Consider the following 112,168-nt stretch of genomic DNA (forward strand, 5'->3'; position numbering starts at 1 on the left):
GTCGAGACGGGCCCCAAGGCCGCCGTGTACGGCACGCCGCACCATCCCTACACGCAGGCGCTGCTCTCGGCCGCACCGGAGCCTGATCCGGACCGGCCGCAGAAACGCATCATCCTGCAGGGCGATGTGCCGAGCCCGTCCAGCATCCCCTCAGGCTGCAGCTTCCGCACGCGCTGCCCGCTGGCGCAGGAGATCTGCGCCCGCGAGCGTCCGCTCCTGGCGCCGGTCGGCGACGGGCATTTCGCCGCCTGCCATTTCGCCAAGGCCAACCCGATCCCGATCTGAGGCTGCGGGGCCGGCCTCATCATGATGGGCGCGGTGGCCGGGGTCGTTGCCAGTGACGGCGCGTGCCGGTCCGCCTACGGCGCCCGGCCCTTGCTCCTCAGCCAGTCCTCGTATTCCGGCCGGGCGGCATCGCTCAGGGGATAGTAGCGCCGCAGATCGCCGCCCTGGGACAGGCGCTCGCGTGAGAACTCCTCCCATTCATGGTGCTGGGTCGCCTTCTCGATCACCTCCGGCGCCAGCGCCACCGGCACCACCACGGCGCCGTCATCGTCGGCGACGATGATGTCGCCCGGCATCACCAGCACGCCGCCGCAGGCGATCGGGATGTTGACGCCGAAGGGCATCAGGTCGGTCTGGGTGTGGAAGTTCGGGGTCACGCCGCGCAGCCAAAAGCCGAGGCCGAGGCGCCCGGTGTTGGGATAGTCGCGGATGCAGCCGTCGATGACCACGCCCAGGCCGCCCCGGCCCTTGAAATAGGTCAGCATCATGTCGCCGAAGACGCCGCTCCTCATGTCGCCGCGGGCGTCGACGACGACGATGTCGCCCTTCTGGGCGTGATACAGCACATGCCGGTGCAGCTGCTTTTCCGGCTCGGCGTATTCGTCCTCGCCATACAGGTCCTCGCGCTTCGGCATGAACTGCAGCGTCAGCGCCGGGCCGGCGATCGCCTTGCCCCTGGTCCAGGCGACCGGGCCGCAGATATGGCTGTTGCGGATGCCCATATGGGCGAGCGTGCTGCTCGCCGTCGCGGCGCCGATTGCCTGAAGCGCCGCCGACCATTCCGCCGGCGGCCGCTTGATGTCGCTGGTCTCGATCATTCTCGGTTCGTCCTTTGGTCCGTCGACGGCGATCAGGGCTCGTCGCCGAAATAGCTGGATCCGGGTTTCAGATGCGCCCGCGCCACGTCCTCGTTCAGTGTCAGCCCGTGGCCCGGCCGGTCGTTCAGGTGGATGTAGCCGTCGACGATCGGCGGCCCGCCATCGACCATGTCGCTCCACCACTCGACGTCGTGGGCATGGAATTCCATCACCAGGAAGTTGTTCATGGCGGCGCAGACATGGGCGCCGGCCACCGTGCCGATCGGGCTGGCCACGTTGTGCGGTGCGATCGGGATGTAATAGAGGTCGGCGTGGTCGGCGACCTTCTTGGCCTCCGCCAGCCCGCCCATCTTCGGGATGTCCGGGGCGATGATCCGCGCCGCCTGCTTCTCGATCAGCTCGCGATAGCCGTGCTTGCGGTACAGGTTCTCGCCGGTGCAGATCGGCGTCCGGGTCGAATGGGTGACGTGGCGCTGCGCCTCGATGTTCTCGGGCGGCACCGGGTCTTCCAGCCACAGCAGGTCGAAGGGCTCCAGCGCCTGGGCCAGCTTGATCGCGTCGTTCACTCCGAACTTCCAATGCGCGTCCATCGCCACCATGATCTCGGGCCCCACCGCCTCGCGCACGGCCCGGACGACATCGACCATCCAGGCCATCTCGCGCGACCCGATGGTGCGGTTGAACGGCTCGAACCACTGCCGGCGCGGGTTGGGGTCGTCGGAGATGTCGATGGTGTAGGGGTTGCGGGTGTCGAGGTCGAACTTGATCGCGGTGAAACCGTCCGCCACCACCTCGCGCGCCTTGGCGGCGTAGGAAGCGGGCTCCGGCATGTCGCCGGCGTGGCAGTCGGCATAGATCCGGACCTTGTCGCGGAAGCGACCGCCGAAGAAGGTCGAGATCGGGGTCTGCAGCGCCCGGCCCAGCAGGTCCCACAGCGCGATCTCGATGCCGCTGATCGCGGTCACGGTGGCGCCCGCCTGGGATCCCTCGCCCGACAGGCAGCGGATCAGGATTTCGACGATCTTGCCGATGTTCACCGGGTCCTCGCCGATGATCACCGGCTTGGCCTTGTGCACCAGCTCGGCGACCCCGGCGCCCCAATAGGCCTCGCCCAGGCCGGTGATGCCGGCATCGGTCTCCACCTTCACCAGCACCCAGGGGAAGTTCCCCGCGATGACGGCGGTGCGCAGATTGGTGATCTTCACGGGTTCTTCCTTCCCTCCGAGAGCCGGCCCGCTTGCCGGGGCCGGTAGTATTTCAGGCGGCCGGCAGCGCCTGTCCGGTCCTGCCGTCGAACAGGTGCAGCTTCTGCTGGTCGAATTCGAGCCAGACCGGCTGGTCGGGGCCGAGCCGGACATCCGGCGCGACGCTGACCACGACCGTCGCCGATCCCAAATGGACATGGGCGTAGGTGATGTCGCCGGTCGGCTCGACCGTGTAGACCCGGCCGGCGATGGCGCCCGGCACCTCCTCCCGGTGCAGCCGGATGGTGCTGTGCCGGGCGCCGAGCACGGCTTCGCCATAGGTCGCCGCCTGCGCCTTCCGCGCATTGGCGTCGGACAGGGCGCAGCGCCAGCCATCGAGGCTCTCGACCGCAGCCCTGGTGGCGTTGCCGACCACCCGGACCGGCAGCAAGTTCATCGCCGGGCTGCCGACGAAGCCGGCGACGAAGGTGTTGACCGGATGCTCGAACACCTGCTCCGGCGTGTCGTATTGCTGCAGCACACCGCCGGTCATCACCGCCATCTTGTCGGCCATGGTGACGGCTTCCATCTGGTCGTGGGTGACGTAGATCACCGTCGCCTTCAGGTCCTGGTGGAACCGCTTCAGCTCCGCCCGCATCTGCGTGCGCAGCTTGGCGTCCAGGTTCGACAACGGCTCGTCCATCAGGAAGACGCGCGGGTCGCGCACCAGCGCCCGGCCCAGCGCCACGCGCTGCTGCTGCCCGCCCGACAGCTCGCGCGGCCGCCGGTCCAGCAGATGCTCGATGTCCAGCAGCTTGGCCGCGGCCCGGACCTTCTTCTCGATCTCGGCCGCCGGCAGCTTCCGCATCTTCAGCGGGAAGGCCAGGTTCTTGTAGATCGTCTTGTTCGGGTACAGGGCATAGTTCTGGAACACCATGGCGATGTCCCGGTCCTTCGGGTCCAGGTCGTTGACCAGCCGGTCGCCGATCTGGATGTCGCCGTCGCTCAGCTCGATCAGCCCGGCCACTAGGTTCAGCGTCGTCGTCTTGCCGCAGCCGGACGGGCCGACCAGGGCCACGAACTCGCCGTCCTCGACCGTCAGCGACACATGGTCGACGGCGTAGATGTCGCCGTACCGCTTGACCACGTCCCGCAGCACCACCTGCGCCATGGGCTCCCCTTCTCGTCAGGACTTGACCGCGCCCTCGGTCAGGGCGCGGACGAAGTATTTCTGCAGGACCAGGAACAGCACGACCACCGGCACGCTCATGATGAACGAGGCCGCCATCAGCCCCGGCCAGTTGGTCGCGTATTCGGTGAAGAAGCGTTCCAGCCCGACCGGCAGGGTCAGCTTGCTCTTGTCGTTGATGAAGGTCAGGGCATAGACGTATTCGTTCCACGCCAGGACGAAGGAATAGATCGCGGTGGCAATGATCCCGGGCGAGGACAGCGGCATGACCACAAACAGGAAGGCCTGGAACCGCGTGGCGCCGTCGATCCGCGCCGCCTGCTCCAGCTGCGGCGGGATGTTGTCGTAGAAGCCCTTCAGCAGCCAGATCGACAGCGGCAGGCCGAAGGTCAGATAGGTCAGGATCAGAGACCACGCGGTGTTCACCAGCCCCATCCACTTCATCATGATGAACAGGGGCATCAGGAAGACCACGGCCGGGAACATGTTCCGGACCAGCACCGCGTAGAACAGCAGCTTGCGACCGGGGAAGCGGAAGCGCGAGAAGGCGTAGGCGGCCGGTACGGCGATGGCGACGCCCAGCACCGTGGTCGCGGCCGACACCATGATGCTGTTCAAGAGGTAGCGCAGGAACTCCTGCCCGACCTCGTTGGCGGGCGACAGCAGCCGCGTGTACTGCTCCAGCGTCGGCTCCGACGGGATCCATTCCGGCGGATACTGCAGCGCGGCGAACTGCGTCTTCACCGAGGTCAGCAGCATCCAGGCCATCGGCAGCACGGTGAAGATGCCGAGCAGGACCAAGTAGACGATGCGGGTCATGCCCCAGGGGCCGGCCTTGCCGCGGCGGCGCCTCGGGGCGGAGCGCGGTTCCATCGTGGTGGCGCTCATTCCGGCCGCCTCCCGTCGCCCCGGGTCAGTGCCCGGACGTAGAAGTAGCCGAGCGCCATCATCACCACGAACAGGATCACCGAATAGGCCGAGGCGATGCCGAAGCGGATGCGGCCGAAGGCCAGCTGATAGATCTGGGTGATCCAGATGTCGGACGACCCGGCCGGGCCGCCGCCGGTCATGATCCAGGGGATGGTGAAGGCGTTCAGGTTGGTGACCAGGAGCAGCAGAACGGTCACCAGCGTCACGCCCTTCAGATGCGGCATGGTGATGTGCCAGAAGCGCGGCCAGGTGCCGGCGCCGTCCACCTTGGCCGCGCGGTGCAGCTCGTCCGGCACGGTCTGCAGCCCGGCCAGCAGCATGATCATGGCGAAGGGGAACTCTTTCCAGATGTTGACCACGATCAGCGACGGCAGCGAGGTGTGGACGTTGTCGAGGAAGTTGATCGGCGCCTCGGTGATGCCGAAGGCCACGGATAGCGCGCCGATCACGCCGAAATCGCTGTGGTACAGCCAGCGCCAGACATAGGAGGCGGCGACCGCGCTGATCACGTAGGGGATCAGGAACAGGCCTCGCAGCAGGCCGCGGCCGGTGAAATAGCTGTTCAGCGACAGGGCGGCGCCGAGCCCGAGGATGAAGGCGAAGGAAGTCGAGAACACCGTCCAGATCAGGGTGTTGATCGTGACTTCGCGGAAGCTGTCGCTGCCCAGGATGCGGGCGTAGTTGTCGAGGCCGACAAAGGTCTTGTCGGCCATGGCCAGGCTGGGCGGGGTGTTGAAGAACGACAGGTAGATGGTGTCGTAGATCGGATAGCCGATCACCAGCAGCATCACCACGAAGGCCGGCAGGATGTAGAGGTAGTCGGCCCAGTGGCGGGCGATGCGTCGCAACAGGCCGGGGCGACGGCGGGGCACCGCCCGCGCCCGGGGCGCATCGTCCTGCGCGGCAGCCATGGTCACGCCCGACTCTCCTTTGCAGGGGGAACGGGGCCGGCCGGCGGCTCAGGCGTACCGGCCGGGGTGCGGGACGGATGGGCCTAGAGGCCCGACAGCAGGTCCTTGATCTTGCTGGCGGCGTCGTCGGCCGCCTCGGCCACGGTCATCTTCCCGGTCAGCGCGTTCTGCATCATGTTCGGGACGATGATGTTCATGATCTCCGCCGATTCCGGGATCACTGGGAACGGGATCCCGCTCGGCAGCATCGAGGTGGTGACGTTCAGGAACTTGATCTCGGCCAGCCGCTGCTTCATCCATTTGGTGCGGAAGCCGCGGGTGTTGCCGGGATTGGAGGCGACCCAGGCCACCTTGGTCGACCATTCCGGCCCGGTGGCGAAGGCGACGAAGGCGCGCGCAGCGTCCATGTCCAGCCCGCCATCGACCACATCCGGGTTGAAGATGTGGGCGTTGGAGCCGCCGAAGACCACGGCGCGCCGCACCGGCCCCTTCGGGATCAGCCCGTAGCGCATGTTCGCCACCACCGCCTCGGCCACCTTCTTGTCGGCGCCGGTCGCCTTCTTGGCGCGGTCCAGCATGGTCGCGTATTCCGCCGGATGGCTGATCATCATCGCCAGCTGGCCGGCGATGAACGGATCCTGGTTCTCGGTCTGGGTGTTGGTCAGGGCCGAGGTCGGCACCGACTTGTCCCGGACATACATGTCGTAGGAGGCCTGCAGCGCGGCCTTGGAGCCGTCATTGTTGATGTAGACCTCCTGGTAGGTCGGGCTCGCTTCGGCCTCGTCCAGCGCCCCCCCGCCATAGGCCCAGCATTGCGGCATGAAGCGGAACGGCGTGTTGCCGGCATTGGGCCGGGCCACCAGCCCGTAGCCGTTCTTGCCGGTCCTGTCCTTGATCTGCTTGGAATAGGCGACCAGGTCGTCCCAGGTCGCGGGCGGGCTTTCGGGGTCGAGGCCGGCCTCCTGGAAGATCCCGGCGTTCCAGATCAGGGCCATGGTCTCGTTGTTGGTCGGGACCCCATAGGTCTTGTCCTTCCAGGTCACCGACTTCATCGCGCCGGGCCAGAAATCGGCGGTGCGGTAGCCGACCGCCTCCGGCGACAGCTCGCTCAGCTGGCCCTTGGCCGCGAACTCCACGCCCCACAGGATCGGCAGCTTCGCCACCATCGGCGCGGCATTGCCGAGCGCCGCGGCGCGCAGCTTGTTCAGCATCTGGTTGTAGTCGAGGTTCTGCTTCTCGACCGTGATGTTCGGATAGGTCTTGGCGAAGGCCTCCCAGAACTGGGCGTCGATCTCGTGATCGATCCTGGGCGACGCCTCGTTCGGCCCGACCCACCAGTAGGTCAGGCGGCCCTTGTAGTCGAGCGGCACCACCTTGGCGCATTCCGCCGCGGTGTCGACCTCGACCGTGCCGGCGATGCTGTTGATGTAGTCCGGCGTCCAGTTCGCGGTGTCGATGCCCGTGTCCTGCGCCAGGGCGCGGAGCGGGCCAAGGCCCGCGGCCAGCGCCCCGGCCCCGGCGGCATAGCCGAGAAAGCGACGGCGGTCGACGGCATGGGGAACGAGGTCACCTGCATGAGGCTTGGTCATGAGCAGTCCTCCCAATGGCCTCGCTTGTCGTCTGCGAGTTCAGGGCCAGCCTAGGCTTCAGGCACAAAATGCGTCAAGGTTTGCTCCGCAAGATGTTGCGGCTTTCGTTATGTTGTTAGTCTCCGGGGTCGCTGGCACAGCTCAATCGAAGAAGGCTGAATCTTCTTCGGCGAGATAGCGCCTGGCCCGTTCGGGATCGATGTCGACGCCCATGCCGGGCCGGTCCCAGACCTCGATCAGCCCGTTGCGGACGATCGGGTTCGGCAGGCCGTCGACGATGTCGTACCACCAGGTCGGGTTGCCGCTCGGATATTCGAAGGCGATGAAGTTGGGCGGCAGCGTGGCCGAGACCTGGACCAGCGCGGCCAGGCCGAGCAGGCCGTTGCCAGTGCCGTGCGGCGCCATCAGGATGCCGTGCAGGTTGGCGTATTCGGCGATCCATTTCAGCTCGGCGATGCCGCCGACATCGCAGGGATCGGGCCCGACCACGTTCACCGCATGGCCTTCGATCAGCGTCTTGAAGTTCTGGCGCAGATAGATCTGCTCACCGGTGTGGATCGGGGTCGAGGTGGCGCGGGTCACCTCGCGGTACACGTCGGCGTTGACATAGGGCACGTAGTCGCCGGTGATCAGGTCCTCGAGCCAGAGCAGGTTGTACTCCTCCACGGCCCGGGCGAAACGGATCGCGTCCGGCACGGTCCAGCCCGGCCCGCAGTCGAGCGCCAGGCCGACCTTGTCGCCCAGCACCTCCTTCATCGCCGCGACGCAGTCGACCATGTGCTTCAGGCCGCGTTCGGTGATCAGCCCGGAATCGAGCGCGCCGTGGAACACGCTCTGCCCCGGCGTGCCGTAGTAGAAGTCCGGCACCTCCCGCTTCATCGGGCTGTGGAAGCCGATCCCCTGCTTGATCATGGTGAAGCCCTCGGGCAGGGCCATCTGCCGCTTGGCGTCCTCGGCATAGTGCTCGGGCTGATAGCCGGCCATCGGCACGCGCAGCGAGCCGTTGTAGACCCGGACATGGTCGCGCACCTTGCCGCCGAGCAGCTTGTGCACCGGCAGCCCCGCCGCCTTGCCGGCGACGTCCCACAGCGCCATCTCGATGGCGCTGACCGCGCTGCCCCAGGGCTTGAAGGCGCCGCGCTGGCGGATCCGCAGCATCACCCGCTCGACCAGCGTCGGGTCCTCGCCGATCAGGGCCTCGCGAAAATGCAGAATGTGGGGCTTCAGATAGGGCTTGTAGGATTCGACCTCGCCATAGCCGCTGAGGCCCTCATCGGTGACGATGCGCACGATCGGGTTCTTGCCGATCACGGCGCATTTCAGATCGACGATCTTCATGGCGCCCCGCTTGGTCGGGGACGGTCGCTGCCGCCCACCCGGTGTTCCCTCTCCGCTGCCGTTTTTATGTCCGATCTAGGCAGTCGATGATCGAGCCTAACACAGACAGGAAGCATTGCAACTTGTTAGGTGCTCCCGCCTGCGAGAATACCCAAGACCGTCATTGCGAGCGCAGCGAAGCAATCCAGGGCCGCTCGCCCGGCCCCTGGATTGCTTCGTCGGCTTCGCCTCCTCGCAATGACGGAGAGAGATGGGGAAGGTTGAAGAGGCCTCGCTATTTTCCCGCCTTCGCCCGCTTCAGCGCCGGCGTCAGCCAGGCGGTCGGCGCCGCCGGGCCGGTCGAGGCCCGGATGACGATCTCGGCCACGAGCGCCAGGCGCACCGGAGGCCGGGCCGCAGCTTCGGCGTCGCCCAGCCGGTCGGCGATGCAGCGGACCATGGCGGCGCCGATCTCGACCTGCGGCGTCCGCACCGTGGTCAACCGCGGCGATACCTGTGAGGCCGCGGCGAAGTCGTTGAAGCCGACGACCGAGATGTCCTCGGGCACGCGGATGCCGAGGCGCAGCAGGTCCGAGATCACGTTCACGGCGATGCCGTCATGGGCGCAGAACAGTGCCGTCGGCGCGCCGCCGCGCCGCAGATGGGCGAGGAAGGCGTCGCGGAAGCCCTCCGCCTCGTCGAAGACGATGTCCTCGACCGTGGTGTCCGGCGTCTCCAGCATCCCGTCGCGGAAGCCGCGGAAGCGCTCGGCCCGGCCGAGGGGCAGGGTGCTGCCATGGACGAAGGCCACGGCCCGGTGGCCGAGGCCGGTCAGCAGCCGGGCCACGCCCACGCCTGCCTCGCAGTCGGCGCCGACCACCTGGTCTATCCGCTCCATCGCGCCGACATAGGTGGCGCAGACCACCGGCAGGCCGGTGCGCGCGGCCAGGGCGGAGATCTCGTGCGGCCGCGGCACCGCCAGGATCAGCCCGGCCACGGCGCTGTCCAGCGGACCGCCCTCGGCCAGGTGCCGGGCCTGGCGCGGCACGATCGAGAAGCCCAGCCGCTCGCCCTCGCGCTCGGCGCCATGCAGCATGTTCAGCCACAGCTCGCTCGACACCGGGTCGATCTCCTGGCGGATGAACAGGATCTGGCCGCCGGCCGACGGCTGCTCCTGGCTGCGCCGATAGCCCATGCTGTGGGCGGCGCGCAGCACCCGGTTGCGGGTGGCCTCGCCGACGCCGGATTTGCCGGACAGGGCGCGGGACACCGAGAACTTCGAGATCCCGAGCCTGTCGGCGATGTCCTGGATGGTGACGCGGCCTGACGTCATGCGGTGTTGCGCTCCCTGTTTGGGCCGCACCTTCTGCCGCAGCGGTCGTTCTGCCGTCAACATCGTCGCGCGCAGCCGCTCCGTCTTGCGCAACTTGTTTGGTAATGATAGCAAGAAACCTAACGAACAGCAAACTGCAGCGGGGCGGACATCATGGCCACAGGACGCCTGGACGGTGCGGCCCTCGGCCGGGTCGAGGACGCGATTTCGACCCATTCCCGGCCGAGCGAGCTCAGGATCACCGACCTGCGGGTCGCGGTGGTGGTCGGCAGCGGCTATCACCCGATCCTCCGCATCGACACCAACCAGGGCATCTCCGGCCTCGGCGAGGTACGGGACGGCGGCCATGCCGAGAACGCCCTGCAGTTCAAGCACGTGCTGCTGGGGCAGAATCCCTGCAATGTCGACATGATCTTCTCGGCCCTGCGCCGCTACGGCAGCTGGGGGCGGGAAGGGGGCGGCGTCTCCGGCATCGAGATCGCGCTGTGGGACCTTGTCGGCAAGGCCTATGGCGTGCCCTGCCATCAGTTCCTCGGCGGCAAGCACCGCGACCGGGTGCGGATCTACGGCGACACCCCGGCGCCGGCCCAGATGACGCCCGAGGGCTATGTCGAGGCCGTGCTGCGTCGCAAGGCGCTGGGTCTGACCTTCATCAAGTTCGACCTGCCGCCGCGCTTCCTCAACGCGGTCGACGGCGCGCTGGTGGGGCAGGCGACCCGGCACGAATACGAGCTGGCCAAGGCCTGGCGCGCGCCGGGGGCGGGGCGGGGGATCAAGCTGAGCCAGGCCGGCATCGCCGCCGCGGTCGATGTGGTCCGCGCGGTGCGCGAGGCGGTCGGCAGCGAGATCTCCCTGTGCATCGACCATTTCGGTGAGGGCTTCGTGACGGCCGACGAGGCGATCCGCCTCGGCCAGGCGCTGGAGCCGTTCGATCTCGCCTGGCTCGAGGACCCGCTGCCCTGGCACGATGTCGCCGGTCACAGGAAGGTGGCCGACGCCCTGCTGACGCCGATCGCGGCCGGCGAGGAGCTGTATCTCTGGGACGGGTTCCGCGAACCGATCGAGACCCGCGCCTTCGACATCCTGCACCCCGACCTGCTGACCTCGGGCGGCATGCTGGAAACCAAGCGCATCGCCGATTACGGCGAGCGTTTCGGGCTCGCGACCGCGCTGCACGCCTGCTGCACCCCGATCGGCTTCATGGCCAATGTGCATTGCGGCGCCGCGATCTCCGGCCTGGTGGCGGTCGAGCATCACGGGCTGGACATCCCGCATTGGGGCGACCTCGTGACCGGGATCGACCCCGACTATCTCGAGGGCGGCTACGTCACCGTGCCGGATGCGCCGGGCCTCGGCATCGAGTTGAACGAGGAGGCGGTGGCGGCGCATCTGCGCCATCCCGGTACCCTGTTCCAGCCGACCGAGGACTGGAACCGGATCCGCGTCGGCTTCGAGCGCCGGTCGCGCGGCTGAGCCCGGCTTCGCTCGCCCGGACGGACGCGGTACCCTGCCGGACCGGCCGGCTGCTCAGGACGACGCCATGAAGATCACGGGCATCGAGACGCGCATCGTCAATGCCGAGATGCGCAACTGGGTCTTCGTCAAGGTCATGACGGACGATCCCGGCCTGTTCGGCTGGGGCGAGGCGACGCTGGAATGGAAGACCCGTGCCGTGGCCGGCGCCGTGCAGGACCTTGAGCCGCTGCTGCTCGGCCGCGACCCGCGCGACATCGAGCAGGCGGTGCGCGCGATGAAGAAGCAGAGCTTCTGGCGCCTGGGGGTGATCGGCATGAGCGCCGTCTCCGGCATCGAAATGGCGCTGTGGGACATCCTGGGCAAGCATCTCGGCGTGCCGGTCTGGCGGCTGCTCGGCGGCAAGGTGCGCGACCGGGTGCGGGTTTACACCCATCTCGGGCTCGGCGACATGCGGGCGGTCTACGAGACGCTGGACGAAGCGCCGCTGGTCGAGCGCGCGCATCAGGTGGTGGCGAAGGGCTATCGCGCCTTCAAGGCGGTGTTCATCCCGTACACGCACTATCACGCGCCGCTGCCGGAGGCCGACAAGGTCGCGCGCATGATGCAGGCGCTGCGCCAGGCCGTCGGGCCGGAGGTCGAGGTCATGGTCGACTTCCACGGCCGCCCCGCCGGCGTCGCGGCGGCGCTGGCCTATATCGAGGCGCTGGCGCCCGGCCGGCCGATGTTCATCGAGGAGCCGCTGCCGCCGGGCGAGACCGCCGGCCTCAAGGCCCTCGCGGCGCGCACGACGGTGCCGCTCGCCACCGGGGAGCGGCTGGTGGACCGGGCGGAGTTCCAGGAGCTGCTGTCCGCCCAGGCCGTCTCCATCATCCAGCCGGACATCTGCCATTGCGGCGGGCTGCTGGAGGCCAAGAAGATCGCGGCCATGGCGGAAGCGGTGTCGGTCGGCGTGGCGCCGCACAACCCGCTGGGGCCGATCGCGGGCGTCGCGGCGCTGCACTTCGCCGTCTCCACCCCCAACCATGTGATCCAGGAGGAGATGGTGGGCGCGGTGCCCTGGTATTTCGACGTGGTCCGCGGCCCGATCCGCATGGTCGACGGCTTCTGGCAGGTCCCCGACGCGCCGGGCCTGGGCGTCGAGGTCGACGAGGCCGAATGCGCCAAGCACCCCTTCGCGCCGGAGATCCTGCACACGCAGAACGCCATCCTGGACGACGGCAGCATCGTGGATTGGTGAGGGCGCTGGCCGATTGCCGCTCCCGCTTGCGAGAGAGTTTCGGAATTCCCCACACCGTCATTGCGAGCGCAGCGAAGCAAGCCATGGCGCCGCTCGAACGGAGGCATGGATTGCTTCGTCGGCTTCGCCTCCTCGCAATGACGGTAAGGGATGAGTGTTTTGAAAAAGTCTCACAAACGGGAGAGGCTGCGCGCTTCTGTGCTCGCGAGGGACGATAATCTTTCTTGCCTGGTGCGCTTCAGACTCGACATTTCGTGTCGAGTTCGCCAAAGATCGTACACAAAATCCGGAGGATCGCGTGTCGAATCCCCAGGCCGGACATCAGTGGACAGCGGAAGGCGGCGCGGAAGCGCAGCCCGTCGGCACTGTTTCCGGCCTGGACCTGCCTGCGTTTCAGGCGGACCGCGAGGCCTCGGTCTATGAGGCGATCCGCGAGGACATCATCTCGGGCCGCATCCCGGCCAATGCCCGCCTGATCGTCGCCGATCTCGCCGAGCGGCACAGCACCTCGACCAATCCGGTGCGCGAAGCGCTGCAGCAGCTCCGCGGCGAGGGCTTCGTTGTGATGACGCCCAATCGCGGGGCGCGCGTGCGGCCGATCGACGAGGATTTCATCCGGGACATCTACGAGATCGAGGTGCTGATCGAGCCGGCGCTGACGCGCTGGTTCGTCGGCATCGCGACCGATGCCGACATCGCCGTGCTGGAGGCGCTCCACGCCGAGATGCTGCGGCTCAACTATTCGGACCCGGTGCGGCACGGGCTGCTCGACACGCAGTTCCACCACACGATGTACGAGCGCCATTACAACCGGCACGCGGTCGATCTTTGGTGGAAGCACCGCGAGATCCTGCGCGCGATCAGCCGTCGGCTGCCGATCTCGCTCGGCCGCCAGGCCGCCGTGATGCGGGAGCATCAGGAGGTCCTGGACGCGATCAAGGCCCAGGACGCGGACGCGGCGGCGGCCGTGATCGCCCGCCATGTCGAAGGATCCGGGCGCCACATCATCGAGCAGATGCGTGCGGCGCGCCGCAACAACCGGAAAGACAAGGGGCAGTCCGGTTAAGGGTTTTCGGAGTGCGGAAGAGGAGTAGGGCTCATTTTTTATTGTCATCGCCGGGCGGGTCCTCGGGTCAAGTCCGGGCATGACAACAGGATAGGTCAATAGTCCTTCGCCCGATTGCTCTGACGCGGAAGAAGGGGGGAACGCGCAGTCATACTGGAAAGGCGCCCGTGAGGCGCAAAAGACAATCAAGGGAGGAGATCTGTCTTATGGTCGATCTGAAACGCCTTGCCGGCCAAAGTCTCGCCGGCCTGGTCCTGGCCGCGGCGCTGATCGCCGCGCCGGCCGCATCCTTCGCGCAGTCGGCCGGCCTGCCGCCCGCGCAGGAAATCACGCCCAAGGGCCCGCTGCCGGACGTGCCCCGCAACCAGACGCTGATCCTCGGCTGGGGCGTCGCGGGCGGCACCTCTGTCGGCACCACCAACCCCTGGGTGCTGCCGGGCTATACGCATCAGGAGGGCAACAATCTGCTGTTCGAGCCGCTGATGTATTTCGCCATCTTCAAGGGCGAATTCATCCCGTGGCTCGCGGACAGCATGGAATACTCGCCGGACTTCAAGACGCTCGAGATCAAGCTCAACAAGGACGCCAAATGGAGCGACGGCAAGCCGGTCACGTCCAAGGACGTGGTCTACACCTTCGAAGGGCAGATGAAGTATGAGACGCTGCCCTATCACGCGCATTTCCAGCAATTCGTCGACAGCGTCAGCGCCAAGGACGACCTGACCGTCGAGGTCAAGTTCAAGCAACCGGCGCCGCGGTTCAAATTCGAGGTGCTGACGGAGAAGTTCGATACCGGCCTGCCGATCGTGCCGGCGGAATGGGAATCGGCCCAGCCGAACCCGACGGCGGCCGTGGGGCTCGACGAAATCCCGCATTCGGGCCCGTACAACGTCGTCGCCTGGAACGCCAATCAGAAGATCCTCGACCTGCGTCCCGACTGGTGGGCGGTGAAGGCGGGGAGGAGCGCCCAGCCGGCGGTGAAGCGCGTCGTCATCGTCAACGTGCTGAACCAGCCGATCGACACGGTGGCGCAGCGCCTGGTGAACAACGAGTTCGATTCCTCGGTCGACATGCGCGCCCAGGTGATCGGCAACATCGTGGAGCAGAACAAGGACATCCAGTCCTGGACGGGCACGGAGCCGCCCTATGGCTATCTCGACTGGTGGCCGAACTCGCTGTGGATGAACACCCAGCTCGAGCCCTACAACGATCCGCGGGTCCGCAAGGCGATCAGCCGCGCGATCGACCGCGATCGCATCGACGAAGTGCTGTATGACGGCGCCAAGATCGCGACGATCTATCCGTTCCCGCTGTATCCGAACCTGCAGAAATTCGCCGAATCCGAGGCCGTGAAGGCCGAGGAGGCGAAGTATGAGCCGGGCAAGTTCGACCCGGATGAGAGCGAGAAGCTCATGACCGAGGCCGGCTTCACCAAGAACGACGACGGCCTCTGGGAGAAGGACGGCAAGACCTTCGACGCCACCATCCATGCCTTCGAGAACATCCATGGCGACATCGCCCCGGTCCTGGCGGAGATGCTGCGCCAGGCCGGCTTCGACGCGAATGTCAATTTCGGCACCGATGCCTATCAGGCCATGGTGGACGGCAAGCCCGGCCTCTACCTCTTCGGCCACGGCGCCAGCCTCTATGATCCGTTCGAGGCCATGAACCTGTTCCATGGCAAGTACAGCAACACGATCGGTTCGGCGGCGGGCAACAACCGCTTTTCGCGCTACAAGAACCCCGAGCTCGACAAGATCCTCGACGAGATCTCGCCGCTCGACTCCAACGATCCGAAATTCCAGGAAGGCGCCGCGAAGGCTCTCGGCATCTACTGGCGCGATGTGATCGACGTGCCGGTCATCCAGTGGCTGCACCGGATCCCGTACAACAACCACTACTGGAAGAACTGGCCGAGCGCCTCGAACCTCGGCACGGGCACCAACGGCGCGTTCTGGGCCCATACCGGCCTGCTGGTGATCACGTCGCTGCAGCCGACCGGCGCGCCGTAGGTCCGATTGCGAAAGGTGCGCGCCGCCGGGCGCGCACCTCCTGAACGGCAACAGCACCAGGATCGTCCAGTGATATTGCCGGCCCGAACTCTCAACCCGTCATGGCGAGCCTCGCAGGGGCATGGCCATCCAGACTTTCGCCGCCATGCAGTTGAGGCCGCGGGACTGGATGGCCACGCTTCGCTCGCCTTGACTGCGTGGGGGTATATGCCTGCTCTCCGTATCAAGGGGCGGCAGGCTGGTCGGGTGCTTTCGCAGTCCCTTTCACCGTCATGGCGAGCCCCGCAGGGGCGTGGCCATCCAGCGGCAGTGGCCCCTGGATGGCTCCCTCTGAACTCAATGCGGCGCTTCACGCCTCGCCATGACGGAAAGGGCCGGAGAGTCGATCTCAAAGGCCGCTGATATGACCCTCAAGCTCATCATCCGCCGTCTTCTCTTCCTCGTCCTGGTCGTCTGGGCCGCCTCGACGATCGTCTTCTTCATTCCGCGCCTGTCGAGTCGCAATGCGCTGCGCGAACGGTTCGGCGAACTGGCCCGCACCGGCGGCTTCTCGCCGGCCGATCTGGAGAAGATCATCGCCTCGATGCAGCAGCAGTTCGGGCTCGACCAGCCGCTGTACCAGCAATACTGGCACTATCTCGGCAACATCGTGCGGATGGATTTCGGCTACTCGCTGTACCGCTATCCGTCGACCGTGGCCGAGCTGATCGCGCAATCGCTGCCCTGGACGATCGGCCTGCTGCTGGTCACGACGATCCTCAGCTTCGTCATCGGCAATCTGCTCGGCGCCGTCGCCGCCTGGCCGCGGGCGCCGCGCTGGCTTCGGGCCTTCGCGACGCCGTTCATCCTGCTGACGGGCGTGCCGCCCGTGATCATGGCCATCCTGCTGCTGTTCTTCATCGGCTTCCGGCTGAAATGGCTACCGCTCGGCGGCGCCTATTCGGCCGGCGTGGTGCCGAACTTCTCCCTCGACTTCATCCTCGACCTGCTGCGGCACCAGGTGCTGCCGGCGCTGGCCCTGATCTTCGGCTCGGTCGGCGGCTGGGTGCTGTCGATGCGCGGCATGGGCGTCACCATCCAGGGCGAGGACTATGTGAATTTCGCCGAGCACAAGGGCCTGACCGGCGGCCGGATCTTCCGCGACTATTATCTCCGGAACGCGCTGCTGCCGCAGGTGACGGGGCTGGCCCTGGCGCTCGGCACCGTCGTCACCTCGGCCATCATCGTCGAGGGGCTGTTCGGCCTGCCGGGCATCGGCAGCATGCTCAACCTCGCCATCCGCGCGAACGACTTTCCGACCATCTACGGCGTCGTGCTGTTCATCACGATCGCCGTGGCGGTGCTGATGACGGCGGTCGAGTTCCTCTACCCGCTGCTCGACCCCCGCGTCCGCAATTCGTGAGGAGCGAGAGACATGTCGATCGCCGCGCTCTCGCCACCCGCCGAACCGAGAATCGAACGCCCGGGCAGCTTCGTCCTGGTGCTGCGGTATCTGCGCCGCAACAAGGGGCTCGCCCTCGGCGTCCTGATCCTGCTGGGCCTCGCCGCCTTCACGATCATCGGCCTGATGACGGTCGATCCGAAGGATGCCTATCCGCTCTCGGCGGCGGTGAAGAAGCCGCCGAGCCTGAAATACCCCTTCGGCACGGACTTCTTCGGCCGCGACCTCCTTGCCGCCATGGTCGTGGGCATGTGGCAGACGGCCTTCATCGGCTTCGTCGCCGGCGGCCTCGGCACGCTGATCGGCGTCGTGCTCGGCTTCATCGCGGCCTATTTCAGCGGCTGGACCGACGCCGTCATCCGGACGGTCTGCCAGATCCTGACGCCGATCCCGGTGCTGCTGATCCAGGTCGTGATCGCCGGCTCGCTCGACAAGCGCGACGTGACCATCGTCACCATGGCGCTGATCGTGGTGCTGCTGGCCTGGATGGGGCCGACCCTCGTCATCCGCGCCCAGGTGCTGACGATGAAGGAACGGCAGTTCGTCGCCGTGGCCAAGCTGTCGGGCGTCAGCGACCTCGGCATCATCTTCAAGGAGATCCTGCCCTGCCTCTTGCCCTTCATCGCCGCGGCCTTCGTGGCGCAGGTGTTCTCGGCCGTGTTCGCCTCCTTCTACCTCGCCGTGCTCGGGCTGGGGCCGCTGCGTGAGCCGCTGCTGGGCAACATCATCTGGGCGGCGCAGTCGCAGGGCGCCTTCTTCAACGGCTGGTGGTGGTGGCCGATCATCCCCGCGGTCGCGATGATCCTGATCCTCGGATCGCTCGCCCTGATCAATATGGGGCTCGACGAGCTGGCCAATCCCCGCGTGCGCAGGTCGGAGTGATGGCGATGGATGTGACGCTTGCGCCGCCCCGGGAACGGACGAAGGCCATGACACCACCAGCCGCGGCGGCAGGGGCCGGGCCGGTCCTCGATGTCCGCAACCTCGAAGTGACCTATTACACCGACTCCGGCCGTGCCAAGGCGCTCGACAATGTCAGCTTCACCCTGAATGCCGGCGAGAAGCTCGGCATGGTGGGCGAGTCCGGCTCGGGCAAGAGCACGCTCGCCCTCGCCATGATGCGGATGATCAAGCCGCCGGGCCGGATCGAGGGTGGTCAGGTGATCGTCGGCGGCGCCGACCTGATGGCGCTCGACGCGGAAGGGATGCGCCAGGCGCGGCTGTCGCGGATCGCCTATATCCCGCAGGGCGCGATGAACTCGCTCAACCCGGTGACGCGGATCGGCGCCCAGATGGTGGACGCGATGAAGTCGCACCTGCCGGGCGAGTCCCGCGCTTCCATCGAGGCCCGCTGCAAGCGGGCGCTGCAGTCGGTCGATCTCGACGCCGGCGTCTTCCGCATGTATGCCCATGAGCTCTCGGGCGGCATGAAGCAGCGCGTCTGCATCGCGATCGGGATCCTGCTCGATCCCCACGTCATCATCGCCGACGAGCCGACCAGCGCGCTCGACGTCGTGACCCAGCGCCAGGTGATGGAGACGATCGACAACGTCCAGAAGGCGATCGATGCCGCAGTCATCCTGATCGGCCACGACATGGGCCTGATGGCGCAATTCGTCGACAAGGTCGCGGTCATGTATGCCGGACGGCTGGTCGAGGTCAGCACGGTCCGCGAGATGTTCACGGACCCGAAGCACCCCTATTCCCGGGCGCTGATCGAGAGCCTGCCGAGCCTCGACAACAAGGGCGTCTTCCGGGGCATCCCCGGCCTCGCGCCGTCGCTGCTGCGGCTTCCCGGCGGCTGCGCCTTCCACCCCCGCTGCGCCAGGGCCATGGCCGTCTGCAGCACGACCCGGCCCGAGCCGCGGGTCCTGGCCGGCGGGCGCGGCGTGACCTGCCACCTCTATGACGGGGACGCGTGAGATGGCCGATCTGCTGCGCCTGGAGAACGTCTCGAAGACCTATACGCGCGGCCTCGTCCACGCGCAGACGACGGTCGCGCTCCGCAACATCTCGCTGACGCTCAGGGAGGACGAGCCGACCATCCTGACCGTGGCCGGCGAGAGCGGCAGCGGCAAGACCACGCTGGCCATGCTGCTGCTCGGCTTCATCGAGCCGTCGGAGGGCCGGATCATCTATCGCGGCAAGGACGTCTCGACCCTCCGCGGCAAGGAGAAGATGGCCTATCGCCGCGAGGTGCAGGCGGTCTTCCAGGACCCCTTCGCCGTGTTCAATCCGTTCTACACGGTCGATCATCTGCTGACCGTGCCGATCCGGAAGTTCGGCCTGGCGACATCGAAGGCGGATGGCCGTCGCAAGATGGAGGAGGCGCTGACCGCCGTCGGGCTTCGGCCCGAGGACATCCTCGGGCGCTTCCCGCACCAGCTGTCGGGCGGGCAGCGCCAGCGCATCAATGTCGCCCGCGCACTGCTGCTGAAGCCGCGGCTGCTGATCGCCGACGAGCCGGTGTCGATGGTCGACGCATCGCTCCGCGCCACCATCCTCGAGACGCTCCGCAACCTGCAGCGCGACCACGGCGTCTCGATCATCTACGTCACGCATGACCTGACGACCGCCTATCACATCGCCAAGTCGATCATCGTGCTCTATCGCGGGTCGGTGATGGAGGCGGGGGATGTCGATCAGGTGATCAAGGACCCGCAGCACCCCTATACGCAGCTGCTCGTCGATTCGATCCCCTGGCCCGATCTCGACCGGCGCTGGGGCGCCCAGCCGATCAAGGCGCGCGACGCCGCCATCGGCACCGAAGGCTGCCGCTTCCGGTCCCGCTGTCCGAGGGCGATGGAGGCCTGCGGAAGCGAGCCGCCGCTGTTCCGCATCGGCGATCGCCATACTGCCTCATGCTTCCTCTACGATCGGCAGCCGCAGGTCGCGCAAGAGCGCCTGTCGGAGCTGCTGCCGGCCTGACGTCGACCACCGCCATCCTTCACTGCCCAGCCTCTCCGGGACCACCACGACCATGCTCGAAATCGCCGAATTCATCAGCCCCACGCCGACGCCCGTCTGGAAGCTGGCGCGTCAGGCCGGGGTGGACCTCGCCGTCGGCGGCCTGCCGCCCGACGATCTGCTGCATGGCGAGGCGCCATGGGATTACGGGCCGCTGCAGCGCCTGAAGCAGCGCTACGAGGCCGCTGGCTTCACGCTGAAGGTGATCGAGGCCCGCCCGCCGCTGAACAAGGCCAAGCGCGGCCTGCCGGGGCGCGACGAGGAGATCGCGACGGTCTGCACGCTGCTCCAGAACATGGGCCGGCTCGGCATCCCGGTCTGGTGCTACGAATGGATGACCGACTTCAACTGGGTGCGCACCAACCTCGCCACGCCCTCGCGCGGCGGCTCGGTGGTCACCAGCTTCAACATCGCCGACGTGCCGGAGGACCTGACCAGCAACCCGCCGATCGGCGAGGACGAGCTCTGGGCCAATCTCGAATATTACCTGAAGAAGGTGCTGCCGGTCGCCGAGGCGGCGAAGGTGAAGATCTCGATGCACCCCGACGACCCACCGCTGTCGCCGATCCGCGGCGTCGGCCGGATCATGCGCAGCATCGACAACTACCGGCGCCTGATCGAGACCGTGCCCAGCCCGATGAACACGATCACGCTGTGCCAGGGCAACTTCACGCTGATGACCGATGACCTGCCCGGCGCCATCCGCAGCTTCGGCAAGGCCATCTCCTTCGTCCATTTCCGCGACGTGCAGGGGACGCCGGAGGCGTTCCAGGAGACATGGCACGACGCCGGCAAGACCGACATGCTGGCCTGCATGCGCGCCTATCGCGACATCGGCTTCGACGGCGTGCTTCGTCCCGACCACGTCCCGACGGTGGAGGGCGACAGCAACGAGCATGCCGGCTACTCCGCCTTCGGCCGGCTCTACGCCATCGGCTATATCCGCGGCCTGCACCAGTCCGTGTACGGCTTTTGAGCGCGGGGGAGGGGACGATGGACACGATCGAGACCAGCAAGCCCGTCCGGACCCGGGCCCGGACGAAAACGATCGCCCTGACCGGCGGCAGCGGCCGGATCGGCCGGGCCATCGCCGCGGCGGCGCTGCGCCGCGGCCACCGCGTCGTCAGCATCGACCGCGCCGCGCCCGCGGAGGCGCAGGAGAACCTCCGCTTCGTCGCGGCCGATATCGGCGATTACGACGCGCTGGTCGAAGCGTTCCGGGGGTGCGACGCCCTGATCCATATGGCGGCGATTCCCTCGCCGGGCCGCCACCCCGACCATGTCATCCACAACAACAACGTCGTCGGCAGCTACAACGCGCTGCGCGCCGCGGTGGAGGTCGGCATCACCCGGATCGTGCAGGCCTCCAGCGTCAATGCGATCGGCCTGTCCTTCAGCCGGGAGGCGCATTTCGACTATCTCCCGCTCGACGAGGCGCATCCGAACTACACCGAGGAGGCGTATGGGCTGTCGAAATGGATCTGCGAGCAGCAGGCCGACACCTTCGCCCGCCGCTACAGCCGCCTGCGGATCGCCAGCATGCGCTTCCACCTGGTGGTGGAGGAGCGCCCACAGGCCGCGGCCGTCTACGGCTTCGCCACCAAGGCGGCGTCGAAGCATCTCTGGGCCTATACGCTCTACGACGCGGCGGCGCGGGCCTGCCTGCTGGCGCTCGACGGACCGTTCCGAGGCCATGAGGTGTTCTACATCGTCGCGCCGGACACGGTGATGGACATCCCGAGCCTGGATCTCGCCGCCCGCTTCTTTCCGGACGTGCCGATCCGCGGCGACCTCAGCGGCAACCGCAGCTTCTTCTCCTCGGCCAAGGCCGAACGGATGCTCGGCTGGCGCCATGATCCCGACTGAGGTGCTGCCATGAAGATCCAGGACATCAAGGTCATCGTCTGCTCGCCGGGGCGGAACTTCGTCACCGTCAAGATCGTCACCGACAAAGGCCTGCACGGCATCGGTGACGGCACGGTGAACGGGCGCGAGCTCGCGGTCGTCAGCTACCTGCAGGACCACGTCGCGCCGCTGCTGATCGGGCGTGATCCGGCGCAGATCGAGGATATCTGGCAGTATCTCTACCGTGGCGCCTACTGGCGGCGCGGGCCGATCACCATGGCGGCGATCTCGGCCGTCGACATGGCGCTGTGGGACATCAAGGCCAAGGCGGCCAACATGCCGCTCTATCAGCTGCTCGGCGGCGCCTCGCGGCAGAAGGTGATGGTCTACACCCATGCCCAGGGCATGACCATCGAGGAAGCCGTCGACGCCGTCGGACAGAAGCGCGACGAAGGCCATGTCGCCATCCGCGCCCAGGTCGGCATCCCCGGCCTGCCTGCCATCTACGGCACCGGCAAGGGGGCGAAGCAGGGCACGGGCGGCATGGTCGAGGCCCTGCCGCATGAGGAGGTGTGGTCGACCTCGAAATACATGACCCATATCCCGAAGCTGTTCGCGCGGCTGCGGGACGTTTATGGCGACGACCTGCACCTGCTGCACGACACGCATCACCGCCTGACGCCGATCGAGGCGGCCCGGCTGGGCAAGGATCTGGAGCCGTTCCGGCTGTTCTGGCTGGAGGATCCGGTCCCGGCCGAGCTGCAGGAGGGCTATCGCCTGATCCGCCAGCACACCACGACGCCGATCGCGCTGGGCGAGGTGTTCAACACGATCTGGGACGCGCGGCTGCTGATGGAGGAACAGCTGATCGACTACATCCGCGTCACCTCGGTCCATGCCGGCGGCGTGACCGGGCTGCGGCGCATCTTCGATTTCGGCTCGGTCTATCACATCCGCACTGCCTGCCACGGGCCGATGGACGTCTCGCCGGTGGCGATGGGCGCCAATGCGCATATCGACCTCTGGGTGCCGAATTTCGGCGTCCAGGAGTTCTCCGGCTACGCGCCGCTGACGCACGAGGTCTTCCCGCATGCGTGGCGGCAGGAGGGCGGCTATCTCCACCCCGGCGAGGCGCCGGGCCACGGCGTCGACATCGATGAGGCGCTCGCGGCGAAACACCCCTATCAGCGCGCCTACCTGCCGGTGAACCGGCTCGAGGACGGCACGCTCTGGCACTGGTGACCCGAATGAAAATCTCCGCCATACGCGCCTATCCGGTCTGGGTCGGCACGCGCAATCAGCTCATCGTCAAGGTCGAGACCGACGAAGGCCTGTTCGGATGGGGCGAAAGCGGCCTCTCCGGCCGCGAGAAGGCGGTGGTCGGCGCGATCGAGCACTACCGCGAGTTCCTGATCGGCCGCGATCCGTTCCGGATCGGCGCGCTGTGGCAGGAGATGTACCGCAGCCAGTATTTCGAGGGCGGCCGCGTCCTGCAGGCGGCGATCTCGGCGATCGACATCGCGCTCTACGACATCCTCGGCAAGGCGCTCGGCGTGCCGGTCTACCAACTGCTGGGCGGCAAGCAGCGCGACCGGATCCCGACCTTCGCCACCACCTCGGCGCCGCCGGGCGAGGCGATGATCGAGCAGGCGAGGGCGCTGATCGCGGTCGGCTGGACCGCGATGCGTCTGTCGCCGTCCGGCCATGGCGGCAGCGCGGTCTACGAGCCGCGCGAGCACATCGCGACGACGGCCAGATGGTGCGTCAGGGCCCGCGAGGCGCTCGGTGACGACGTCGTGCTCGGCATCGACCTTCACCACCGCCTGTCGGTCGCGGAGGCGGCGAGCTTCTGCCAGAAGATGCCCTCCGGCACGCTCGACTTCCTGGAGGAGCCGATCCGCGACGAGACGCCGGAGGCCTATGAGGCGCTGCGGCGGATGGTCGACGTGCCCTTCGCAATCGGCGAGGAATTCGCCTCCAAATGGCAGTTCCTGCCCTACATCGAGCGCAACATCCACCAGTTCAACCGGATCGACATCTGCAATGTCGGCGGGCTGACCGAGGCGATGAAGGTCGCCGGCTGGAGCGAGGCGCATTACGTCGACATGATGCCGCACAATCCGCTCGGCCCGATCTGCACGGCGGCGACGGTGCATTTCGCCGCGGCCGTTCCGAACTTCGCCTGGCTCGAGACCCGGACATCGACGGCCGAGCAGCTCGGCTTCGACGATGCCGAGCTCTTCCCGGTCCAGCCGCGGATCGAGAACGCCCATTATCCGGTCACGGACGCGCCCGGCCTCGGCGTCGAGGTGAACGAGGAGCTGATCCGGAAGCAGAGCTTCAGGTTCTGGGAAGCGCCGCATCTGAAGCGCAAGGACGGATCGGTGACGAATTGGTAGAGGCCGGCCGATCGCAAGAATCGTTGGCCGCGCGTCCCCGCAACCAAGTCGAAGCCCCAGCACACGCCGCGTGTCGCTGGGGCTGTTGCCGTTCCAGCCTCGGCGCCCTCAATCCACCGGCGATCCCGCCTGCCGCTCACAGGAAGCTGTTCGCGATCAGCTCCCTTGTGTAGGGGGCGGCGACGCTGCGGGCGCGCAGCGCGTCGGATGGCAGCTCCTCGACGCAGGCCCCGTCCTTCATCACCAGCACCCGGTCGCACATCTGGCCGACCACCGCGAGATCGTGGCTGACGAAGACATAGGTCAGCCGGTGCTCCTCGCGCAGCGCCATCAGCAGATTCAGGATCTCCGCCTGGATCGAGACGTCGAGCGCCGAGGTCGGCTCGTCCAGCAGCACGATCGGCGGACGCAGGGCCAACGCCCGGGCGATGGCGATGCGCTGCCGCTGGCCGCCCGACAGCTCGTGCGGATAGCGGTCGGCGAAGCGCGCCGGCAGGCCCACCCGCGCCAGGGCCTCGGGCACATGGTCCCAGGGATCCGGCAGGCCCATGGCGATCAGCGGCTCGGCCAGGGCGCGGCCGATGCGGTGCCGCGGATGCAGGGAGCCATAGGGATCCTGGAACACCATCTGCACCCGGGCCAGCTCGTCGCGGCCGCGCCGCGGCCCGACCGGGCGCCCGGCCAGTTCGATCCGGCCGGTCCAGCGCTGCTCCAGCCCGGCGAGGCAGCGCAGCACCGTCGACTTGCCGCAGCCGGATTCGCCGACGATGCCGAGCGCGCCGCCGGGCTCGACCGCGAAGGAGACGCCCTTCACCGCATGCACCGTGCCGCGGCGGGAGGAAAAGCGGACGTCGAGGTCCGACACCCGGATCATGGCCTCGGCGGCGCTCATCGGGCGACCTCCTCGAGCGCGGCGAGGCGCGCCCGGTCGATCACCGGCAGCCGGCGCGGCCGCGGGCCGTCGAAGCCGGGCATCGAGGCGATAAGCCCCTGCGTGTAGGGATGCTCGGCCCCGTCGAGCGAGCGCAGCTCCTCGACCACCCTTCCGGCATACATCACCAGGATCCGGTCGCAGAAGCGCGCGACCATGCGGATGTCGTGGCTGATCAGGATCAGGCCGGAGCCGTTCTCCCGCACCAGCCTGTCCAGCAAGGTCAGCACGTCCTGGCGCACGCTGACGTCGAGGGCCGACGTCGGCTCGTCGGCGATCACCAGCTTCGGCTTGTTCAGCAGCATCATCGCGATTATCGCGCGCTGGCCCATGCCGCCCGAGATCTCGTGCGGATACAGCGTCATCATCCGCTCCGGATCCCGGATCCGGACATGGCCGAGCATCTCCAGCGCCGCCTTCCGCGCCGCCCGGCTGCCCAGCTTCAGATGCACCCGCGCGGACTCGGCGATCTGCGTGCCGATCGGCTTCACCGGATTCAGCGAATAGCGCGGGTCCTGCAGGATCAGGGCCATGTCCCCGCCGCGGATCCGGGTCATCTCGCGCTCGCTCAGGGACAGCAGGTCGCGGCCCATGAAGCGAAGGGCATCGGCCCGCACCCGCGCGCCCTTGGGCTGCAGCCGCATGATGGCGCGCCCGGCGGTCGACTTGCCGGAGCCGCTCTCGCCGACGATGCCGAGGCGTTCGCGGCCCAGCGTGAAGCCGACCTCGTGCACCGCCCGGATCGGGCGTGCGGTCTCGCCGAACTCGACCGACAGCTTCTCGATCTGCAGCATCGGCGCATCGTTCACGGTGTCACCGGGCATGGCGGGGATCCAGCACGTCGCGCAGCGCGTCGCCGAGCAGGTTGAAGGCCAGGCTGGTGGCCAGGATCGCCAGGCCGGGCATCACTGAGACCCACCAGGCGTCGAGCATGAACTTGCGGCCGCTGGAGATCATCGCCCCCCATTCCGGCGCCGGCGGCTGGGCGCCGAGCCCGAGGAAGCCGAGGCCGGCCGCGGTCAGGATCACGCCGGCCATCGACAGGGTCAGGCGGACGATCACCGACGGGATGCACATCGGCATGACATAGAGGCCGATGAGGCGGAGATGAGAGGCGCCGTAGAGGCGCGCGGCGGCGATGTATTCGGCCTGGCGCACCACCAGAGTCTCGGCCCGCGCCAGCCGCGCGATCGACGGCCAGGCGGTGAGCGAGATGGCGACGATCGCGGTGCCGAGCCCGGCGCCGAGCGCCGCGGCGAAGGCCAGGGCCAGCACCAGGGACGGGAAGGACAGGACGATGTCGGTGGCCCGCATCAGCACGGCGTCGACCCGCCCGCCGCAATAGCCGGCGACGACGCCGATCAGGAGGCCGATCGGGCCGATGATCAGCGTCACCGTGACCACGATCTGCAGCGTGATCCGGCTGCCCCAGACGAGGCGGCTGAAGATGTCGCGGCCGAGCTCGTCGGTGCCGGCGAGATGCGCCCAGTCCGGCCGCTGCAGGACGTTGCCCAGATTCTGGACCGTCGGGTCGTAGGGCGCGATCCAGGGGGCGAGGATGGCGACCAGGACCAGCAGGCCGATGAAGGCGAGGCCCGCCAGCCCCAGCGGCTCGCGGCGCAGGCGGCGCAAGGCCAGCACCCACCAGCTGCGGGCGGCCGGCTGCGCCGCCGCGGCCGGCCCGATCGGCTGCTGCGCTTCCATCGACATCAGCGCGCCTCCCGCGTCCGCGGGTCGAGCGCCAGATAGGCCGCGTCGGCCAGGGCGTTCAGGATCATGAAGATCAGCCCGATCAGGAGGGTGCAGGCCAGGATGGCGTTCATGTCGCCGATCATCAGCGCATTGGTCATGTACTGGCCGACCCCGGGCCAGGAGAACACGATCTCCACCAGCACCGCCCCCTCCAGCAGATGGCCGTAGGAGATCGCCAGGATGGTGACCAGCTGCACCGCGATGTTCGGCAGGATGTGCCCCAGCACCACGGCGGGCAGGCGCAGCCCCTTGGCCCGGGCGGCGATGATGTAGTCCTGGCCCAGCTGCTCCAGCGTGAAGCTGCGAGTCATGCGGACGATATAGGCCATCGAGGTGTAGGCCAGGATGCAGGCCGGCAGGATCAGGTGGTCGAGGGCGTTCCAGAAAATCTCGGTCTCGCCGGCCAAGAGGCTGTCGACCAGGATGGCGCCGGTCCGCGGCTCGACCAGCCCCTCGTAGAACACGTCGATCCGGCCGGGTCCTGCGACCCATTGCAGCCCGGCATAGAACAGGATGAGGCCGACGATGCCGAACCAGAACACCGGCAAGGAATGGCCCAGCAGAGACAGCACCCGGGCGATCTGGTCCAGCAGCGTGTCGCGGTAGAGGGCGGCCAGCAGGCCGAGCGGCACGCCGACGGCGACGCTGAGGATGATCGCCAGCGTCGCCAGCTCCAGCGTCGCCGGAAAGGCGGCGGCGAGGTCCGACACCACCGGATTGCCGGTCAGCACCGCGGTGCCCAGATCGCCATGGAGCAGGTTCGTCAGATAGACCCAGAACTGCTGGGGGATCGGCAGATCCAGCCCCATCTTGGCCCGCATCGCCGCATAGGCGGCCGGGTCCGCCAGCTCGCCGACGATGGCGCCGACCGGATCGGACGGCATCAGCCGCCCGATCACGAAGGTGAGGCACAGCAGGACGAACAGGCTGAGCAGGAGGCCGAAGACGCGGCGCAGCAGCCTGAGCGGCAGGTCGCGGGTCATGGCCGGCCCTCCTTGCGCATCACTCGGCCTTCTTCTTCACCGCGTCCAGCCGGACGCCGCGGAATCCCTGGCCGACATAGCCTTCGACCTGGTCCGACACCACCACCGGCGAGAAGCGCTCGAACATCGGCAGGAGGGCCGGGCCGCTGGCCAGGAACTCCTTCTGGATCTCGGTGTAGATGGCCTCGCGCTTGGCCTGGTCGGCTTCGCCGCGGGCCTCGGTCGTCAGCCTGGTCAGCTCCGGGATGTCCCAGGCGGATCGCCAGGTGAAATAGCCGGAATTGCCGTTCGGGCTGTTGTCCGGGTTGTAGGTGAAGTTCTGCAGCGACCCCAACGGGTCCGGCATGTTGCCGCCGCCGGAGAGCGGCATCAGCAGGTCGAAGTCGCGGGCCCGATGGGCGGCGATGATCTGGCTGCCGTTGCCCTGCTCGATCGCGACCTTGATGCCGATCTGGGCCAGCGATGCCTGGATCGCGGTGGCCAGGTCGACCCGCGGGGTCTCGGCGATCGTCTTCAGGGTCAGCGAAAAGCCATCCGGGACACCGGCCTTGGCCAGGTATTCCTTGGCCTTGGCGACGTCCAGCGTGTAGCCGGGGTCGGGCAGGGCGGTCGGATAGTTCTCCGGCACCGGCACCTGGCGGACGCGGCCATAGGGGCCCATGATCGTCTTCTGCATGCCGGCGTAATCGATGCCCCAGGCGATGGCGCGGCGGACATCGGGGTTGGCCAGGTACTGGTTCTGCGTGTTCATCGCCAGCAGGTAGAAGCCGCCGGTCGGCACGCGCTGGGTGACGAAGCCGGCCTTGCCGTCGAAGGCGGCGAGGTCGGAGGCGCCCAGGGCCGTCGCCACGTCGATGTCGCCGCGCTCCAGCAGCAGGCGCTGCACCTGGCTCTCGGCGATATGGCGCACCGCCACCCGCTTCATCGCCGGCGGTCCGCCCCAGAAGGCGTCGTTGCGCTCCAGCAGGATCAGCTCGTTCGGCGCCCAGCGGCGCAGCACGAACGGCCCGGACCCGGCGGAGTTGGCGCGCAGCCAGCCGTTGCCGAAGTCGCCGTTGGCCTCGTGCTTCGTGGCCTCGGCCTTGTCGATCACGGCGCCGTTGTTGCCGGCCAGCGCGAACAGCACGAACTGGGCGATCGTGCCCTCCGGCAGCTTCAGGCGGAAGGTCTTCGGATCGACCACCTCGAGGAAGTCGTCGATGTTGGTCTCGTCATAGCCGTAAGGCTTCCACAGCGAGGCGGCGGCCTGGTTCAGTTTCAGCATCCGCCGCAGCGACCAGGCGGCATCCTCGGCCGTGACCGGATTGCCCGAGGCGAATTTGGCGTCGCGGAGATGGAACACGATGGACCGGCCGTCCACCTCCCAGCGTTCGGCCAGCTGCGGCACCAGCTTGGTCGGGTCACTGGGATCGGTCGAGACCAGCCGGTCGTAGATGTTGGAGGTGATGATCCAGGACCCGGACTCGGTCGCCTGGCCGGGGTCCAGCGACAGGACCTGGGCCAGCGACGCGCCGATCACCAGCTGGTCGGCCGGCGTCTTGGCGACGGCGACACCGGCCGGCGACAGCGCGACGACCAGGGCCAGCAGCCTTCTTACCCACTTTCCCATGGGCGTGCCTCCCGATTTCTAGTATGATGTCAGTTGTATGATGACTGCTTTTTGAAATCTTGACCAGGCGATCTTGACTTCGCAAGAGGCAAATATGTGACTGAGACGAAGGAATGGGTGGGGGCCGGCCCCCCGCGCGGATCAGGAGAAGCGGTGCCGAACCGGATGAGTGTCGAAGCGGCGCGGCCGCGGCGCCGTGAGAAGCTGGCTGTCGCCGTCGTCGAGGCCCTGCGCGACCGGATCGTCAACGGCGTGCTGCCGGTCGGGGCCAAGCTGCCGACCGAGCAGCGCCTGATCGACGAGTTCAACGTCAGCCGCACCGTGGTGCGCGAGGCGATCGCCGAGCTGCGCGCCAAGGGGCTGGTCGAGCCGCGGCAGGGCGTCGGCGTATTCGTGACGCCGGCGGCGGAGCCCGCGCCCGGCCTCCTGTCCGGCGACTTCACCCGGCTGTCGGAGGTGCTGGAGCTGCTGGAGTTCCGCATGGGCGTGGAGATCGAGGCAGCCGGCCTCGCGGCGCTGCGCCGGTCGTCGGGGCAGGAGGCCGAGATCCTGCTGGCGCATGAGCGCATGATCGCCGCGGTGGACGGCGGCGGCAGCGCCGTCGACGCCGATTTCGCGCTGCACCTCGCGATCGCCGCCGCCACCAACAACCACTTCTACACCGACGTCCTGAAGTATCTCGGCCAGCGCACCATCCCGCGCAGCCGGCTGGGCGATTCGGCCGAGGCGACCACCGGTTATCTGCGCAAGGTGATCGTCGAGCATGCCCGGATCATCGAGGCGATCGAGCGCCAGGACCCGGACGGCGCCCGCCAGGCCATGCGGCACCACCTGACCGAAAGCCAACGCCGCTACCGGACCCTGGGCGGGCTGCCGGCCGACTCCGCGCCCTGAAAGCGAAGCCCGAGCGCCTTGTCATCACTCGTATGATGACATATCAATTCAGCCAACAGATCTCGACGGGAGGCGGGCATGTATCTCGGGACGCAGAACGGGGTGCGCGACGACGACGATTACCGGGTCCTGGCCCAGCTCGGCGTCCGGCACCTGAACGACAACCCGCCCGGCAATCCGCATGACTGGACGCTGGATGCGCTGCTGCGCCATCGCGAGAAGATCGAGAGCTTCGGCCTGGTGCTCGACATGGTGCAGCTGCCGCTGGCCTCCCGCCCGATCGAGCAGTCGGACAGCCCGGACATCCTGTCGGCCGGGCCGGACCGCGACCGCCAGATCGACTCGATCTGCCGGCTGATCGAGAACCTGGCGCGGGCGGGGATCCCGGCGGCCAAGTACAACCTCAACATCATCGGCATCCCGCGCACGCCGGACGAGCCGGGGCGCGGCGGGTCGATGAACGCCTCCTTCCGCTGGGAGAAGGCGGACCATGATGCGCCGCCGACCATGGTCGGCACCCTGTCCGAGGACGAGAACTGGGAGCGCATCGACTATTTCCTGGAGCGCGTCGTGCCGGTCGCCGAGGCGAACCGGATCCGGCTGGCCTGCCATCCGCACGACCCCTACACCCCGCCCGGCTATCGCGGCGTCACCCGGGTGCTGGGGACGGTCGAGGGGCTGAAGAAATTCGTGCAGATGCGCGAGAGCCCCTATCACGGCCTCAACTTCTGCCAGGGCACGATCGGCGAGATGCTGGACGATCCGCGCAACGAGATCGACGACGTGATCCGCTGGTTCGGCAGCCGCGGCAAGATCTTCAACGTCCATTTCCGCAACATCCGCGGCCGCAAGCTCTCCTTCATGGAAACGTTCCCGGAGGAAGGCGACATGGACATGTGGCGGTCGATCAAGCTCTACGCCGAGCTCGGCTACCCCTACATGGTGATGCCGGACCACGTGCCGACGATCAGCGGCCGCGACCCGGAAGGCGTCGCCTTCGCCTTCTGCTACGGCTACATCGCCGCCCAGCTCGAGGCGGTGAGCCAGCTCTATCCGGGGTCGGTGACGCGCTGATCCGAGGGGGAGGTGGCCTGTTCCCGCTTGCAAAGCCTTTTTCGGAATCCCCAACTCGTCATTGCGAGCGCAGCGAAGCAATCCATAGTGCAGCTCGTGCGGGCCGATGGATTGCTTCGTCGGCTTCGCCTCCTCGCAATGACGGTGACGGCACGTGAAGCCGTCTGCCTAGAGCCTGTCTCTCAGGCCGATCGCGCCCGGCGGCCAGTCGCCTGAGTCGGCTCCTCCAGCGCCAGGTCGTCGAGGATCGGGCAGTCGGGCCGGTGGTCGCCGTGGCAGCTTGCCGAGAGATGCCGCAGCGTGGCGATCATCTGCTTCAGGGCTTCGACCTTCTGCTCCAGCTCGGCGACATGGCCGAGCGCGATCCGCTTCACATCGGCGCTCGACCGGGCGCGGTCCTGCCACAGCGCCAGCAGGTCGGCGATCTGCTCGACCGAAAAGCCGAGATCGCGCGCCCGGCGGATGAAGCGCAGCGTGTGCACGTCGTCGCCGCTGTAGACGCGGTAGCCGGCCTCGGTCCGGACCGCCTTCCGGATCAGCCCGACGGATTCGTAGTAGCGGATCATCTTGGCGGAGACGCTGGAGGCGACTGCGGCCTGTCCGATGTTCATGGTTCGGTTTCCTAAGAGATCTGCAGTGTCTTCTCACCGGGGAGGGAGAGCGCCGCCGCCGGCCCGTCGTCCCGGTCGGCCAGCGGCGGCCGGAAGCGGCGGAGCCGGAGGGCGTTGGCCAGCACGAACACGCTCGACAGCGCCATGGCGCCGGCCGCCAGGATCGGCGACAGCAGCCAGCCCTGGGCCGGATAGAGGGCGCCGGCCGCCACCGGGATCAGCGCGACATTGTAGGCGAAGGCCCAGAACAGGTTCTGCTGGATGTTCCGGATCGTCGCCCGCGACAGGGCGATGGCGTTGACCACGCCGCGCAGATCGCCCGACATCAGCACCAGATCGGCGCTCTCGATGGCGATGTCCGTGCCGGTGCCGATGGCGATGCCGACATCGGCGGCGGCCAGGGCCGGCGCGTCGTTGATGCCGTCGCCGACGAAGGCGACCCGGCGCCCGCCGGCAGCCAGCCGCCGCACCGCCTCGACCTTGCCCTCGGGCAGCACCTCGGCGGCCACCTCGTCGATGCCCAGGCGCCGGGCGATCGCCTGCGCTGTGCCGCGATTGTCGCCGGTGACCATCGCCACCTTCAGGCCCAGCGCATGCAGCGCGCGGATCGCCTCCGCGGTCGTGTCCCGGATCGGGTCCGACACCGCCAGGACCGCCGCCAGCCGCCCGTCGATCGCGGCATAGAGCGGCGACTTGCCGTCCTCGCCCAGGCGACGCGCCGCCGCGGCGAAGGCGGAGGGATCATGGCCGAGCTGGCGCATGAACCGGTCGGCCCCGACCGCGACATGCCGGCCTTCGACCGAAGCCGTCACGCCGTGGCCGGCCACCGCCTCGAAGGCCTCGGCCGGGGGCAGCGCCAGGCCGCGCTTTTCGGCGGCCGCGACGATCGCCTCGGCGATCGGGTGCTCGGACCGCGCCTCCACCGAGGCCACGAGCCGCAGGATCTCGTCGCGGTCGACGCCGTCGAGCGTGTCGAGATCCGTCAGCTCCGGCCGGCCGCCGGTCAGCGTCCCGGTCTTGTCGACGGCGATCACCGCCGCGTCGCGCAGGGTCTGCAGCGCATCGCCCTTGCGGAACAGCACCCCCATCTCGGCGGCGCGGCCGGTGCCGACCATGATCGAGGTCGGCGTCGCCAGCCCCATGGCGCAGGGGCAGGCGATGATCAGCACCGCCACCGCATTGACCAGGGCGAAGGCGAGCGCCGGATCCGGCCCGAAGGCCAGCCAGACCAGGAAGGTTGCGGCCGACGCCGCCATCACGGCGGGCACGAACCAGGCCGTCACCTTGTCGACCAGGGCCTGGATCGGCAGCTTCGCGCCCTGCGCCTGCTCGACCATGCGGATGATCTGGGCCAGCACCGTCTCGCCGCCCACGCGGGTGGCGCGGAAGGAGAAGCTGCCGGTCTTGTTGACGGTGCCGCCGACCACCTCGGCGCCGATGCCCTTGGCCACCGGCACGGGCTCGCCGGTGATCATCGCCTCGTCGACGAAGGACAAGCCCTCGATCACCTCGCCGTCGACCGGCACCCGCTCGCCCGGCCGCACCAGCACGACGTCGCCGGCCCGCACCTCCGCGACCGGCAGGTCCAGCGCGCGGCCGTCGCGGACCACCCGCGCCGTCTTCGGCTGCAGCCCGATCAGCCGCTTGATCGCCTCCGAGGTCCGCCCCTTGGCCCGCGCCTCGAGGGTGCGGCCCAGCAGGATCAGCGTCGTGATCACGGCCGCCGCCTCGTAATAGACATTGGCGGTGCCGGCGGGCAGCACGCCCGGCAGGAAGGTCGCCACCAGCGAATAGCCCCAGGCGGCGGCGGTCCCCAGCACGACCAGCGAATTCATGTCCGGCGCCCCGCGCAGCAGGGCCGGAACGCCCTTGCGGAAGAACCGCAGCCCCGGGCCGAACAGGACCAGGGTCGCGAGGATGAACTGGAGATACCAGCTCTCCCGCATCCCGATCGTCGTCATGACGAAATCGTGGATGGCGGGGACGAAATGCGACCCCATCTCGAGGACGAAGACCGGCAGCGTCAGGACGGCCGCGACGGCCAGGCTCCGCCCCAGCGCCTTGGATTCCGCGGCACGGGCGTCGCGCTCGCGGTCGGTCTTGTCCTCTGAACCGATGCGCCGGGCCTCGTACCCCGCCTCACGCACCGCCTGCTCCAGCGCCTCCGGCTGGACCGCGCCGCGGGCGAAGCGGACCGTGCCCCGCTCGGTGGCGAGGTTGACCGCGGCCCCGGTCACGCCGGGAACCGCCAGCAGCCTCTTCTCGACCCGCGCGACACAGGAGGCGCAGGTCATGCCCTGGATCGCCAGCTCGACCGTGTCCTGCGGCACGGCGTAGCCGGCCTGCTCGATCGCCTGCACCACCGCCGGAATGTCGGGCGCGGCCGCGAACGACACGTCGGCGCGCTCGGTCGCCAGGTTCACGGCCGCCGCGGCGACGCCCGGCGTCCGCGCGATCGACTGCTCGACCCGGCGGACGCAGGAGGCGCAGGTCATGCCTTCGATGGCGACCTGATACACCTCCTGTCCCGGGGCATCCGGCGCGGACACGTCTGGATTCAACTCTGCTACGGCCACGATTCTCATCCTCGCAACGGCGGATGTGGGGAGAGATGGACCTTCCAACAATGGGAAGGTCAAGGGGCCGCCGACGATTTCCTCCGGGCCGGGGTTTCGGCGGAAACTTGCCGATGCCGATCCCTCGATCGGCCGATTTCCGCCCAATCGCCGTTCCGCGGACCGGCCGAAACCCGCCCTTTCCGGCGCCGAGCCCGTCCTGGCACCCGTCTTGCAGACCTCCCCGGCGGCCGCATGCCGCGGCCGGTCAAGAAAGCCCGTTCGGGGAGATGCTCATGGAAGACGCCGTCTCCGGTCTCGGCCAGCGCCGATTCCGTCCCGCACCCGCCGCCGCCCAGCCGGTCGGCACGCGCCAGAGGATCGTCTCGATCTTCGGCGGCTCGGTCGGCAACCTGGTCGAGTGGTACGACTGGTATATCTACGCCGCCTTCTCGCTGTACTTCGCCAAGTCCTTCTTCCCGGCCGGCGACACCACCGCCCAGCTGCTGAACACGGCCGCGATCTTCGCCATCGGCTTTCTGATGCGCCCGATCGGCGGCTGGCTGATGGGCATCTATGCCGACAAGCACGGCCGCAAGGCGGCGCTGACCCTGTCGGTCATGGTGATGTGCGCCGGGTCGCTGATCATCGCCCTGACCCCGACCTATGAGACGATCGGCGTCGCCGCGCCGGTGCTGCTGGTGCTGGCCCGGCTGCTGCAGGGCCTCAGCGTCGGCGGCGAATACGGCGCCAGCGCCACCTACCTGTCGGAGATGGCGACCAGCCGGCACCGCGGCTTCTACTCCAGCTTCCAGTACGTCACCCTGATCATGGGGCAGCTGCTGGCGCTGGCGGTGCTGATCGTGCTGCAGCAACTGTTGCTGACGCCGGAACAGCTCGAGGCCTGGGGCTGGCGCATCCCGTTCGTCATCGGCGCGATCTGCGCCGTGGTGGCGCTGTATCTGCGCCGCAACCTGGCGGAGACCGAAGCCTATACGAAGGCGAAGCGCACGCCGCGCAGCGAAAGCCTGCTGCGGTCGCTCATGCGCCACCCGCGCGAGATCATGATCGTGGTCGGGCTGACGCTGGGCGGCACCGTCGCCTTCTACACCTATACCACCTACATGCAGAAGTTCCTGGTCAACACCGTGGGCCTGAGCAAGTCGGACTCGACCCTGGTCTCGGCCGCGGCGCTGTTCCTGTTCATGTGTCTGCAGCCGGTGGTCGGCGCCTTCTCCGACCGGGTCGGCCGGCGGCCGCTGCTGATCGCCTTCGGCGTGCTGGGCACGATCCTCACCGTGCCGATCCTGTCGACCCTGGCGCAGACGCAGAGCGCGCTCGCCGCTTTCGGCCTGATCGTGGCGGCGCTGGTCATCGTCTCCGGCTACACCTCGATCAACGCGGTGGTGAAGGCCGAGCTGTTCCCGACCGAGGTGCGCGCGCTCGGCGTCGGCCTGCCCTATGCCCTGACCGTATCGATCTTCGGCGGCACCGCCGAATACATCGCGCTGTGGTTCAAGGACATCGGGCATGAGAGCTGGTTCTACTGGTACGTGACCGGCTGCATCCTGTGCTCGCTGCTGGTCTACGCCTTCATGCCGGACACTCGGTCGACCTCGAAGATCGACGACGGCACGCAGCCGTCGTAGTAGGGTCCAGGCCCCGTCGCACGGTGCGGCGGGGCCTGAGAACCGTGTCGCGTCCGCTATGTACCCGTCCCGCCTGACCGCCCGCCGGGGCCGGATCCTGCTCTTCGCCGCCGCCGGCGCGGTGGCGGCCGGCCTGTCGCTGGCGGTGCATGGCTGGGTTCTGCGCGACGGCCAGGAGGCGCTGGAACGGCAGGCGCGGGAGCGGCTGACTCTCGCCGCCGCCAGCGTCGAGGCCGCGATCGGCCGCTTCCGCTACCTGCCGCAGGTGATCGCCCGAACGCCCCAGATCCGCACCCTGTACGGCGCGCCGCCGGGGGTGGATTCGATCGATACCGCCAACCGGCACCTGCAGGCGATCAACGGCGCGGCGGGGGCGGCCGCCCTCTACGTCCTCGACCGGGGCGGCACGGCCATCGCCGCCAGCAACTGGGACACGCCCGGCAGCTTCGTCGGCCACGGCTATGCCTACCGGCCCTATTATCGGGAGGCGATGGCGACCGGGGAGGGCAGCTTCTATGGCATCGGCACCACCACCGGGCAGCCGGGCTATTTCCTGGCCAGCCGGATCGACGCGCCGGGGCCGGGCGGGCAGCCGGAGCCGGTCGGCATCGCGGTGGTGAAGGTCGACCTGACTGGGCTGGAACGCGAATGGGCCGGGGCCGACGCCACGCTGGCGATCGCCGATGCCGACGGCATCCTGTTCCTGGCGGCCCGGCCGGGCTGGCGCTACCGGCCGCTCTTCGCCCTCGACGACCGTGCCCAGGCCTCGATTTTGGCCGAACGGCGCTATGCCGGGCTGCCCTCCGTCACCCGGCCGATCTTCCACAGCCGGTCGATCGCCGACGCCCAGGGCCGGTCGGTCCAGCTGCTGGATCCCGCGCCCGACGGCGCCTCCGACCTGCTGCTGTTCACCCTGCCGCTGCCCGACCACGGCTGGTCGCTGATCGCCGTGGCCGATCCGGGACCGGTCCGGACCAACGCGCTGGTGGCCGCCGCGGCCACGGGGCTGGCGGTGATCGCGGTGGTGCTGGCCGCGGTGGCGTGGCACGCCCGGCGCCGCGCCCGCGTCGCGGAGCGGCACTACAAGGACGAGCTGGAGCAGCGGGTGGCGGAGCGGACCGAGGCGCTGACCGCCACCAACCGGCGGCTGGAGGCCGAGATCGAGGAGCGCCGGCGGGCCGAGGCAGAGCTGCACCGCACCCGCGACGATCTGGTCCAGGCGGCCAAGCTGGCCGCGCTGGGCCAGGCCTTCGCCGGGCTGGCGCATGAGATCAACCAGCCGCTGGCGGCGCTGAAGACCTATCTGGCCAGCACCCGCCTGCTGTCCGGCCGCGGCGAAACCGCGAAGGTGGCCGCCAATATCGACGTGATGGCGGAAGCGGTCGACCGCGTCGCCGGGCTGACCGGCCAGCTCAAGCGCCTGGCCCGGCGCGACGGGCACGACGCCGCCCCGGTCGACCTCGCCGCCGTGCTCGACGGCGTGCTGCGGCTGCTGGCCTATCGCCTGGCCGATCTCGGCATCGGGCTCGACCGAGGCGGCGAGGGGCCGGCGGTGGTGATCGGCGAGGCCGGGCGGCTGGACCAGGTGGTGATTAATCTGCTGGGCAATGCGATCGATGCGGTCCGCGACCGCGAGACGCGGCGGATCCGGGCGGCGGTCGAGACGCGGGACGGCACGGCCCGCCTGACGGTCGAGGATTCCGGCCCGGGCATCGACCCGGCGGTGCGGGACCGGCTGTTCGAGCCCTTCGTCACCACCAAGGAGGCCGGGGACGGCCTCGGCCTGGGCCTCGCCACCGTGTACCGCATCGTCCGCGACCATGGCGGCGGCATCGCCCATCGCCCGTCCGATCTCGGCGGCACCGCCTTCATGGTCACGCTGCCTCTCGCCGAACCTGCCAAAGCCGTCGCCGAATGACCGAAGACCCGCATCGCATCCTGGTCGTCGAGGACGATCCGACGGTCGCCGGCTCGATCGAGCAGTGGCTCGGCCTGTGCGGTTTCGCGGTCGAGACGGCGCGCTCGGCGGCCGAGGCGCTGCGCCGAATCGACAGCTTCGGCCCGGACGCCGTGCTGACCGACGTCCGCATGCCGGGTGAGAGCGGGCTGGAGCTGCAGCGCCGGCTGGCGGCAGAGCGGCCCGGCCTGCCGGTGGTGCTGCTGACCGGCCATGGCGATGTGCCGATGGCGGTGGCGGCGCTGCAGGCCGGCGCCTTCGACTTCATGACCAAGCCCTATGAGCCCGACCACCTGGCCGCGGTGCTGCGCAACGCCGCGTCGCAGCACCGGCTGCGGCGCCGGGTGGGCGAGCTGGAGACCCGGCTGGACGACGCCCTGGCCGCGACGCTGGTCGGCGACGCCCCGGCGATGCGCCGCCTGCGCCGGCTGGTGGCCGATCTGGCGGCGCTGCCGGTCGACGTCGTGGTCCGCGGCGAGACCGGGACCGGCAAGGAGGTGGTGGCGCGGGCGCTGCATGAGTTCGGTCTGCGCCGCGACCGGCCCTTCGTCGCCATCAACTGCGCCGCGATCCCGGCCGAGATGATCGAGGGCGAGCTGTTCGGCCATGAGGCCGGCGCCTTCACCGGCGCCCGCGGCGTCCGAATCGGCAAGTTCGAGCACGCCCATGGCGGCACCGTTCTCCTGGACGAGGTCGAGAGCATGCCGCTGCCGGCCCAGGCCAAGCTGCTGCGCGTGCTGCAGGAGCGGGTGGTGGAGCGGCTGGGCTCCAACCGCCAGATCCCGGTGGACATCCGCATCGTCGCCGCGGCCAAGGCGGATCTGCGCGAGCGGGCGGCGGCCGGCGCCTTCCGCGAGGATTTGTTCTTCCGGCTGGCGGGGGTGGAGATCGAGATCCCGCCCCTGCGGGACCGCGGCGATGACATACCGCTGCTGTTCGAGCGCTTTGCCGGCGCCGCCGCCGACCGGCTGGGGCTGGAGAGACGCCGCCCCTCGCCGGCGGAGGTGGCGGCGCTGCTCGGCCACAGCTGGCCGGGCAATGTGCGTGAGCTGAAGGCGGCGGCCGAGCGCTTCGCCATGGGCCTATCCGGGACCGGCGCCGGCGACATCCTAAACCAGGCGGCAAGGACCGGCGGCGGGCTGGCGGAGCGGGTCGCCGCCTATGAGCGCAGCCTGATCCTGGCGGCGCTGCGCGAGACCGGGGGATCGGTCGCCGCGGCGCTGGAGATCCTCGACCTGCCGCGGCGGACCCTCAACGAGAAAATGGCGCGGCTCGGCATCGACCGGTCCCGGCTCGATCCACCGGACTGACGGCCTGTCGCGGCCCGGGCCGGCGCCGGTCATAAAAGGGCAAAATTTGGGCAAATCCGGGCATGACTACTTTTTAATCTTTTCCCTCTTGCGGCGGAGGGCCGGACATGCCATGTTGCAGTGCGACATGCAGCGTTGCTGCCTGTCGTAACGCACTTCTTGGGCGTTTCCTCCCTAAACTCGAGCCGCAGCGATGCGGCTCTTTTCTTTTCGGGCTGCCGGTGCCGGCCCGCAAACCTACCCCCTTCGTCATTGCGACCCCGGCCTTGAGCTGGGGGAAGCAATCCATAGTGCAGCTCATGCGGGCCGATGGATTGCTTCGTCGGCTTCGCCTCCTCGCAATGACGGTGAGGGGGCGCAAGGCCTTGGGAGACGTCCGGCCCTCTACGACGCCGCCTCCGCGCCCGCCCGGCGGCGCTCGCGCAGCCGTTCCCGCACGCGGGCGTCGCGGCGGGCCTGGCGCAGCTCCTCGCGGGTCGGTCGCCACCAGCCGCGGACCCGCTCGTCCGGCCCCGCCTCGGCGCGGCTGGGCCAGACGCCGATCAGCTCGTCGAGCGAGGGCCGGCGCCAGCTCGCCCAGACATAATCGCCGGCCGCCAGGTCGGGATGGGCGTAGATCTCGGCGATGCCGGCGGGATTCGCGATCTCGCCCGTGATCTCGGTGAACGCCAGCACGCCGAAGCGTTCGGTCATCACCGGCTGGGCCAGCGGCGGCAGGTTGGCGGCGAGCACGGGATAGCGATGCCGGCGGCGCTCCGCGGCCAGGATGGCGGCGCGGCGCTGCCGCTCGGGCGTCCATTCCGCCAGCCGGCGTTTGCGGCGCTCCTCCGGCTCGTTGCGGCGGGCGGCGGCCTCGATCACCGGCCAGCGCCGCCACAGCTCCTCATAGGACCGGAACGGCACCCGCCAGGTCCGGGTCGCACCGTCCCACCAGGACCAGGGGATGGCGTGCATCTGGTCGACGACCGTCCGGGAATAGGGTGTCCGGACGCGCAGGTCGTCGGCGACCTCGAGATAGGGGCTCTCGATCGGATCGAAGTCGAAGGCGTCGCGGCCCTTGGCGTCGCCGTAATCACCGCCGGGCGGCAGCTCCTGCGCCAGCCAGCGGGTGAGGCGGCGCTCGGCGGTGGTGCCGGGGATGAACCAGGCGCCTTCCGCCTCGCGCCAGCGGGCCCGGGGGAACGCCTTCATCAGGCGCTCGACCAGAGCGCGGTCATAGGGGAATCGGGCCTCGATCCCCGGCTTGTCGCCGCCGACCGGCGTGATCGTCACGCGGCCCAGGATCCGGTCGGGCTGCCGCCTGTCTGGTCGCATGCCAATTCAGATGGGGGCGCCGCGCCGTTCCGTCGACAAACCCGCATCGCCGCGTGGCCGGGGCGCACGGGAATCACCCGTGCGATCCTCTCCGGCGCTGTTCCTCGCTGTGGTTCACGACCTCCCCGACATCGCCGAAGGCGATGGCGTTCCCCTGCGCCGGGATGACCTGCTGCTTCTCGAGATCCAGCTGGGCGACGATGACGTCGTCCGTGTCGCCGTTCGAATTCGTGATCTCCAGGTGGTCGCCGGGCCGGCAGCGTCTCAAAATCACGAGCGGATCCATGGCGGGCTCCATTCCGTTCCAGGTCGGCCGCCCCGGTCGAGGGTGCGGCGCGGACCTGGCCCTCCTGGAGTCAACACGCCACGTGCGGCGGCGGTTCGGCAGGGCCCGGCTGCCGAACCGCCGGGGCGGGGCTTGGCCTTCCCCTCCGGCTCAGGCCGTGGCCGCGGCCGTCTGGGGGCGGATGCCGACCAGGATCATCAGCGCGGCCACCAGGAGGACGAGGCCGGCGGCGGCGAACACGCCCAGCGCGCCACTCAGGTCGAAGATCGCGCCGCCGGCGGCCGCACCCGTCGCGATCGCCAGCTGGACCGCGGCGACCAGCAGGCCGCCCGCGCTCTCCGCCTCATCGGGGACCGTGCGGGTCAGCCAGGTGGACCAGGCCACCGGCACGGCGCCGAAGGCCACGCCCCACAGGGCCACCATCATCGAATCCGCCACCGGCGCGCCGCCGCCCAGGGCCACGAGGCCGAGCCCGAGCACGCCCATGGTCAGCGGCATCAGCATCATGGTCAGCCGCATGCTGCGCTCGAGCAGGAATCCACCGAGAAAGGTGCCCAGGAAGTTGGCGACGCCGAAGCCCAAGAGGATGCCCGAGACGCCGTTGATGTCGACGCCGGCCACGCCTTCGAGGAAGGGGCGGATATAGGTGAAGAAGGCGAAATGCCCGGTGAACACCAGAAGGACGGCGAGCATGCCGAAGCCGACCTGCGGGCGCGCCAGCACCTCGGCCAGGGTGCGCAGGCTGGTCTGCCCGTTCGGCGCCATCCGCGGCAGCGTCGCGAACTGCACGATGAGCGCCAGCACGCCCAGCGCCGCCGCGATCAGGAACACGCTGCGCCAGCCGATGAGGTCGCCGAAATAGCTGCCCATCGGGGCGGCGGCGACCGTCGCGGCGGAGACGCCGCTGAACAGCAGCGACAGGGCCCGCGGCACCAGCGCCTCGGGCACCAGCCGCATCACCGTCGCCGCCGCCATGGTCCAGAAGCCGCCCAGCGCCACGCCCAGCAGCACGCGCCCGACCAGCAGGGCCGGCAGGCCAGGGGCGAAGGCGACCAGCAGGTTCGAGATCGTCAGCAGGACCGAGAAGGCCAGCAGCACGATCCGCCGGTCGATCCGCCGGGTCGCGGTCGAGACCAGCAGGCTCGTCACCAGGGCGACCACCGCGGTCGCCGTCACCGCCTGGCCGGCCAGGCCCTCGGTCACGCCCAGATCCGCCGCCATCGGCGTCAGCAGGCTGGCCGGCAGGAACTCCGCCGTCACCAGCCCGAACACGCCGAGCGTCATCGAAAAGACCGCGCCCCAGGCCGGCTCCGCCCGCGCCGGCGCCGCCCCCGTCCGCTGTGTCCACTCGCTCATGGGACCGTCCTTCAAAGAGGTTTTTGGTGCAGTGCAGCAGAAGGTAGGATGGACTCTCCGGACGATCCATGTCAGACACTCCGGAATGTATGATCGGAAGTCCGATATTCGACCCGAGCAGACGCGCCCCCGACCCTCGGGCGATCTCGTCAGCGAGCTGCTGCTGGGGATGCGCCTCGTCGGCGTCCAGTATCGCCGGATCGCGGTCACGCCGCCCTTCGGCCTCGGCTTCGGCACTGTGGAGGGGCGGGCGCAGTTCCACTTCATCGCCCGCGGCCCGGTGTTCCTGCGCACGGCGGGCGGGACGCTGCACGCCCTCGACTCCGGCGACGCCGTGCTGCTGCCGCGCGGCGGCGCGCATGACCTGCTCTCGGCGCCCGACCGGGCCAGCCGCGACATCGCCAGCTTCGAGGCCGCGGCGCTGTGCGAGACCGTCGGCGCGATCTGCGACTGCCCCGACGGCACCGGCCTGACGGCGGGCGTGCTGGTCTTCAGCGGCTGCATGGAGTTCGACCTCGGCGCGATGCATCCGCTGGTGGCGCTGATGCCCGAGGTGATGCGGGTGGGCACGCTGCTCGACCGCTATCCCGAGATCCTGCCGATGCTGGAGGCGATGGCGCGCGAGGCCTGCGCGGAACGCGTGGGCTTCGCCGCGATCCTGGCGCGGCTGGCGGATGTCGTCTCAGCTTCGATCGTCCGCGGCTGGGTGGAATGCGGCTGTGGCGACGCCAGCGGCTGGATCGACGCGCTGCGCGACCCGCGCCTCGGCCGGGTCATCGCCGCGCTGCACCGCGACCCGGGCCGGGACTGGACGGTGGCCGAGCTGGCGGCGGAGATGGGCAGCTCGCGCTCGGTCTTCGCCGAGCGCTTCCTGGCGGTCACCGGCCTGACGCCGCTGCGCTACGTCACCGAGCTCAGGATGCGCCTCGCCGCCCAATGGATCGGGCGCGACCGGATGCCGATCGAGGCGGCGGCGCACCGCCTCGGCTACGGCTCGCAGGCCGCCTTCAGCCGGGCCTTCAAGCGGGTGGTCGGCCGGTCGCCCGGGGCGATCCGCGCCGCGGCCGTCACCAAGGCGGGGCTGGCCAACGGTCAGACGTTCGAGCTGTAGATCGCGTCGACCACCGCGTCAGTGGCCTCCTTCGTCAAGCGCTCGGCCGCCTTGCGCTCACCGAGACGGCTTTGTAATAAATATCTGAATTTTATCAATATTTCTCAATCAATATAAATATTGATATGAGAGTGCGGTCCTAATTACAATACACGCCGGAATATGAGAGGCAAATATATCTAAAATCGTCGGTAGCCGCGCTGAAAATTGGCGTGGCGCCGGCGATGACGAAGCCTCCAGCCCGAGGGTGCGTGACGGTTTCACCATGGAGGCGATTCCATGTCGCGGTTGGACATCTCGACGATCTGTGATCGCATTGCCGTACAAGCCCCTTACTTCGCCTTCGGCGAGCTGGAAGGCCTGTCAGACGGGGCCGTCCGCGGCGTCTTCGCCTCGGAGCAGACGGTCGGCTATGAGCGCGGGCCAGTCGCTTCGGCCGAGGTCGGGCGCCATCTCGCCATCCTCGGCTCCTGTGCCGCCGTGGCCGGGCGGGCGACGGAGCGCATCTACTATCTCGCGACCAGGGCGCGCTTCAGCACGCTCGACGGCGTCCAGCCCCGGGACGCGGGGCGGGCCTTTGAAGCGACCGCCGAGACGGTGAGTCAGGACCGGCGTTCGCTGACGGCGCAGGCGATCGTGTCGGACGGCAAGCCTTTCGCCCATCTGCGCTGCGAGTACCAGGCCTTGCCGGAACGGGTGTTCCAGCGGCTGTTCCAGGAGTACCGGACCGAGGAGACCCCGCTCTCCGAAGGGTCTCCTTACCGGGAGCCGATCCCGCTGGAGTTCGACGAGCCGCAGGCGTTGTCGCTCGCGGCGCGAAGCCTTCCCCTGGCGCCGGCCCGATGCGCCGGCCATTTTCTCGGCTATCCGGCATGGCCGGTCGCGATCATCGCCGAAACCATCGCCCAGGTGGTGAGCCGTCTTCTGCACCACATCGTGGGCAGGGAGGTCGAGTATTCCGTGGTCCGGACCGACGTCGCGGCGCTCAGGCTCGTCCCGGCCGCCACGCCGCTGTCCTTTCATGTCGACTGCCTTTCGGCCTCGCGCACCCTCTCGCACTACGTCTTCTCCGTGCGGGTGATGCAGGGCGAGGAGGTCGTCGCCACCCTGGATACGGAGCTGCGCGTCTAGGCCAGTGCCTCCAATTATACCAACTGCCGGAACTATTGACCCGTCATGGCGAGCCCCGAAGGGCCGTGGCCATCCAGCGGCACCGGCCCCCTGGATGGCCACGGCGCTCCGCGCCTCGCCATGACGGAATGGGGCTGGAGGGTCGATCTTAAAGGCCGGATGCATCAGCCCTTCGCGAAATTGGCCGCGATCCGCTGCTGCAGATAGTCATGCGCCGTGATCGGGTCGTAGCGGCGCTCCGGGCCCTGGATCACCGCGTCCCGGTTGGCCTGGCAGAAGAAGGCCATGGAGTAGCGCGACCCCTGCGGCTCCTGCGGCTTCGGCATGCGGACGCGGTGCAGGGTGGACAGCAGCCGGTCGTCGCTCCAGCGCATCAGCATGTCGCCGATGTTGCAGGTGACGACGCCGGGCAGCGGCTCGACATCGGTCCATTCCAGCGCCTCGGCCTCCTTGCCGGGGCAGAGCTGCAGCCCGCCCTGGCCCGGGCGCTGGTGCAGCAGGGTCAGGCAGTCGAAATCCGTGTGCGCGCCGGCCCGCCAGAACTTGAAGTCCTCCGGCCGCGCATTCTCCATCGGCAGGTAGTGCAGGAGGCGCAGCGTGCTCTGGTACTCCGGCGATTGCGGGTCGTGCGCCACGGTGAAGAAATCGGGCGGGAACCCCAGCTTCAGCCGGAAGCAGTCCAGCACCTTCATGCCGAGCGCCCAGTTTGCCCGCTCGAAGGCCAGCATCGCGGCCTTGAAGCCCGACAGCTCCTCGCCGCCCGGCCACAGCGCGGCCATGCGCGGCAGGGTGATCTGGTAGGATTCCTTCTGGTCGGCCGTGCCGGTCGACGGCCGCACCTGCGCCTTGTACTCCCAGCCGGCATTGCTGCCGCCGACCAGCGGATACTTCGCCTTGATCTCCTGCGGCAGGGCGAAGAAGCGCTCCGCCATGGCGAAGGCCTCGTCGACCAGCTCCGGCGCGATGCCGTGGTCGACCAGCTGGAAGAAGCCGATCTCCGTGGCTGCCGCCCACAGCGCGTCGGCGATCTCCGCCTTCCGCTCCTCGTAGCGGCTCATGTCGATGCGCGGCACCGCGCGCGGCTTCTCCCGCCCTTCGCCGCCATAGGTCGCCTCCCGGCGCAGCTCCGCCAGCGTGGTGTCGGTCATCGCACTCTCCTTCCGTGACATGCGGTTGCTCAGGTCCTGGCGATCCGGGCCACGACCCGTTCGGCATCGGCGGCCAGCCGGTCGAGGTCGAGCCAGGTGATCCGGCCGTCCTCCACCACCGGCCGGCCGCCGACGAAGCTGTGCCGGACCGTTGCGCCGCCCGAGATGACCGGCCCCAGCACCCGGTCGTGCTGGCCGAGAGTGCGCGGCGCGCCGAGGTCGAAGATGGCGAGATCGGCCTGCTTCCCGGGCTCGATCGTGCCGATCGCGTCGAGGCCCAGGGCGCGGGCGCCGCCGGCCGTGGCCCAGTGCAGCACGGTCTCGGCGGTGGTCGCGGTCACGCCCTTCTGCGCCCGGTGCAGCGAGAAGGCGGCGTAGAGCGCCGAGGCCATGTCCGCGGCCTCGTTCGCCGCCGCCCCATCCACCGCCAGCGACACCGTCCCGCCGAGGGCATGCAGCCGGTCCGCCGGCGCGATGCCGGATCCCAGCCGGGCATTGGCCTGCGGGCAATGCGCCATGGCGGTGCCGGTCTCGGCCAGAAGCCGCAGCTCGGCCTCGTCGCATTCGACCAGATGCGCGAACCAGACGTCGGGCCCCAGCCAGCCATGCCCGGCCAGCCATTCGACCGGCCGCTTGGCATAGCGCGCCATGGTGTGGGTGACGTAGTCGATGGTCTCCGACAGATGCGAATGCAGCCGCAGGCCCATGGCCCGCGCCGCGGCGGCGACCTCGCGCAGCTCTCCCTCCTCCAGTGAGAAGGTCGGCGTCGTCGGGCCGAAGGCGACGCGGCGCATCGAATTGGGGGAGGGGTCGTGCCAGCGCCGGGCCGCAGCCTCGACCGCGGCGATCATGCGGTCCAGCGGCTCGGTCGGCAGCGGCGCCGCGCGGCCGGAATCGAAGGCCCGGCCCTTGGTGGCGCCGCCGCGGGCCAGGACGAAGCGCAGGCCGAAACGCTCCGCCGCCTCGAACAGGATCGCGTCCGGATCGAAGTCGTAGCGGTCGGAATAGACGTAGTGGTGATCGGCGACGGTGGTCGCGCCGGACAGCGCCAGCTCGGCCAGGCCGATCGTGGCGGCGACGCGCAGCGCCTCCTCGTCCAGCCGGTCCCAATAGGCGTAGGGGACCAGGCGCAGCCAGGCGGCCAGCGGCTCGTTCATCCCCTCCGGCACCGCCTTCAGCACGCTCTGGAACAGGTGGTGATGGGTGTTGACCAGGCCGGGGGTGACGACCGCGCCCGCGGCGTCGACCACCCGCTCGCCCGGCTCCGGCCGCAGCGTGCCGATCTCGGCGATGACGCCGCCGCGCACGCGGATGTCGCCTGTTGCCCGGGCCGCGGCGCCCGGCAGGCCGGTCAGGATGCCGACGGCGTCCTGAATCAGGAAGTCGGTCATGCGCGGCCCCGCGGCAGGCTCCAGGGGAACCACAGGCGCTGTACCGCGGTGACCAGGTGGAACAGCGCCAGCGACAGCAGCACTAGGACCACCAGCCCGGCCCAGGCCTGCTGCACCTTGAACATCGAGGTCGAGAACTGGATGAAGTAGCCGAGGCCCTTCTCGGCGGCGACGAACTCCGCCACCACCGCACCGATGACGGCGAGGGTGATCGAGATCTTCAGCGCCGAGAAGATGTAGGGCACGGCAAAGGGCAGGCGGATCTGCGTGATTTCGCGCATCGCCGGCGCGCGCAGGCTGCGCGACAGGTCGATCAGCTCGGGCGGCGTCGCCATCAGCCCGGTGGTGATCGAGACCACCAGCGGAAAGAAGGTGATCAGCCCGGTGATGACGACGCGCGGCGCGTCGCCGGAGCCGAGCCCGACGATGATGATCGGCGCCACCGCCACCACCGGGATCGACTGCACGACGACGAGGATCGGGTACAGCGCCCGCGACATCAGCTCCGACCGCGCCAGGCCCACCGCGATCGGCAGCGAGATGGCGATCGACGCGAAATAGCCGATCAGCGCCACCCGCAGCGTCGCCCAGACATGCTCCAGCCAGCGCGCGGTCTCGACGGCCTCGAAGCCGCCCAGGATCCGGCTCGGCGCCGGCAGCAGGAAGGCCGGGATGGCGAGCAGGCGGCAGGACGCTTCCCAGGCGACCAGGATCAGCGCGAAGGTCGCGGCCGGCAGCAGGCCGGGCGTGCGGGCCAGCCGCGCGACCCGCAGCCGCCCGGCGGCGGCACGCTCAGGCCGCACGCTTGAGGAGGAGGGCGCGGAGATGTCCGACATGGTCGTGCAGGGCCTTCTGGTTGCTGGTGTCGATGCCGCGCGGCCGGGGCAGGCCGACGGCCAGGTCCTCGACGACACGGCCGGGCCGCTCGCTCAGCACCACCACCCGGTCGGCCAGCAGTACCGCCTCGCCGATCGAATGGGTGATGAACAGCACTGTCTTGGGCTGCGCTTCCCAGATCCGCAGCAGCTCGAAGCCCATCTCCTCGCGGGTCAGGGCGTCGAGGGCGGAGAAGGGCTCGTCCATCAGCAGGATATCCGGGTCCATGAACAGCGCCCGGGCGATGCCGACGCGCTGCTGCATGCCGCCCGACAGCTCGGCCGGCAACCGTTTCTCGAAGCTCGCCAGCCCGACCCGGGCCAGCAGGGCGCGGGCGCGCTCCCGGTCGCCGGGGCCGACCCGCCCGGTCTTGTGCCGCGCCGGGAACACGACATTGTCCTCGACGGTCGCCCAGGGCAGCAGCGTCGGCTTCTGGAACACGATGCCGATATCGTCGCGCGGCTCCGTCACCGGCCTGCCGAACACCTCGACCGCACCGGCCGTCGGACGCAGCAGGCCGGCGGCCAGGCGCAGCAGGGTCGACTTGCCGCAGCCCGACGGGCCGAGCACCGCCACGAATTCGTGCCGGCCGATCACCATGTCGACGCCGCCAAGGGCCCGGAGCGTCCCGGCCTCGGTCGGGAAGGCCTGCTCAATGCCGGAAAAGCGGATGGCGGGTGGGGCCGTCATGCGCTCACAACCCCGGCAGGAAGCTGCGGTCGACGACGGATTCGGGGTCGAGCGTCGCCGGGTCCAGCTTCTCCGCCTTTGCCACGCGCTCCCAGGTCGCCTTCAGCCGGCCCGGCTCGAACACGCCGAGGCCGTCCTTCTCCGTCACCTCGTTGAAGGCGAGCGCCAGCGCGTCCTTGACCGAGCCCTCGACATCCTCGGCCGACAGCTCCGGCACCATGGCCGCGACCGCCTCCGCCGCCTCCGTCGGATGGTCCTTGGTGAATTCGAGGGATTTCCTGTAGGCGGCGACGAAGCGCCGGGCCACGTCCGGCCGCTCCTTCAGGAAGCGGTCCGAGGCGATCAGCGAGGCGGAGTAGAGGTCCAGCCCCGCCGCCGCCCAGGGCAGGATGACCAGCTCCTTGCCCGCTTCCCGCGCCTGGCCGGTGTAGCGGGCGACATCGGTCAGCCAGGCGATGATGACGTCGGTCCGGCCGGTCATCAGCATGGGCCCGAGGGCACCGGGATCGGCCTTGGTCAGCGTGATGTCGGCCTCGGACAGGCCGACATCGGCCAGCACCAGCGGCAGATAGACATTGGATTCGGTGAAGGGCGAGGTGGCGACGGACTTGCCCTTCACATCAGCGACCGTGGCGATGTCGCTGCCGGCCAGGGCGTAGAAGGCGTGCGGGCCCTTGTTGAACAGCGACATGACGGCGGTGACCGGCACCTTCTCCGTCGCCCGCGCCTCCATCAGCGCGCCGAGGCCGGCGGAGCCGATGTCGGAGGTGCCGGTGGCGATTTTGGTGATCGCCTCGGAGGAGCCGCGGCCGCTCTCGATCGTGACGTCCAGCCCCGCCTCGGCGCAGAAACCCTTCTGCACGCAGACATAGATCGGCGCCTTGTCGCCGCCCGGCAGCCAGTCGAGCTGGTAGACGACCTTGTCCGCCGCCTGCGCGGCCGGGATGGCGACGGCCAGGGCGAAGACCCCGCCGAGCAGCCTCGCGAGTGTTCCGTGCACGGAAAGCCCCCTTGGTTTGCGGCGCAGACGTGGTCCTGTCCGCCCGATCTCGCATCGGCCGGCTGCTGCGCCTGTCGTGTCGCTGAACGGAGAAGTCGGCATGGCATCGCCCCAAGCGTCGATCCTGCCGAGCAATGTCCCGGGCCTCGGCCCTGACCGCTTCTACTCGTCACCCGCAACCATGCAGGAGGCGTGCCAGTCCGGAGACTGGCGAAACGGCGATGGTTCCCGTGCTCCTGCAGGCGAGGGGCGATCCGGATTCGGGCAACCTGCCCAAACAATGGTCAGATCCGCGCTTGCCCGAAGACTGCTCATCCCGATCCTTGTGGCAACGCCTGGGGCCGGCTAGGACTGTGGGGGCAGAGGAGAGGAGGGGGGCATGGCGATCACCCCGGACCGCGACATCGAGCTGCTGCGCCGGACGATCCAGCTGGCCGAAGAGGCGCGGGCGCGCGGCGACCATCCCTTCGGCGCGCTGCTGGCCGATGCCGACGGCAACATCTTGCTGGAGGCGATGAACACCTGCGGCACGCGCGGCGACCGCACCGGCCACGCCGAGCGCAACCTGATGACCGAAGCGTCGATGACCTATGACGCCGCCTTCCTCGCCGCCTGCACCCTGTATTCCAGCGCGGAGCCCTGCGCCATGTGCGCCGGCGCGGCCTACTGGGCCGGGGTCGGCCGGGTGGTCCACGGCCTCGGCGAGCGGGCGCTCAACGCGCTGATCGGCCCCGATCCGGAGAACCTGACCATGGACCTGCCCTGCCGCGAGGTCCTGGCCGCTGGCCAGCGGCGGGTCGAGGTGGTCGGCCCGCTGCTGGAGGCGGAATCCGCCCGGGTCCATGACGGTTTCTGGCGGCCGCCGGGACCATCGTCGACGGCCTCATAGGTTTCAGAGGTTTTCGCCGGGCAACTGGCTCGCCTGCTTCACCCAGGCGGCGACCTGGGCCTCGTCGAGCTCGCCCTCGCGGATGTCGAGATAGCGCACCTCCTTGTGCTTGGACTCGCCGGGCGGGACGGGGCGCAGCGAGGTGCCGCGGAAGAAGGTCACCTTGATGTACTTCGTGAAGCAATGGAAGCTGAGGAACCAGCCCTGGCCCTCGAGGCCGTAGAAGGGCGAGTTCCACTTCACGGCCTTGCGCACGTCGGGGACGGTGCGGACGATGAGCGCGTCGAGGCGGCGCCCGATGTCGCTTTTCCAGTCCGGCATGGCCGCGATATAGGCCTGCACGGGGGCGTCGCCGTAGCCCTTGGCGATCTGGGGGTTGCCGCCGGAGAGGAGGGCGGGCTTCGCCTCCGCCGCGGGGCTCTTGCCCTTCTTCCCCTTGAGGTTCAGCGCGACGGCCGCGCGGATGAGGTCCTTGAGGGCGGCTTCGTTGATCGTCTCCCCCTCGCGGATGTCGATGGCACGCCTGATGTTGCCTTCGAGGCTGGAGTTGAAAAGGCCCGAGGGGTCCTCCAGCGAGGCGCCCTTGGCGAAGGTCATCTTCACGACGGCCTTGTAGGTCTCGCCGGTGCAGATGATGCCGCCATGCGACCACACCGGAACCCCTCTCCACTTCCACTCCTCGACCACCTCGGGGTCGGCCTGCCGGATGAGATCCCGGATCCGGGCGAGCGTCCGGCCCCGCCAGTCACCCAGCTCCGCGATCCTCGCGTCGATCAGCCGGGAGGGAGACTCTCCCCCTGTTTCCTCCGTCGCGCCGCTCTTCCTCTTGATCGCCGTTGCGTTCTTCATGGTCGCTGTCGCTCCCCCGTCTTTCGAGCATTGCCGATCGGCGTTCGATGTCGGACCAGCTTATCACGAGATCGCGTCAGCGATTTGAGGTCAGGCCGGCCGGTACACCGAAGTGGCCGTGCCGTGGAACAGCTTCGCCTGGTCCGCCGGCGGCAGCGGCGCCAGGATCCGTTTGAAGCCGGTGAAGATGTCGTCGAAGCTGCCGCACAGGCTGTCGACCGGGAAGTTGCTGGCGACCATCGCTCGGTCGGGGCCGAACATCGCCACCGTCTCGCGCACGATCCAGCCATTGGCCTCGACGGTCCAGGGCTGGCCCGGCCGGCCGAGGCCGGAAATCTTGACCGCGACGTTCGGCCATTCCGCCAGCCGGGCCATGGTCCGGTGCCAGCCGCGCAGCCCCTCCTCGCTGCGGTCGGCGGGCAGGCCGGTGTGGTTCAGCACGATCAGCGTCCGCGGGAAGTCGCGCGCCAGCGCCTCCGCCTCGTGCAGCACCCACCAGGCGGCCTGCAGGTCGAAATGCAGCCCGGCGCCCTCCAGCAGGGCATAGCCGGTGCGCCAGCCTTCGTCCGCCATCAGGCTGCGCCCCGCCTCGCCCGGCCGCGCCGGCCCGCCCGGCTTGTGGCGCACGCTGCGCACCAGCGGGAAGGCGGCCTGAGCGTGCAGCACCTCGGGCCAGTCCGCCCGGTCCAGCCAGCCCTGGGCGATGATGGCGTTGGGCCGGCCGGTCCGCGCCGCGAGATCCGACACCCAGCGGGTCTCGCCGACCGGGTCGGCGGGGTCCCATTCGGCCTCCATGTAGACGGTGGCGCGGATGTCGTGGCCGCGCGCGTCCTCGGCATAGTCCTCGGGCAGATAGCGCCGCTTGATCGGCATGTAGTCGCCGTAGCGGAAGGGGATCAGCGCCTCCGGCCGAAGCCAGGGATGGTGGCCGTCCTCCGGGACCCAGAAATGCTGGTGGGCGTCGACGATCGGTCCGGTCCACAGCGTCGGTTCGGTCATCGGGCGGCTCCGCGACGGGCGAAGGGGATGGCCAGCGTGCCGACCACATAGGTCGCGGCGCAGCCGGCGAAGAAGGTCAGCACCGCGGCATAGGCGCCGGTGGCCTGCAGGATCAGCCCGGCGGCGATCGGCACCACGATGCCGCCGACGCTGCCGGCGCAGTTCATGAAGCCGCCGACCGTGCCCTCCCTGCCCGGTGGCGCCAGCATGGCCGGCAGGCTCCAGTACAGGCTGCCGAAGCACAGCAGGAAGTCGGTCGCGGCCAGAAGGGCCACGGCCGTCCCCGCCTCGGCGACATGCGGCAGCAGCAGGAAGCCGGCCAGGGTGCCGAGGCCGGAGATGGTCAGCAGCAGCTTCAGGGCGATGCCGCGCCGCAGCCCGCGCTTCTGCAGCGCATCGGCCAGGAAGCCGGCGGTCAGGGCGCCCAGGAAGCCGGCGCCGAAGATCAGGAAGGTGGCGGCGCCCATCGCCTTCAGGTCCAGCCCGCGCGCCTGGGCCAGGTAGCTCGGGCCCCAGGTCAGGAGGCCGAAATTCATCATCGCCCAGCCGAAGCGGCCCAGCATCATCGGCGCCACGACCCGGGCGGCGACCGCGTCGCCGGTCCGGCCCTTCTCCGCCGCCTCCTGCGGCGCCGGGGCGCGGATATGCGCCAGCTCGGCGGCGTTGACGCCGGGATGCGCGGCCGGGTCGTCGCGCAGCAGGCGCCAGGCGGCGACGCCCAGCGCGATGGTGACGATGCCGGCGATGCCGAAGGCCAGGCGCCAGGAGTCGAGCGCGTAGATCAGCCAAGCGATGGCGGCCCCGCCCAGCGCGGCGCCGAGATAGCTGCCGCTGTCCATGATCACCGCGCCGCGCGCCCGCTCCTGCGGCGCCAGCCACAGCGCGTTCAGCTTGCCGCCGGCCGGGAACAGCGGCGCCTCCGACACGCCGAGGCCGATCCGGGTCAGCAGCAGGGTGAAGCCGTTCACCGCGAACATCGCCGCGGTCTGGAACACGCCCCACAGCAGGGTCGACCCGGCGATGATGCGGCTGGGCCCCATCCGGTCGATCAGCCAGCCGCCGGGGATCTGCAGCAGCGCGTAGCTCCAGAAGAAGGCGCTCAGCAGCACGCCCTGCATGGCGGGCGACAGCTCCAGCTCCTGCGCGATCGCCGGCATGCCGACCGACAGCGAGGTGCGGTCGGCCAGGTTGATCACCGTCAGCACCGCGACGAAGCCGAACACCTTCCAGCGCACCGATGTCGGCGCCTCGGCCCGCTCTGCCGTGATCCCGATCTGCGCCATCGCGTCCTCCCGAGGCGGTTCTCAGTTCGTGCGAATGCGGAACAGTCGGCCCGGCCGCGCCGCGCCGAGGGCACGGCCGATCAGCGGCCAGGCCAGCATGACGAGGCCCAGCGTGGTGATGCTGCCGACCAGGGCGTTCGACCAGAACACCGACAGGTCGCCGCCCGACATGATCATCGACTGGCGGAACGCGTCCTCCGCCTTGTCGCCCAGCACCATGGCGAGCACCAGGGGGGCGATCGGGTAGTCCAGCCGCTTGAAGACGTAGCCGGCGATGCCGAAGGCCAGCACCAGCCCCATGTCGAAGGGCGAGTTGGCGACGGTGTAGGCGCCGGCGAAGCACACCACCACGATCACCGGCCCGATCACGGCGAAGGGGATGCGCAGGATGGCGCTGAACACCGGCACGGTCGCCAGCACCAGGGCGACGGCGACGACATTGCCCAGATACATGCTGGCGATCAGGCCCCAGACGAAATCCGGCTGGTCGATGAACAGCATCGGGCCGGGCGTCAGGCCCCAGATCATCAGCCCGCCCATCATCACCGCGGCGGTGGCCGATCCGGGCACGCCGAGCGCCAGCATCGGTAGGATGGCGCAGGTGCCGGCGGAATGGTCCGCGGCCTCGGGCGAGACGATGCCGGCCGGGTCGCCCTTGCCGAAGCCCTCCTTGCGGCGGGCGAAGCGCCGGGCCAGGCCGTAGCTCATGAAGCTGGCGGCGGTCGGCCCGCCGGGGGTGATGCCCATCCAGCAGCCGACCAGCACGCTGCGCAGCAGCGCCAGCCATTGCCGCGGCAACTCGCGCATAGCGCGGCCGACGTCGCGCAGTCCGACCCGGGCGCGGATGCCGTCGAAGCGCAGCCCTTCCTCCATGGTGAGGATCAGCTCGCCGATGCCGAACAGCCCGATCACCGCGACCAGGAAGCTGATGCCCTTGATCAGGTCGGCCAGGCCGAAGGTCAGCCGCAGGTTGCCGGAGACGGTGTCCATCCCGACCGTGGCGAAAGCGAAGCCCAGCATCATCGACACGATGGTCTTCACCGGCGAGCCGCTGCCCATGCCGACGAAGGAGGCGAAGGCCAGGAAGTAGACGGCGAAGAATTCCGGCGAGCTGAAGCGCAGCGCGAACTTCGCCACCCAGCCGGACAGCAGGGTGATGACCACCACCCCGGCCAGGGCGCCGATCCCGGCCGACAGGAAGGCCAGGGTCAGCGCCCGCGCCGCCTGGCCCGCCCGGGCCATCGGGTAGCCGTCGAAGGTGGTGGCGACCGAGGACGGCTCGCCCGGGATGTTGAACAGGATCGAGGTGGTCGACCCGCCGAACAGCGCGCCCCAGTACATGCAGCTCAGCAGGATGATGGCCGAGACCGGGTCCATGGCGAAGGTCAGCGGCAGCAGCAGCGACACGCCGTTCGGCGCGCCCAGGCCGGGCAGCACCCCGACCAGGATGCCGAGCATCACGCCCAGCACCATCAGCATCAGATGATAGCCGCTCAGCACCGTGCCGAAGCCGTCGACGAGATGGGCGAGGTTGTCCACGGGGGATCTCCGGATGTCAGGCGAGGCCGAGCCAGGCCTCGACCGGGCCCTTCAGCAGCGGCACCTGGAACCAGGTCTCGAACACCAGCCACAGCAGGATGGCGACGCCGAGCCCGACCGGCACGGCGCTGCGCAGCCGATAGCCGCCCTGCAGCACCATCACCCCGGCCAGGTAGAGGGCGGAGGCGACGTAGAGGCCGAGCGGGATGGACAGCGCGACGAAGGCCGCCATCGGCCCGAAGAAGGCGGCCACCCGGCGCAACCGCACGCCGTCCAGGAACACCGTGCCGTCACGCGACAGCAGAGCCTGGACCAGGGTGCCCAGGCTGCCGGCGACGATGATCAGGCCGACGGCGAAGGGGAAGGTCCCGGGCTCGGGCCCCGCCTCGTTCCAGCCGATGCCGCTCTGCAGCCCGCCGACCGTGACCGCGGCGCCGACCGCGCCGGTGGCCGCGGCGGCCGCGCATTCCATCGCGAAGCGGGAGATGCCGCCGCCTTCAGGCCTATGACGTTCAGACATGACCGTCGTGCCCTTTCCTAGTTCTTCTCTCCTTGCGAGACCTTTTCAAAACACCCATCCCTCATCGTCATTGCGAGGAGGCGAAGCCGACGAAGCAATCCAGGGGTCGGTGCGAGCGGCCCTGGATTGCTTCGCTGCGCTCGCAATGACGGTGTGGGGAGTTCTGAGAAGTCTCACCTTGCGGAGAAGCGCCCTCCGTCAGCCGGCGAGCCAGCCCTGCTTCTGGTAGACCGCGCGCACCCGGTCCTGCTCGGCGCGGATATAGGCCTGCCATTCCTCACCGGTCAGGAACCGGCCGCTCTGCGAGCTCTTGGTCAGGTAGTCCTGCCATTCCGGCGTCTCGCTGACCTTGCGCAGCAGGTCGGTGTAGAAGGCCGTCGCCTCCGTCGGCACGCCGCCGGGCAGCCAGACGGCGCGCGGCATCTGATAGCTGTCGATCGGGATGCCCTCGTCGCGGCACAGCGGAATGTCGGCCCAGCCGAGATCGCCGGACACCTTCGGGCCAGCCGGCAGGCGCTGGGTGGCGAAGACGCAGAGCGGCCGCACCATCCCGGCCTGCCACTGGCCGCGATTCTCGTTCGGGTTGTTGGTGTTGCCGTCGATATGGCCGCCGGCCAGCTGCACCGCGGCCTCGTTGCCGCTCTTGAACGGGATGTAGGTGAAGCGGGTGCCGGTGGCATCGCCGATCATGGTGACCAGGGTCTGGTCGACATCCTTGGACTGGCTGCCGCCGAATTTGAGCGCGCCCGGCTTCTCCTTGGCCGCGGCCAGCAGGTCCGCCGCCGACTTGTACGGCGACTCGCCATTGACCCACAGCACGAACTCGTCCATCGCCATCGCCGCCACCGGCGTCAGGTCCTCCGGCGCGTAGGGCAGGTTGGCGACGAAGGGCAGCAGGTATTCGTTGTTGGTGCCGAACACCAGCTTGTGGGCGTCGCCCGCGGAACCTTTGCCGTAGACGAAGCCCTCGGCGCCGCTGCCGCCGCCCTTGTTGGTGACGATGATCGGCCGGTCCACCAGCTTGTGCTTGACGATGATCGCCTGCACGGCGCGGGCGAAGTTGTCGGTGCCGCCGCCGGGGCCGGAGGTGACGACGAATTCGATCGGCTTCTGGGGTTCCCAGGCCTGGGCGGACGCCACCGGCAGCAGCGCGGCCAGCGCCAGGGTCAGTGTCTTGAGCATCTTCGTTCTCCTCCCCTTGCTTGTGGTTGACGGGCCGGGTCAGCCGGCCGGGGCACGTCTCCGGGCCACCATCCGGGCGGCCAGCAGCACCGCGGCGCGGCTGGCGCCGATATCGGCGATGCCTTGTCCGGCGATGTCGTAGGCGGTGCCGTGGGCGGGGGTGCAGATCGGGAAGGGGAAGCCGCCCAGCATGGTGACGCCGCGGTCGAAGCCCATCAGCTTCATCGCGATCTGCCCTTGGTCGTGATACATGGTCAGCACCGCGTGGCAGCCTTCCTTCGGCGCCCGCAGGAAGACGGTGTCGGCCGGGTAGGGGCCGAGGACGTCCAGGCCCTCCGCCGCCGCGGCGCGCACCGCCGGGCCGATCACCTCGATCTCCTCGCGCCCGAAATTGCCGCCGTCGCCGGCATGCGGGTTCAGCCCGGCCACGGCGATGCGCGGCCGGTCGATCCCGGCGGCGCGCAGGCAGTCGGCGGTCAGCGCCAGCTCGGCCCGGATGCCGTCCGCGGTGATCGCCGCGGCCACGGCCGACAGCGGGATGTGCGAGGTGACCCGCGCGTTCCAGATCGTGTCCAGGATGTTGAATTCGCGGGCGGCGCCGGACCAGCCTATGGCGTCCGCGACGAAGCGGATCTCGTCGTCGTAGCCGGGATACGCATAGCGCATCGCCTGCTTGTTGAACGGCGTGAAGCACACGGCGTCGGCCCCGCCTGACGCCGCCAGCGTCAGCGCCCGGCGGAAGTTCTCGGACGCGAACCTCCCGCCCGCCAGCGTCGCCTCGCGCGGCGTCACCTCGGCCGGGTCGAGGTTGCCGAGGTCGACCAGCACCGGCCGGTCGCCCGGCGCCGTCTCGTCCGTGACCACCTCCAGGTCCAGCGCCACGTCGGCCACCCGCGCCCCAGCATCGAGGATCCGGCGGTCGCCGAACACCACGAATCGGGCCGCGGCGCGGATCTCGTCCAGCGCCAGCAGCCGGGCGGTCAGCTCCGGGCTGATGCCGGCGGGATCGCCCATGGCCAGGGCGATGACGGGACGGCTGGAGGCCTCGGTCGGCCGGATGTCGGGCTGGGCTGCCACGGTGCTCCCCAAAATCTTCTTGCTTCTGGGGCCACCGTATCAGTCATGCATGCACACATCAAGCATGCTGCACTCTGCATGCAGAATGCGCAGATTGCGTCGGCGCGGGTTCTTCGCCATGCTTGAGGCCGCTGGACGACGCGGCACGAGGACGGGATGAGACTGGACCTGCAGGACGAGGTGGAGTTCGCCGACAGCCCGGGCGGTCCGATCGCCCGCCCGTCGCTGCACGACCAGATCGTCAACCGCGTCCGCGACATGATCATCGAAGGGGTGCTGCCGCCCGGCGCGCGCATCCATGAAGGGCAACTCGGGGCGCAGCTCGGCGTGTCCCGCACGCCTCTGCGCGAGGCGCTGAAATACCTCGCCAGCGAAGGGCTCTTGGACCTGGTCCCCGGCCGCGGCGCGGTGGTCAAGCGCTTCTCCGCCAAGGAGGTGCAAGACATGCTGGCGGTGCTCGGCCTCCTGGAGGCCGAAGCCGGCCGGCTGGCCTGCGCCGAAGCCTCGGATGCCGGAATCCGCGAGGTCCGCGACCTGCACGACCGGATGCTGGAGCATTACCGCCGGCGCGAGCGGCTGGAGTATTTCAAGCTCAACCAGGCCATCCACTCCGCCATCCTGCGCCTGTCCGGCAACGCGGCGCTGGCGACAGTGCACGGCATCCTGCAGTCGCGGCTGAAGCGGATCCGCTTCATCGGCAACGGCAGCGAGGAGAAATGGGCCGCGGCGGTGGCCGATCACGAGGAGATGATCGCCGCCCTCGAAGCCCGGGACCCGGACCGCCTGGCCGCGATCCTCAGCCGCCATATGGCGGAGAGCTGGAACAGAGTCCGCGACGCGATCTGAGGGCTGCTGCCAGACACATTAAACCGTCATGGCGAGCCCCGAAGGGGCGTGGCCATCCAGAGGGCGGTGTCGCTGGATCGCCGCGTCGCTTCGCTCCTCGCGATGACGAAGAGGGCAGGCTACAGCACCCGCGTCTCGTGTGGGCGCAGCGAGACGGTGCGGGAGGCTCCTCCGGTGACGGAGGCCGGCACCGTACCCTCGAACGGCCGGTCGCTGGCGTTGAACAGGCTGACCCGGTCGCCGTCCGGGAGGCCGCGCACCCGCTGTACGATCAGGTCGCCGAGCCCGTCCGGATCCGGCCGGCCGACGGCGGCGCCGAGGCGCGGGAAGTCGCAGGGCCGGGCCCGGCCGTCGGCCAGCAGCCGGCGCAGCAACGCCCTGCGTGCGGAAGAAATCTCGCCGAGATGGTCGCTGGTCATCAGCACGCCGCCGGCGAGGCCGGCGAACAGCGCCAGGGATTCGACCTCGGTGTCCGACAGCTCGTGGAAGCGGTCACGCAGCAGGATGCAGTCCGGGTCCGCCTGCCACAGGATGCCGTTGGCGAAGCTGCGGGTGGTCTGGTCGCGCAGCAGCGATTCCGCCGACTGGTGGCCGCTCCAGGACACGCCGATGTCGCGGCCGATGCGGACGGCGTCGACCAGTCCGACGGGCGCGAAAATCGGCGAGCCGCAGCCGAGCCACAGCGCGCCGCCGATCTCCTCGCGGATCAGCCGGGCCATCCGCATCCAGACCTCGATCCGGGTCAGCCCGTCCCGGTGCCAGCGCGCGCGGTCGGGGCCGTAGTCCGACCCCGCATTCATGAAGTCGGTCTTGAAGTAGCGGCAGCCCCAGTCTCGCGCCCAGGTGCGGAACACCGTGCGGATATAGGCTTCCGCTTCGGGGTGGGTGACGTCGAGGACGTGGTATTCCTCGCTGCGCTTGTGCCAGCGGAACTCGCCGTAAAATTTCGAATAGACCAGCGGTTCGTCACGGTCGCGCTGGCGCACCACCCAGTCGGGATGGTCGCGGTAGAGGCGGCTGCGGTTGCCGACCAGGAACGGCGCGATCCACAGGCCGGGGACGAAGCCGGCGGCGGCGATGTCGGCCAGCAGCGGCGCCATGCCGCGCGGGAATTGCGGCTTCACCTCCAGCCAGTCGCCCATCTCCGGCGTGAAGCCGTCGTCGATCTGGAAGACGCGCAGCGGCAGGCCCTCCGCCTTCGCCCGTCGCGCGCCCTCGAGATGGTCGAGGAGGTTCTCCTCGGTGATCGCGGCATAGAGGTTGTACCAGGAGCACCAGCCGGTGATGCGCTCTTCCGAGATGCGCGGCGGTAGTGGCGAAGCCTCCGCCACCATCCAGGCCCAGGCGCACAGCCCTTCCTCCACCTCCGCATGCTCGAACAGCGCGAACCATTGGGAGACGGCGTTGCCGCCGTGCGGGGCGTGGTCCCAGAGAGTCTCGATGACGACCGCGAAGCCGTCTTCCGCCGGTCGATAGCCGAAGCGGTGCTGGAACCGGTCATGGCGCAGCGCGCCGATCACCACGCCGCCGTCGCCCTCGCGCGGCAGCAGCTGGGTCATGGCATAGCCGGTCCGGGCCTTCTCGTCTCCGGAAGCGAGGCGCTCGGACGTGACGAAGAAGCTGCCGTCCCAGCTGTGATAGCCGGTGCGCAGGAAGGCGCGGGCCGGCCCGACGCGGCCGATCTCGATGCCGAGGGCGGAGAGCTGACCAGGGGCTCGGCCGTCGAGGACGAAGCGGAAAGCAAAGCCGGGCGTGCGGCCGAAGTCACGGCGCTCGATCTCCAGCCGAAAGCGGCCGCCCTCGGCCGGCCATTCGGCAGCCCAACTCCCGGCCTCCTGCCGCATGGCCGGCATCCCTCCGACGACCACGCCGTCGACGACCGGCACGATCTCCGAAAGGCGAACGGTGGAGCCTCGGAAGGCCAGGGCGTCGGCGTCGAATTGCATCAGGTCTTCTCCGCCCTCGGGCTTGAACGATGATCTCTTATGCGGATGGCAGGAATTTTTAACCCGTCATGGCGAGCCCCGAAGGGGCGTGGCCATCCAGGATGGTTGAGCCTGTTCCGGCCGCGGGACTGGATGGCCACGCTTCGCTCGCCATGACGGTGTGGGGGCATGGGCCTGCTCTCTAGATCAAATCGGGATACAGGTCCCGCCAGTCCGGGTTCATCGCTTCAACCAAAACACGTCATGGCGAGGCGCGCAGCGCCGTGGCCATCCAGCCTGTCGCCACCACGCACTGCGGCTGAAGAACTGCATGGCCACGCTTCGCTCGCCATGACGGTTGGTCAAAACGCCACCTCCCTCCGCTCCTCCGCCGAGCGCAGCGCCGCCAGCGCCAGGTGCAGCGACCGGGCGCCGTCGCGGATCGGGGTGCGGGCCGGGCGGTCGCCGCGGATCGCATCGACCAGGTCCAGCAGCTGCGCGGCGAAGACGTCGCGCGTCTCGGCGATGCGCTCCGCCGCCGGCTCGCCCGCGGTGCGGGTCAGCGTCGCGGTGTTCCAGTCGGTGAAATGGCCGGTCATCCGCTCGGCCACCAGATGGATCTCCTTCTCCCAGCGGCCGGGCACGGCGCCGTTGGTGGCGTTCAAGAGGGCGACGCGGCCGTCGTCATAGCCCAGCAGCATGGCGCTCAGGTCGTCGCTGTCGTAGCGCTCGACGCCGCGGTGGAAGAAGGTCGCGGTGCGGGCATAGACCGTCGCTGGGTCGCCCAGAAGGTACCGCGCCAGGTCGATCATGTGGATCAGCTGCTCCACCATCTGCCCGCCGGATTTTTGCTTCTCCCGCCACCAGGGCGCGTGCAGCGCGTTGCAGTGGAAGCGGGCGGAGTAGAGGCCGGGCCGGCCGGTGGCGCCGGCCGCGGCCAGCTCCGCCCAGCGCTCGACCGCGGCGCCGAAGCGGCCCATGAAGCCGACCTGGGTCATGATGCTTGCGGCCTCGGCGGCCGCCACCATGCGGTCGGCATGGTCGCCCTCCAGCGCGATCGGCTTCTCCAGCAGCAGGTGGATGCCGCGCCGCGCGGCGCTCTCGACCTCGTCGGAATGGGCGAAGGGCGGCAGGGCAACGATCAGGATGTCGAGCTCCGCCTCGTCCAGCATGCGCTCGCGCTCGGCATAGGCCCGGCCGCCGTGCTGGGCGGCGAAGGCGCTGGCCTTGTCCGGGTCGCGGCCGCAGCAGGCGACAAGGGTGGCCGCCTCCGGATAGGCGGCGATCGCCGCGGCGTGGCGGGCGGCGATGCCGCCGGCGCCGAGAATGCCGATCCGCAGCGGCCTCATGTCTCGTCTCCGAAGGTCAGCACGGTCTGCAGCGTGTCCGGATCGCCGCGGTCCAGCCGCTCGAACAGCTCGGGCGCCTGCCGGAACGGCACCTCTTCCGTGATCAGGGGCAGCAGGTTCAGCCGGCCCTCATGCTGCAGCCGCACCGCCGTCTGCCACAGCCGCAGCTTCGACCAGCGATAGCTCGCGCCCGGGGCGACGCCGGAGATCTGCGAGCAGACCAGTTGCACCCGGTTGTGGTGGAACTCCTCGCCCAGGAACAGGCCGCGCGCCTCACCCTGGAAGAAGCCGAGCGCGACGACCCGGGCCGAATAGGCCACCGTCCGGATCGCCTCGGCCAGCGCGGCCGGAACGCCGGAGACCTCGATCGCCACATCCGCGCCGCGCCCGCCGGTCCGCTCTTTGACGATCTCCGCAACCGAACCCACGGCAGGGTCGAGCACCTCCGAAGCGCCCAGCAGCAGCGCCATCTCGCGCCGTGACGCCACCGGGTCGACGCCGATCACCTCGGCGCCGGAGGCGCGCGCCGCCTGCGCCACGATCTGGCCGGGCACGCCGAGGCCGAAGACCACGACGACATCGCCGATCCGGATCTCGGCGTCGTGGACGCCGTTCAGCGCCACGGCGCCGATATGGGAGAAGATGCCGATCCGCGGGTCGGCGGCCTCGGGCAGCAGCCGGCCGATCACGGCGTCCCGCGCGGCGACATGATGGGTGCGGTGGCCCCAGGTGCCGTAGACGCGCTGGCCCGGCCGCAGGTCGGACACCTCGCGCCCGACCTCGACGATCTCGCCCGCCTCCTCATAGCCCAGGTTGCGCACGGGATAGTCCCAGCTCGGCGTGTCGGCGGCGCGGAACAGCCGGCTCGCCTCGTCCCAGCGTTTGGCCATGAAGGGGTTGGAGCCGCGGTACTGCGACAGCTCGGTGCCGGCGCTGACGCCGGAAAAGAGGGTGCGGATCCGCACCTCCTCCGGGCCGATCGGCGGGTGCTCGAAGCTCTCGAAATCCAGCGCACGCGGGCCGCGCAGCAGGAGGGCGGTCGGCATGGTCAGGCGGCCTTCGCCCGCTTCCGCACCAGCTCGGCGACCATCGCCGCGGTCCAGGTGAAGTTGCCGCCGCCCAGCCCCTCGCCGGTGACGGGGTCGTAGTATTCGGCAAAGCCGCCCGCGATCAGCCTCAGGCTGTCCTCGTGCACGGCGTCGGCGGCCTCGGCCAGGCCGCAGCGGGCGAGGCCGTCGGCGACCAGGTAGTTGACGATCAGCCAGGCCGGCCCGCGCCAGTAGCGCTTCGGCTCGAAGCGCGGATCGGCCGGGTCGTGGCTGGCGATGCCGAAGCGGGTCCTGCCGCGCCACTCGGCGATGCGGGCGGCCAGCGCCCGCTGCCGCTCGGGCGTGCCGAGGCCCGCGAACAGCGGCAGAAACCCGCCCACGGTGCGGCTCTCGATCAGCGTGTCGGTGGTGCGGTCGAGGCAGAGATACTGGCCGTGCTCCTCGCTCCACAGCCGGTCGAAGGCGGCGCGGGCCTTGGCCGCCCGGGCCCGCGCGGCGGCGGCGAGCCCTGTCATCCCGAAGGCCTCGCCCAGCGCCGCGATGTCCTCGTCGGAGCGGATCAGGATGGCGTTGAAGCCGGGGTCGACCACCTGGAAGGGCGAGGCGTCGTGCAGCTTCGCATTGTCCCAGCCGAGGCCGCGGAAGCGCTGCACCAGCCAGAGATAGCGGTCGTACTCCGCCTTGTGCGGGCGCTGCGAGGGATCGACATGGCTGGTGTCGCGGCGCTGATAGGGTTCGACCCCATCGGTCGGAACGCGCGCCAGCGCTTCGTCCCAGTCGACCGAGTTGTCGCGGCCCGATTCCCAGGGGTGCAGGATGGCGACCAGGCCGGTGCCCTGCGGGTCGCGGGCGGCATAGAACCAGCGGTGCCAGGAATCGGCCGCGCCGATCAGCGCCCGCGCCTTCTCCTCGGCCAGCACCTTGTCCTTCGCCTCCTCGTAGAGGCGCCGCAGCACGAAGCCCATCACCGGCGGCTGGGTGATGCCGGAGGTCGGAGTCGGCCGGCCGGTGTTCCAGACATCCGGGCCGGGGAAATAGCCGTCGTCGTAAACATGGAAGACGATGTGCGGGATCATCCCGTCCGGCCATTGATGGGCGGCCAGGGTCTCGATCTCGGTCCAGGCGCGGCCCTCGTCGATATGCCGCTGGCCCAGCGCGGTCAGGCAGGAATCCCAGTTCCACTGGAACGGGTACAGGCCCTTGGTCGGCACGGTGTAGCTGCCGCGATCATTCTCGGACAGGACGGTCGCCGCGCGCGCGAAGGCGGTGTGGTCGTCGAAGGCGGTCACGGGAGGCTCCGGTGGGAGGGGAGAAGATTCACTGGATGGCGTGGCCGGTCTCGGCGTCGAACCAGCGCACGCGGCCGGGCTTCGGCCGCAGGCTGATCGGCTGGCCGGGCTCGACCGCGTGCTCGTTGTCGACCACGGCGCGGAAGCGATGGCCGCCGACGTCGAGGGTCAGCAGCTTGTGCGGGCCCAGCGGCTCGACCACGCGGACGGCGCCGGACAGTCCGTCGGCGCGGATCTCGACATCCTCGGGGCGGATGCCGAACTCGATGCGGCCGGCCGGGGTCTTGGGCGGCTCGAGCGTCAGGCCGGCGACCTTGATGCCGGCGCCGTTCGGCTCGGCGGGCAGGAAGTTCATCGGCGGGTTGCCGATGAAGCTGCCGACGAAGCGGTCCGCCGGATCGGCATAGACCTCGGTCGCTGGGGCCGCCTGGACGATACGCCCCTGGTTCATGACCGCGATGCGGTCGGCCAGGCTCATCGCCTCCACCTGGTCGTGGGTCACGTAGATGGTCGTGGTCTTGCTCTCCTGCAGCACGCCCTTCAGCTCGGCCCGCATCTCGAGGCGGAGCAAGGCGTCGAGATTGGACAGCGGCTCGTCCATCAGCAGCACGGCGGGCTCGACCGCCAGCGCCCGGGCCACGGCGACGCGCTGCCGCTGCCCGCCCGAAAGCTGGCCGGAATAGCGCTGCAGCAGCTGTTCGATGTGCATCAGCTCGGCCGCGCGCCTGACCTTCCGGGCGACATCCGCCTCCGGCATCTTCTTCATGCGCAGGCCGAAGGCGATGTTCTCGAACACCGTCATATGCGGGAACACGGCGTAGTTCTGGAACACCATGGCGATGCCGCGGTCGCGCGGCGCCAGGCCGTCGACCCGCCGGCCGCCGATCCGCACCTCGCCGCTGGTCGCGGTCTCGAGGCCGGCGATGATGCGCAGGAGCGTCGTCTTCCCGCAGCCGGACGCGCCGAGTAGCACCAGGAACTCCTGGTCGCGGATGGTGAGGTCGATGGCGTGCAGCGCGGTGTAGCTGCCGAACCGCTTCTCGACGCCCTTGATGTCGATGTCTGCCATATCGGGATCTCCGGTCAGCGGTTGGCGATGCCCCAGAGGGAGAACAGGTACTTGCGGACGAGGAACAGGAAGACCAGCGCCGGCAGCACCAGCACCAGCGCCCCCGCGAATTTCAGGGGCAGTGGCGAGACGTCCAGGCTGGTCAGCAGGAAAGCGGTAAGGGTCTGGTTCTGGATGGTCAGCACCGAGGCCGCGAACACCTCGTTCCAGGAGGTGACGAAGGCGAAGACGCCGGATGCCGCGATGCCCGGCAGGGCCAGCGGCACCACGATCTTGAGGAAGGCCTGGACCCTCGTGCAGCCGAGCGTCCAGGCGGCCTCCTCCAGCTCCACCGGGATGCTCATGAACAGGGAGTAGGTGATCAGGATGGCGAAGGGCAGCGCCAGCACCGTGTGGATCAGGGCCAGGCCCCAGATCGTGTCGTCGAGCCCGGTGCGGATGTAGAACACCGCCAGCGGCAGGGCCAGCAGCGGCAGCGGGAAGGCCCGGGTCATCAGCACCAGCAGGCGGAAGCTGCCCTTGCCGCGGAAGCGGAAGCGCGCCAGGGCGTAGCCGGCCGGGGCGCCGATGCCGATCGACAGCAGCATGGTCAGCCCGGCGACGAGCACCGAGTTCAGCAGCGCCCGGGCGACGCCGGCGTAGTTCCAGAAGAAGGACAGGCTGTCGACATCGAAGGTCGGGACGAAGGCCTTCGGCCAGCCGGTGACCGCCGCGCGCGAATTGAAGGCGTTGACCGCGAGGAGATAGAGCGGGACGAGCACCCAGAGGCAGAGCACGAGGGTCGAGATCCGGATCCCCCAGCGGCCGGGCACGGCGGCCGGCGCGGCGGGGACGGCGACGGTGTCGGGCGTGGTCGCGGTCATCGGGCGGCCTCCTTCCTCTCGCCCAGCGCCCACAGGAAGAAGAGGGTGAAGGCGATCGAGATGCCGAGGATCACCATGGCGTAGGCCGCCGCACCCTCGCGGTCCTGCAGCGCGAACTGCCAGTTGAAGGTCTCGCCCATCAGGATCGGCAGGTTGTTGCCGGCCAGCACCATGACGATGGCGAAGACCTCGAAGGCCAGGATGGTGCGCAGGATCAGCGCGGTCTGCAGGCTGGGCCGCAGCAGCGGCAGGGTGATCCGGACGAAGCGCTTCCACGGGCTGGCGCCGAACACCTCCGCCGCCTCGTAGTATTCCTTCGGGATCAGGCTCATTCCGGCGACCAGGATGACCAGCACGATGGCGGTCGCCCGCCACAGCTCGGCGATGATGATGGCGACGAACAGCGCGACGATGCTCTGATAGCTCAGCAGCAGCTTCGGGCCGGGCAAGAGCCCGACATAGTAGAGGACGCTGTTGAGGAAGCCGTTCTGCTCCAGGATGGCGAGCCAGATCAGCCCGGCGGCGAGGTCGGAGATGCCGAGCGGGATGGTGAAGATGTAGAGCGCCACGTCGCGGCCGCTCTTCAGCGCCATCACCAGGCTGGCCATCGCCAGCGCCAGGGCGATCTGCAGCGGCACCAGGATGAGGGTCAGCACGAAGGTGTTGCGCACCGCCGGCCAGAACTTCCAGTCGCTGGCGATCGACCGGAAATTGCCGAAGGACAGTTGGCCGTACTGGGTGAAGGCCTCGACCGCCACCTGGCCGAAGGGCACCAGGAAGAAGGCGACCAGGAAGATGGCGGCCGGGGCCAGCAGGATATAGGGCAGGACGCGGGCATCGCTCATGGCGGGCTCCGTCGGTCAGGCGCGGCAGCGGCTTTTCGGAATCCCAAACCGTCATTGCGAGCGTAGCGAAGCAATCCATGCAGCAGCTCGTGCGGGACGATGGATTGCTTCGTCGGCTTCGCCTCCTCGCAATGACGGTGAGAGGACAGCATCATTGCACCTTGCACGGCCCGTCGCTCACCGGATCCGGGGCCCAGCAGGGTGCGCCCTTGTCGTCGAAGATCGCCTGCAGCGCCTGCGCCTGCTGGTCCAGCACCTCTCGGATATCCTGGCCGGACAGGACGATGCGCTGGAAGGTGTCGCTGAACGCCTTGTTGTAGCGCCCGCCCGCATCGCCCAGGCCCATCGGCAGCAGCACCGGCAGGGAATCCTTCGCCGCGCTCTGCGCTGCGACCACCGGCTGCAGCATCTTGATGCTGTTCGGCACGTCGGCCGGCAACTGGACCTCGACGACGGGGAAGAAGCCGGTCGCCTTCATCATCGCGATCTGGCTCTCCGGCTTCTCCATATACGCAACCAGGGCCTTGGCGTCCTCCAGCGCATTGGTCGTCTTCGGGATGCCGATGCCGGTCAGGACTGGCATATGGGCGCGGCCGGCCGGGCCGGCGGGCACCGGGAAGACCACGAAATCATCCGGCTTCTGGTTCAGCGCGTCCTTCAGCCGGGCGACATGGTCCCAGGCCACCCAGACCTCGCCGGTCAGCAGCGGCTCCTGCATGAAGGCGTAGCCGGTGGAGGCCGGGGTGACGTAACTCCAGAGATCCCGGAAGGCCGTCCACATCTTCTCGGCCTCGGGCGATTTGAACTTCACGACCGGGGAGCCGGTGTAGGACGGGTACAGATAGCCCTGGAAGAAGCGGTGCATCAGCCCCTTCGGCCCGGCCGGGAATCCGATCTTGGGCGACCTGGTGGCCTCGGCCATCGCCTTGCCCCAGGCGGCCAGCTGTTCGTAGGTCAGGGCGTTGATGTCGGCGCCCTGCGGCAGGTACTGCAGCGCCTGCTTGTTGGCGGCCATCACATAGGTCGCCTGCATCCAGGGCAGGTATTTCTGCTCGCCGGTGCCGAGCTTGCCGAGGTCGAGATAGCGCGCATTGATCGCGCCTTCGGGCACGATGCCGGAGAGGTCGACCAGGCCGTCCGGGATGTTGGCGAATTCGCCGTGCAGCCCGCCGATCACGGTGATGGCGCCGGAGCCGGCCTTCAGCTCGGCCTGGATGCGGGTCATGAACGGCCCCGGCTCCTGCGCCGAATAGGTCACCGGCTTGCCAAAACCGGCCAGCACGGCCTCGCGCATCGCCTGCGATTCCTCGACCGGCGTCGCCTGGGTCGACCAGAAGAGGATCTCCTGGGCGCCGGCGGCGCCGGCCAGCCCGACGGCGAGAACCCCGGCCGCGAGCGCGGCGGCTGTCGTCCTGATGGTCATCCCGTGTCCTCCCTCTTGTCTGCGGCCGGCACCCACGGCGCCGGCCTGTTTACGCCGCCCCTGTTCGTGTCGGTCGGGCGCGTTTCCGCAGGGTCGGGGCCGGGCCGTGGCTGGCCCGGTCGACGAACTTCACCTCGGCCAGGCGCGGCTCCACGCCGTCCGGTCCGTTCTCGATGGCGTCCACCACCATGTCGGCGATGACCGCGGCGCTGCGCTCGATGTCCTGGTCGAAGGTCGACAGCGGCGGCCGAGCATAGGCCGCGATCGGCACGTCGTCGAAGCCGACGACCGACAGGTCCTCGGGAATGCGCAAGCCCGCCTCCTGCGCCGCCTCCATCACCGCCAGCGCCAGCCGGTCGGTCATGCCGACGATCGCGGTCGGCCCCGGGTCCAGGGTGAACAGGCGCCGGGCCGCGGCGATGGCGGCGGCCTTGTCGGCGACCGGCACCGCCGGCAGCCGGTCGGGCGCCAGGCGGATGCCGTGTTCGGCCAAGGCGCTCTCGAAGCCGCGCCGCCGGAAATGGGCATAGCTGTAGGGCTCGCTCGGCGCCAGCAGCGCGAACTCCCGGTGGCCGAGCGCATGCAGGCGGTGGACCAGTCCGGCGAAGGCGGCCTCGCCGTCGGTGTCGAACCAGGGATAGGCGGATGGGGGATCGATCAGCCGGCCATGGGCGACGAAGGGGAAGCGGCGCTCGATCAGGAAGCGCACGCGCGGGTCGTCGCGGGTGACGCGGTTGATGACCACGGCGTCGATATGGCCGCCGTCGACCACGTGCCGCAGCACGGCCATGTCGTCCTGGCCCCGCGGGACCGCCGCCAGGAACAGGTCGCGGCCGCGCCGGGCCAGCCCGTCGGCGACGCCGGACAGGAACTGGCCCAGGAAATCGTCCATGAAGTTGGGGGCGCTGATCGGCAGCAGCACGGCGACGAAGTTGGTCCGGCCCGAGACCAGCATCCGGCCGATGCGGCTGGCGACATAGCCGTGGGTCCGGGCGGCCTCCTCGACCCGGCGGCGGGTCTCGGCACTGACGTCGGAATAGCCGGCCAGCGCCCGCGACACGGTGGTCGGCGACAGGCCGAGCTTCAACGCCAGCTCCTTCAGCCGGATTTGCCGCGTCACCGCCACAGCGCAGGCCTCCCTGTCCTGTCTGTCTTTTGATCAAAACGTTTTGGTTTCGTTAGACGCGTCTCCCAAAACGTTTTGGAAGTGTGCGGCAGAATCGCGGCGAGGTCAAGCGTCAGGGGTGCGGATTGGGAAGCGGGTTCGCGTGCCACGAACCCGACCTACGAGCCGATGCCGACGCAGCCTTCCCCTCCCTGCCGGAGGGTGGAGGGGCCTGCGCGCGTCCGCGTGCGCCGCGGACGCTTCCCCGGCCGGCGGTCAGCCGCGCACCAGCGGGGTGTCGACCAGATGTTCGGCCAGGAACCAGGCCTGCAGCTCCCCGGTGCGGATCAGGTCGGAGATGATGAGGTCGTTGGTGCCGTCGTCGCCCATCTCGGCCGTCCTGGTGGCCGCGTCATGCGCGTCGATCAGGATCAGCTCATGCGCCTCGAGCAGGCGGGACAGCATCGCCGGGACCTCCTCGCAGCCATCGGGCGCGCGGGGGATGCGGGTGATCTCCGCCACGTGCCGCGGGTCGCCGACGGCTATACCGCCCAGGGTCTGGACCCGCTCCGCGACCTGGTCGATGAGGGCCAACTGCTCCCCGGCATGTTTGTCGAGCAGGAGATGCAGCTGGTAGAAGGTCGCGCCGCGCATCAGCCAGTGATGCTTCTTGTAGAGGGCATGCAGGATCTGCGAATCCGCCAGCAGCTGGTTGAGGCGCTGGCAGGAATAGAGGCGCGCCTCCTGCGATAGCCCGAGCGGCAGCTGCCGGACCGTGCCGAACGCCTGGATCTCGCCGCCGTGCTGGTGCAGCCAGGGCTGGCTGGTCCGCGGGCGGTGATTGGCAGCGACGCGCTGTGCGCTTCTCGCCATCGTCTCTTCTCCCGTTTCGCCGGTTCCAGGAGGCCCGGCGGCCCGCGATGCCGTCGGCGCCCATCAAGGGATACGGCGCGACGGCAGCTCGGGTTCCGGGGCCGCCTAGGCCTCGAGCAGGTCCTCGATGCGGATCGGCAGCGTCCTCAGCCGCTTCCCGGTCGCGTGGTAGACGGCGTTGGCGATGGCGGCCGCGGTGCCGACATTGCCCAGCTCGCCGATCCCCTTGATCCCGGCCGGGTTGACCTTGTTGTCCTCCTCCGGCACCAGGATCACCTCGACCTCGCCGATATCGGCGTTCACCGGGATCAGATACTCGGCGATGTCGGTGTTGACGTAGCGCGCGGTGCGCTGGTCGATCTCGGTCTTCTCGTGCAAAGCCGATCCGATGCCCCAGATCATCCCGCCCATCAGCTGGCTGCGCGCGGTGCGCGGATTCATGATCCGCCCGGCGGCGAAGGCGCCGACCATGCGCGGCACTCGGATCTCGCGGGTGCGGGCATGGATCCGCACCTCGACGAACTCTGCCCCGAAGGCGTAGCGGATGAAATCCTCGCCTCTCGGCCCGCCGGCCAGCGCCGTCGCGCCGCGGTACAGCTTGTCGATCGCGCCGGACGGCAGGCCGTGCGGCACGGACTCCGCGTATTCCTCAATTGCCCCGGCGCCGGTCCGCCCGAACGCGGCCTGCAGCTCCTCGGCCTGTCCGTCCGGGCCGATCAGCCGGCCGTCGCGCAGGTCGTAGCCGGACAGGTCGTTGTCCCGCCCCGCCTTGGCGCGGAACAGGGTCTTGCGGATCGCGTCACAGGCCTTGATCACCGCCGTGCAGACGCTCGCGGTCATGTTCGAACCACCAGCGACCGGGGCAGGCGGCAGCGAGGTGTCGCCCAGCGACACCTCGACCCGGTCGAGCGGCAGGCCCAGGCGCTCCGCCGCCGCCTGGCCGATGACCGTATAGGCGCCGGTGCCGAGGTCATGGGCCGCGGTCGCCACCTGGACCCGGCCGTCGCCGAGCAGCCGCACCCGGGTGGAGGCGGCGGCGATCATGCTGGGGTAGCAGGCGGTGGCGCAGCCCCAGCCGAGCAGCCAGTCGCCGTCGCGCATCGACCCCGGCCGCGGGTCGCGCCGGGCCCAGCCGAAAGCCGCGGCGGCGGTGTCGTAGCAGGGCATCAGCGACCGGCTGCTGTAGGGCACGTTCCTGATCGGCTCGGCCACCGTGTCATTGACGCGCCGCAGCTCCACCGGATCCATGCCCAGCTGCACCGCCAGCTCGTCCATCGCGCTCTCCAGCGCGAACATGTAGGGCACCTCGGCCGGGGCCCGCATGAAGCCGGGCGTGCTGCGGTCGGCATGGACGAGATGGACCTTCGAGGCGACGTTCGGCGCGGCATACATCCGGGTCGTCGTGTCGGTGCCGGCGACCATGTAGGAATCCGGCCGGGAGGTGACCTCCCAGCCCTCGTGGCTCAGCGCCACCAGCCGGCCGTCCTCGCCGGCCGCGAGCTTGACCCGGTGCCGGGTCTCGGCCCGGTAGGTGGTGGTGGTGAAGCCCTGGGTCCGGCTGGTCACCAGCTTCACCGGCCGGCCGACGCGGCGGGCGGCGATCGCGGCCAGGGCAGTGCGCGGCGTCACCGAGGCTTTCGACCCGAAGGCGCCGCCGACGAAGGGGCTGACCACCTGGACATGCCCGGGGTCGAGGCCCAGCTGCTGCGCCACCCCGTGCTTCAGCCCGTAGACGATCTGGCTCGGCTCGTGGATGGTCAGCCGCACCCCGTCCCAGACGCAGGTGGTGGTGAACAGCTCGATCGGATTGTGGTGCTGGGTCGGCGTCCGGTATTCGGCGTCGACCGTCGCGGCGGCATTCTTGGCCGCGGCATCCGGGTCGCCGATCGCCGGGTCCTCATGGGTCTGGCTGGCCGCGGCGGCATCGACCGTGTCGACGCCCGGCGCGTCGAAGCCCCAGCTCGGCGCAGGATCGGCGCGGTAGCGCAGCTTGACCCGGTGCGCGGCGTCCTGCGCCGCCTCGAAGGTCTCGGCGGTGACCACGGCCACGATCTGGCCGTCATGCCAGATCCGGGCGCTGTCGAGCGGCCGGATCGTGGTCGAGGCATAGCCGCCGGTGGCGAAATGCTTCATCGGCGCGACCTGGTCGTGGGCGTCGCGATAGGTCATGATGTCGAGCACGCCGGGCACCGCCTTCGCCTCCTTCAGCTCGATGCCGGCGATCTCGCCCTTCGCCACCGCGCTGGTCACCAGCACGGCATAAGCCGGGTTCTGGATCGGGGCATCGGACGGGTAGCGGGCCTCGCCGGTCACCTTGCGGCGCCCGTCGATGCGCGGCTCGGGGCGGCCCATATTGGGGCCGGGCTCGGGGGCGGCTCTCACCATGTCACGCCTCCATCCTTGCGGCCTGCAGCAGCGCGCGCACCAGGGTGCGGCGCCCGAGATCGACCTTGAACGCGTTATCCCGCTGCGGCCGGGCCGAGGCGAAGGCCGCCTCCGCCGCCGCCTCGGCCGCATCCTCGTCGAGCGGCTTGCCCTTCAACGCGGCCTCGGCGGCGCGGGCCCGCCACGGCACCGTCGCCACCCCGCCGAGCGCGATGCGCGCTTCGCGCACCGCCCCGTCGGCGATGTCGAGAGCGACCGCGGCGGAAGCGAGGGCGAAGGCGAAGGACTCGCGGTCGCGGATCTTCAGGTACAGCGACCGCCGGGTCCAAGGCCCGCCGGGCACATCGATCGCAGTGATGATCTCGCCGGCGGCCAGCCGGGTCTCGCGATGCGGCTCCCCGTCCGGCAGGCGGTGCAGCTCCGCCACCTGCATGGTGCGGGCGCCGTCCGGCCCGACGATGTCGAGCGTGGCGTCGAGCGCGATCAGTGCCTGCGCCAGGTCGCCGGGATAAGTGGCGATGCAGGCGTCGCTGGTGCCCAGCACCGCATGCTGGCGGTTGACGCCCATGATCGCGGCGCAGCCGGATCCGGGGACGCGCTTGTTGCATTCGGCCCAGGCGGTGTCGCGGAAATAGGGGCAGCGGGTGCGCTGCAGCAGGTTGCCGCCGAGCGTCGCCATGTTGCGCAGCTGCTGGCTGGCGGCGAGGTCCAGCGACTGCGCGATCACCGGATAGTCCCGGCGGACATCCTCGTCCTCGGCGACATCGGCCATCCGGGCCATGGCGCCCACATGCAGGCCCTGCGCCGTGCTCTCGATCGCGTCCTCGCCGATGCCGGTGATGTCGATCACCCGCTCCGGCCGCATCACGTCGAGCTTCATCAGGTCCAGGAGCGTGGTGCCGCCGGCGATGAACTGGGCAGCCTCGGCCTGCGCGGCGGCGCGGACCGCCTCCTGCAGCGTTCCGGGGTGGTCGTAGGCGAAGGGGCGCATCTCAGCCCTCCATCTGCGGCTTGGCCTGGAGGATGGCGGCGACGATGTTCGGATAGGCGGCGCAGCGGCACAGATTGCCGCTCATATATTCGCGGATCTCGGCCTCGCTGCCGGCATGGCCCTCCGCGACGCAGGCGACGGCCGACATGATCTGCCCGGGCGTACAGTAGCCGCATTGGAAGGCGTCGTGGTCGATGAAGGCCTGCTGCATCGGATGCAGCGTCCCGTCCGGCTGCGCCAGGCCTTCGATGGTGGTGACCTCGTGGCCCTCGGCCATCACCGCCAGGACGAAGCAGGACAGCACGCGCCGTCCGTCCAGCAGCACGGTGCAGGCGCCGCACTGCCCGTGGTCGCAGCCCTTCTTCGTGCCGGTCAGACCGATAGGCTCGCGCAGCGCGTCGAGCAGCGTGGTCCGGCCGTCGAGGGCCAGGCTGTGGTCCTGGCCGTTGATCCTGAGCGTCACCGGTATGAGGCGGCCGGCCTCCCGCGCGGCCGGGCGCCCTGCGGTCTCGGCCCGCGCCGGGCCAGGGCCGGCGAGGGGGAAGGCGGCGGCGGTGGCTGTCATGCCCAGGAAGGCGCGGCGCTTGACGTCGGGCAGGCTGACGGGCTGGCGGTCTGCTTGCATCGCCTGTCTCCGGATTGTGTCGGGGGGCCGCTGCCGCCATGGCGGTGCGGCCTTTACCGACGACAATGCGGGCGCGGCGATGCCGGTTCCTGACCCGGCGGGATCAGGCCTCCAGCCCGGCGAAGGGGTCGCGCCAGGCGTCGATCCGGTTCAGCCGGTCGTGCCAGCGCATGATGTTGGCATGGTGCGTCACCGGGATGCCGGCGCGCTCGGCGAAGGGCAGGGCGGTCGCCACCCGGAAATCGGCGTAGGTCGGATGGTCGCCGACCAGCCAGGTGCGGCCGGCCAGGACCTCGTCCAGCACCGGGCCGAAGACGCGAAGGTCGTCGGCCGCCTCCTCCAGCGCCTTCTGGTTCTCCGGCCGCGACAGGAACTGCGGGCGGATCAGGTTCAGGAAATAGAAGACGTCGGCCGCCCGGGTGAAGTGATGGGTGCTCCAGCTCACCCAGCGCAGGATCTCGACCATACGCTCGTCGGTCGGCCAGAAGTCGCCACCGGCCAGGGCCGAAAGGCGGAAGGCGATCGCGTCGGTCTCCCACAGCGGGGCACGCCCCTCCTCGACCAGGATGGGGACGCGGGTGTTCGGGTTGATCGGCCGGAACTGCTCGCGATAACGCGGGTCCATCGGGCTGGCGCGGACGAATTCGACCGGCGAGCCGAGATACTTGGCCACCGCCACGGCGACGCGCGGGTTGAGGTTGGGCGAGTAGTAGAGCTTCACGGTACTGCCTCCTGATCGGGACGGGTCGCGGGACGATCACCCGCAGCCATTGTCGCGCCGGGGGTGGTGGAATCGACACCTTCGGAGGATCGGGGTGCGCATTCCAGGGTTATGGATTGATATGTTATATCATCCTGGCTAACGTCGATGGCATTGAGCTTCGCCCCAAACGAGTGGAGGGCGGGGTGCCGCGCGCCTCCTGATCGCCCCCCTTCATCAGAGATCCGCCATGCCCGCAACGTCCCAGATCCCCGTGACCGTGCTGACCGGCTATCTCGGCGCCGGCAAGACCACGCTTCTCAACCGGGTTCTCACCGAGACGCACGGCAGGCGCTATGCCGTGATCGTCAACGAGTTCGGCGAGGTCGGCATCGACAACGAGCTCGTCGTGAACGCCGATGAAGAGGTGTTCGAGATGAACAACGGGTGCATCTGCTGCACCGTGCGCGGCGACCTCATCCGCATCATCGGCAACCTGCTCAAGCGCAAGGGTGGTTTCGACGGAATCCTGATCGAGACCACCGGCCTGGCCGACCCGGCGCCAGTGGCGCAGACCTTTTTCGTGGATGATGACGTTCGCGATCGCGCCAAGCTCGACAGCATCGTCACGGTCGTGGACGCGAAGAACCTGATGGCGCGCCTCGATGACAGCCATGAAGCCGCCGAGCAGGTCGCGTTTGCCGACATCATCCTCCTCAATAAGACCGACCTCGTGCCCGGCGACGAGCTTTCGCGGATCGAGGCGCGGATCCGTGCGATCAATCCCACGGCCGTGCTCCATCGAACGGAACGGTGCGCCCTACCGGTCGATACTGTGCTCGGCCGCCGTGCCTTCGATCTCGACCGCATCCTGGAGATCGAACCGGATTTCCTGAAGGAAGATGACCATGAGCACGACGATGCGATCACCAGCGTCGCGCTCAAGGAGGCGCGGCCGATCGATCTCAACCGGTTCAACGCCTGGATCAGCGGCCTCCTGCGCACCCGCGGGCAGGACATCCTGCGCTCGAAGGGCATCCTCAACATCAAGGGCAGTCTGAACCGCTTCATCTTCCAGGGCGTGCACATGCTGATCGAAGGCGACGACGGCAAGCCATGGGGCCCGGGGGAAGACCGCGGCTCCAAGCTGGTTTTCATCGGCCGCGGTCTGGACGAGGCGGAGCTGCGCGCCGGCTTTGGGGCCTGCGTCGCCGGATGAGTATGCTGGCCGAGCGGCATCGGGTGCTGGCGCCCGAGAGCCTGGACCTGACCTTCGACGCGGCCGTGACGGGCATGGCCTTCCTGGACAGCGGCGTCCTCGCGCTCGGCTGCGGGGACGGCACTGTCCGGCTCGTTCCGCCCGAGGGCGAATCAGTCCCGGTTCAGACGCACAGGGACGGGTCTGCGGTCCTGGCCCTCGTGCCCGACATCGACGGCGCGGCCGTTCTGACCGGCGGTGACGACGGCCGGCTGATGCGAACGAGCGCCGGTGGTCGGCCCGTGCCGCTCCTCGAGGCCTCGGGCCTGCAGATCGATGTCGTCGCCGCAACCGGCGTCGGCGGGCTGCGCGCCGTTGCTCTCGGCCGGGAGGTCCGGCTGATCGACCGCGCCGGCGCGGCGACTGTCAGCGCCTCCGGCCATCCAAGCACCGTGACGGGCCTCGCGTTCAACCCCAAAGGCAAGCGGCTGGCCGCATCGCATTACGGCGGCGTGACCCTTTGGTGGACCGGTACGTTCGGACAGAGTCCAAAGCGGTTCAACTGGCGGGGATCGCATATCGGAGTGAGCTGGAGCCCGGATGGCTCGACTGTCATGACCGCGATGCAGGAGGCGGCGCTCCATGGCTGGCAGGTCGCCGACGGCAAGGACATGCAGATGACCGGCTATGCCGCCAAAGTGCGGTCCATGGACTGGTTGGCCAAGCCCATGGCGCTCGCCACCGCCGGGGCCGACTGCGTGGTGGCGTGGAGCTTCGCCGGCGGCGGGCCGATGGGCAAGCCACCGATCGAGATTGGCCGCGGCATCGGCCGGCTCGTCACCTCGGTCGCCATACACCCCGGCCGTCCGCTGGTCGCCGCCGGTTTCGACGATGGAAGGGTCGCGCTGTGCGAGCTTCACGGTGACCGCATCGTCCGGCTCCGGCCCGGCGATGGCGGCCGCATATCCGCTCTGGCTTGGTCACGGGACGGCGTGCGGCTCGCGGCCGGCACGGATGCCGGCGCGGTCTCGGTGTTCGATCTCACGAAGGGAGCAGGCTGACGCTGGCCACGAAGGGAATGCCCAGTTCGATGCGCTTCGCCTGAACGAAGGCCGGGGGAGCAGAGGTCATGCCGGGGGAGGCGCCCGTCACCCCTGCGCCGCCGGCTCCACGGGACCGCGCATGCGGCGGTAGACGAAGTCGGGTGGCGCCGTGCTGTGCGCGGCGGTCTCGGCCAGGTCCAACATGGCGCCGTGGAAGGGCGACAGGGCGCAGGCCGGGTCGGTGGCGTCCGCCCGGCCGGTCAGGGCCAGCGCCTGGCAGCGGCAGCCGCCCCAGTCGATCTCGCGCTGCGGGCAGCTGCGGCACGGCTCCGGCATCCAGGCAGTGCCGCGGAAGCGCTGGAAGGCATCCGATGCCGCCCAGATCTCGGCCAGCGGCTTGTCGCGCACCGACTCGAAGCCGAGGCCGGGGATGGTCTCGGCGGCGTGGCAGGGCAGGACCTTGCCGGACGGGGTGATGTTCAGGAACCGTCGGCCCCAGCCGCCCATGCAGGCCTTGGGCCGGCGCGCGTAGTAGTCCGGCACGACATAGTCGATCACCAGCCGCCCGTGCAGCCGCTCCCGCGCCGCCTCGACCACGGCGCTGGCGGCGTCGAGCTGCTCGCGGCTCGGCATCAGCGCGTCGCGATTGTGCAGGGCCCATCCGTAATACTGGACATGGGCCACCTCCAGCCGCCCGGCGCCAAGCTCGACCGCCAGGTCGATCATCTCCGCCAGCCGGTCGAGATTCTGCCGGTGGACGACGGCGTTCAGGGTCAGCGGCAGCCCGGCCTCCGTCACCCAGCCGGCGAAGGCCAGCTTCTTCGCCTGTGCCCCGGGATAGTGGCCGATGCGCTCGGCCGATGCCGGGTCGGTGTCCTGGATGCTCAGCTGGGCGTGGTCCAGCCCGGCCTCGACCAGGCCGAGGAAGCGGTCGCGGTCGATCGCGACGCCGGAGGTGATCAGGTTGGTATAGAGCCCGGCCTCATGGGCGCCGCGGATCAGCTCCGGCAGGTCGCGGCGGACCGTCGGCTCGCCGCCAGAGAAATGGATCTGCAGGATGCCGAGATCCGCCGCCTCGCGGATCACGCGCAGCCAGTCCGCGGTCGCCAGCTCGTCCCGCGCGCGCTCCATCTCCAGGGGGTTGGAGCAGTAGGGGCACTGCAGCGGGCAGCGATGGGTCAGCTCCAGCAGCGCGGCGAGCGGTGGTTCTAGGCGGGGCGCGATCTGGTTCATGTCGCCAGGACCCGTTTGGCCATCAGGTCGTCGACCAGCTGTACCACATCGGCCTCGACCTCGCCGGGCTCGGCCTCGAAGCTGCGGGCCAGGTCGGCGGCGATCTCGGCGATGGTGGCGGTGCCGTCGCAGCGCCGGACGATCTCATAGGCCGTCTCGTCCAGCAGGATCACCCGCTCCGGCGCCAGCACCACCCAGCTCTGCCGCGCCTCGTCCCAGCGCAGCCGCGACCCGGGCGCCAGCCGCGGGCGGGGGGCGGCGGGCTCGGCCACCGCGCTCACCGCCGGTCCTCCGGCACGAACGCGCCGGGTGGGATGTGGCCGGGCTCGATATAGGCGTGGTGCAGGGCGTCCAGCTGGGCCCACAGCACGTCGCATTTGAAGACCAGGGCGTTCATCACATCCTGCTGCTGGTCCGGCCGCCGCGCCTCGCGCTTGACATAATCCAGGGCGAAATCGGCGTCGCGCGGCGCCTGGGTCAGGCGCTTGTCGAAATAGGCCAGGGCCTCGCGCGACACGAAGTCGTAATTGGCCAGCATGCCCGCGACGCGATTGCCGATGATGGTCGGCGCGAACAGCTCGGTCAGGGACGAGGCGACGGCTTCGAGCAGCGTCCGGTCGCGCACGAAACGGACATAGGCGTCGACCGCGAAGCGGGTGGCCGGCAGGATGCCGCGGCCGTCGATGACCGCGGCGCGGTCCAGGCCCAGCGCGTCGGTCAGGCGCAGCCAGCGGGCGATGCCGCCTTCGCCCTCCTGCTCGCCGTCATGGTCGACGATCCGCTGCCGCCAGGCGCGGCGCAGCGCCGGGTCCTCGGCGCGGGACATCAGCGCCGAATCCTTCAGCGGGATCCGGCTCTGGTAATAGTAGCGGTTCAGCGCCCAGGCCTGCACCTGGCCCCGGTTCAGCTTGCCGCCGTGCAGCAGGGCGTGGAAGGGATGGCGGTCGTGGTACCGCTCCCGTCCGATCGCGCGCAACGCCGCCTCCAGCTGGTCCGGGGTCATCGCTTCGGTCATAGGGCGATCTCCATGCCGTCTTCCGCCACTTCCCAGCCGGCCTCGGCCAGGGTGGCCCGTTCGGGCGAGTCCTCGTCGAGGACCGGGTTGGTCGTGTTCACATGGATCAGAATCCTGCGCCGGACGTCGAGATCGGCGAAGGCGGCAATGGTGCCGTCCGGCCCGTCGATGCTCATATGGCCCATGCGCTGCCCGGTCTTGCTGCCGACCCCGGTCGCGATCAGCTCGTCGTCGCGCCACAGCGTGCCGTCGAAGAACACCAGGGGCGATCCCTGCAGCCGCGCCCGCAGCGCCGGCGTCATCGCGGCGCAGCCGGGGATGTAATGGAACCGCACGGAGTTGCAGGTGATCTCGAGACCCATCGTCTCGTCCGGCGCCCCGGACAGGTCGTCGCCGGCCTGGCCTTCCAGATACAGCGGCACCTTGCCGGGCACGGGGAAGGCGGTGACGGTCAGGCCCAAGCCTCCGCCGGGGCCGGTGACCGGGAACGGCCCGTTCGGTGCCACCGCGTGGCGCTCGACGCAGCGGGCGCTGAGGGCATCGAAGATCGGGTTGGCGGCCAGGGCGGCCAGCACCGGCGGCGCCGCCCACAGGGCGAAGGGCTGCGATTCGCGCATCGACAGCAGGCCGGCGACATGGTCGATCTCGCCGCTGGTCAGGATCACCGCGGCGATCGGCGAATGGCGGAGGCCGACCTGCGGCCACAGCGCCGGGGTGGCCTGCACCTGCTGCCGGAAATCCGGCGATGCGTTCAGCAGCAGCCAGCGTTCGCCGTCGGCGCTGACGGCGAGGGAGGCCTGGGTGCGCGGCTTGGCGCGTAGAACTCCGGTCCGCACCCCCCGGCTGGTGGGCGCGTTGCAGTTCCATTGGGGAAAACCTCCGCCGGCGGCGGAACCGAGGACGACGATGCGCATGGTCTCAGCCCCGCTTTCGGCAGCCTCGCCGGATCCGCCGCACGGCGGAGGGTTGGGTTACACGGTCGCGCAGGCGTAGGCGTTGATCTCGCAGCCTACGGCAATCTCGCGGATCTTCGGTGTCTTCCAGCGCTTCATGAGGCTCCTCCAGTTAGGGGCAAGCTCTCCTCGGATGACGCCGCGACCCGGAGCGTGGTTCCGAGCCGAACGCATCGGGATCATGATGCGCCTTCCGCGCGACAGGGGAATAGGACTTTGGAGCGAGGCCGGGTGTTTCTTGTCGCATCGGTGCATGCTGTCCCGCTCAGCCGGCCGCAGGGGCGAGCCAGACGCCGATCATGGCGGCAACGCTCACCAAAGCCAGGAAACCGTTGACCACGATCAGCAGGGCCGCGGGCAGGCGGTGGACGTCCGGCCGCGGCGGCGGCACCCCGGGCGTCAGGTTGCGCCAGACGGCGGCAGCGAAGCAGAAGGCGCTGAACAGCACCAGAAGCATGCCGGTGCCGAAGATCATCCACTCCGCCACCAGGCCCTCCAGGAGCTTCTTGGCGCCGATGCCCGCGGCCAGGGCGCCGAGGCCGAGCTGGGTCCAGGAGGCGTAGGTCCGTTCCGCCGCCAGCACCGTCCGGCTCGCCGCCAGCTCGGTCCGGCGATCCGCGGAATCCGTCATCTCCGCCGTCATCACGGTGCGGTCGGCGGCCAAGCGCGTCCGGCGCACCTCCTCTCGGCTGCTGTCCACCATCGGGATCTCCCGCCAGGGCCTTCGTCATGACAACACCGCGGCGAGGAGGGAAATCCCGCGACGGCAGATGCTCAGGCCGCGACCGGCCGGGCGCTCATGGTCAGCAGGTCGTAGCGGGCGACGGTCTCGTCGTTCTGGTTGAACACCTCGACGTCCCAGCGCACCTCGCCGTATTCCGGCATGCGGGCGGCGGTCCTGCGCTTGACCGTCAGCCGCACCCGGATCGAGTCCCCGGGCGACACCGGCTTCAGGAAGCGCAGGTTGTCGAGGCCGTAATTGGCCAGCAGCGGCCCGGGCGCCGGGTCGACGAACAGGCCTGCGGCGAAGGACAGGATCAGGTAGCCATGCGCCACCCGGCCGGGGAAGAACGGGTTGGCCTTCGCCGCCTCCTCGTCCATATGGGCGTAGAAGGCGTCGCCGGTGAAATCGGCGAAATGCTCGATATCCTCCAGCGTGATGGTGCGCGCAGCGGTCTCCACCGTCTCGCCGACCGCCAGCTCTTCGTAGTTACGGCGGAACGGGTGGGTGGCCGACACCGGCGCGGGGGCGCCCTTGATCCAGTTGCGGGTCAGGGCGGCCAGGCGGCCGGGCGAGCCCTGCAGGGCGGTGCGCTGCAGGTAGTGATGGACGCCGCGGATGCCGCCCAGCTCCTCGCCGCCGCCGGCGCGGCCGGGGCCGCCATGCACCAGCCCGGGCAGGGGCGAGCCGTGGCCGGTCGACTCGCCGGCGCAGTCGCGGTCGACGATCAGGATGCGGCCGTGGAACGGCGCCAGGCCGAAGACCAGCGTGTCGGCGACCGCGTCGTCATGGGTGAAGACCGAGGCCACCAGGCTGCCCTCGCCGCGGCGCACCAGCTCCACCGCCTGGTCCAGGTCGTCATAGGCGATCACGGTCGCCACCGGCCCGAAGGCCTCGACCGTGTGTACCTTGCGCGCCCGCGCCGGGTCGGTGCAGCGCAGCAGCACCGGGGTCATGAAGGCGCCATCCATGCCGTCGGCCTTCGGGTCGCCGGCCACGATCTCCGCCTCCTCCGCCAGCTCGGCGATGCGGGCGCGGACGTCGTCGCGCTGGGCGGTGCTGACCAGGGGGCCCATCCGCACCTCCTCCCGCCGCGGGTCGCCGACCGCGATGCCGGACAGCTTCTGCGACAGGGCGGCGACGACCTCCCGCTCCAGCGCTCGCGGCACCAGGATGCGGCGGATGGCGGTGCATTTCTGCCCGGCCTTCGCGGTCATCTCGCGCACCACTTCCTTGACGAACAGGTCGAATTCCGGCGTCTCAGGCGTCGCGTCGGGTCCCAGCACCGCGGCGTTCAGCGAATCCCGCTCGGCGACGAAGCGCACGGCGTTGCGCAGAATCGTCGGGTGATTGCGCAGCTTCTCCGAGGTCCCGATCGAGCCGGTGAAGACCACCACGTCCTGCCCGGTCAGGTGATCCAGAAGGTCGCCGGCGCTGCCGGCCACGAATTGCAGGCTGCCTTCGGGCAGGATCCCGGACTCGACGATCAGCTTCACCAGCGCCTCGGCGACATAGGCGGTGGCGGAGGCCGGCTTGGTGATCACCGGCACCCCGCCCAGGATCGCCGGCGACAGCTTCTCCAGCAGGCCCCAGCACGGGAAGTTGAAGGCGTTGATGTGCACGGCCACGCCGGTCAGCGGCGTCAGCACATGCACGCCGACGAAGCTGCCGCCCTTGGACAGCTTCTCGACCCCGTCCTCCAGCAGGAAGCGCTCGCTCGGCAGCTCCCGCCGCCCGCGCGAGGCATAGGCGAACAGCGTGCCGATGCCGCCATCGATGTCGATCAGGTTGTCCCGCTTCGTCGCCCCGGTGTCGGCGGCGAGGGCGTAGAGCGGCTCCTTGCGCTCCGACAGGTACAGCGCCAGCGCCTTCAGCATGTCGGCGCGCTGGTGGAAGGTCAGCCGGCGCAGCGCTGGGCCGCCGACCTCGCGGGCGTGGCCGACCATCGCCGCGAAGTCCAGGCCGCGGCTCGACAGCCGGGCCACCACCCGGCCGTCGATGGCGCTGGCGATGTCGGCCAGCCCCTCTGTCGGGGCGATCCAGCGGTTTTCGGCGTAGTTCTGCAGGATGGGGGTCATGGCGTCCTCCCGATCACCCGGTCCGCAACGTCGGTTGGCGATTGACAGGCCGGGGTTCGGGTCTAAGAATTAACCGACCGATCGTTCAATTCAAGAGGCCCGGAACAACGGGTCCATCCGGAGGAGGACGCCCGTGGAAGCAACGGTCCTTGTCGATCGCCGCGACGGCTGGCGGGTGCTGACGCTGAACCGCCCGGACCGGCTGAACGCCTTCACCGAGGAGATGCACCGTGCCCTGGCGGAGGCGCTGGCCGAGGCCGAGGGCGATGCCGCCTGCCGGGCGGTGCTGCTGACCGGGGCCGGCCGTGGCTTCTGCGCCGGGCAGGACCTGAATGACCGCGCCACCAGCGGTGGGGCGCCCGATCTCGGCGCCACGCTGGAGGCGCTGTACAACCCGCTGATCCGCCGCCTGCGCCGGCTGCCGAAGCCGGTGGTCTGCGCCGTCAACGGCGTCGCCGCCGGGGCCGGGGCCAACATCGCCCTGGCCTGCGACATCGTGCTGGCCGCGCGCTCGGCCAAGTTCATCCAGTCCTTCGCCAAGATCGGCCTGGTGCCGGATTCCGGCGGCACCTATGTCCTGCCGCGGCTGGTCGGCGCCGCGCGGGCCCGTGGCCTCGCGCTGCTCGCCGACCCGCTGCCGGCGGACAAGGCGGAGGAGTGGGGCCTGATCTGGAAGGCGGTGGATGACGGCGCGCTGATGATGGAGGCCGAGGCGCTGACCGCCCATCTCGCCTCCCAGCCGACCCAGGGGCTGGCGCTGATCAAGCAGGCGCTCGACGCCTCCGCCGGCAACAGCCTCGACGCCCAACTCGACCTCGAGCGCGACCTGCAGCGCCGGGCCGGGCGCACGCCGGACTATGCCGAGGGCGTGCGCGCCTTCCTGGAGAAGCGGCCGCCGCGGTTCACGGGGCAGGCGTGATGAAGGCGACGACGGGGGCGGAGGCCGAGGCGGTCGCGAAGGCCGCGGCCGAGGCGATGTGGCGCGACGACAGCGCCAGCCGGGCACTCGGGATGGAGATCCTGGAGGTCGGGCCCGGCCGGGCGCAACTGGCCATGACCATCCGCCCGGACATGACCAACGGCCACGGCACCGCCCATGGCGGCTTCATCTTCGCGCTGGCGGATTCTGCTTTCGCCTTCGCCTGCAACTCCGCCGGCGAGCGCACGGTGGCGGCGCATTGCAGCATCACCTTCCTGCGCCCCGCGGCCGCGGGCGAGCGGCTGGTGGCGACGGCGCGGGAGATGGCGCGCTCCGGCCGGTCGGGCCTCTACGACGTCAGCGTCGCGGTCGGCGAGACGGTGATCGCTGAGTTCCGCGGCCATTCCCGGACGGTCGGCGGATCATTCATCGAACGATCGGTCGAGGATTAGAGACAAGAACAAGCCCAGGGAGGAGACGATGGCGCCGATCGAAAGTCTGGACGCGGCCGAGCGGGCCTCGCGCGACGAGATCATGGCGCTGCAGCGCAACCGCCTGGCCTGGACGCTGCGTCATGCCTACGACAATGTCCCGCATTACCGCCGGGCGTTCGACGCGGCCGGGGTGCATCCGTCGGATTTCCGCGACCTGTCGGATCTCGCCAAATTCCCGTTCACGACCAAGCAGGATCTGCGCGACGCCTATCCCTTCGGAATGTTCGCGGTGCCGCGCGACCGCATCGCCCGCATCCACGCCTCCTCCGGCACCACCGGCAAGCCGACCGTGGTCGGCTACACCCGGGCGGATCTCGACATGTGGGCCGATGTCATGGCGCGGTCGATCCGCGCCGCCGGCGGGCGGCCGGGGATGATGGTGCATGTCGCCTATGGCTACGGCCTGTTCACCGGCGGCCTCGGCGCCCATTGCGGGGCGGAGCGGCTGGGCTGCACCGTGGTCCCGGTCTCGGGCGGCATGACCGAGCGCCAGGTCCAGCTGATCACCGATTTCAGGCCGGACGTCATCATGGTGACGCCCAGCTACATGCTGGCGATCCTGGACGGCTTCCGGGCCCGGGGCCTCGACCCGCGCGAGAGCTCGCTGCGCTTCGGCATCTTCGGCGCCGAGCCCTGGACCAACGCCATGCGGCAGGAGATCGAGCAGGCCTTCGCCCTCGATGCCACCGACATTTACGGCCTGTCGGAGGTGATCGGCCCCGGCGTCGCCCAGGAATTCGTCGAGACCAAGGACGGGCTGCATGTCTGGGAGGACCATTTCCTGCCGGAGGTGGTCGACCCCGAGACCGGCGCCGTGCTGCCGGACGGCGAGAGGGGCGAGCTGGTCTTCACCTCCCTGACCAAGGAAGCCTTCCCGATCATCCGCTACCGCACCCGCGACCTGACCCGCCTGCTGCCCGGCACCGCCCGGCCCGGCATGCGCCGGATGGAGAAGGTGACCGGCCGCTGCGACGACATGATCATCCTGCGCGGCGTCAACGTCTTCCCGACCCAGATCGAGGAGGCGCTCCTGGCCTGCGACTGGTGCGGCGGTCATTTCGTGATCGAGCTCGACCGCCCCGGCCGGCTGGACGAGATGGCGGTGCTGGCCGAGGCGCGGCCGGAGCATTGGGACGGGTCCGGCCTGACCGCGGAGGCCGAGCGGCTGACGCTGCGGATCAAGGACACGATCGGGGTGTCGGCGCGTGTGGTGATCCAGCCGCCCGGAAGCATTGAGCGCTCCGCCGGCAAGGCCAAGCGGGTGATCGACAAGCGGCCGAAGGGGTAGATTGGACGGCTCGGTCGTTCATTCTGTCATGCCCGGGCTTGACCCGGGCATCCAGAGGCTGTCGAGGCTGCCTGGATTGCCGGGTCAAGCCCGGCAATGACAAGAAGAGTAGTCTGCGCGATTAAGCGTTTCTGCTGCCAGGAGATGATCGGAAGGCGAGGAGGCGTGCCCTGACGGCCCTCTCGACGTCCTCCCCGGTATGGCTGCCGCCCCTCGCGATCGAGGCATTCAGCGTCTCACGCAAAGCTCGCAGCTTGGCTTCGATGCGGTCCTCTCGGGAGCCTTCGACCGGTGCACTCATGCTGCACTTCTCCGCCTGCAACGACCAAAGCATAATTGAAGAATCTGCGGTTCCCGTCACCCCTTGCAAAGTCACACGTGGTCGTAATCCACCACCACCCGGTCGGTCTTCGGATGCGCCTGGCAGGTCAGGATGAAGCCGGCCGCGAGCTCCCAGGGCTCCAGCGAGTAGTTGAGGTCCATCGCCGCCTCGCCCTCGACCAGCCGGGCGCGGCAGGTGGAGCACATGCCGCCCTTGCAGGCATAGGGCAGGTCCATGCCGGCGCGCAAAGCCGCGTCCAGGATGCTCTCGCCGTCCGCCACCGGCACCTCGCGGCGCTTGCCGTCGACGGTCAGCACGGCGGTGCGGCTCGGCGCCTCCGGGGCGGGCGGCGCGGGCTTCGGCCGCGGCCGGCCGCCCAAGGCGGAGACGAACAGCTCGACATGCACCTTCGCGGTGTCGACGCCGAGCTCCGTTAGCGCCTCGCTGATCTCCCGGCTCATCCCCTCCGGGCCGCAGAGATAGACCTCGTCGACCATCTCGGCCGGCACGACCAGCCGCAGCAGGCGGCGCGCCTTGTCGCCGTCCAGCCGGCCGCTGAGGATCGGCAGATCCTGCTCCTCCTGCGACAGCACGTGGAACACCGAGAGCCGGCCGAGATGGCGATCCTTGAGTTCCTCCAGCGCCTCGCGGAACAGGATCTCGCTGGTGGAACGGTTGCCGTAGAACAGCAAGAAGCGGCTCTCCGGCTCGCGCGCCAGCACGCCGCGCAGGATCGACAGCACCGGGGTGATGCCCGACCCGGCGGCGAAGCCGACATGGATGCGCGCCCGGTCCGGCATGCAGGGCGCGCCGAAGCGGCCGGTCGGGGTCATCACCTCGATCGCGTCGCCGGGCGTCAGCGTGCGGTTGATCCAGTCGGAGAAGACGCCGCCTTCGACCCGCTTCACCGCGATGCGCAGCTCGCCGTCGTCGGGGCCGGAGCAGATCGAGTAGGAGCGGCGCAGATCCTCGCCGTCGACAGTGGCGCGCAGCGTCAGGTACTGGCCCGGGTGGAACCGGTAGTCGGCGGCCAGGTCCGGCGGCACGTCGAAGGCGATCGAGACGGCGTCGGCGGTCTCGCGCCGCACGTCCCGGACGGTCAGGCGGTGGAAGCGCGGCGGGGCGGTCAGTGGCATTTGAAATAGTCGAAGGGCTCGCGGCAGTCGGTGCAGCGCCACAGCGCCTTGCAGGCGGTGGAGCCGAATTCCGACAGGCGCTCGGTGCGGGTCGACCCGCAGCGCGGGCAGGGCACGGCCTCGGCTCCGAACAGGGCGCGCCGGCCGGCGCCGTCCTGCGGTGGGGCGATGCCATAGATAGCCAGCTTGCGCCGCGCCTCCGGCGTCAGCCAGGCGGTGGTCCAGGCCGGCGACAGCACGGTGCGGATATGGGCGCCGCCGATCCCCGCCCGCTCCAGCGCCAGCCCGACCTCCAGCGCGATCACGCTCATTGCCGGGCAGCCGGAATAGGTCGGGGTGATCGCCACCTCGACCCGTCCGTCCTGGACCGTGACGTCCCGCAGGATGCCGAGATCGGCGATGGTCAGCACCGGCAGCTCCGGATCGGCGACCGCGGCGGCGGCGTTCCAGGCGCGCTGCCGGAGGGCTTCGGTGTCGGCTGCCGGCCGCGTCACCATTTCGCCCCCGGATAGGTCCGCTGCAGGACCTGCAGCTCGCTCAGCAGATGGCCGAGATGCTCGCTGTGCTTTCCGTCGCGGCCGCCGCGCTGGGCCCAGCCGCGGGGCGGGACGGCCAGAGTCCCCTCGGCCAGGATCTCGGCCACGGTGCGTGACCAGGTCCCGCGCAGGCTCTCTGGGTCGACCGCGATGCCCTGGGCGATCAGATCGCGCTCGCCTTCATCCGGCTCGTACCATTCGCCGGTGTAGGGCCACAGCTCCTCCACCGCGGCCTGCGCCCGGGCATGGCTCTCCTCGGTGCCGTCGCCGAGGCGGATCACCCATTCCGCGGCATGGCGCAGGTGATAGGCGCTCTCCTTCTCCGATTTCGCGGCGATCGCGGCCAAGGTCGGGTCGGCGGAGCCGGTCATGGCCCGCCAATAGGGATCGGCGAAGGCGGAGTAGAAGAACTGCCGCACGATTGTGTGGGCGAAGTCGCCGTTCGGCCGCTCGACCAGCAGCAGGTTGCGGTACTGCCGCACGTCGCGCAGATAGGCGTAGCGGTCCTCGTCGTTGCCGGCGCCTTCGACCTCCGCCGCGTAGCCGTAGAGGGCGCGGGCCTGGCCGATCAGGTCGAGCCCGATATTGGCCAGCGCCATGTCCTCTTCCATCATCGGCGCATGGCCGCACCATTCCGACAGGCGGTGGCCCAGGATCAGCGCATCGTCGGCCCGCGCCAGCAGATAGCGGACCAGCGGCGCCTCGGCGATGGTGATCGAACCGGCGGTCATGTCACATATGCCCGATCTCGTCGGGCACGTCGTAGAAGGTCGGGTGGCGGTAGATCTTGCTCGCCGCCGGCTCGAACATCATGCCCTTGTCGGCGGGGTCGGAGGCGGTGATGGCGTTGGACGGCACCACCCAGATCGACAGCCCCTCGCCGCGGCGGGTGTAGAGGTCACGCGCCGCCTGCAGCGCCATGGTCGCATCCGCCGCGTGCAGCGACCCGACATGCTTGTGCGCCAGCCCGTTGCGGCTGCGGATGAAGACTTCCCAGAGGGGAAAGGTCTGCTCGGTCATGGCGTCTCCTCCGCCTCAGGCCGCCGCCCGGGCGCGGCGTTTCTCGGCATAGGCCAGGGCCGCCTCGCGCACCCAGGCGCCGTCGTCATGCGCCTTGCGCCGCGCCGCCATCCGGTCGCGGTTGCACGGGCCGTTGCCGGCCAGGACCCGCTTGAACTCGTCCCAGTCGATGGCCCCGTGCTCCCAATGCCCGGTCTCGGCGTTGAACTTCAGGTCGGGGTCGGGCGGGAACAGGCCGATGAACTGGGCCTGCGGCACGGTGGCGTCGATGAATTTCTGGCGCAGCTCGTCGTTGGAGAAGCGCTTGATCTTCCATTTCATCGAGGTGTCGCTGTGCTGGCTGGCTGAATCCGGCGGCCCGAACATCATCAGGCAGGGCCACCACCAGCGGTCCAGCGCGTCCTGCGCCATCGCCTTCTGCTCCGGCGTGCCGCGGGCGAGCGTGACCATGATCTCGTAGCCCTGGCGCTGGTGGAAGGATTCCTCCTTGCACACCCGGATCATGGCGCGGGCGTAAGGCCCGTAGGAGCAGCGGCACAGCGGGATCTGGTTCATGATCGCGGCGCCGTCGACCAGCCAGCCGATGGCGCCGATATCGGCCCAGGTCAGGGTCGGGTAGTTGAAGATCGAGGAATACTTGGCCTTTCCGGTGAGAAGCTGGTCGACCAGTTCCTCGCGCGTGATGCCCAGCGTCTCGGCCGCGGCGTAGAGGTAGAGGCCGTGGCCGCATTCGTCCTGCACCTTGGCCAGGAGGGCCGCCTTGCGCCGCAAGGTCGGCGCCCGGGTGATCCAGTTGCCCTCCGGCAGCATGCCGACGATCTCGGAATGGGCGTGCTGGGAGATCTGGCGGATCAGGGTCTTGCGATAGGCCTCGGGCATCCAGTCATTCGGCTCGATCCGCTCCTCGGCGTCGATCCGCTCCTGGAACCGGGCGGCGAGGGCGGCGTCCTCGACCGGGCGGGCCGCGGCGTCGGTGGCGTTGAGGGCCTGCGTGTACATGGCATCCAGCCTCCCATGGCCTCAATGAATCATATGTCACAGAAAAGTTGATCGTCAATGATTTTGGTAACATATCGCCGCCTTCTTATTCGTCATCGCGAGGCGCGCAGCGCCGTGGCGATCCAGGGCCGGTGACGCTGGATGGCCACGCCCCTTCGGGGCTCGCCATGACGGTGAAGGGGCGTTCTACCTGAACCGCGCCCAGAGCTCCGGGCCCGGCGGGGGCAGGGGGCCGGATTCGGCCTGGCCGTTCTCGTCCAGCCAGCGCTCCGATGCCGGCAACAGCCGGTGGTAGAGGTCGGCGCACAGAGTGCGGGCGGCGGTGCCGGGCCAGTCCGGCGGCAGCAGGTTGGCCGGCAGCACCGGGTCGCGCAGGACGATGCGGCGCCAGGCGTGGATCAGCAGGATGCGGGCGATGAAGCTGTCGAGGTCCGACAGCGCGCCGCCCGCCACCAGCGCCGCCCGCAGCGGCCCGAAGGTCTCGAGGAAGCGGCGATAGGCGGCGGCGGTCCGGTCCAGGGGCCAGCTCAGCGCCGCCAGCCGGCGCCGGGACTCGGCGTCGGCCGAGGCCTCCAGGCGCAGCGCGTCCGCAGCCTCCGGCGGGATCGTGGCGCCGGCCGGCGCCACCCAGACGCCCGGGGCGGCACTGCCGAAACCGGCGGCCTGCAGGGCCACGCGCGCGGTCTCGCGGTTCTCGCCATTGCCCGGCAGCACCAGCACGAAGCCGCCGCCCGGGGCCGGGGGATGGGCGTTGTAGATGTGCTCGGTGGCGGTCCGGAACGTCTCCCGCCCACGCTCCGCCAGGCGGTAGAAGCTGTTGCGGCCGATCCGGCTGCGCTCCAGCCAGCCATCGGCCGCCAGCCGCGACATCGCCGTCCGCACCACCCCATCGCCGATACCGAGCGCATGCAGGAAGGCGGAGAGCGTGCCGACCCACAGCGACCCGCCGCGCGGCACGATCGCGTCGCCATAGACCGTGATGATGATCGACCAGGTGCGCGACGGCTCGGCCTTCAGGCTCTCCAGGGCCCGGCGCAGGGCGGTGCGGGGCATGGCGGCGCCGGTCAGGCGGTTTCCATCCGCCGGCGGGGCGCGGCCTTGCTCTGCACCGCCGCCACCGCATCCGCGGCGCCGGACAGGACCAGCTCGGTGGCCAGCCGGGCATAGTCGGCGCGGCTCAGCCCCTTGCCCTCGCGGAACCAGAGATAGTGCCAGTTCAGCATGCCGAACAGCGACATGGTCAGCGGCATCAAGGGGGTGCGGTCGGCGGCCAATGGCGGCACCGCCGCGGCCAGCGCGTCGGCGAAGATCCGCACCAGCTTCCGCTCCAGCTCCTTCAGCTGCTCCTGCTGGTCCGGCGGCAGCAGCTTCAGGCTGGTGATCTGGACCTGATGCTCGGCATCGGCGTCGCGATAGGCGTCCAGCAGCACAGCGACAATGGCGTGCAGCCGGTCGCGCGCGCTGGCCGGCGTGGCCGCCGCCTCCTCAACCACCGCGACCAGCATGGACAGATGATGGTCGAGGATGTCGAACAGCACCGCGTCCTTGTCGCGGTAGTAGTGATACAGCAGCGCCTTCGACATGCCGCAGGCTTCGGCGATCTTGGTGATCGAGGCGCCGGTGAAGCCGTGCCGGGCGAACAGCTCCGCCGTCCGATGCAGGATCGCCTGCCGCTTCTCGTCGTAATCATGGGCGCGGGTGCGGGCCATGACCTCCGGTCCGTTCGCGAGTCGTCAACCGGACCAGCCTTAGGGCATCGCCGCCGCAGATCAAGAATTCTCTGAGCGTTCGATCAATGAATTCCCGAGGCATCGTCGCCGGCGGGGCGATCCTGTTCCGATGGGCCGCGGCGCCAGGGCTTCGTCGCCCCGAGCGTGTCGGCCATCACCGCGCCGCGCTGCCCCATCGGCTTGTCGCCATCAATGGTGCTGTCGCGGGCCGTCTGATGCTCCATTTCCGCGTTCAGCTCGGCGCCGATCAGGAAGACCACGGTCGACAGCCAGATCCAGGTCAGGAAGCCGATCACCGCCCCGAGCGACCCGTAGGCGGCGTCGTAGTCGCCGAAGCGGGCGACGTACCAGGAGAACAGCATCGAGCCGCCGATCCAGACCAGGGCCGCGACCGCGCTGCCCCAGCTGATCCACTGCCAGCGGGCCTCCCGGCGGCTCGGGCCGAACCGGTACAGCAGCGACAGCCCGATGATCGTGAGCACCAGAAGCGCGGGCCAGCGCAGCAGCCAGACCAGGGTGCCGGCGACCGATCCGAGGCCGACGAAGGTGAGGACGACCGGCACGACCACGACGCCGACAAGGGCGAGGACGACGAAGACGAGGGCGAGTGCTGTGAACAGGAGTGAGACGGCGTTGAGCCGGAAGAAGCTGCGCTTCTCCGTCTCGTCATAGACGGCGTTCAGCGCGTCGAACAGCGCCTTCATCCCGGCATTCGCGCTCCACAGCGAGATGGCGAGGCCGGCGAAGAAGGCGAGGCCGAGGGCCTGGCGGGGCTGGCTGGCGATGCGGTGCAGCTGCTCTCCGATCACCTCCATCCCCCCGCTCGGCAGGATGAAGGCCAAGTCGGAGATGTTCCGTTCGACGGTGGCGGGATCGGCCACGAAGCCGTACAGCGACACGATCACGCCGATCGCGGGGAACATCGCCAGCAGGGCGTAATAGGCCACGCCGGCGGCGAGGGCGAAGACGCGGTCGTCGTCGATCTCGGCCCAGACCCGCCACAGGATGTCCAGCCAGCCGCGCCGCGGGATCTCGCCCGGCGTCCGCGCGCCGCGGCCGTGCCCGTCTTCCGTCGACGTGCGCTCGTCAGCCCGCTGCCTTGTCATCGGGCTCCCCAACCGATGCCGACCTGTAACGCCGAACGGCAGGGGAAGCGGGAGCGTTCCGCCGGCGTGAGGCGTGCGGCTTACCGCTCGGCCAGGGCCAGCTTGGCGCCGAGGGCGACGAAGGCGGCGGCGAAGGTGCGACGCATCCAGGCCAGCACCCGCGGGCGCGAGATCACATGGTCGCGCACCGCGGCGGCACAGAGGCCGTAGACGGCGAAGACCAGGAAGGTCATCAGCATGAACACGCCGCTCAGCTCCAGCATCCGGGCCAGCGGCTGGGCCTCGTTCGCGCTGACGAATTGCGGCAGGAAGGCGACGAAGAAGATCGACAGCTTGGGGTTCAGGATGTTGATCAGCACCGCCGTCACCGTGACCTGCAGCGCCGAGCGGCCGCCGACCTCCTTCTCGACCTTCAGCGCCCCGTGCTCGCGCAGCGTGTTCCAGGCCATCCACAAGAGATAGGCGACGCCGAGATATTTGAAGATCTCGAAGGCCAGCGCGCTGGTGTGGAGGAGGGCGGCCAGCCCCAGGATCGCCGCCGCCATGTGCGGCACGATGCCGAGGGTGCAGCCGAAGGCGGCGACGACGCTGGCGCGCGACCCGCGGGTCAGCCCGGCCGCCAGGGTGTAGAGCACGCCGGTGCCGGGCGAGGCGACGATGATCAGTGAGGTGATCAGGAACTCGATGCTCACGGCTGCGCTCCTCCCCTAAGGCTGCGCCGCCACGATGCCCCGGTTGGGCCGGCCGGGCAAGGAGTTCGCTGATGGGCCGGGGCCACCCCCTCACCCGAAATCGCTGCGCGATTTCGACCTCTCCCCAAGGAGAGGTGTAAGGGCCATGGCGCGCATTCCCCTCTCCTCGGGGAGAGGGAGGGACCCGGCGCCGAAGGCGACGGGAGGGTGAGGGGGCGGCTCGGTTTCAGACCGGGATCGCCACGCTGTTCTTGATCTCGCGCAGGGCGAAGTTCGAGCTGATGTGCTGTACCGCCGGGCTGGTGAACACCACCTCCTTGAGGAACTTCTCATAGTCCAGCGGGCTGCGGGTCACGATCCGCAGGATGTAGTCGGCCGATCCGGTCATGGAATAGAATTCCAGCACCTCCGGCCGCTCGGCGATCCGCTGCTCGAAGGCGGCGATCTGCTCGGCATCGTGCTTGGCCAGGGTGACGTGGGCGAAGGCGGTCTCGCCATAGCCCAGCCGGGCCGGGTCGACCCGGGCGACGTAGTCCTTGATCACCCCGCGCTCCTCCAGCGATTTCAGCCGCCGCCAGGTCGGCGAGGTCGACAGGCCGATGGCGTCGGCCAGCTCCTGCACGCTCTGCCGGGCGTTGCGCTGAAGCGCCTCCAGGATGGCGCGCTCGAACCGGTCCAGGGTCTCGGCATCCGTGGGCATGAATCCTCCCTGATCCTCATAATTCGGGCAAATCATACCTGAGATGGATCGGATCCGTGCCGACTTCGGCAAAACTTTTCCGCGGGTCGGGCGCATCCTTCTCCTGGAGATGCGCCCTGCGCGTCCGGTCGGAACCCCCAGCAGAAGGACGACCCCCGTGACCGCTCTCGCCTTTCCGCAGCCCCGGCGCCCCCTGGCGAACGCGCCCGACCCCGGCTTCGACTGGCGCCGCGTCGCCCAGCTCCTGCACCTCTCCCGCGCCCTCGACACGCTGGAGGAAACGGTGCTGGCGCCGCAGAAGAAGGTGCTCTACCAGTTCTCCGCCCGCGGCCATGACCTGGCGCAGATCCTGCTGGGCACAAGGCTGACCGACCCGCGGGACGCGGTCAGCGGCTATTACCGGTCCCGGCCGATCCTGCTGACGCTCGGTGTCGACCCGGCCGACGCGCTCGGTTCCTCGATGGCGCGGGACCAGGGCTATTCGGCCGGCCGCGACATCGGCGCGGTGTTCAACTTCCCGAACCTCTCCGGCCCCTCGGCCCTGCCGATGTGCGGCGGGGTCGGCGCCCAATACACTCCGGCCGCCGGCTGGGCCCAGGCGATCGAATACGGCCGCACCGTGCTGCCTGTCAGTAGCGCCGAGGGGCCGGCCTGCGACCGTGCCATCGCCGTCGCCCTCGGCGGTGACGCCTCGGTCGCAACCAACGGCTTCTGGTCGGCCCTGACCATCGCCACCACCCAGAATCTGCCGCTGCTGTTCTTCATCGAGGACAACGGCTACGGCATCTCCGTGCCGTCGCGGTTCCAGACCCCGGGCGGCGACATCGCCGCCAACCTCGCCAGCTTCCGCGGCCTCGAGGTGATGGCCGGCGACGGCACCGACCCGGCCGAGGCGGCGCGGCTGATCGACGCCGCCGTCGCCCATGTCCGCGACACCCGCGGCCCCTGCCTCTTGCGGCTCAGCGTGCCGCGGCTGGAGGGCCACAGCTTCCAGGACACCCAGGCCTACAAGCCGGCGGAGACGGTGGCGGCGGAATGGGCCCGCGACCCGCTGCCCAAGCTGAAGCACTTCCTGGTCCCGGCGGTGCTGGAGGAGGCGGAGTGGGCCGCGCTGGCCGCCGAGGCCGAGGCGGTGGCGGAGGCGGCGCGGGCCCGGGCCGAGGCGCGGCCGCTGCCCGACCCCGCCGCGGTGACCAACCACGTCTTCTTCGAGGGCGAGCCGCCGGCCATGGGCGGGCTGCGCAGCCTGGGCATCGTCCCGCCCGCGGGCCGCGACACGCCGCAGCCGGAAGGGCCGCGGATCAACATGGTCACCGCCATCCGCCGCACCCTGGACCACGAGCTGTCCATCAATCCGCGCATGGTGGTGCTGGGCGAAGACATCGGGGCGAAGGGCGGCGTCCATGCCGTGACGCTGGGGCTGCAGGAGAAGTTCGGCGCCGCCCGGGTGATGGACACCAGCCTGTCGGAGGAGGGTATCGTCGGCCGCGCCGTCGGCATGGCGCTGGCCGGCCTCTTGCCGGTTCCGGAGATCCAGTTCCGCAAATACGCCGATCCGGCGGTGGAGCAGATCAACGATTGCGGCACGATCCGCTGGCGCACCGGCAACCGCTTCGCGGCGCCGGTGGTGCTGCGCATGCCGGTCGGCTTCCTGAAATGCGGCGATCCCTGGCACAGCCAGACCAACGAGGTGCAGTTCGTGCACGCGCCGGGCTGGAAGGTGGCGGTTCCGTCCAACGCCGAGGACGCGGTCGGCCTGCTGCGGGCGGCGCTGCGCGGCGACGACCCGGTGATGGTCCTGGAGCACCGCGCCATGCTCGATGCCGCCTGGGCCCGCCGGCCCTATCCGGGCGACGACTACGTGCTGCCCTTCGGCCGGGCCCGGACCACGATGGAGGGCCGGGACCTCACCATCGTCACCTGGGGCGCCATGGTCGAGCGGGCGGAGGAGGCGGCGCGGAGCAGCGGCAAGTCGGTCGAGGTGATCGACCTGCGCACGCTGATGCCATGGGACAGCGAGGCCGTGCTGACCTCGATCGCCCGCACGAGGCGCTGCCTGATCGTGCACGAGGATCTGCGCACCGGCGGCTTCGGGGCGGAGATCGCGGCGGTGGTGGCGGACCAGGCCTTTCTCGACCTCGACGCCCCGGTGGCGCGGTTGACCATGCCGGACATCCCCAGCCCGCACAGCCCGGTGCTGCTGGAAGCCGCGGTGCCGTCGGTCGAGCGCATCCGCGACAGGATCCTCGAGCTGACCGGGTTCTGACATGGCCGACACGATAGAAGCTGGACCGGTCGATGTGGTCGCGCCGGTCCAGCAGGAGGGCAGCAAGGCGGCGGTGCGGGGCTGGCTCGCCGCCGTCGGCGACACGGTGCGCGAAGGCGACCCGCTGGTCGAGCTGGAGACCGACAAGGTCACGGTCGAGGTCCCGGCCCCGGCCTCCGGCACCCTGGCGGAGATCCTGGTCCCGGTCGGGCAGGACGCGGCGCCAGGCGCGGTGCTGGGGCGAGTTGCTCTGCACGAACCGTCGCGTGACCTCTCCCGCGGGGCGGGAGAGGTCGGGCGTCCGCAGGACGACCGGGTGAGGGCTGGCACCGGCCTCGACAAAGGGCCCTCACCCGGAGCCGCTGGCGCGGCTCCGACCTCTCCCGCAAGCGGGAGAGGCAACGCAGATATCCTTTCGGGGGAGCGCTCCATCGCCGATTTCGACCCGGCGCTGCGGCTGTCGCCCTCGGTGCGCAAGCTGCTGGTCGAGACCAGGCTCGATCCCGCCGGGCTGGCCGGCAGCGGCAAGGACGGGCGGCTGACCCGCCAGGATGTCGAGCAGGAGGTCGCCCGCCGGCAGGCTGAAGCGAAACCGAGTCCCAGCACGGCCCTCCGGTCGCACCGCATTCCTCACGACGCCATGCGCCGGCGGATCGCCGAGCACATGGCGCATTCCGTCGCCACGGCGCCGCATGTCACCGCCGTCTTCGAGGCGGATTTCGGCGCCGTGTTGGCGCATCGCCAAGCGCATAAGACGGCATTCGAGCGCCAGGGCGTGGCCCTGACCGTCACCGCCTATCTGGTCCAGGCCTGCGTCGCGGCGATGAGGGCGGTGCCCACGGTCAACAGCCGCTGGCACGACGATGCGCTGGAGGTGTTCGACGACATCAACATCGGCATCGGCACGGCGCTGGGCGACAAGGGGCTTGTCGTGCCGGTGGTGCACCGGGCGCAGTCGCTGTCGCTGCTCGGCATCGCCGCGCGGCTGCAGGAGGCGACGGCGCTGGCCCGGGCCGGCAAGCTGGCGCCGGCCGACGTGCAGGGCGGCACCTTCACCATCTCGAACCACGGCGTCTCGGGCTCGCTCCTCGCGGCGCCGATCATCATCAACCAGCCGCAGGTCGCCATCCTCGGCGTCGGCAAGGTCGAGAAGCGGGTGGTGGTGCGTGAGGTGAGCGGCGCCGACGCGATGCTGATCCGGCCGATGGCCTATGTCTCGCTGACCATCGACCACCGCGCCCTCGACGGTGCCCAGACCAACGCCTGGCTGACCCGCTTCGTCGAGACGATCGAGGCCTGGCCGGCAGCCTAGGCGACGCAAGCGGTTGCGATCGATCCCGCTTCACGAGCCTGCCGCTCCAGCAGCATCACGTCGCCGAATTCGTGGCCGCGATAGCCCTCGGTGGCGAGGGCAGCCGACAGCCCATCCAGCACCTTGTCCGGGGCGAAGGCGCGCAGCAGCTCGAAATGGCTCTCGCCCGGCTGGTGCATCCCGGTGAGGATCGCGTCGGCTACGCGCAGCCGGGTGCCGGGCCCGATCCGGTTGGTCGCGATCCCGTCGCCGGCGCGGATCGTGCCGTCCGCCTCGGCCGCGGCTTCGAGGGCACGGACCACGGTGGTGCCGATGGCGACGATGCGGCCGCCTTTGGCTTTCGTCCGGGCGATCGCCGCCGCGGTCCGCTCCGGGATCCGGTACGGCTCGTCGAAGGGCAGGCGGCGGTCGAGCGCCGGGTCGCCGGTCGAGGAGATGCCGGCGGCATGGGTCAGCGTGGCGAAGTCGATGCCGCGACGGCGCCAGGCGGCGAGCAGCGTCCAGTCCAGCACGAAGCCGGCCGAGGGCGGCTCGAACGCCACCGGGGCGGCGGCGATACAAGTCCAGACATCCCACAGCGCCAGCGGCTCCGGCACATGCGCGTACTGGATCGGCCGGCCGTGCCGCGCCAGCCCGGCCAGGATGTCCTCTCGGCGGCCGAGGAAGCGCAGCCGGACCAGCCGCGGATGACCGAGGCGGCGCTCGACCACGGCGTTCAGCGGCCCGAGCGAGAGGTGATCGCCCGCCGATAGGGACGGCGGCGCCGGCCGGTCCTCGGTGCGGATGCGGTGGTCGCCGGCGCCGAAGACGATGGCGGCGAAGCGGGTCGGGTCGCCGGGCGCGACCCAGCCGGCCAGCCGCACCTCGATCGGCCCGCCGCTGGCGGCGTGCAGGCCGGACAGGCTCGCCGGCAGGGTCGCGGCGTCGTTGGCGACGACCAGGTCGCCCGGGGACAGCAGCGTCGCCAGCGCCGCGCGCGGCAGATGCCGCGTCCGGCCGTCGGCATCGACGGCGCAGAGCCGGGCGGCAGGCCGGTCGGGGCAGTCGGCGGCGATCATGCGGCCCCTCCGACCCGCTGCTCGGCGGCGCGGCCCGGCAGGGCGGCCAGCACGGCCTGCACGATCTCCGCGGCGGAGGCCTCGGGCATCTTCAGCGTCGCCGGGTCCGCATCCGGCACGGCGAGCGCGTGCAGCGGCGTGTCCATGTCGCCGGGATCGATCGACAGGAAGCGCACGCCCTCGGCCTTGGTCTCCTCGGCCCAGATCGCGGTCAGGTGGCGCAGCGCCGCCTTGCTGGCGCTGTAGGCGCCCCAGCCGGCATAGGCGTTGATCGCGGCGTCGCTGGAGATGTTGATCACCACAGCGCCGCGCCCCTCGCGGGCGGAGGCGGCGAGGGCGCCGAACAGCGCCTTGGTCAGCCGGAACGGCCCGACCAGATTGACCGCCAGCGCCTGCTCCAGCTCCTCGCATTCGGTGTCGGCCAGAAGCGCGAGCGGGACCGGGCCGAGGCTGGAGGCATTGTTGACCAGCACATCGAGCCCGCCGAGCCCGGCCGTGATCTGCAGCGCGATCGGGTGGATGTCCTCCTTGCGCCCGACATCGCCGACGATGCCCTGGGCGCCCGTCTCCCGGGCGGTGCGGCCCACGGCCTCGGCGCCGCGGGCGACGAAGGCGACCCGCGCGCCCATCGCGGTCAAGAGTCGGACCAGCGCCAGCCCGAGGCCGGAGGTGCCGCCGGTGACCGCCACGCGCAGCCGCCTCAGATCGGTGTCGATAGGCATGATGGATGCTCTTCTCGTCCGGAGCTTCCATCGATACAAGTTCAAGTCAGGTTTAGGTCAAGGGGATTTTGCAAGGAAAGACTTTGTCAATTCGGCAAGGCCGTCATGGCGAGCCCCGAAGGGGCGTGGCCATCCAGCGGCACCGCCCTCCTGGATGGCCACGTCGGCTTCGCCTCCTCGCCATGACGAAGAAGGGGCAGCCCTACCCCCACACCTCCCTTGCGATCTCCACGATCATCGCCAGCTTCGCCCATTGCTCGTCCTCGGCCAGGATGTTGCCCTCCTCGGTGCTGGCGAAGCCGCATTGCGGGCTGAGGCAGAGCTGGTCGAGGTCGACGAACTTCGCCGCCTCGTCGATCCGACGCTTGATGTCGTCCTTCTTCTCCAAGGTGCCGGTCTTGGAGGTGACGAGGCCCAGCACCACGGTCTTGCCCTTGGGCAGGAAGCGCAGCGGCTCGAAGCCGCCGGCACGCTCGGTATCCCATTCCATGAAATAGGCGTCGACGCCGATGCCGTTGAACAGCAGTTCCGCCACCGGCTCGTAGCCGCCCGAGGCGATGAAGGTGGAGCGGAAATTGCCGCGGCAGAGATGCATGCTGATCACCATGTCCGACGGCCGGCCCGCGATCGCGGCGTTGATTATGCCGGCATAGATCTCCGGCTGCTTCACCGGGTCGTCGCCGCGCTCGGCCAGCATGCGCCGCTGCTCCGGGTCGCAGAGATAGGCGAAGCTGACGTCGTCGAGCTGCAGGTAGCGGCAGCCCGCGTCGGCGAAGGCGGCGACGGCACCGGCATAAGCCTGGCCGAGATCGGCGTAGAAGCCCTCCATCTCGGGGTAGACCTGGGCATCGATCATCTGCCGCCCGCCGCGGTAATGCAGCATGCTGGGCGACGGGATCGTCATCTTCGGCACCCGGCTGGTGTTCGCCTTCAGGAACCGGAAATGCTCCAGCATCGGGTGGCCGGAGAAGCCGAGCTTGCCCACGACGCGGACGGCCTTGGGCTTCACCTGGGCGCCCTGGAACTGGATGCCGTGGTCCGCCCAGAAGCCCTCGACGCCATCGAGATACTCCAGGAAATCGAAATGCCAGAAGGCGCGGCGGAACTCGCCGTCGGTGACGGCCTGAAGCCCGATCTCCTCCTGCCGGCGCACGATCTTGCGGATCTCCTGGTCCTCGATCGCGCGCAGCTCGCCGGCCGTGATCGCGCCCTGCTCGCGCTGCTCGCGGGCGGCCTTCAGGGGGGCGGTGCGCAGCAGGCTGCCGACCATGTCGGCGCGGAAGGGCGGGGTCTGGCGCAGCATCGATTTCCTCCTTCGGTTAGGCGTGCGGCGGTTGGGCGTGTAGCCGGGGGCCCTTGCGGGTCACGCCGAGATGGCGGGTCAGCGCGGCCTCGTCGGCCTTGAGCGCGGCGCTGGGCGCGGCATGGACGATGGCGCCGCGCTCCAGGATCACCGCCTGGTCGGTGACCGACAGGATCTTCTGGGCGTGCTGCTCGACCACGATCGCGGCCACGCCCTCGTCGCGCAGGATCCGCTTCAGCGCGGCCAGCAGCTCCTCGACGATGATCGGCGCCAGGCCCTCGGTCGGCTCGTCCAGCAGCAGCAGTTTCGGATTCAGCATCAAAGCGCGGGCGATGGCCAGCATCTGCTGCTCGCCGCCCGACAGCTGGCTGCCCAGGTTGCCGCGCCGCTCCTTCAGCCGCGGGAACAGGGCGTAGGCGCGCTCCGGCGTCCAGGGGCCGGGCCGCGCCACCGCGGTCATGTTCTCCTCGACCGTCAGCGACTTGAAGATGTTGCGCTCCTGCGGCACCCAGCCAATCCCGGCCAGCGCCCGGTCCTCCGGCCGCGCCCGGGTCAGGTCGCGTCCGGCCAGGGTGACGGTGCCGCCGAAGCGGCGGGTGACGCCGATGATGCTGTTGAGCAGCGTGGTCTTGCCGGTGCCGTTGCGGCCCAGCAGGGCCAGCGCCTCGCCCTCGGCCAGAGTCAGCGACACGCCGGAGACGACGACGGCCTCGCCATAGCCGGCGACCAGATCCTTGAGCGCCAGCAGCTCAGCCATCCACCGGCTCTCCCAGATACACGGCCCGGACCTGCGGGTCGGCGGCGATGGCATCGGGCGGGCCTTCGGTCAGGAGGGCGCCGTTGACCAGCACCGAGATGCGGTCGGCGAAGCTGAACACCAGGTCCATGTCGTGCTCGATCAGCAGCACCGAGACGTCCTGCGGCAGCTCGGCGATGGTGGTCAGCAACTCCTGCCGCTCCGCCTCCGGCACACCGGCCGCCGGCTCGTCCAGCAGCAGGACGCGCGGCCGGCAGGCGAAGGCGGTGGCGATCTCCAACAGGCGCTGCTTGCCGTAGGGCAGGGTGGCCGTCCTCGCCTGCAGCACGTCGGTCAGGCGGAAGCGCTCGGCGACAGCCAGGATCTCGTCCATCACCTCGGCCTTGCCGCCGGCCACCCGCCACCAGTCGCCGCCGCGCCCCATGCGCTCGGACACGGCGAGGCCGATGGTGTCGAGCGGTGTGATCTCCGGGAACAGCTGGTTGATCTGGAAGGTGCGGGCCAGGCCGCGCCGGACGCGGAGATGCGGCTTCAGGCCGGTGATGTCCTCGCCGCCCAGCAGCACCCGGCCGCCGCTCGGGGCCAGCACCCCGGTCAGCAGGTTGACGAAGGTGGTCTTGCCGGCGCCGTTCGGGCCGATCAGCGCGTGCCGCGCTCCGACCTCGAGCCGCAGCGACACGTCGTTGGTGGCGACGAGACCGCCGAAGCGCTTCATCAGGCCGATGGTCTCGAGCGCGGCGGTCATCGCCCGGCTCCGATGCGGGAAAGGAGAAGGGCGACGGGCCGGCGCAGGCCCTGCGCCAGCCGGTCGCGCCCGACCAGCACCAGCAGCACCAGGAAGGCGCCGAGCCAGAAGGACCAGTATTGCGGCGTGATCCCGGCGATCCAGTCCTGCAGGAAGCGGAACAGCACGGCGCCGATCGGCCCGCCATAGAGATAGCCGGCACCGCCGATCACCAGCACCAGCAGCACATCGGCCGAGCGGTGGAAGTCGAACACGTCGAGCGAGACGAACTGCGCTGTCTGGGCCAAGAGCGCGCCGGCGACAGCGGCATAGGCGGCCGAGAGGGTGTAGACGCCGATCAGCCGCCGCGCCACCGGCACGCCGATTGCGGCGGCGCGCAGCCGGTTGTCGCGGATCGCCTTGAGCGACATCCCGAAGGGCGAATGCACCAGGCGCCGGGCGAAGAGGAACAGGACGAACAGCACCGCCAGGCTGTAGGCATAGGCGGTGGTGCCGAACAGGTCGAACTCGAACAGGCCGAGGATCGGGCCGACCATCATGCCGTTCAGCCCGTCGGCCCCGCCGGTCAGCCCGGCCGCCTGGTTGGCGATCTCGAACAAGAGCAGCGAGATGCCGAGCGTGACCATGAGGCGGGTGAGGTCGGAGCCGCGCAGCACCAGGAACCCGGTGGCGAATCCCAGCACGGCGCCCGCCGCCGCGGCGGCGATGAGGCCGAGCATGGGCTCGCCGTCGACATGGATGGTCAGGAGGCCGGCGACATAGGCGCCAAGGCCGAGGAAGGCGGCGTGGCCGAGCGAGACGATGCCGGCATAGCCGAGAATCAAATCGAGCGAGAGGGCGAACAGCGCCAGGATCGCGATCTCGTTCAGGATCAGGTGCTGGTCCGGCAACAGGAACAGCGCGGCCAGGGCCGCCAGCCAGAACAGCGCCTCCGGCAGGCGCCAGCGGGCGCGCGATGCTGCCGGGCGGATCTGTGCCGCCTCTGAGGAGAGCGGAGCGGCGGTCACCTGGTCCCTCCACGGGCGAACAGCCCCTGCGGCCGCAGGATCAGCACCACGATCATCACCGTGTAGATGACGAAGGAGCCGAGGGCGGGGACGTAGTACTTGCCGGCGACATCGGCGATGCCGAGCAGCAGCGCCGCGAGGAACGGGCCGGTCAGGCTGGAGGTGCCGCCGACAGTCACCACGATCAGGAAGTAGATCATGTATTTCAGCGGGAAGGTCGGGTCGACGCCCAGGATCTCCGCCCCCAGCGCGCCGCCGAGGCCGGCGAGGCCGGAGCCGGCGGCGAAGGTGACGGCGAAGACGGTGTCGACCCGGATGCCCAGGCCCCGGGCGGCGCGCGGGTCGTCGACCGCGGCGCGCAGCTGGCTGCCGAAGCGAGTGCGGGCCAGCACCCATTGCAGCACCAGCACCAGCACGCCGCAGATGGCGATGATCAGGGCGCGGTAGATGCCGATGCCGACGCCCAGAACCTCGACCCGGCCGCGCAGATAATCGGGCAGCCGGATGATCTGCTGCTCCGACCCCATCAGATAGTCGGCGGCGGCGACCGCCATGAACACGATCCCGATCGAGAACAGCACCTGGTCGAGATGGCTGCGGCGGTAGAGCGGCCGGTACAGCGTCCGCTCCAGCACCAGCCCGGCCAGGGCCGCGGCCAGGAAGGCGGCGGGCAGGCACAGGAAGAACGGCACCTGCCAGCGGTTCATCAGGATCGCGGTGACATAGCCGCCGAGCATGGCGAAGGCGCCGTGCGCCAGGTTGATGAAGTTCATCAGCCCCAGCGTCACCGACAGGCCGCAGGCCAGCACGAACAGCAGCATGCCGTAGGCGATGCCGTCGAACAGGATCGTCGCCATGGGGCTACTTCGCCGCCTTGACCGGGTCCTTCACCGCCTCGATGGTCGCGAACTCGACATTGTACAGGGCGCCGTCCCGCTTCTCGACTTTGCGGACGTAGACATTCTGGATGATGTCGCGGGTCTCGGGGTCGATCGTGACCGGGCCGCGCACGCTGGTCCAGCTCATGCCCTTCATGGCGTCGACCAGGGCCTGGCCGTCGGTCGCGCCGCCGGTCTTCTTCAGCGCCTCGTAGATCAGATGCATGCCGTCATAGCCGCCGACCGCCATGAAGTTCGGCCGCATCCCGCCGCTGGCGGCCAGGAAGGCCTGGACGAAGGCCTTGTTCTCCGGGCTGTCATGGGCGGCGGAATAGTGGTGGGTGGTGATGGTGCCCAGCGCCACGTCGCCGATCTTGTCCAGGAGCTCGTCATCAGTGACGTCGCCGGTGGCGATCAGGCGGATGCCGGACTTGTCCAGGCCGCGCTCGACGAACTGCTTCATGAAGATGGCGCCCTGGCCCGAGGGCACGAAGACGAACAGCGCGTCCGGCTTGGCGTCGGCGACGCGCTGCAGGAAGGGCGCGAAATCCGGGTTCCGCAGCGGCACCTGCAGCTGCTCCACCACCTGGCCGCCGGCCTTGCCGAAGCGCTCGGCGAAGGCCTTCTGCGCGTCCAGGCCGGGGGCGTAGTCGGTGACCAGCGAGACCACGGTCTTGATGCCGTTCTGGGCGGCCCAATCCGCCAGCGGCACGGTGACCTGCGGCAGGGTGAAGCTGGTGCGGACGATGAAGGGCGAGGCCTCGGTGGTGACGGCGGTGGCGGCGGCCATGATCACCTGCGGCACCTTGGCCTGGGTTGCGATCGGTGCCGCCGCTGCGGCCAGCGGGGTCAGGCCGAAGCCGGCCAGCACCGACACCTTCTCCTTCACCACCAGCTCCTGCGCCAGGCGCTTGGTGACGTCGGCGGTGCCGGTGTCGTCCTTGACGATCAGCTCGACCGTCTTGCCGGCGACCTGGCTGCCGTTCTGCTGCATGTAGAGGCGCGCCGCGGCCTCGATCTCCCGCCCGGTGGAGGCGGAGGGGCCGGTCATCGGCAGGATCAGGCCGATCCTGACCGTGTCCTGCGCCGCGGCCGGCAGGGCCGCCAGCAGGGCGGCGGCCAGGGCCGCTGCGGTGACGTGGCGTCGATGCATCTTGGTCCTCCCCGTTTGTTGAATACCGGCAGGTTTCCCATCGGCCTTTTCTACCTTGATCTCTTGTGCCGGAGCTCCAAAGCGGTCAAGAATTCGTGCGCATAGCGATAATGTTGTTCGCATCACGAACAGACCGGGAGGACATCCTGCGCGACGAGCAGGTCGTCTCGTTCCGCAAGGGGCTGGACATCATCCGCAGCTTCGGCGCGGGCCACCGGCGGCAGACCATCACCGAGGCGGCATTCCGCACCGGGATGACCCGAGCCGCGGCACGGCGCTTCCTCCTGACCCTGTGCGAGGCCGGCTACGCCCGCAGCGACGGCAAGCATTTCGAGCTGACGCCGGCGATCCTGTCGCTCGGCCACAGCTTCCTGTCCGGGATGGGCGAGCTGGAACGGGTGCGCGATGCGTTGCTTGAGCTGACGCGCCGGCTGGGCGAATCGGCCTCCGCCGCCATGCTGGACGGCACCATGGTCACCTATGTCGCCCGCTCGCCGGCGGCGCACCGGATCATGACGGTCGGCCTCGGGGTCGGCACGCGACTGCCGGCGCACGCCACCTCGATGGGCCAGGCCCTTCTGGCGGCGCTGCATCCGCGCGAGCTCGATCGCTATTTCGAGGCGGCGGTGCTGGAGCGGTTCACCGAGCACACGCTGACCACCCGCGCGGCCCTGACCGGGCGGGTGGCCGAGGTGCGCGGCCGCGGCTATGCGCTGGTATCGGAGGAGCTGGAGACCGGGCTGCGATCGATCGCGGTCGCGGTGCCCGGCGGCATCTCGGCCGGCAACCTGGCGATCAACATGAGCGCCCCGGCCGGGCGGGTCGGGGCGGAGGAGATGCGCGAACGCTTCCTGCCGGCGCTGCGGGAGGCGGCGCAGGCGATCGCGCTGGCGGTGCAGCGGGGTAAGACGTCTCCGCCTATGGCTCGAGCCGGAGATAGACCCGGCCGCCTTCCACCTTGACCGGATAGGTCTGCAGGTCGACGCAGACCGGGGGGCTCTTGGCCTCGCCGGTGGTGAAATCGAAGCTGCCGCCGTGCAGCGGGCATTCGATGATCGTGCCCATCACCAACCCGTCGGTGAGGAGCGCATATTCATGCGTGCACAGCGCGTCGGTCGCGAAATAGCGGTCGTCCTCGGTGCGGTAGATGGCGAAGCTGCGTCCGCCATGGTCGAAGCGGATCACCTCCTCCCGATCGATGTCGTCGGTCGCGCAGGCGTCGATCCAGGCGTCCTCGGCCATGCTGTCTTCTCCCTCGATGCGTCCTCCTGCACTGCCCCCGCTTGTCCGGGGATCTTGCAAGGAAGCTAGTCCGAGGCCGTATCGTCCTCAACGTGGGGTGACAGAGTTCGTCATCGGCCCGGCTGGCATCAGCCCATCACGATCACGCCGTTGGCCTCCACGCGCACCGGGATGGCGTCGAGGCCGCAATCGGCCGGTCCGGAGAGGGAGCTGCCGTCCTCGGCGTCGAATTCGGCGAAGTGGTTGGAGCAGATGAGGCGCTGCCCGTCCGCGCTCAGCACGCTGCCGCCGCGCCAGGTCAGCGGCAGGAAGGCGTGCGGGCAGGCGTCGAGAAAGGCGCGCACCATGCCGCCGCGGCGGACCAGCAGCATCGAGAAGACGCGGCGGCCGGCGCCGAAGGCGAGCTGCCGCACGCCCGGATCCTCGATCTCGTTCAGGCGGGCCAGGACCGCCCCCGCCGCCGGGGCATGCGGGTGCCGGCGCCAGGCCGGCCCCGCCTCGGGCGCGAACGGATTGTCGGTCACGCCGCGTGGCTGCTGTCGGCGGACAGCACGCCGCGCCGGATCTGGTCTTCCTCGATGCTCTCGAACAGGGCGCGGAAATTGCCCTCGCCGAAGCCCTCGTCGCCCTTGCGCTGGATGAACTCGAAGAAGATCGGGCCAATCACGGTCTGGGAGAAGATCTGCAGCAGCACCTTGGTGTGGCCGCCCTCGACCACGCCCTCGCCGTCGATCAGGAGACCGAGCTCGCGCAGCTTCTCCAGCGGCTCGCCGTGGTGGGGCAGGCGGCTGTCGACCTTCTCGTAATAGGTGTCGGGCGGGGCCGGCATGAAGGCCAGGCCGTTCTCCGCCAGCTGGGCGACCGAGGCGTAGATGTCGCGGCTGCCCAGCGCCACGTGCTGGATGCCCTCGCCCTTGTATTCGCGCAGATATTCCTCGATCTGGCTCTTCTCGTCCGCGCTCTCGTTGATCGGGATGCGGATCTTGCCGTCCGGGCTGGTCAGGGCGCGGGAGTAGAGCCCGGTCAGCTTGCCGCTGATGTCGAAGTAGCGGATCTGCCTGAAGTTGAAGAGCCGGCTGTAGAACTCGACCCAGACATCCATCTGGCCGCGATGCACGTTGTGGGTCAGGTGGTCGACATAGTAGAGGCCGGCCCCCTCAGGGTGCGGCTCGGCCTCGCCGATCCAGTCGAAATCGACCTCGTAGATCGAGCCCTTCGGGCCGTAGCGGTCGACGAGATACAGCAGCGAGCCGCCGATGCCCTCGATCGCCGGAATCCGCAGCTCGCCCGCATTCACCCGGGTCTCGACCGGCTTGGCACCCAGCGACACGGCGCGCCTGAAGGCGTGGTCGGCGTCGGCGACGCGGAACGCCATGGCGCAGGCGCAGGGGCCGTGCCTGCGGGCGAAGTCGCTGGCGAAGCTGTCGGGCTCGGCATTGACGATGAAGTTGATGTCGCCCTGGCGGTACAGCATCACCCGCTTCGATTTGTGCCGAGCCACCGGGATGAAGCCCATGGTCTCGAACAGCGCGCCCAGCTTCTCCGGCTCGGGCGAGGCGTATTCGACGAACTCGAACCCGTCCGTCGCCATCGGGTTGGTCTCGCTGATCTCGGCTGGCGGGGCGTCGTGCGGATAGGGGCCCATGCTGCTCTCCCTGGGGTTCGTTCCTGACCGGAATGATACCAGCGGGCGCATGGTCGTTCCGTGCGAAACGAGGGGCGGGGAGGGTGCGTTGTGCACGTTTTCTGCATGATGGCCGCTGGCCATGCGCGAATTCTCCTCTTTTGCCCTTTTCATCCTCGTCATCCCGTGCGCGACGCGGCACGCAGTGCTGCGGCGCAGACACGGGATCTCGTCCCAGTCTCGACGAGATCCCCGCTTTCGCGGGGATGACGATGAAGGGGAAGGGCGAGGGCAAACAAAAAGGGCCGCCGGATCGCTCCGGCGGCCCTGCTGTCTCTCTGCGGCGGCGTCGCCGCCGGCGTTCACTTCTCGACGAAGGCCTTCTCGATCACGTAGTCGCCCGGCTCGCCGTGATTGCCCTCGACGAAGCCGCGTTCCTCCAGGATCACCTTGAGGTCGGCCAGCATCTGCGGGCTGCCGCACAGCATGACGCGGTCGTGCTCGACCGCCAGCGGCGGCAGGCCGATATCCTCGAACAGCTTGTTCGAGACGATCAGGTCGGTGATCCGGCCGCGGTTGCGGAACGGCTCGCGCGTCACGGTCGGGTAGTAGATCAGCTTGCCGCGGATCTCCTCGCCCAGGAACTCGTCCTGCGGCAGCTCCTGCGTGATCAGCTCACCATAGGCCAGCTCGGCGATCTGGCGGCAGCCATGCAGCAGCACCACCTTCTCGAACCGCTCATAGGTCTCGGGATCGCGGATCAGGCTCAGGAACGGCGCCAGGCCGGTGCCGGTGCCCAGCAGGTACAGGTTGCGGCCGGGCTTGAGGTTGTCCAGCACCAGCGTCCCCGTCGCCTTGCGGCCGACGATGACCGGGTCGCCTTCCTTCAGGTGCTGCAGGCGCGAGGTGAGGGGCCCGTTCTGCACCTTGATCGAGAAGAACTCGAGCCCGTCCTCGTAGTTCGGGCTGACGACGCTGTAGGCGCGCAGGAGCGGCTTGCCCTCGACCTCGATCCCGAGCATCGTGAACTGGCCGTTCTTGAACCGGAACGTCGGGTTGCGGGTCGTCCTGAAGCTGAAGAGCGTGTCGGTCCAGTGATGGACGCTGAGAACGCGCTCCTCATTGAAGTTACTCATGCCTCGTCACCCTCCGCTCACGACTACGCACAAAATGTGGGAAATAGCTTCGCCAGCGTCCAGCCGATGCATGTAGATTCTTCCGGCGAAATTTGCAAGGCGGCCTTGCTGCGGCATAATTTGTTTGTATACTAACAATAAATGCGGGCGACCGCTCTGTCAACGGCCCGCGGCAGGTGAGGCGCCCCGGAACGGGGCAACGACGAAGGAACGTCCTCATGGCGCATGACGAGCCGCAGAAGCCGGCCGGCCCGGCCAAGCTGGTGATCCGCAACATCGGCCTGCTGCTGAGCGGCAGGCTGGAGGCGCCGATCCTCGAGGCCGACACGGTGGTCGCGATCGACGGCCGCATCGCCGCGGTCGGGCGCGAGAAGGATGTCGACACCGAAGGCGCCACCACCCTGATCGACGCCCACGGCACGACGTTGGCGCCCGGGCTGATCGACAGCCATGTCCATCCGGTGATCGGCGACTGGACGCCGCGGCAGAACCAGATCGGCTGGATCGACAGCAGCCTGCATGGCGGCGTCACCACGATGATCTCGGCCGGTGAGGTGCATCTGCCCGGCCGGCCGCGCGACGTGGTCGGCCTCAAGGCCCTGGCGGTCACGGCGCAGCGCAGCTTCTCCGCCTTCCGCCCATCCGGCGTGAAGATCCACGCCGGCGCGCCGGTGATCGAGAAGGAGATGGAGGAGCAGGACTTCAAGGACCTGGCCGATGCCGGCGTCACCCTGCTCGGCGAGATCGGCCTCGGCGGGGTCAAGGACGGGCCGACGGCGCGCCGCATGGTGGAATGGGCCCGGAAATACGGGATCCAGAGCACCATCCACACCGGCGGCCCCTCGATCCCCGGCTCCGGCCTGATCGATAAGGATGTGGTGCTGGAGACCGATGCCGACGTCGTCGGCCACATCAATGGCGGCCACACCGCCCTGCCGGACGGCCAGATCCGCTGCATCTGCGAAGGCTGCCGCCGCGGGCTGGAGCTGGTGCACAACGGCAATGAGCGGGCGGCGCTGTTCACCCTGCGCACGGCCAGGGAGATGGGGCAGCTCGAGCGTGTGATCCTCGGCACCGACGCGCCGGCCGGCTCCGGCGTCCAGCCGCTCGGCATCCTCAGGATGGTCGCGATGCTGTCCTCGCTGGGCGAGGTGCCGGCCGAGACCGCCTTCTGCTTCGCCACCGGCAACACCGCGCGCATGCGCAAGCTCGATGCCGGCATCATCGAGCCCGGCTGGTCGGCCGATTTCGTCTTCCTCGACACCGCCCAGCACTCCGCCGGCACCTCGCTGCTGGAGAGCGTGCAACTCGGCGACCTGCCGGGCGTCGGCATGACCGTGATCGACGGCGTGGTGCGCAGCCAGCGCAGCCGCAACACCCCGCCGGCGACCCGGGTGCCGGTGGTGGTGAAGGGATAATACCGACGCCTTCGAGTTTGGCTCTCCGGCCCTTTTCCGTCATCGCGAGGCGCGAAGCGCCGTGGCGATCCAGGGCCGGAGCTGCTGGATGGCCACGCGCCTTCGGGGCTCGCCATGACGGTTCAATATTTCCGGCCCCTGGTATCGATCTCGACGAGGTGAGGGCAGGGCCCTACAGCACGAAATCCGAAGCGGTCAGCGGGGCGTCGACGGAGACCTGCACCAGGAAATCGGTGTGCCGGTCGCCGTCCACATCCGCCCGGACCAGGAAGCTGCGTCCGGTTCCGATCGGCGTGATCAGCAGCTCCGCGCCGGCGCCGGTGTAGGTGGTGCCGGCGACGACGGTGAAGACGGTGTCGCCGTTGGCGGCATCGTCGTCGGCATCGATGGCACCGAGATCGACGACGTCGCCCTCGGCGTGGGAAAAGTCGAGGATCTTCTCCCGGAGATTGGCGTCGGTGGTGACGGTGGTGTCGGCCAGAGACGTGTAGACGAAGCGGTCGGCCCCGGTCGCGTCATAGAGATCATCGCCATAGAGGTTGTCGTTGCCGGTGCCGCCGATGATCGTGTCGTGGCCGGCGCCGCCCATCAGCTGATCGTGATAACCCGCCCCGTCCAGGAGATCGTTGCCGTCGCCGCCGCGGAAGCTGTCGAAATCGTCGGCGCCGGTGGCGACGTCGTCGCCGCCCAGGCCGTCGAAGCTGTTGATCGCCCCAAGGCCGCGCAGGACGTTGACGTTGTCATCGCCGATGACGTGGATCCCGCGCTCCCGGCTGCCCTCGATGATCTCGATCCCCGACAGGATATCGCCTTCGGCGTCGCCACCCGTGCTGACGCTGGTGGTCAGGTTGATCGTCGGGCCGACCGGACTGTCGGCATAGCTGACCGTATCGATGCCGGCGCCGCCGATGAGGTGGTCGGCTGCGGCGCCGCCGTCGAGCACGTCGTCGCCGTCGCCGCCGTTGAGCACGTCACGGCCCGCCAGGCCGAACAGGACGTCGTCCCCGGCCAGGCCGCGCAACGCGTTATCGCCGGCGTCGCCGGTGATGACGTCGTCGAACA

General features: G+C 69.6%; 105 protein-coding genes (1 of these 105 cut by a window edge). 31 read left to right on the forward strand and 74 right to left on the reverse strand.

Translation table 11 applies throughout. The features are described from left to right. The coding region (locus KXR53_RS08210; RefSeq protein ID WP_437374623.1) for an oligopeptide/dipeptide ABC transporter ATP-binding protein at positions 1-285 on the forward strand (285 nt) is incomplete at its 5' end. A 74-nt stretch (positions 286-359) separates the two neighbouring features. Here KXR53_RS08210 and KXR53_RS08215 read toward each other — a convergent pair. The 8 genes from KXR53_RS08215 to KXR53_RS08250 all read right to left on the reverse strand — a co-directional run bounded on the left by KXR53_RS08215 (position 360) and on the right by KXR53_RS08250 (position 9,556). Beyond that, positions 360-1,103, reverse strand: coding sequence for a ribonuclease activity regulator RraA (locus KXR53_RS08215; protein WP_437374624.1), 744 nt, complete (start codon positions 1,101-1,103; stop codon positions 360-362). Positions 1,104-1,135: 32 nt separating this feature from the next. Further along, positions 1,136-2,308: a mandelate racemase/muconate lactonizing enzyme family protein gene (locus tag KXR53_RS08220; RefSeq protein ID WP_437374625.1), complete on the reverse strand. Its 1,173-nt coding sequence runs from the start codon at positions 2,306-2,308 to the stop codon at positions 1,136-1,138. 52 nt (positions 2,309-2,360) lie between these two features. Then, positions 2,361-3,458 (reverse strand): ABC transporter ATP-binding protein, encoded by a 1,098-nt coding sequence (locus KXR53_RS08225; protein ID WP_437374626.1) that lies wholly within the window; start codon positions 3,456-3,458, stop codon positions 2,361-2,363. Between the two features lie 15 nt (positions 3,459-3,473). Continuing rightward, entirely contained in the window at positions 3,474-4,364 is an 891-nt protein-coding gene (locus tag KXR53_RS08230) for a carbohydrate ABC transporter permease (RefSeq protein ID WP_437374627.1), read from the reverse strand. Further along, entirely contained in the window at positions 4,361-5,317 is a 957-nt protein-coding gene (locus KXR53_RS08235; protein ID WP_437374868.1) for a carbohydrate ABC transporter permease, read from the reverse strand. The genes KXR53_RS08230 and KXR53_RS08235 overlap by 4 nt, the downstream gene beginning before the upstream one ends. An 83-nt stretch (positions 5,318-5,400) precedes the next feature. Continuing rightward, the gene (locus KXR53_RS08240) at positions 5,401-6,906 is read right to left on the reverse strand and encodes an ABC transporter substrate-binding protein (protein ID WP_437374628.1); all 1,506 of its coding nucleotides are present in this window, start codon (positions 6,904-6,906) and stop codon (positions 5,401-5,403) included. A gap of 141 nt (positions 6,907-7,047) precedes the next feature. Continuing rightward, positions 7,048-8,244, reverse strand: coding sequence for a mandelate racemase/muconate lactonizing enzyme family protein (locus KXR53_RS08245; protein ID WP_437374629.1), 1,197 nt, complete (start codon positions 8,242-8,244; stop codon positions 7,048-7,050). 274 nt (positions 8,245-8,518) lie between these two features. Beyond that, positions 8,519-9,556 (reverse strand): LacI family DNA-binding transcriptional regulator, encoded by a 1,038-nt coding sequence (locus KXR53_RS08250; RefSeq protein ID WP_437374630.1) that lies wholly within the window; start codon positions 9,554-9,556, stop codon positions 8,519-8,521. 153 nt (positions 9,557-9,709) lie between these two features. Between KXR53_RS08250 and KXR53_RS08255 the strand changes: the two genes are divergently transcribed. From KXR53_RS08255 to KXR53_RS08310, 12 genes are all read left to right on the forward strand, one after another. Further along, positions 9,710-11,029 carry a mandelate racemase/muconate lactonizing enzyme family protein gene (locus KXR53_RS08255; protein WP_437374631.1) on the forward strand — a complete coding sequence of 440 codons (1,320 nt, stop codon included), beginning with the start codon at positions 9,710-9,712 and terminating at the stop codon, positions 11,027-11,029. Between the two features lie 67 nt (positions 11,030-11,096). Continuing rightward, positions 11,097-12,269, forward strand: a complete 1,173-nt coding sequence (gene dgoD, locus KXR53_RS08260; RefSeq protein ID WP_437374632.1) for a galactonate dehydratase — start codon at positions 11,097-11,099, stop codon at positions 12,267-12,269. A gap of 298 nt (positions 12,270-12,567) precedes the next feature. Continuing rightward, the gene (locus KXR53_RS08265) at positions 12,568-13,335 is read left to right on the forward strand and encodes a GntR family transcriptional regulator (RefSeq protein WP_437374633.1); all 768 of its coding nucleotides are present in this window, start codon (positions 12,568-12,570) and stop codon (positions 13,333-13,335) included. 206 nt (positions 13,336-13,541) lie between these two features. After that, complete coding sequence (locus KXR53_RS08270; protein ID WP_437374634.1) at positions 13,542-15,347, forward strand: ABC transporter substrate-binding protein; 1,806 nt, start codon at positions 13,542-13,544, stop codon at positions 15,345-15,347. Between the two features lie 403 nt (positions 15,348-15,750). Continuing rightward, complete coding sequence (locus KXR53_RS08275; RefSeq protein WP_437357633.1) at positions 15,751-16,749, forward strand: ABC transporter permease; 999 nt, start codon at positions 15,751-15,753, stop codon at positions 16,747-16,749. Positions 16,750-16,761: 12 nt separating this feature from the next. Beyond that, a complete protein-coding gene (locus tag KXR53_RS08280; RefSeq protein WP_437374635.1) occupies positions 16,762-17,670 on the forward strand; it encodes an ABC transporter permease in 909 nt (302 codons plus the stop codon). Positions 17,671-17,717: 47 nt separating this feature from the next. Next, on the forward strand, positions 17,718-18,710 hold the full coding sequence (locus KXR53_RS08285) for an ABC transporter ATP-binding protein (RefSeq protein WP_437374636.1): 993 nt from the start codon (positions 17,718-17,720) through the stop codon (positions 18,708-18,710). A gap of 1 nt (position 18,711) precedes the next feature. After that, complete coding sequence (locus KXR53_RS08290; protein ID WP_437374637.1) at positions 18,712-19,716, forward strand: ABC transporter ATP-binding protein; 1,005 nt, start codon at positions 18,712-18,714, stop codon at positions 19,714-19,716. Between the two features lie 52 nt (positions 19,717-19,768). Continuing rightward, entirely contained in the window at positions 19,769-20,731 is a 963-nt protein-coding gene (locus tag KXR53_RS08295) for a mannonate dehydratase (RefSeq protein ID WP_437374638.1), read from the forward strand. Between the two features lie 17 nt (positions 20,732-20,748). Further along, entirely contained in the window at positions 20,749-21,621 is an 873-nt protein-coding gene (locus KXR53_RS08300) for an NAD-dependent epimerase/dehydratase family protein (RefSeq protein ID WP_437374639.1), read from the forward strand. A 9-nt stretch (positions 21,622-21,630) separates the two neighbouring features. Continuing rightward, on the forward strand, positions 21,631-22,842 hold the full coding sequence (gene manD / locus KXR53_RS08305) for a D-mannonate dehydratase ManD (protein WP_437374640.1): 1,212 nt from the start codon (positions 21,631-21,633) through the stop codon (positions 22,840-22,842). A gap of 5 nt (positions 22,843-22,847) precedes the next feature. Continuing rightward, positions 22,848-23,999 (forward strand): mandelate racemase/muconate lactonizing enzyme family protein, encoded by a 1,152-nt coding sequence (locus tag KXR53_RS08310; protein ID WP_437374641.1) that lies wholly within the window; start codon positions 22,848-22,850, stop codon positions 23,997-23,999. Positions 24,000-24,135: 136 nt separating this feature from the next. Here KXR53_RS08310 and KXR53_RS08315 read toward each other — a convergent pair whose 3' ends face one another. The 5 genes from KXR53_RS08315 to KXR53_RS08335 are packed head-to-tail and all read right to left on the reverse strand — an operon-like array spanning position 24,136 to position 29,274. Continuing rightward, positions 24,136-24,891 carry an ABC transporter ATP-binding protein gene (locus KXR53_RS08315; RefSeq protein ID WP_437374642.1) on the reverse strand — a complete coding sequence of 252 codons (756 nt, stop codon included), beginning with the start codon at positions 24,889-24,891 and terminating at the stop codon, positions 24,136-24,138. Further along, entirely contained in the window at positions 24,888-25,754 is an 867-nt protein-coding gene (locus tag KXR53_RS08320) for an ABC transporter ATP-binding protein (RefSeq protein ID WP_437374643.1), read from the reverse strand. Before KXR53_RS08320 ends, KXR53_RS08315 begins: the two co-directional genes overlap by 4 nt. Next, positions 25,744-26,640, reverse strand: coding sequence for an ABC transporter permease (locus tag KXR53_RS08325; RefSeq protein ID WP_437374644.1), 897 nt, complete (start codon positions 26,638-26,640; stop codon positions 25,744-25,746). Before KXR53_RS08325 ends, KXR53_RS08320 begins: the two co-directional genes overlap by 11 nt. Next, on the reverse strand, positions 26,640-27,665 hold the full coding sequence (locus KXR53_RS08330; RefSeq protein WP_437374645.1) for an ABC transporter permease: 1,026 nt from the start codon (positions 27,663-27,665) through the stop codon (positions 26,640-26,642). Before KXR53_RS08330 ends, KXR53_RS08325 begins: the two co-directional genes overlap by 1 nt. Before the next feature lie 19 nt (positions 27,666-27,684). Next, positions 27,685-29,274, reverse strand: coding sequence for an ABC transporter substrate-binding protein (locus KXR53_RS08335; RefSeq protein ID WP_437374646.1), 1,590 nt, complete (start codon positions 29,272-29,274; stop codon positions 27,685-27,687). 153 nt (positions 29,275-29,427) lie between these two features. Here KXR53_RS08335 and KXR53_RS08340 point away from each other — a divergent pair, with 153 nt between their 5' ends. Next, positions 29,428-30,168 (forward strand): FadR/GntR family transcriptional regulator, encoded by a 741-nt coding sequence (locus KXR53_RS08340; RefSeq protein WP_437374647.1) that lies wholly within the window; start codon positions 29,428-29,430, stop codon positions 30,166-30,168. Positions 30,169-30,246: 78 nt separating this feature from the next. Continuing rightward, positions 30,247-31,242: a mannonate dehydratase gene (locus tag KXR53_RS08345; protein WP_437374648.1), complete on the forward strand. Its 996-nt coding sequence runs from the start codon at positions 30,247-30,249 to the stop codon at positions 31,240-31,242. A gap of 182 nt (positions 31,243-31,424) precedes the next feature. On the opposite strand, the gene cueR is transcribed toward KXR53_RS08345, so the two are convergent. Continuing rightward, positions 31,425-31,853 carry a Cu(I)-responsive transcriptional regulator gene (cueR, locus tag KXR53_RS08350; protein ID WP_437374649.1) on the reverse strand — a complete coding sequence of 143 codons (429 nt, stop codon included), beginning with the start codon at positions 31,851-31,853 and terminating at the stop codon, positions 31,425-31,427. Between the two features lie 11 nt (positions 31,854-31,864). Then, entirely contained in the window at positions 31,865-34,372 is a 2,508-nt protein-coding gene (locus KXR53_RS08355; RefSeq protein WP_437374650.1) for a heavy metal translocating P-type ATPase, read from the reverse strand. 332 nt (positions 34,373-34,704) lie between these two features. On the opposite strand from KXR53_RS08355, the gene KXR53_RS08360 reads away from it, so the two are divergent. The 3 genes from KXR53_RS08360 to KXR53_RS08370 are packed head-to-tail and all read left to right on the forward strand — an operon-like array spanning position 34,705 to position 39,324. After that, positions 34,705-36,057: an MFS transporter gene (locus KXR53_RS08360; RefSeq protein ID WP_437374651.1), complete on the forward strand. Its 1,353-nt coding sequence runs from the start codon at positions 34,705-34,707 to the stop codon at positions 36,055-36,057. A 58-nt stretch (positions 36,058-36,115) separates the two neighbouring features. Then, positions 36,116-37,975 carry a sensor histidine kinase gene (locus tag KXR53_RS08365; protein ID WP_437374652.1) on the forward strand — a complete coding sequence of 620 codons (1,860 nt, stop codon included), beginning with the start codon at positions 36,116-36,118 and terminating at the stop codon, positions 37,973-37,975. Next, on the forward strand, positions 37,972-39,324 hold the full coding sequence (locus tag KXR53_RS08370; RefSeq protein WP_437374653.1) for a sigma-54-dependent transcriptional regulator: 1,353 nt from the start codon (positions 37,972-37,974) through the stop codon (positions 39,322-39,324). The genes KXR53_RS08365 and KXR53_RS08370 overlap by 4 nt, the downstream gene beginning before the upstream one ends. Before the next feature lie 384 nt (positions 39,325-39,708). Here the strand turns inward: KXR53_RS08370 and KXR53_RS08375 are convergent, their stop codons facing one another. From KXR53_RS08375 to KXR53_RS08385, 3 genes are all read right to left on the reverse strand, one after another. After that, positions 39,709-40,638, reverse strand: coding sequence for a hypothetical protein (locus KXR53_RS08375; RefSeq protein WP_437374654.1), 930 nt, complete (start codon positions 40,636-40,638; stop codon positions 39,709-39,711). Positions 40,639-40,711: 73 nt separating this feature from the next. Next, positions 40,712-40,924, reverse strand: coding sequence for a hypothetical protein (locus KXR53_RS08380; RefSeq protein WP_437374655.1), 213 nt, complete (start codon positions 40,922-40,924; stop codon positions 40,712-40,714). Between the two features lie 150 nt (positions 40,925-41,074). Further along, positions 41,075-42,280: an MFS transporter gene (locus KXR53_RS08385; RefSeq protein ID WP_437374656.1), complete on the reverse strand. Its 1,206-nt coding sequence runs from the start codon at positions 42,278-42,280 to the stop codon at positions 41,075-41,077. Between the two features lie 85 nt (positions 42,281-42,365). Between KXR53_RS08385 and KXR53_RS08390 the strand changes: the two genes are divergently transcribed. Next, positions 42,366-43,391 (forward strand): AraC family transcriptional regulator, encoded by a 1,026-nt coding sequence (locus tag KXR53_RS08390; RefSeq protein ID WP_437374657.1) that lies wholly within the window; start codon positions 42,366-42,368, stop codon positions 43,389-43,391. Between the two features lie 279 nt (positions 43,392-43,670). Then, on the forward strand, positions 43,671-44,522 hold the full coding sequence (locus KXR53_RS08395; RefSeq protein WP_437374658.1) for a hypothetical protein: 852 nt from the start codon (positions 43,671-43,673) through the stop codon (positions 44,520-44,522). 164 nt (positions 44,523-44,686) lie between these two features. Here the strand turns inward: KXR53_RS08395 and KXR53_RS08400 are convergent, their stop codons facing one another. From KXR53_RS08400 to KXR53_RS08420, 5 genes are read right to left on the reverse strand one after another with little or no spacing between them, the layout of a single operon-like run. Then, positions 44,687-45,670, reverse strand: coding sequence for an isopenicillin N synthase family dioxygenase (locus tag KXR53_RS08400; RefSeq protein ID WP_437374659.1), 984 nt, complete (start codon positions 45,668-45,670; stop codon positions 44,687-44,689). Positions 45,671-45,699: 29 nt separating this feature from the next. After that, complete coding sequence (locus tag KXR53_RS08405) at positions 45,700-47,061, reverse strand: amidohydrolase family protein (RefSeq protein WP_437374660.1); 1,362 nt, start codon at positions 47,059-47,061, stop codon at positions 45,700-45,702. Further along, positions 47,058-47,897: an ABC transporter permease gene (locus tag KXR53_RS08410; protein ID WP_437374661.1), complete on the reverse strand. Its 840-nt coding sequence runs from the start codon at positions 47,895-47,897 to the stop codon at positions 47,058-47,060. The genes KXR53_RS08405 and KXR53_RS08410 overlap by 4 nt, the downstream gene beginning before the upstream one ends. Further along, positions 47,854-48,627 (reverse strand): ABC transporter ATP-binding protein, encoded by a 774-nt coding sequence (locus KXR53_RS08415; RefSeq protein WP_437374662.1) that lies wholly within the window; start codon positions 48,625-48,627, stop codon positions 47,854-47,856. The genes KXR53_RS08410 and KXR53_RS08415 overlap by 44 nt, the downstream gene beginning before the upstream one ends. A gap of 4 nt (positions 48,628-48,631) precedes the next feature. Continuing rightward, the gene (locus KXR53_RS08420; RefSeq protein ID WP_437374663.1) at positions 48,632-49,627 is read right to left on the reverse strand and encodes an ABC transporter substrate-binding protein; all 996 of its coding nucleotides are present in this window, start codon (positions 49,625-49,627) and stop codon (positions 48,632-48,634) included. A gap of 379 nt (positions 49,628-50,006) precedes the next feature. On the opposite strand from KXR53_RS08420, the gene KXR53_RS08425 reads away from it, so the two are divergent. Further along, positions 50,007-50,516: a nucleoside deaminase gene (locus KXR53_RS08425; RefSeq protein ID WP_437374664.1), complete on the forward strand. Its 510-nt coding sequence runs from the start codon at positions 50,007-50,009 to the stop codon at positions 50,514-50,516. A 3-nt stretch (positions 50,517-50,519) separates the two neighbouring features. Here KXR53_RS08425 and KXR53_RS08430 read toward each other — a convergent pair whose 3' ends face one another. From KXR53_RS08430 to KXR53_RS08460, 7 genes are all read right to left on the reverse strand, one after another. After that, positions 50,520-51,365, reverse strand: a complete 846-nt coding sequence (locus KXR53_RS08430) for a DUF1801 domain-containing protein (protein WP_437374665.1) — start codon at positions 51,363-51,365, stop codon at positions 50,520-50,522. Between the two features lie 90 nt (positions 51,366-51,455). Continuing rightward, positions 51,456-52,364, reverse strand: a complete 909-nt coding sequence (locus KXR53_RS08435; protein ID WP_437374666.1) for an amidohydrolase family protein — start codon at positions 52,362-52,364, stop codon at positions 51,456-51,458. Beyond that, positions 52,361-53,647: an MFS transporter gene (locus KXR53_RS08440; protein WP_437374667.1), complete on the reverse strand. Its 1,287-nt coding sequence runs from the start codon at positions 53,645-53,647 to the stop codon at positions 52,361-52,363. The genes KXR53_RS08435 and KXR53_RS08440 overlap by 4 nt, the downstream gene beginning before the upstream one ends. A gap of 21 nt (positions 53,648-53,668) precedes the next feature. Continuing rightward, positions 53,669-55,186: a tripartite tricarboxylate transporter permease gene (locus KXR53_RS08445; RefSeq protein ID WP_437374668.1), complete on the reverse strand. Its 1,518-nt coding sequence runs from the start codon at positions 55,184-55,186 to the stop codon at positions 53,669-53,671. A 16-nt stretch (positions 55,187-55,202) separates the two neighbouring features. Further along, entirely contained in the window at positions 55,203-55,706 is a 504-nt protein-coding gene (locus KXR53_RS08450) for a tripartite tricarboxylate transporter TctB family protein (RefSeq protein ID WP_437374669.1), read from the reverse strand. Between the two features lie 198 nt (positions 55,707-55,904). Next, a complete protein-coding gene (locus tag KXR53_RS08455; RefSeq protein WP_437374670.1) occupies positions 55,905-56,888 on the reverse strand; it encodes a Bug family tripartite tricarboxylate transporter substrate binding protein in 984 nt (327 codons plus the stop codon). A 39-nt stretch (positions 56,889-56,927) separates the two neighbouring features. Further along, complete coding sequence (locus KXR53_RS08460; RefSeq protein WP_437374671.1) at positions 56,928-57,965, reverse strand: 4-hydroxythreonine-4-phosphate dehydrogenase PdxA; 1,038 nt, start codon at positions 57,963-57,965, stop codon at positions 56,928-56,930. A 156-nt stretch (positions 57,966-58,121) separates the two neighbouring features. Here KXR53_RS08460 and KXR53_RS08465 point away from each other — a divergent pair, with 156 nt between their 5' ends. Next, a complete protein-coding gene (locus tag KXR53_RS08465; protein ID WP_437374672.1) occupies positions 58,122-58,811 on the forward strand; it encodes a GntR family transcriptional regulator in 690 nt (229 codons plus the stop codon). Positions 58,812-58,930: 119 nt separating this feature from the next. On the opposite strand, the gene KXR53_RS08470 is transcribed toward KXR53_RS08465, so the two are convergent. The 14 genes from KXR53_RS08470 to KXR53_RS08535 all read right to left on the reverse strand — a co-directional run bounded on the left by KXR53_RS08470 (position 58,931) and on the right by KXR53_RS08535 (position 75,323). Continuing rightward, a complete protein-coding gene (locus KXR53_RS08470; protein WP_437374673.1) occupies positions 58,931-60,757 on the reverse strand; it encodes a glycoside hydrolase family 36 protein in 1,827 nt (608 codons plus the stop codon). Between the two features lie 341 nt (positions 60,758-61,098). Then, a complete protein-coding gene (locus KXR53_RS08475) occupies positions 61,099-62,085 on the reverse strand; it encodes a Gfo/Idh/MocA family protein (RefSeq protein WP_437374674.1) in 987 nt (328 codons plus the stop codon). Then, positions 62,082-63,131 (reverse strand): zinc-binding dehydrogenase, encoded by a 1,050-nt coding sequence (locus tag KXR53_RS08480; RefSeq protein ID WP_437374675.1) that lies wholly within the window; start codon positions 63,129-63,131, stop codon positions 62,082-62,084. The genes KXR53_RS08475 and KXR53_RS08480 overlap by 4 nt, the downstream gene beginning before the upstream one ends. Positions 63,132-63,133: 2 nt before the next feature. Then, on the reverse strand, positions 63,134-64,423 hold the full coding sequence (locus tag KXR53_RS08485) for an amylo-alpha-1,6-glucosidase (protein ID WP_437374676.1): 1,290 nt from the start codon (positions 64,421-64,423) through the stop codon (positions 63,134-63,136). Positions 64,424-64,451: 28 nt separating this feature from the next. After that, positions 64,452-65,492, reverse strand: a complete 1,041-nt coding sequence (locus tag KXR53_RS08490; RefSeq protein WP_437374677.1) for an ABC transporter ATP-binding protein — start codon at positions 65,490-65,492, stop codon at positions 64,452-64,454. A gap of 14 nt (positions 65,493-65,506) precedes the next feature. Then, a complete protein-coding gene (locus tag KXR53_RS08495; RefSeq protein ID WP_437374678.1) occupies positions 65,507-66,355 on the reverse strand; it encodes a carbohydrate ABC transporter permease in 849 nt (282 codons plus the stop codon). Continuing rightward, positions 66,352-67,200, reverse strand: coding sequence for a carbohydrate ABC transporter permease (locus tag KXR53_RS08500; protein WP_437374679.1), 849 nt, complete (start codon positions 67,198-67,200; stop codon positions 66,352-66,354). Before KXR53_RS08500 ends, KXR53_RS08495 begins: the two co-directional genes overlap by 4 nt. 151 nt (positions 67,201-67,351) lie before the next feature. Then, on the reverse strand, positions 67,352-68,623 hold the full coding sequence (locus tag KXR53_RS08505) for an ABC transporter substrate-binding protein (RefSeq protein WP_437374680.1): 1,272 nt from the start codon (positions 68,621-68,623) through the stop codon (positions 67,352-67,354). A gap of 49 nt (positions 68,624-68,672) precedes the next feature. After that, on the reverse strand, positions 68,673-69,743 hold the full coding sequence (locus tag KXR53_RS08510; RefSeq protein ID WP_437374681.1) for a LacI family DNA-binding transcriptional regulator: 1,071 nt from the start codon (positions 69,741-69,743) through the stop codon (positions 68,673-68,675). A 261-nt stretch (positions 69,744-70,004) separates the two neighbouring features. Further along, positions 70,005-70,601 carry a Dps family protein gene (locus KXR53_RS08515; RefSeq protein ID WP_437374682.1) on the reverse strand — a complete coding sequence of 199 codons (597 nt, stop codon included), beginning with the start codon at positions 70,599-70,601 and terminating at the stop codon, positions 70,005-70,007. Positions 70,602-70,706: 105 nt separating this feature from the next. Next, entirely contained in the window at positions 70,707-72,986 is a 2,280-nt protein-coding gene (locus tag KXR53_RS08520) for a xanthine dehydrogenase family protein molybdopterin-binding subunit (RefSeq protein ID WP_437374683.1), read from the reverse strand. Between the two features lies 1 nt (position 72,987). Then, complete coding sequence (locus KXR53_RS08525; RefSeq protein ID WP_437374684.1) at positions 72,988-73,977, reverse strand: FAD binding domain-containing protein; 990 nt, start codon at positions 73,975-73,977, stop codon at positions 72,988-72,990. Between the two features lies 1 nt (position 73,978). Next, positions 73,979-74,602 carry a (2Fe-2S)-binding protein gene (locus KXR53_RS08530; RefSeq protein WP_437374685.1) on the reverse strand — a complete coding sequence of 208 codons (624 nt, stop codon included), beginning with the start codon at positions 74,600-74,602 and terminating at the stop codon, positions 73,979-73,981. Between the two features lie 103 nt (positions 74,603-74,705). Beyond that, positions 74,706-75,323: a glutathione S-transferase family protein gene (locus KXR53_RS08535; RefSeq protein ID WP_437374686.1), complete on the reverse strand. Its 618-nt coding sequence runs from the start codon at positions 75,321-75,323 to the stop codon at positions 74,706-74,708. A 253-nt stretch (positions 75,324-75,576) separates the two neighbouring features. Between KXR53_RS08535 and KXR53_RS08540 the strand changes: the two genes are divergently transcribed. After that, entirely contained in the window at positions 75,577-76,521 is a 945-nt protein-coding gene (locus tag KXR53_RS08540; RefSeq protein ID WP_437374687.1) for a CobW family GTP-binding protein, read from the forward strand. A gap of 2 nt (positions 76,522-76,523) precedes the next feature. Next, on the forward strand, positions 76,524-77,561 hold the full coding sequence (locus KXR53_RS08545; RefSeq protein WP_437374688.1) for a WD40 repeat domain-containing protein: 1,038 nt from the start codon (positions 76,524-76,526) through the stop codon (positions 77,559-77,561). Positions 77,562-77,648: 87 nt separating this feature from the next. Here KXR53_RS08545 and pqqE read toward each other — a convergent pair whose 3' ends face one another. The 7 genes from pqqE to paaZ form a co-directional block, all read right to left on the reverse strand. Then, positions 77,649-78,776, reverse strand: a complete 1,128-nt coding sequence (pqqE, locus tag KXR53_RS08550) for a pyrroloquinoline quinone biosynthesis protein PqqE (RefSeq protein ID WP_437374689.1) — start codon at positions 78,774-78,776, stop codon at positions 77,649-77,651. Continuing rightward, on the reverse strand, positions 78,773-79,057 hold the full coding sequence (pqqD, locus tag KXR53_RS08555; protein WP_437374690.1) for a pyrroloquinoline quinone biosynthesis peptide chaperone PqqD: 285 nt from the start codon (positions 79,055-79,057) through the stop codon (positions 78,773-78,775). The genes pqqE and pqqD overlap by 4 nt, the downstream gene beginning before the upstream one ends. Further along, on the reverse strand, positions 79,054-79,791 hold the full coding sequence (gene pqqC / locus KXR53_RS08560) for a pyrroloquinoline-quinone synthase PqqC (RefSeq protein ID WP_437374691.1): 738 nt from the start codon (positions 79,789-79,791) through the stop codon (positions 79,054-79,056). The genes pqqD and pqqC overlap by 4 nt, the downstream gene beginning before the upstream one ends. Then, on the reverse strand, positions 79,788-80,705 hold the full coding sequence (pqqB, locus tag KXR53_RS08565) for a pyrroloquinoline quinone biosynthesis protein PqqB (RefSeq protein ID WP_437374692.1): 918 nt from the start codon (positions 80,703-80,705) through the stop codon (positions 79,788-79,790). The genes pqqC and pqqB overlap by 4 nt, the downstream gene beginning before the upstream one ends. Positions 80,706-80,762: 57 nt before the next feature. Then, the gene (pqqA, locus tag KXR53_RS08570; protein ID WP_437374693.1) at positions 80,763-80,999 is read right to left on the reverse strand and encodes a pyrroloquinoline quinone precursor peptide PqqA; all 237 of its coding nucleotides are present in this window, start codon (positions 80,997-80,999) and stop codon (positions 80,763-80,765) included. Positions 81,000-81,009: 10 nt separating this feature from the next. After that, on the reverse strand, positions 81,010-81,447 hold the full coding sequence (locus KXR53_RS08575; RefSeq protein ID WP_437374694.1) for a YidH family protein: 438 nt from the start codon (positions 81,445-81,447) through the stop codon (positions 81,010-81,012). Positions 81,448-81,518: 71 nt separating this feature from the next. Then, complete coding sequence (gene paaZ, locus KXR53_RS08580) at positions 81,519-83,543, reverse strand: phenylacetic acid degradation bifunctional protein PaaZ (RefSeq protein WP_437374695.1); 2,025 nt, start codon at positions 83,541-83,543, stop codon at positions 81,519-81,521. A 133-nt stretch (positions 83,544-83,676) separates the two neighbouring features. On the opposite strand from paaZ, the gene paaG reads away from it, so the two are divergent. The 3 genes from paaG to paaK are packed head-to-tail and all read left to right on the forward strand — an operon-like array spanning position 83,677 to position 86,244. Beyond that, the gene (paaG, locus tag KXR53_RS08585; RefSeq protein WP_437374696.1) at positions 83,677-84,462 is read left to right on the forward strand and encodes a 2-(1,2-epoxy-1,2-dihydrophenyl)acetyl-CoA isomerase PaaG; all 786 of its coding nucleotides are present in this window, start codon (positions 83,677-83,679) and stop codon (positions 84,460-84,462) included. After that, positions 84,462-84,914, forward strand: coding sequence for a hydroxyphenylacetyl-CoA thioesterase PaaI (paaI, locus tag KXR53_RS08590; protein WP_437374697.1), 453 nt, complete (start codon positions 84,462-84,464; stop codon positions 84,912-84,914). Before paaG ends, paaI begins: the two co-directional genes overlap by 1 nt. Positions 84,915-84,942: 28 nt before the next feature. Next, on the forward strand, positions 84,943-86,244 hold the full coding sequence (gene paaK, locus KXR53_RS08595) for a phenylacetate--CoA ligase PaaK (RefSeq protein WP_437374698.1): 1,302 nt from the start codon (positions 84,943-84,945) through the stop codon (positions 86,242-86,244). A gap of 372 nt (positions 86,245-86,616) precedes the next feature. Here paaK and paaE read toward each other — a convergent pair whose 3' ends face one another. The 10 genes from paaE to KXR53_RS08645 form a co-directional block, all read right to left on the reverse strand. Beyond that, a complete protein-coding gene (paaE, locus tag KXR53_RS08600; protein WP_437374699.1) occupies positions 86,617-87,702 on the reverse strand; it encodes a 1,2-phenylacetyl-CoA epoxidase subunit PaaE in 1,086 nt (361 codons plus the stop codon). Further along, positions 87,693-88,199 (reverse strand): 1,2-phenylacetyl-CoA epoxidase subunit PaaD, encoded by a 507-nt coding sequence (gene paaD / locus KXR53_RS08605; protein WP_437374700.1) that lies wholly within the window; start codon positions 88,197-88,199, stop codon positions 87,693-87,695. The genes paaE and paaD overlap by 10 nt, the downstream gene beginning before the upstream one ends. Further along, entirely contained in the window at positions 88,193-88,969 is a 777-nt protein-coding gene (gene paaC, locus KXR53_RS08610) for a 1,2-phenylacetyl-CoA epoxidase subunit PaaC (protein ID WP_437374701.1), read from the reverse strand. The genes paaD and paaC overlap by 7 nt, the downstream gene beginning before the upstream one ends. Position 88,970: 1 nt before the next feature. Continuing rightward, on the reverse strand, positions 88,971-89,258 hold the full coding sequence (paaB, locus tag KXR53_RS08615) for a 1,2-phenylacetyl-CoA epoxidase subunit PaaB (RefSeq protein WP_437374702.1): 288 nt from the start codon (positions 89,256-89,258) through the stop codon (positions 88,971-88,973). 15 nt (positions 89,259-89,273) lie between these two features. Then, positions 89,274-90,257, reverse strand: a complete 984-nt coding sequence (paaA, locus tag KXR53_RS08620; RefSeq protein WP_437374703.1) for a 1,2-phenylacetyl-CoA epoxidase subunit PaaA — start codon at positions 90,255-90,257, stop codon at positions 89,274-89,276. Positions 90,258-90,443: 186 nt separating this feature from the next. Beyond that, a complete protein-coding gene (paaX, locus tag KXR53_RS08625) occupies positions 90,444-91,310 on the reverse strand; it encodes a phenylacetic acid degradation operon negative regulatory protein PaaX (protein WP_437374704.1) in 867 nt (288 codons plus the stop codon). A gap of 11 nt (positions 91,311-91,321) precedes the next feature. Beyond that, the gene (locus KXR53_RS08630; RefSeq protein WP_437374705.1) at positions 91,322-91,966 is read right to left on the reverse strand and encodes a TetR/AcrR family transcriptional regulator; all 645 of its coding nucleotides are present in this window, start codon (positions 91,964-91,966) and stop codon (positions 91,322-91,324) included. Between the two features lie 83 nt (positions 91,967-92,049). Beyond that, on the reverse strand, positions 92,050-93,093 hold the full coding sequence (locus KXR53_RS08635; protein WP_437374706.1) for a YihY/virulence factor BrkB family protein: 1,044 nt from the start codon (positions 93,091-93,093) through the stop codon (positions 92,050-92,052). Between the two features lie 80 nt (positions 93,094-93,173). Next, positions 93,174-93,785: a LysE family translocator gene (locus tag KXR53_RS08640; RefSeq protein WP_437374707.1), complete on the reverse strand. Its 612-nt coding sequence runs from the start codon at positions 93,783-93,785 to the stop codon at positions 93,174-93,176. Between the two features lie 226 nt (positions 93,786-94,011). Continuing rightward, entirely contained in the window at positions 94,012-94,485 is a 474-nt protein-coding gene (locus tag KXR53_RS08645) for an Lrp/AsnC family transcriptional regulator (RefSeq protein WP_437374708.1), read from the reverse strand. Positions 94,486-94,642: 157 nt separating this feature from the next. Here KXR53_RS08645 and KXR53_RS08650 point away from each other — a divergent pair, with 157 nt between their 5' ends. Then, positions 94,643-96,751, forward strand: coding sequence for a transketolase C-terminal domain-containing protein (locus KXR53_RS08650; protein ID WP_437374709.1), 2,109 nt, complete (start codon positions 94,643-94,645; stop codon positions 96,749-96,751). 1 nt (position 96,752) lies between these two features. Continuing rightward, on the forward strand, positions 96,753-98,063 hold the full coding sequence (locus KXR53_RS08655) for a dihydrolipoamide acetyltransferase family protein (protein WP_437374710.1): 1,311 nt from the start codon (positions 96,753-96,755) through the stop codon (positions 98,061-98,063). On the opposite strand, the gene KXR53_RS08660 is transcribed toward KXR53_RS08655, so the two are convergent. The 8 genes from KXR53_RS08660 to KXR53_RS08695 all read right to left on the reverse strand — a co-directional run bounded on the left by KXR53_RS08660 (position 98,060) and on the right by KXR53_RS08695 (position 105,686). Continuing rightward, positions 98,060-99,121 (reverse strand): S-adenosylmethionine:tRNA ribosyltransferase-isomerase, encoded by a 1,062-nt coding sequence (locus KXR53_RS08660; protein WP_437374711.1) that lies wholly within the window; start codon positions 99,119-99,121, stop codon positions 98,060-98,062. The genes KXR53_RS08655 and KXR53_RS08660 overlap by 4 nt on opposite strands. Continuing rightward, positions 99,118-99,843, reverse strand: coding sequence for an SDR family NAD(P)-dependent oxidoreductase (locus tag KXR53_RS08665; RefSeq protein ID WP_437374712.1), 726 nt, complete (start codon positions 99,841-99,843; stop codon positions 99,118-99,120). The genes KXR53_RS08660 and KXR53_RS08665 overlap by 4 nt, the downstream gene beginning before the upstream one ends. A gap of 202 nt (positions 99,844-100,045) precedes the next feature. Beyond that, entirely contained in the window at positions 100,046-101,146 is a 1,101-nt protein-coding gene (locus KXR53_RS08670) for a 5-methyltetrahydropteroyltriglutamate--homocysteine S-methyltransferase (RefSeq protein ID WP_437374713.1), read from the reverse strand. 16 nt (positions 101,147-101,162) lie between these two features. Next, entirely contained in the window at positions 101,163-101,903 is a 741-nt protein-coding gene (locus tag KXR53_RS08675) for an ABC transporter ATP-binding protein (protein WP_437374714.1), read from the reverse strand. Further along, complete coding sequence (locus KXR53_RS08680; protein ID WP_437374715.1) at positions 101,896-102,648, reverse strand: ABC transporter ATP-binding protein; 753 nt, start codon at positions 102,646-102,648, stop codon at positions 101,896-101,898. The genes KXR53_RS08675 and KXR53_RS08680 overlap by 8 nt, the downstream gene beginning before the upstream one ends. Then, entirely contained in the window at positions 102,645-103,655 is a 1,011-nt protein-coding gene (locus tag KXR53_RS08685) for a branched-chain amino acid ABC transporter permease (protein ID WP_437374716.1), read from the reverse strand. Before KXR53_RS08685 ends, KXR53_RS08680 begins: the two co-directional genes overlap by 4 nt. Next, entirely contained in the window at positions 103,652-104,512 is an 861-nt protein-coding gene (locus KXR53_RS08690; RefSeq protein ID WP_437374717.1) for a branched-chain amino acid ABC transporter permease, read from the reverse strand. Before KXR53_RS08690 ends, KXR53_RS08685 begins: the two co-directional genes overlap by 4 nt. A gap of 4 nt (positions 104,513-104,516) precedes the next feature. Then, positions 104,517-105,686 (reverse strand): ABC transporter substrate-binding protein, encoded by a 1,170-nt coding sequence (locus tag KXR53_RS08695; protein WP_437374718.1) that lies wholly within the window; start codon positions 105,684-105,686, stop codon positions 104,517-104,519. Between the two features lie 110 nt (positions 105,687-105,796). Here KXR53_RS08695 and KXR53_RS08700 point away from each other — a divergent pair, with 110 nt between their 5' ends. Next, positions 105,797-106,648, forward strand: a complete 852-nt coding sequence (locus KXR53_RS08700; protein ID WP_437374719.1) for an IclR family transcriptional regulator domain-containing protein — start codon at positions 105,797-105,799, stop codon at positions 106,646-106,648. Here the strand turns inward: KXR53_RS08700 and KXR53_RS08705 are convergent. The 4 genes from KXR53_RS08705 to KXR53_RS08720 all read right to left on the reverse strand — a co-directional run bounded on the left by KXR53_RS08705 (position 106,605) and on the right by KXR53_RS08720 (position 109,688). Then, complete coding sequence (locus KXR53_RS08705; RefSeq protein WP_437374720.1) at positions 106,605-106,928, reverse strand: MocE family 2Fe-2S type ferredoxin; 324 nt, start codon at positions 106,926-106,928, stop codon at positions 106,605-106,607. The genes KXR53_RS08700 and KXR53_RS08705 overlap by 44 nt on opposite strands. A 128-nt stretch (positions 106,929-107,056) precedes the next feature. Beyond that, positions 107,057-107,452, reverse strand: coding sequence for a Rieske (2Fe-2S) protein (locus tag KXR53_RS08710; RefSeq protein ID WP_437374721.1), 396 nt, complete (start codon positions 107,450-107,452; stop codon positions 107,057-107,059). Continuing rightward, complete coding sequence (gene hppD / locus KXR53_RS08715) at positions 107,449-108,573, reverse strand: 4-hydroxyphenylpyruvate dioxygenase (RefSeq protein ID WP_437374722.1); 1,125 nt, start codon at positions 108,571-108,573, stop codon at positions 107,449-107,451. Before hppD ends, KXR53_RS08710 begins: the two co-directional genes overlap by 4 nt. A gap of 341 nt (positions 108,574-108,914) precedes the next feature. After that, entirely contained in the window at positions 108,915-109,688 is a 774-nt protein-coding gene (locus KXR53_RS08720) for a ferredoxin--NADP reductase (protein ID WP_437374723.1), read from the reverse strand. Positions 109,689-109,906: 218 nt separating this feature from the next. On the opposite strand from KXR53_RS08720, the gene KXR53_RS08725 reads away from it, so the two are divergent. Then, a complete protein-coding gene (locus KXR53_RS08725) occupies positions 109,907-111,106 on the forward strand; it encodes an amidohydrolase family protein (protein ID WP_437374724.1) in 1,200 nt (399 codons plus the stop codon). A 172-nt stretch (positions 111,107-111,278) separates the two neighbouring features. Here the strand turns inward: KXR53_RS08725 and KXR53_RS08730 are convergent, their stop codons facing one another. Further along, a protein-coding gene (locus KXR53_RS08730; RefSeq protein ID WP_437374725.1) for a calcium-binding protein crosses the window boundary here: on the reverse strand, positions 111,279-112,168 show its 3' portion. The gene runs 316 nt beyond the window's last position; the window shows 890 of its 1,206 coding nt (coding positions 317-1,206); its start codon lies beyond the right edge, outside the window; its stop codon occupies positions 111,279-111,281.

Source organism: Inquilinus limosus, from assembly GCF_051487185.1.
GTDB lineage: Bacteria > Pseudomonadota > Alphaproteobacteria > DSM-16000 > Inquilinaceae > Inquilinus > Inquilinus limosus_F.

Excerpts from the sequence above, each read along its gene's own strand:
- KXR53_RS08215 (WP_437374624.1), bottom strand. The coding sequence starts at position 1,103 with ATGATCGAGACCAGCGACATCAAGCGGCCGCCGGCGGAATGGTCGGCG.
- KXR53_RS08225 (WP_437374626.1), bottom strand. The coding sequence starts at position 3,458 with ATGGCGCAGGTGGTGCTGCGGGACGTGGTCAAGCGGTACGGCGACATC.
- KXR53_RS08230 (WP_437374627.1), bottom strand. The coding sequence starts at position 4,364 with ATGAGCGCCACCACGATGGAACCGCGCTCCGCCCCGAGGCGCCGCCGC.
- KXR53_RS08235 (WP_437374868.1), bottom strand. The coding sequence starts at position 5,317 with ATGGCTGCCGCGCAGGACGATGCGCCCCGGGCGCGGGCGGTGCCCCGC.
- KXR53_RS08240 (WP_437374628.1), bottom strand. The coding sequence starts at position 6,906 with ATGACCAAGCCTCATGCAGGTGACCTCGTTCCCCATGCCGTCGACCGC.
- KXR53_RS08245 (WP_437374629.1), bottom strand. The coding sequence starts at position 8,244 with ATGAAGATCGTCGATCTGAAATGCGCCGTGATCGGCAAGAACCCGATC.
- KXR53_RS08250 (WP_437374630.1), bottom strand. The coding sequence starts at position 9,556 with ATGACGTCAGGCCGCGTCACCATCCAGGACATCGCCGACAGGCTCGGG.
- KXR53_RS08255 (WP_437374631.1), top strand. The coding sequence starts at position 9,710 with ATGGCCACAGGACGCCTGGACGGTGCGGCCCTCGGCCGGGTCGAGGAC.
- dgoD (WP_437374632.1), top strand. The coding sequence starts at position 11,097 with ATGAAGATCACGGGCATCGAGACGCGCATCGTCAATGCCGAGATGCGC.
- KXR53_RS08270 (WP_437374634.1), top strand. The coding sequence starts at position 13,542 with ATGGTCGATCTGAAACGCCTTGCCGGCCAAAGTCTCGCCGGCCTGGTC.
- KXR53_RS08275 (WP_437357633.1), top strand. The coding sequence starts at position 15,751 with ATGACCCTCAAGCTCATCATCCGCCGTCTTCTCTTCCTCGTCCTGGTC.
- KXR53_RS08280 (WP_437374635.1), top strand. The coding sequence starts at position 16,762 with ATGTCGATCGCCGCGCTCTCGCCACCCGCCGAACCGAGAATCGAACGC.
- KXR53_RS08285 (WP_437374636.1), top strand. The coding sequence starts at position 17,718 with ATGACACCACCAGCCGCGGCGGCAGGGGCCGGGCCGGTCCTCGATGTC.
- KXR53_RS08290 (WP_437374637.1), top strand. The coding sequence starts at position 18,712 with ATGGCCGATCTGCTGCGCCTGGAGAACGTCTCGAAGACCTATACGCGC.
- KXR53_RS08295 (WP_437374638.1), top strand. The coding sequence starts at position 19,769 with ATGCTCGAAATCGCCGAATTCATCAGCCCCACGCCGACGCCCGTCTGG.
- KXR53_RS08300 (WP_437374639.1), top strand. The coding sequence starts at position 20,749 with ATGGACACGATCGAGACCAGCAAGCCCGTCCGGACCCGGGCCCGGACG.
- manD (WP_437374640.1), top strand. The coding sequence starts at position 21,631 with ATGAAGATCCAGGACATCAAGGTCATCGTCTGCTCGCCGGGGCGGAAC.
- KXR53_RS08310 (WP_437374641.1), top strand. The coding sequence starts at position 22,848 with ATGAAAATCTCCGCCATACGCGCCTATCCGGTCTGGGTCGGCACGCGC.
- KXR53_RS08315 (WP_437374642.1), bottom strand. The coding sequence starts at position 24,891 with ATGAGCGCCGCCGAGGCCATGATCCGGGTGTCGGACCTCGACGTCCGC.
- KXR53_RS08320 (WP_437374643.1), bottom strand. The coding sequence starts at position 25,754 with ATGCCCGGTGACACCGTGAACGATGCGCCGATGCTGCAGATCGAGAAG.
- KXR53_RS08325 (WP_437374644.1), bottom strand. The coding sequence starts at position 26,640 with ATGTCGATGGAAGCGCAGCAGCCGATCGGGCCGGCCGCGGCGGCGCAG.
- KXR53_RS08330 (WP_437374645.1), bottom strand. The coding sequence starts at position 27,665 with ATGACCCGCGACCTGCCGCTCAGGCTGCTGCGCCGCGTCTTCGGCCTC.
- KXR53_RS08335 (WP_437374646.1), bottom strand. The coding sequence starts at position 29,274 with ATGGGAAAGTGGGTAAGAAGGCTGCTGGCCCTGGTCGTCGCGCTGTCG.
- KXR53_RS08345 (WP_437374648.1), top strand. The coding sequence starts at position 30,247 with ATGTATCTCGGGACGCAGAACGGGGTGCGCGACGACGACGATTACCGG.
- cueR (WP_437374649.1), bottom strand. The coding sequence starts at position 31,853 with ATGAACATCGGACAGGCCGCAGTCGCCTCCAGCGTCTCCGCCAAGATG.
- KXR53_RS08360 (WP_437374651.1), top strand. The coding sequence starts at position 34,705 with ATGGAAGACGCCGTCTCCGGTCTCGGCCAGCGCCGATTCCGTCCCGCA.
- KXR53_RS08365 (WP_437374652.1), top strand. The coding sequence starts at position 36,116 with ATGTACCCGTCCCGCCTGACCGCCCGCCGGGGCCGGATCCTGCTCTTC.
- KXR53_RS08370 (WP_437374653.1), top strand. The coding sequence starts at position 37,972 with ATGACCGAAGACCCGCATCGCATCCTGGTCGTCGAGGACGATCCGACG.
- KXR53_RS08375 (WP_437374654.1), bottom strand. The coding sequence starts at position 40,638 with ATGCGACCAGACAGGCGGCAGCCCGACCGGATCCTGGGCCGCGTGACG.
- KXR53_RS08380 (WP_437374655.1), bottom strand. The coding sequence starts at position 40,924 with ATGGATCCGCTCGTGATTTTGAGACGCTGCCGGCCCGGCGACCACCTG.
- KXR53_RS08385 (WP_437374656.1), bottom strand. The coding sequence starts at position 42,280 with ATGAGCGAGTGGACACAGCGGACGGGGGCGGCGCCGGCGCGGGCGGAG.
- KXR53_RS08390 (WP_437374657.1), top strand. The coding sequence starts at position 42,366 with ATGTATGATCGGAAGTCCGATATTCGACCCGAGCAGACGCGCCCCCGA.
- KXR53_RS08395 (WP_437374658.1), top strand. The coding sequence starts at position 43,671 with ATGTCGCGGTTGGACATCTCGACGATCTGTGATCGCATTGCCGTACAA.
- KXR53_RS08400 (WP_437374659.1), bottom strand. The coding sequence starts at position 45,670 with ATGACCGACACCACGCTGGCGGAGCTGCGCCGGGAGGCGACCTATGGC.
- KXR53_RS08405 (WP_437374660.1), bottom strand. The coding sequence starts at position 47,061 with ATGACCGACTTCCTGATTCAGGACGCCGTCGGCATCCTGACCGGCCTG.
- KXR53_RS08410 (WP_437374661.1), bottom strand. The coding sequence starts at position 47,897 with ATGTCGGACATCTCCGCGCCCTCCTCCTCAAGCGTGCGGCCTGAGCGT.
- KXR53_RS08415 (WP_437374662.1), bottom strand. The coding sequence starts at position 48,627 with ATGACGGCCCCACCCGCCATCCGCTTTTCCGGCATTGAGCAGGCCTTC.
- KXR53_RS08425 (WP_437374664.1), top strand. The coding sequence starts at position 50,007 with ATGGCGATCACCCCGGACCGCGACATCGAGCTGCTGCGCCGGACGATC.
- KXR53_RS08430 (WP_437374665.1), bottom strand. The coding sequence starts at position 51,365 with ATGAAGAACGCAACGGCGATCAAGAGGAAGAGCGGCGCGACGGAGGAA.
- KXR53_RS08435 (WP_437374666.1), bottom strand. The coding sequence starts at position 52,364 with ATGACCGAACCGACGCTGTGGACCGGACCGATCGTCGACGCCCACCAG.
- KXR53_RS08440 (WP_437374667.1), bottom strand. The coding sequence starts at position 53,647 with ATGGCGCAGATCGGGATCACGGCAGAGCGGGCCGAGGCGCCGACATCG.
- KXR53_RS08450 (WP_437374669.1), bottom strand. The coding sequence starts at position 55,706 with ATGTCTGAACGTCATAGGCCTGAAGGCGGCGGCATCTCCCGCTTCGCG.
- KXR53_RS08455 (WP_437374670.1), bottom strand. The coding sequence starts at position 56,888 with ATGCTCAAGACACTGACCCTGGCGCTGGCCGCGCTGCTGCCGGTGGCG.
- KXR53_RS08465 (WP_437374672.1), top strand. The coding sequence starts at position 58,122 with ATGAGACTGGACCTGCAGGACGAGGTGGAGTTCGCCGACAGCCCGGGC.
- KXR53_RS08470 (WP_437374673.1), bottom strand. The coding sequence starts at position 60,757 with ATGCAATTCGACGCCGACGCCCTGGCCTTCCGAGGCTCCACCGTTCGC.
- KXR53_RS08475 (WP_437374674.1), bottom strand. The coding sequence starts at position 62,085 with ATGAGGCCGCTGCGGATCGGCATTCTCGGCGCCGGCGGCATCGCCGCC.
- KXR53_RS08480 (WP_437374675.1), bottom strand. The coding sequence starts at position 63,131 with ATGCCGACCGCCCTCCTGCTGCGCGGCCCGCGTGCGCTGGATTTCGAG.
- KXR53_RS08490 (WP_437374677.1), bottom strand. The coding sequence starts at position 65,492 with ATGGCAGACATCGACATCAAGGGCGTCGAGAAGCGGTTCGGCAGCTAC.
- KXR53_RS08495 (WP_437374678.1), bottom strand. The coding sequence starts at position 66,355 with ATGACCGCGACCACGCCCGACACCGTCGCCGTCCCCGCCGCGCCGGCC.
- KXR53_RS08500 (WP_437374679.1), bottom strand. The coding sequence starts at position 67,200 with ATGAGCGATGCCCGCGTCCTGCCCTATATCCTGCTGGCCCCGGCCGCC.
- KXR53_RS08505 (WP_437374680.1), bottom strand. The coding sequence starts at position 68,623 with ATGACCATCAGGACGACAGCCGCCGCGCTCGCGGCCGGGGTTCTCGCC.
- KXR53_RS08515 (WP_437374682.1), bottom strand. The coding sequence starts at position 70,601 with ATGGCGAGAAGCGCACAGCGCGTCGCTGCCAATCACCGCCCGCGGACC.
- KXR53_RS08520 (WP_437374683.1), bottom strand. The coding sequence starts at position 72,986 with ATGGTGAGAGCCGCCCCCGAGCCCGGCCCCAATATGGGCCGCCCCGAG.
- KXR53_RS08525 (WP_437374684.1), bottom strand. The coding sequence starts at position 73,977 with ATGCGCCCCTTCGCCTACGACCACCCCGGAACGCTGCAGGAGGCGGTC.
- KXR53_RS08530 (WP_437374685.1), bottom strand. The coding sequence starts at position 74,602 with ATGCAAGCAGACCGCCAGCCCGTCAGCCTGCCCGACGTCAAGCGCCGC.
- KXR53_RS08545 (WP_437374688.1), top strand. The coding sequence starts at position 76,524 with ATGCTGGCCGAGCGGCATCGGGTGCTGGCGCCCGAGAGCCTGGACCTG.
- pqqE (WP_437374689.1), bottom strand. The coding sequence starts at position 78,776 with ATGAACCAGATCGCGCCCCGCCTAGAACCACCGCTCGCCGCGCTGCTG.
- pqqC (WP_437374691.1), bottom strand. The coding sequence starts at position 79,791 with ATGACCGAAGCGATGACCCCGGACCAGCTGGAGGCGGCGTTGCGCGCG.
- pqqB (WP_437374692.1), bottom strand. The coding sequence starts at position 80,705 with ATGCGCATCGTCGTCCTCGGTTCCGCCGCCGGCGGAGGTTTTCCCCAA.
- pqqA (WP_437374693.1), bottom strand. The coding sequence starts at position 80,999 with ATGCACCGATGCGACAAGAAACACCCGGCCTCGCTCCAAAGTCCTATT.
- KXR53_RS08575 (WP_437374694.1), bottom strand. The coding sequence starts at position 81,447 with ATGGTGGACAGCAGCCGAGAGGAGGTGCGCCGGACGCGCTTGGCCGCC.
- paaZ (WP_437374695.1), bottom strand. The coding sequence starts at position 83,543 with ATGACCCCCATCCTGCAGAACTACGCCGAAAACCGCTGGATCGCCCCG.
- paaI (WP_437374697.1), top strand. The coding sequence starts at position 84,462 with ATGAAGGCGACGACGGGGGCGGAGGCCGAGGCGGTCGCGAAGGCCGCG.
- paaK (WP_437374698.1), top strand. The coding sequence starts at position 84,943 with ATGGCGCCGATCGAAAGTCTGGACGCGGCCGAGCGGGCCTCGCGCGAC.
- paaE (WP_437374699.1), bottom strand. The coding sequence starts at position 87,702 with ATGCCACTGACCGCCCCGCCGCGCTTCCACCGCCTGACCGTCCGGGAC.
- paaD (WP_437374700.1), bottom strand. The coding sequence starts at position 88,199 with ATGGTGACGCGGCCGGCAGCCGACACCGAAGCCCTCCGGCAGCGCGCC.
- paaC (WP_437374701.1), bottom strand. The coding sequence starts at position 88,969 with ATGACCGCCGGTTCGATCACCATCGCCGAGGCGCCGCTGGTCCGCTAT.
- paaB (WP_437374702.1), bottom strand. The coding sequence starts at position 89,258 with ATGACCGAGCAGACCTTTCCCCTCTGGGAAGTCTTCATCCGCAGCCGC.
- paaA (WP_437374703.1), bottom strand. The coding sequence starts at position 90,257 with ATGTACACGCAGGCCCTCAACGCCACCGACGCCGCGGCCCGCCCGGTC.
- paaX (WP_437374704.1), bottom strand. The coding sequence starts at position 91,310 with ATGCCCCGCACCGCCCTGCGCCGGGCCCTGGAGAGCCTGAAGGCCGAG.
- KXR53_RS08630 (WP_437374705.1), bottom strand. The coding sequence starts at position 91,966 with ATGGCCCGCACCCGCGCCCATGATTACGACGAGAAGCGGCAGGCGATC.
- KXR53_RS08635 (WP_437374706.1), bottom strand. The coding sequence starts at position 93,093 with ATGACAAGGCAGCGGGCTGACGAGCGCACGTCGACGGAAGACGGGCAC.
- KXR53_RS08645 (WP_437374708.1), bottom strand. The coding sequence starts at position 94,485 with ATGCCCACGGATGCCGAGACCCTGGACCGGTTCGAGCGCGCCATCCTG.
- KXR53_RS08655 (WP_437374710.1), top strand. The coding sequence starts at position 96,753 with ATGGCCGACACGATAGAAGCTGGACCGGTCGATGTGGTCGCGCCGGTC.
- KXR53_RS08660 (WP_437374711.1), bottom strand. The coding sequence starts at position 99,121 with ATGATCGCCGCCGACTGCCCCGACCGGCCTGCCGCCCGGCTCTGCGCC.
- KXR53_RS08665 (WP_437374712.1), bottom strand. The coding sequence starts at position 99,843 with ATGCCTATCGACACCGATCTGAGGCGGCTGCGCGTGGCGGTCACCGGC.
- KXR53_RS08670 (WP_437374713.1), bottom strand. The coding sequence starts at position 101,146 with ATGCTGCGCCAGACCCCGCCCTTCCGCGCCGACATGGTCGGCAGCCTG.
- KXR53_RS08675 (WP_437374714.1), bottom strand. The coding sequence starts at position 101,903 with ATGGCTGAGCTGCTGGCGCTCAAGGATCTGGTCGCCGGCTATGGCGAG.
- KXR53_RS08680 (WP_437374715.1), bottom strand. The coding sequence starts at position 102,648 with ATGACCGCCGCGCTCGAGACCATCGGCCTGATGAAGCGCTTCGGCGGT.
- KXR53_RS08690 (WP_437374717.1), bottom strand. The coding sequence starts at position 104,512 with ATGGCGACGATCCTGTTCGACGGCATCGCCTACGGCATGCTGCTGTTC.
- KXR53_RS08695 (WP_437374718.1), bottom strand. The coding sequence starts at position 105,686 with ATGCATCGACGCCACGTCACCGCAGCGGCCCTGGCCGCCGCCCTGCTG.
- KXR53_RS08700 (WP_437374719.1), top strand. The coding sequence starts at position 105,797 with ATGTTGTTCGCATCACGAACAGACCGGGAGGACATCCTGCGCGACGAG.
- KXR53_RS08705 (WP_437374720.1), bottom strand. The coding sequence starts at position 106,928 with ATGGCCGAGGACGCCTGGATCGACGCCTGCGCGACCGACGACATCGAT.
- hppD (WP_437374722.1), bottom strand. The coding sequence starts at position 108,573 with ATGGGCCCCTATCCGCACGACGCCCCGCCAGCCGAGATCAGCGAGACC.
- KXR53_RS08720 (WP_437374723.1), bottom strand. The coding sequence starts at position 109,688 with ATGAGTAACTTCAATGAGGAGCGCGTTCTCAGCGTCCATCACTGGACC.
- KXR53_RS08725 (WP_437374724.1), top strand. The coding sequence starts at position 109,907 with ATGGCGCATGACGAGCCGCAGAAGCCGGCCGGCCCGGCCAAGCTGGTG.